The sequence below is a fragment of the Achromobacter sp. NPDC008082 genome, from assembly GCF_042957345.1.
Taxonomy (GTDB): Bacteria; Pseudomonadota; Gammaproteobacteria; order Burkholderiales; family Burkholderiaceae_B; genus Achromobacter; species Achromobacter kerstersii_A.
The window spans coordinates 1-113,298 of sequence record NZ_JBIBIB010000001.1 but is presented as its reverse complement, the minus strand read 5'-3'; the positions used below and the strand labels follow the sequence as shown (position 1 = coordinate 113,298).

At 61.8% G+C, this 113,298-nt stretch carries 107 protein-coding genes and 2 pseudogenes (1 of these 109 only partly in view); 30 read left to right on the top strand and 79 right to left on the bottom strand.

Annotated features, from left to right (window positions below; all coding sequences use genetic code 11):
* On the top strand, positions 1-623 hold the 3' end of the coding sequence (locus ACFZAI_RS00545) for an MFS transporter (RefSeq protein ID WP_391565087.1). Its footprint begins 730 nt before the window's first position; 623 of the gene's 1,353 nt are visible here — the last part of the coding sequence; its start codon lies off the left edge, out of view; its stop codon occupies positions 621-623.
* Between the two features lie 48 nt (positions 624-671).
* Complete coding sequence (locus ACFZAI_RS00540; protein ID WP_391565086.1) at positions 672-1,541, top strand: DMT family transporter; 870 nt, start codon at positions 672-674, stop codon at positions 1,539-1,541.
* Positions 1,542-1,558: 17 nt separating this feature from the next.
* Here the strand turns inward: ACFZAI_RS00540 and clsB are convergent, their stop codons facing one another.
* The 12 genes from clsB to ACFZAI_RS00480 all read right to left on the bottom strand — a co-directional run bounded on the left by clsB (position 1,559) and on the right by ACFZAI_RS00480 (position 14,695).
* Entirely contained in the window at positions 1,559-2,770 is a 1,212-nt protein-coding gene (gene clsB / locus ACFZAI_RS00535) for a cardiolipin synthase ClsB (protein ID WP_391565085.1), read from the bottom strand.
* Positions 2,767-3,633 (bottom strand): endonuclease/exonuclease/phosphatase family protein, encoded by an 867-nt coding sequence (locus tag ACFZAI_RS00530; protein ID WP_391565084.1) that lies wholly within the window; start codon positions 3,631-3,633, stop codon positions 2,767-2,769. The genes clsB and ACFZAI_RS00530 overlap by 4 nt, the downstream gene beginning before the upstream one ends.
* Positions 3,634-3,747: 114 nt before the next feature.
* Positions 3,748-5,535: an aspartate--tRNA ligase gene (aspS, locus tag ACFZAI_RS00525; RefSeq protein ID WP_054420799.1), complete on the bottom strand. Its 1,788-nt coding sequence runs from the start codon at positions 5,533-5,535 to the stop codon at positions 3,748-3,750.
* Positions 5,536-5,575: 40 nt separating this feature from the next.
* Positions 5,576-6,241, bottom strand: coding sequence for a DUF502 domain-containing protein (locus ACFZAI_RS00520; RefSeq protein WP_391565083.1), 666 nt, complete (start codon positions 6,239-6,241; stop codon positions 5,576-5,578).
* 15 nt (positions 6,242-6,256) lie between these two features.
* A complete protein-coding gene (locus tag ACFZAI_RS00515; protein WP_391565082.1) occupies positions 6,257-6,574 on the bottom strand; it encodes an FmdB family zinc ribbon protein in 318 nt (105 codons plus the stop codon).
* Between the two features lie 210 nt (positions 6,575-6,784).
* Complete coding sequence (locus ACFZAI_RS00510; RefSeq protein WP_391565081.1) at positions 6,785-8,068, bottom strand: putative Na+/H+ antiporter; 1,284 nt, start codon at positions 8,066-8,068, stop codon at positions 6,785-6,787.
* Between the two features lie 157 nt (positions 8,069-8,225).
* Positions 8,226-9,122, bottom strand: a complete 897-nt coding sequence (locus ACFZAI_RS00505; protein ID WP_391565080.1) for a DUF6999 family protein — start codon at positions 9,120-9,122, stop codon at positions 8,226-8,228.
* A complete protein-coding gene (locus ACFZAI_RS00500) occupies positions 9,119-11,125 on the bottom strand; it encodes an iron-containing redox enzyme family protein (protein WP_391565078.1) in 2,007 nt (668 codons plus the stop codon). Before ACFZAI_RS00500 ends, ACFZAI_RS00505 begins: the two co-directional genes overlap by 4 nt.
* A gap of 33 nt (positions 11,126-11,158) precedes the next feature.
* On the bottom strand, positions 11,159-12,091 hold the full coding sequence (locus tag ACFZAI_RS00495; protein ID WP_391565076.1) for a fatty acid desaturase: 933 nt from the start codon (positions 12,089-12,091) through the stop codon (positions 11,159-11,161).
* Complete coding sequence (locus ACFZAI_RS00490) at positions 12,051-12,827, bottom strand: sterol desaturase family protein (RefSeq protein ID WP_391565075.1); 777 nt, start codon at positions 12,825-12,827, stop codon at positions 12,051-12,053. The genes ACFZAI_RS00495 and ACFZAI_RS00490 overlap by 41 nt, the downstream gene beginning before the upstream one ends.
* Before the next feature lie 134 nt (positions 12,828-12,961).
* Positions 12,962-13,855 (bottom strand): 4-hydroxy-tetrahydrodipicolinate synthase, encoded by an 894-nt coding sequence (dapA, locus tag ACFZAI_RS00485; protein WP_391565074.1) that lies wholly within the window; start codon positions 13,853-13,855, stop codon positions 12,962-12,964.
* A 354-nt stretch (positions 13,856-14,209) separates the two neighbouring features.
* Positions 14,210-14,695 carry a GAF domain-containing protein gene (locus ACFZAI_RS00480; RefSeq protein WP_391565073.1) on the bottom strand — a complete coding sequence of 162 codons (486 nt, stop codon included), beginning with the start codon at positions 14,693-14,695 and terminating at the stop codon, positions 14,210-14,212.
* A 158-nt stretch (positions 14,696-14,853) separates the two neighbouring features.
* On the opposite strand from ACFZAI_RS00480, the gene ACFZAI_RS00475 reads away from it, so the two are divergent.
* The 5 genes from ACFZAI_RS00475 to ACFZAI_RS00455 all read left to right on the top strand — a co-directional run bounded on the left by ACFZAI_RS00475 (position 14,854) and on the right by ACFZAI_RS00455 (position 19,701).
* Positions 14,854-16,056 carry a PLP-dependent aminotransferase family protein gene (locus ACFZAI_RS00475; protein WP_391565072.1) on the top strand — a complete coding sequence of 401 codons (1,203 nt, stop codon included), beginning with the start codon at positions 14,854-14,856 and terminating at the stop codon, positions 16,054-16,056.
* 134 nt (positions 16,057-16,190) lie between these two features.
* Positions 16,191-17,117, top strand: coding sequence for a 4-hydroxybenzoate octaprenyltransferase (gene ubiA / locus ACFZAI_RS00470; RefSeq protein ID WP_054421359.1), 927 nt, complete (start codon positions 16,191-16,193; stop codon positions 17,115-17,117).
* 108 nt (positions 17,118-17,225) lie between these two features.
* Positions 17,226-17,630: a DUF1090 domain-containing protein gene (locus tag ACFZAI_RS00465; RefSeq protein ID WP_391565071.1), complete on the top strand. Its 405-nt coding sequence runs from the start codon at positions 17,226-17,228 to the stop codon at positions 17,628-17,630.
* A gap of 358 nt (positions 17,631-17,988) precedes the next feature.
* Entirely contained in the window at positions 17,989-18,381 is a 393-nt protein-coding gene (locus ACFZAI_RS00460; RefSeq protein WP_391565069.1) for a DUF4148 domain-containing protein, read from the top strand.
* Between the two features lie 201 nt (positions 18,382-18,582).
* Complete coding sequence (locus tag ACFZAI_RS00455) at positions 18,583-19,701, top strand: saccharopine dehydrogenase C-terminal domain-containing protein (RefSeq protein WP_391565068.1); 1,119 nt, start codon at positions 18,583-18,585, stop codon at positions 19,699-19,701.
* 83 nt (positions 19,702-19,784) lie between these two features.
* Here ACFZAI_RS00455 and glcC read toward each other — a convergent pair whose 3' ends face one another.
* Positions 19,785-20,549, bottom strand: coding sequence for a transcriptional regulator GlcC (glcC, locus tag ACFZAI_RS00450; protein ID WP_391565067.1), 765 nt, complete (start codon positions 20,547-20,549; stop codon positions 19,785-19,787).
* 239 nt (positions 20,550-20,788) lie between these two features.
* Between glcC and ACFZAI_RS00445 the strand changes: the two genes are divergently transcribed.
* The 3 genes from ACFZAI_RS00445 (at position 20,789) to ACFZAI_RS00435 (ending at position 24,813) form a co-directional block, all read left to right on the top strand.
* The gene (locus tag ACFZAI_RS00445; RefSeq protein ID WP_391565065.1) at positions 20,789-22,963 is read left to right on the top strand and encodes a malate synthase G; all 2,175 of its coding nucleotides are present in this window, start codon (positions 20,789-20,791) and stop codon (positions 22,961-22,963) included.
* 130 nt (positions 22,964-23,093) lie between these two features.
* Positions 23,094-23,711 carry a TetR/AcrR family transcriptional regulator gene (locus tag ACFZAI_RS00440; RefSeq protein WP_391565064.1) on the top strand — a complete coding sequence of 206 codons (618 nt, stop codon included), beginning with the start codon at positions 23,094-23,096 and terminating at the stop codon, positions 23,709-23,711.
* A gap of 244 nt (positions 23,712-23,955) precedes the next feature.
* Entirely contained in the window at positions 23,956-24,813 is an 858-nt protein-coding gene (locus tag ACFZAI_RS00435; protein ID WP_391565063.1) for a cysteine hydrolase, read from the top strand.
* A 144-nt stretch (positions 24,814-24,957) separates the two neighbouring features.
* On the opposite strand, the gene ACFZAI_RS00430 is transcribed toward ACFZAI_RS00435, so the two are convergent.
* From ACFZAI_RS00430 to ACFZAI_RS00415, 4 genes are all read right to left on the bottom strand, one after another.
* On the bottom strand, positions 24,958-25,560 hold the full coding sequence (locus ACFZAI_RS00430; RefSeq protein ID WP_391565062.1) for a TetR/AcrR family transcriptional regulator: 603 nt from the start codon (positions 25,558-25,560) through the stop codon (positions 24,958-24,960).
* A 128-nt stretch (positions 25,561-25,688) separates the two neighbouring features.
* Positions 25,689-25,997, bottom strand: a complete 309-nt coding sequence (locus tag ACFZAI_RS00425) for a DUF4148 domain-containing protein (RefSeq protein WP_054420817.1) — start codon at positions 25,995-25,997, stop codon at positions 25,689-25,691.
* Positions 25,998-26,096: 99 nt separating this feature from the next.
* The gene (locus ACFZAI_RS00420) at positions 26,097-26,405 is read right to left on the bottom strand and encodes a DUF4148 domain-containing protein (RefSeq protein ID WP_391565061.1); all 309 of its coding nucleotides are present in this window, start codon (positions 26,403-26,405) and stop codon (positions 26,097-26,099) included.
* A gap of 406 nt (positions 26,406-26,811) precedes the next feature.
* Entirely contained in the window at positions 26,812-27,765 is a 954-nt protein-coding gene (locus ACFZAI_RS00415; protein ID WP_391565060.1) for a helix-turn-helix domain-containing protein, read from the bottom strand.
* A gap of 304 nt (positions 27,766-28,069) precedes the next feature.
* Between ACFZAI_RS00415 and ACFZAI_RS00410 the strand changes: the two genes are divergently transcribed.
* Complete coding sequence (locus tag ACFZAI_RS00410; protein ID WP_391565059.1) at positions 28,070-30,292, top strand: TonB-dependent siderophore receptor; 2,223 nt, start codon at positions 28,070-28,072, stop codon at positions 30,290-30,292.
* Positions 30,293-30,299: 7 nt separating this feature from the next.
* Here ACFZAI_RS00410 and ACFZAI_RS00405 read toward each other — a convergent pair whose 3' ends face one another.
* Positions 30,300-31,466 (bottom strand): mandelate racemase/muconate lactonizing enzyme family protein, encoded by a 1,167-nt coding sequence (locus tag ACFZAI_RS00405; RefSeq protein WP_391565058.1) that lies wholly within the window; start codon positions 31,464-31,466, stop codon positions 30,300-30,302.
* Positions 31,467-31,587: 121 nt separating this feature from the next.
* Here ACFZAI_RS00405 and ACFZAI_RS00400 point away from each other — a divergent pair, with 121 nt between their 5' ends.
* Complete coding sequence (locus ACFZAI_RS00400) at positions 31,588-32,487, top strand: LysR family transcriptional regulator (RefSeq protein ID WP_391565057.1); 900 nt, start codon at positions 31,588-31,590, stop codon at positions 32,485-32,487.
* A gap of 1 nt (position 32,488) precedes the next feature.
* Here ACFZAI_RS00400 and ACFZAI_RS00395 read toward each other — a convergent pair whose 3' ends face one another.
* From ACFZAI_RS00395 to ACFZAI_RS00370, 6 genes and pseudogenes are all read right to left on the bottom strand, one after another.
* Positions 32,489-35,293: a filamentous hemagglutinin N-terminal domain-containing protein gene (locus ACFZAI_RS00395; RefSeq protein ID WP_391565056.1), complete on the bottom strand. Its 2,805-nt coding sequence runs from the start codon at positions 35,291-35,293 to the stop codon at positions 32,489-32,491.
* A gap of 447 nt (positions 35,294-35,740) precedes the next feature.
* The gene (locus tag ACFZAI_RS00390; protein WP_391565054.1) at positions 35,741-39,196 is read right to left on the bottom strand and encodes a DEAD/DEAH box helicase family protein; all 3,456 of its coding nucleotides are present in this window, start codon (positions 39,194-39,196) and stop codon (positions 35,741-35,743) included.
* A gap of 37 nt (positions 39,197-39,233) precedes the next feature.
* A complete protein-coding gene (locus tag ACFZAI_RS00385) occupies positions 39,234-40,424 on the bottom strand; it encodes a restriction endonuclease subunit S (RefSeq protein WP_391565053.1) in 1,191 nt (396 codons plus the stop codon).
* Positions 40,421-41,899 (bottom strand): N-6 DNA methylase, encoded by a 1,479-nt coding sequence (locus ACFZAI_RS00380; protein WP_391565052.1) that lies wholly within the window; start codon positions 41,897-41,899, stop codon positions 40,421-40,423. Before ACFZAI_RS00380 ends, ACFZAI_RS00385 begins: the two co-directional genes overlap by 4 nt.
* Before the next feature lie 163 nt (positions 41,900-42,062).
* Positions 42,063-43,150 (bottom strand): annotated as a pseudogene (locus tag ACFZAI_RS00375) (IS3 family transposase).
* Positions 43,151-43,843: 693 nt separating this feature from the next.
* Positions 43,844-45,553, bottom strand: coding sequence for an anti-phage dCTP deaminase (locus tag ACFZAI_RS00370; RefSeq protein WP_391565051.1), 1,710 nt, complete (start codon positions 45,551-45,553; stop codon positions 43,844-43,846).
* A 456-nt stretch (positions 45,554-46,009) separates the two neighbouring features.
* Here ACFZAI_RS00370 and ACFZAI_RS00365 point away from each other — a divergent pair.
* A protein-coding gene (locus ACFZAI_RS00365) for an IS3 family transposase (RefSeq protein WP_391565050.1) occupies positions 46,010-47,151 on the top strand; the annotation gives its coding sequence in 2 pieces (ribosomal slippage) (positions 46,010-46,262 and positions 46,262-47,151; 1,143 coding nt in all).
* A 438-nt stretch (positions 47,152-47,589) separates the two neighbouring features.
* Here the strand turns inward: ACFZAI_RS00365 and ACFZAI_RS00360 are convergent.
* The 6 genes from ACFZAI_RS00360 to ACFZAI_RS00335 all read right to left on the bottom strand — a co-directional run bounded on the left by ACFZAI_RS00360 (position 47,590) and on the right by ACFZAI_RS00335 (position 54,974).
* A complete protein-coding gene (locus tag ACFZAI_RS00360; protein WP_391565049.1) occupies positions 47,590-48,024 on the bottom strand; it encodes a hypothetical protein in 435 nt (144 codons plus the stop codon).
* Positions 48,021-50,030 carry an integrase gene (locus tag ACFZAI_RS00355; protein ID WP_391565048.1) on the bottom strand — a complete coding sequence of 670 codons (2,010 nt, stop codon included), beginning with the start codon at positions 50,028-50,030 and terminating at the stop codon, positions 48,021-48,023. Before ACFZAI_RS00355 ends, ACFZAI_RS00360 begins: the two co-directional genes overlap by 4 nt.
* Entirely contained in the window at positions 50,027-51,565 is a 1,539-nt protein-coding gene (locus ACFZAI_RS00350) for a tyrosine-type recombinase/integrase (RefSeq protein WP_391565047.1), read from the bottom strand. Before ACFZAI_RS00350 ends, ACFZAI_RS00355 begins: the two co-directional genes overlap by 4 nt.
* Positions 51,549-52,643 (bottom strand): tyrosine-type recombinase/integrase, encoded by a 1,095-nt coding sequence (locus tag ACFZAI_RS00345; protein WP_391565046.1) that lies wholly within the window; start codon positions 52,641-52,643, stop codon positions 51,549-51,551. Before ACFZAI_RS00345 ends, ACFZAI_RS00350 begins: the two co-directional genes overlap by 17 nt.
* Before the next feature lie 298 nt (positions 52,644-52,941).
* Complete coding sequence (gene ssb, locus ACFZAI_RS00340) at positions 52,942-53,463, bottom strand: single-stranded DNA-binding protein (protein ID WP_046802916.1); 522 nt, start codon at positions 53,461-53,463, stop codon at positions 52,942-52,944.
* Between the two features lie 326 nt (positions 53,464-53,789).
* Positions 53,790-54,974 (bottom strand): MFS transporter, encoded by a 1,185-nt coding sequence (locus tag ACFZAI_RS00335; RefSeq protein ID WP_391565045.1) that lies wholly within the window; start codon positions 54,972-54,974, stop codon positions 53,790-53,792.
* Between the two features lie 179 nt (positions 54,975-55,153).
* On the opposite strand from ACFZAI_RS00335, the gene uvrA reads away from it, so the two are divergent.
* Complete coding sequence (gene uvrA, locus ACFZAI_RS00330) at positions 55,154-58,012, top strand: excinuclease ABC subunit UvrA (RefSeq protein ID WP_391565044.1); 2,859 nt, start codon at positions 55,154-55,156, stop codon at positions 58,010-58,012.
* 73 nt (positions 58,013-58,085) lie between these two features.
* Positions 58,086-58,748 (top strand): glutathione S-transferase family protein, encoded by a 663-nt coding sequence (locus tag ACFZAI_RS00325; protein WP_391565043.1) that lies wholly within the window; start codon positions 58,086-58,088, stop codon positions 58,746-58,748.
* An 81-nt stretch (positions 58,749-58,829) separates the two neighbouring features.
* Here the strand turns inward: ACFZAI_RS00325 and ACFZAI_RS00320 are convergent, their stop codons facing one another.
* From ACFZAI_RS00320 to ACFZAI_RS00310, 3 genes are read right to left on the bottom strand one after another with little or no spacing between them, the layout of a single operon-like run.
* Positions 58,830-59,957 carry a deoxyguanosinetriphosphate triphosphohydrolase gene (locus ACFZAI_RS00320; RefSeq protein ID WP_391565042.1) on the bottom strand — a complete coding sequence of 376 codons (1,128 nt, stop codon included), beginning with the start codon at positions 59,955-59,957 and terminating at the stop codon, positions 58,830-58,832.
* A 23-nt stretch (positions 59,958-59,980) separates the two neighbouring features.
* Positions 59,981-61,057, bottom strand: coding sequence for a 3-dehydroquinate synthase (aroB, locus tag ACFZAI_RS00315; protein ID WP_054420828.1), 1,077 nt, complete (start codon positions 61,055-61,057; stop codon positions 59,981-59,983).
* On the bottom strand, positions 61,054-61,695 hold the full coding sequence (locus ACFZAI_RS00310) for a shikimate kinase (RefSeq protein WP_391565041.1): 642 nt from the start codon (positions 61,693-61,695) through the stop codon (positions 61,054-61,056). Before ACFZAI_RS00310 ends, aroB begins: the two co-directional genes overlap by 4 nt.
* Before the next feature lie 114 nt (positions 61,696-61,809).
* Between ACFZAI_RS00310 and ACFZAI_RS00305 the strand changes: the two genes are divergently transcribed.
* Positions 61,810-64,257, top strand: a complete 2,448-nt coding sequence (locus tag ACFZAI_RS00305; protein WP_391565040.1) for a penicillin-binding protein 1A — start codon at positions 61,810-61,812, stop codon at positions 64,255-64,257.
* 57 nt (positions 64,258-64,314) lie between these two features.
* Here ACFZAI_RS00305 and ACFZAI_RS00300 read toward each other — a convergent pair whose 3' ends face one another.
* The 6 genes from ACFZAI_RS00300 to hydA all read right to left on the bottom strand — a co-directional run bounded on the left by ACFZAI_RS00300 (position 64,315) and on the right by hydA (position 72,434).
* Positions 64,315-65,967 carry an ABC transporter ATP-binding protein gene (locus ACFZAI_RS00300; protein WP_391565039.1) on the bottom strand — a complete coding sequence of 551 codons (1,653 nt, stop codon included), beginning with the start codon at positions 65,965-65,967 and terminating at the stop codon, positions 64,315-64,317.
* Position 65,968: 1 nt separating this feature from the next.
* Positions 65,969-66,865, bottom strand: coding sequence for an ABC transporter permease (locus ACFZAI_RS00295; protein ID WP_391565038.1), 897 nt, complete (start codon positions 66,863-66,865; stop codon positions 65,969-65,971).
* Between the two features lie 10 nt (positions 66,866-66,875).
* Entirely contained in the window at positions 66,876-67,817 is a 942-nt protein-coding gene (locus tag ACFZAI_RS00290; protein ID WP_391565037.1) for an ABC transporter permease, read from the bottom strand.
* Positions 67,818-67,823: 6 nt separating this feature from the next.
* Complete coding sequence (locus tag ACFZAI_RS00285) at positions 67,824-69,425, bottom strand: ABC transporter substrate-binding protein (protein ID WP_391565036.1); 1,602 nt, start codon at positions 69,423-69,425, stop codon at positions 67,824-67,826.
* A gap of 69 nt (positions 69,426-69,494) precedes the next feature.
* Complete coding sequence (locus ACFZAI_RS00280; protein WP_391565034.1) at positions 69,495-70,937, bottom strand: amidohydrolase family protein; 1,443 nt, start codon at positions 70,935-70,937, stop codon at positions 69,495-69,497.
* A gap of 48 nt (positions 70,938-70,985) precedes the next feature.
* Positions 70,986-72,434: a dihydropyrimidinase gene (gene hydA, locus ACFZAI_RS00275; RefSeq protein ID WP_391565033.1), complete on the bottom strand. Its 1,449-nt coding sequence runs from the start codon at positions 72,432-72,434 to the stop codon at positions 70,986-70,988.
* A gap of 317 nt (positions 72,435-72,751) precedes the next feature.
* Between hydA and ACFZAI_RS00270 the strand changes: the two genes are divergently transcribed.
* Positions 72,752-73,432: a GntR family transcriptional regulator gene (locus ACFZAI_RS00270; protein ID WP_054421363.1), complete on the top strand. Its 681-nt coding sequence runs from the start codon at positions 72,752-72,754 to the stop codon at positions 73,430-73,432.
* A 127-nt stretch (positions 73,433-73,559) separates the two neighbouring features.
* Here the strand turns inward: ACFZAI_RS00270 and cyaY are convergent, their stop codons facing one another.
* The gene (gene cyaY, locus ACFZAI_RS00265; protein ID WP_054420836.1) at positions 73,560-73,889 is read right to left on the bottom strand and encodes an iron donor protein CyaY; all 330 of its coding nucleotides are present in this window, start codon (positions 73,887-73,889) and stop codon (positions 73,560-73,562) included.
* Between cyaY and ACFZAI_RS00260 the strand changes: the two genes are divergently transcribed.
* A complete protein-coding gene (locus ACFZAI_RS00260) occupies positions 73,840-74,100 on the top strand; it encodes a lipoprotein (RefSeq protein ID WP_391565032.1) in 261 nt (86 codons plus the stop codon). The two genes, cyaY and ACFZAI_RS00260, sit on opposite strands and share 50 nt — an antisense overlap.
* Positions 74,097-75,389 carry a diaminopimelate decarboxylase gene (lysA, locus tag ACFZAI_RS00255; protein ID WP_391565031.1) on the top strand — a complete coding sequence of 431 codons (1,293 nt, stop codon included), beginning with the start codon at positions 74,097-74,099 and terminating at the stop codon, positions 75,387-75,389. The genes ACFZAI_RS00260 and lysA overlap by 4 nt, the downstream gene beginning before the upstream one ends.
* Positions 75,390-75,557: 168 nt before the next feature.
* Here lysA and ccsB read toward each other — a convergent pair whose 3' ends face one another.
* From ccsB to ACFZAI_RS00240, 3 genes are all read right to left on the bottom strand, one after another.
* The gene (gene ccsB / locus ACFZAI_RS00250) at positions 75,558-76,925 is read right to left on the bottom strand and encodes a c-type cytochrome biogenesis protein CcsB (RefSeq protein WP_391565030.1); all 1,368 of its coding nucleotides are present in this window, start codon (positions 76,923-76,925) and stop codon (positions 75,558-75,560) included.
* 9 nt (positions 76,926-76,934) lie between these two features.
* On the bottom strand, positions 76,935-79,013 hold the full coding sequence (locus ACFZAI_RS00245) for a cytochrome c biogenesis protein ResB (protein WP_391565029.1): 2,079 nt from the start codon (positions 79,011-79,013) through the stop codon (positions 76,935-76,937).
* Between the two features lie 119 nt (positions 79,014-79,132).
* Positions 79,133-79,834 carry a c-type cytochrome gene (locus ACFZAI_RS00240; protein WP_100857537.1) on the bottom strand — a complete coding sequence of 234 codons (702 nt, stop codon included), beginning with the start codon at positions 79,832-79,834 and terminating at the stop codon, positions 79,133-79,135.
* A 223-nt stretch (positions 79,835-80,057) separates the two neighbouring features.
* On the opposite strand from ACFZAI_RS00240, the gene yihA reads away from it, so the two are divergent.
* Together yihA and hemB are read left to right on the top strand one after the other, a co-directional pair.
* On the top strand, positions 80,058-80,681 hold the full coding sequence (gene yihA / locus ACFZAI_RS00235) for a ribosome biogenesis GTP-binding protein YihA/YsxC (RefSeq protein ID WP_006216506.1): 624 nt from the start codon (positions 80,058-80,060) through the stop codon (positions 80,679-80,681).
* Complete coding sequence (gene hemB, locus ACFZAI_RS00230) at positions 80,678-81,694, top strand: porphobilinogen synthase (RefSeq protein ID WP_054420840.1); 1,017 nt, start codon at positions 80,678-80,680, stop codon at positions 81,692-81,694. The genes yihA and hemB overlap by 4 nt, the downstream gene beginning before the upstream one ends.
* A 117-nt stretch (positions 81,695-81,811) precedes the next feature.
* Here hemB and ACFZAI_RS00225 read toward each other — a convergent pair whose 3' ends face one another.
* The 3 genes from ACFZAI_RS00225 to cutA all read right to left on the bottom strand — a co-directional run bounded on the left by ACFZAI_RS00225 (position 81,812) and on the right by cutA (position 85,098).
* Positions 81,812-82,693, bottom strand: a complete 882-nt coding sequence (locus tag ACFZAI_RS00225; protein ID WP_391566240.1) for a DMT family transporter — start codon at positions 82,691-82,693, stop codon at positions 81,812-81,814.
* 129 nt (positions 82,694-82,822) lie between these two features.
* Positions 82,823-84,691: a protein-disulfide reductase DsbD gene (dsbD, locus tag ACFZAI_RS00220; RefSeq protein ID WP_391566239.1), complete on the bottom strand. Its 1,869-nt coding sequence runs from the start codon at positions 84,689-84,691 to the stop codon at positions 82,823-82,825.
* Positions 84,692-84,750: 59 nt separating this feature from the next.
* Positions 84,751-85,098: a divalent-cation tolerance protein CutA gene (gene cutA, locus ACFZAI_RS00215; RefSeq protein ID WP_391565028.1), complete on the bottom strand. Its 348-nt coding sequence runs from the start codon at positions 85,096-85,098 to the stop codon at positions 84,751-84,753.
* 121 nt (positions 85,099-85,219) lie between these two features.
* Between cutA and ACFZAI_RS00210 the strand changes: the two genes are divergently transcribed.
* Positions 85,220-85,657 (top strand): HIT family protein, encoded by a 438-nt coding sequence (locus ACFZAI_RS00210; RefSeq protein ID WP_391565027.1) that lies wholly within the window; start codon positions 85,220-85,222, stop codon positions 85,655-85,657.
* Between the two features lie 106 nt (positions 85,658-85,763).
* Here ACFZAI_RS00210 and rplQ read toward each other — a convergent pair whose 3' ends face one another.
* From rplQ to ACFZAI_RS00115, 19 genes are all read right to left on the bottom strand, one after another.
* Positions 85,764-86,156 carry a 50S ribosomal protein L17 gene (gene rplQ, locus ACFZAI_RS00205; protein ID WP_006216513.1) on the bottom strand — a complete coding sequence of 131 codons (393 nt, stop codon included), beginning with the start codon at positions 86,154-86,156 and terminating at the stop codon, positions 85,764-85,766.
* A gap of 184 nt (positions 86,157-86,340) precedes the next feature.
* Positions 86,341-87,327 carry a DNA-directed RNA polymerase subunit alpha gene (locus ACFZAI_RS00200; RefSeq protein WP_006216514.1) on the bottom strand — a complete coding sequence of 329 codons (987 nt, stop codon included), beginning with the start codon at positions 87,325-87,327 and terminating at the stop codon, positions 86,341-86,343.
* 214 nt (positions 87,328-87,541) lie between these two features.
* On the bottom strand, positions 87,542-88,165 hold the full coding sequence (gene rpsD, locus ACFZAI_RS00195; RefSeq protein ID WP_006389633.1) for a 30S ribosomal protein S4: 624 nt from the start codon (positions 88,163-88,165) through the stop codon (positions 87,542-87,544).
* A gap of 11 nt (positions 88,166-88,176) precedes the next feature.
* The gene (gene rpsK, locus ACFZAI_RS00190; RefSeq protein WP_006216516.1) at positions 88,177-88,578 is read right to left on the bottom strand and encodes a 30S ribosomal protein S11; all 402 of its coding nucleotides are present in this window, start codon (positions 88,576-88,578) and stop codon (positions 88,177-88,179) included.
* Positions 88,579-88,593: 15 nt separating this feature from the next.
* Positions 88,594-88,959, bottom strand: a complete 366-nt coding sequence (gene rpsM / locus ACFZAI_RS00185) for a 30S ribosomal protein S13 (protein WP_006216517.1) — start codon at positions 88,957-88,959, stop codon at positions 88,594-88,596.
* Between the two features lie 43 nt (positions 88,960-89,002).
* The gene (rpmJ, locus tag ACFZAI_RS00180) at positions 89,003-89,116 is read right to left on the bottom strand and encodes a 50S ribosomal protein L36 (RefSeq protein ID WP_003806928.1); all 114 of its coding nucleotides are present in this window, start codon (positions 89,114-89,116) and stop codon (positions 89,003-89,005) included.
* Positions 89,117-89,150: 34 nt separating this feature from the next.
* Positions 89,151-89,369, bottom strand: coding sequence for a translation initiation factor IF-1 (gene infA / locus ACFZAI_RS00175; RefSeq protein WP_003806927.1), 219 nt, complete (start codon positions 89,367-89,369; stop codon positions 89,151-89,153).
* Between the two features lie 8 nt (positions 89,370-89,377).
* Positions 89,378-90,703 carry a preprotein translocase subunit SecY gene (gene secY / locus ACFZAI_RS00170; protein WP_054420844.1) on the bottom strand — a complete coding sequence of 442 codons (1,326 nt, stop codon included), beginning with the start codon at positions 90,701-90,703 and terminating at the stop codon, positions 89,378-89,380.
* A 14-nt stretch (positions 90,704-90,717) separates the two neighbouring features.
* Entirely contained in the window at positions 90,718-91,158 is a 441-nt protein-coding gene (rplO, locus tag ACFZAI_RS00165; RefSeq protein ID WP_013397002.1) for a 50S ribosomal protein L15, read from the bottom strand.
* Positions 91,159-91,167: 9 nt separating this feature from the next.
* Entirely contained in the window at positions 91,168-91,353 is a 186-nt protein-coding gene (gene rpmD / locus ACFZAI_RS00160; RefSeq protein WP_006216520.1) for a 50S ribosomal protein L30, read from the bottom strand.
* A 3-nt stretch (positions 91,354-91,356) separates the two neighbouring features.
* A complete protein-coding gene (rpsE, locus tag ACFZAI_RS00155) occupies positions 91,357-91,878 on the bottom strand; it encodes a 30S ribosomal protein S5 (RefSeq protein WP_006216521.1) in 522 nt (173 codons plus the stop codon).
* A gap of 15 nt (positions 91,879-91,893) precedes the next feature.
* Positions 91,894-92,259 carry a 50S ribosomal protein L18 gene (rplR, locus tag ACFZAI_RS00150; RefSeq protein ID WP_054420845.1) on the bottom strand — a complete coding sequence of 122 codons (366 nt, stop codon included), beginning with the start codon at positions 92,257-92,259 and terminating at the stop codon, positions 91,894-91,896.
* A 21-nt stretch (positions 92,260-92,280) separates the two neighbouring features.
* Entirely contained in the window at positions 92,281-92,814 is a 534-nt protein-coding gene (rplF, locus tag ACFZAI_RS00145) for a 50S ribosomal protein L6 (protein ID WP_050728385.1), read from the bottom strand.
* A gap of 12 nt (positions 92,815-92,826) precedes the next feature.
* On the bottom strand, positions 92,827-93,222 hold the full coding sequence (gene rpsH, locus ACFZAI_RS00140; RefSeq protein ID WP_006216525.1) for a 30S ribosomal protein S8: 396 nt from the start codon (positions 93,220-93,222) through the stop codon (positions 92,827-92,829).
* Positions 93,223-93,232: 10 nt separating this feature from the next.
* Entirely contained in the window at positions 93,233-93,538 is a 306-nt protein-coding gene (rpsN, locus tag ACFZAI_RS00135; RefSeq protein WP_006216527.1) for a 30S ribosomal protein S14, read from the bottom strand.
* A 12-nt stretch (positions 93,539-93,550) separates the two neighbouring features.
* The gene (gene rplE / locus ACFZAI_RS00130) at positions 93,551-94,090 is read right to left on the bottom strand and encodes a 50S ribosomal protein L5 (RefSeq protein ID WP_054420846.1); all 540 of its coding nucleotides are present in this window, start codon (positions 94,088-94,090) and stop codon (positions 93,551-93,553) included.
* Between the two features lie 12 nt (positions 94,091-94,102).
* Positions 94,103-94,423: a 50S ribosomal protein L24 gene (gene rplX / locus ACFZAI_RS00125; RefSeq protein WP_054420847.1), complete on the bottom strand. Its 321-nt coding sequence runs from the start codon at positions 94,421-94,423 to the stop codon at positions 94,103-94,105.
* 11 nt (positions 94,424-94,434) lie between these two features.
* On the bottom strand, positions 94,435-94,803 hold the full coding sequence (gene rplN / locus ACFZAI_RS00120) for a 50S ribosomal protein L14 (RefSeq protein ID WP_046807446.1): 369 nt from the start codon (positions 94,801-94,803) through the stop codon (positions 94,435-94,437).
* Between the two features lie 354 nt (positions 94,804-95,157).
* Positions 95,158-95,910, bottom strand: a complete 753-nt coding sequence (locus ACFZAI_RS00115) for an aspartyl/asparaginyl beta-hydroxylase domain-containing protein (protein ID WP_391565023.1) — start codon at positions 95,908-95,910, stop codon at positions 95,158-95,160.
* Positions 95,911-96,129: 219 nt separating this feature from the next.
* Here ACFZAI_RS00115 and ACFZAI_RS00110 point away from each other — a divergent pair, with 219 nt between their 5' ends.
* Both ACFZAI_RS00110 and ACFZAI_RS00105 read left to right on the top strand, forming a co-directional pair.
* Complete coding sequence (locus ACFZAI_RS00110) at positions 96,130-97,557, top strand: NAD-dependent succinate-semialdehyde dehydrogenase (RefSeq protein WP_050728383.1); 1,428 nt, start codon at positions 96,130-96,132, stop codon at positions 97,555-97,557.
* A 187-nt stretch (positions 97,558-97,744) separates the two neighbouring features.
* Complete coding sequence (locus tag ACFZAI_RS00105) at positions 97,745-99,913, top strand: metallophosphoesterase (RefSeq protein WP_391565022.1); 2,169 nt, start codon at positions 97,745-97,747, stop codon at positions 99,911-99,913.
* Between the two features lie 57 nt (positions 99,914-99,970).
* On the opposite strand, the gene ACFZAI_RS00100 is transcribed toward ACFZAI_RS00105, so the two are convergent.
* Positions 99,971-100,930, bottom strand: a complete 960-nt coding sequence (locus ACFZAI_RS00100) for a helix-turn-helix domain-containing protein (protein ID WP_054420850.1) — start codon at positions 100,928-100,930, stop codon at positions 99,971-99,973.
* 161 nt (positions 100,931-101,091) lie between these two features.
* Between ACFZAI_RS00100 and ACFZAI_RS00095 the strand changes: the two genes are divergently transcribed.
* From ACFZAI_RS00095 to ACFZAI_RS00070, 6 genes are read left to right on the top strand one after another with little or no spacing between them, the layout of a single operon-like run.
* Positions 101,092-101,988 carry an alpha/beta fold hydrolase gene (locus ACFZAI_RS00095; protein WP_391565021.1) on the top strand — a complete coding sequence of 299 codons (897 nt, stop codon included), beginning with the start codon at positions 101,092-101,094 and terminating at the stop codon, positions 101,986-101,988.
* Between the two features lie 16 nt (positions 101,989-102,004).
* The gene (locus ACFZAI_RS00090) at positions 102,005-103,177 is read left to right on the top strand and encodes a substrate-binding domain-containing protein (protein ID WP_391565020.1); all 1,173 of its coding nucleotides are present in this window, start codon (positions 102,005-102,007) and stop codon (positions 103,175-103,177) included.
* A gap of 14 nt (positions 103,178-103,191) precedes the next feature.
* Entirely contained in the window at positions 103,192-103,962 is a 771-nt protein-coding gene (locus ACFZAI_RS00085; protein ID WP_391565019.1) for an ABC transporter ATP-binding protein, read from the top strand.
* On the top strand, positions 103,959-104,711 hold the full coding sequence (locus ACFZAI_RS00080; RefSeq protein ID WP_391565018.1) for an ABC transporter ATP-binding protein: 753 nt from the start codon (positions 103,959-103,961) through the stop codon (positions 104,709-104,711). Before ACFZAI_RS00085 ends, ACFZAI_RS00080 begins: the two co-directional genes overlap by 4 nt.
* Positions 104,708-105,718, top strand: coding sequence for a branched-chain amino acid ABC transporter permease (locus tag ACFZAI_RS00075; protein ID WP_391565017.1), 1,011 nt, complete (start codon positions 104,708-104,710; stop codon positions 105,716-105,718). Before ACFZAI_RS00080 ends, ACFZAI_RS00075 begins: the two co-directional genes overlap by 4 nt.
* Positions 105,719-105,728: 10 nt before the next feature.
* The gene (locus ACFZAI_RS00070; RefSeq protein ID WP_391565015.1) at positions 105,729-106,796 is read left to right on the top strand and encodes a branched-chain amino acid ABC transporter permease; all 1,068 of its coding nucleotides are present in this window, start codon (positions 105,729-105,731) and stop codon (positions 106,794-106,796) included.
* Positions 106,797-106,826: 30 nt separating this feature from the next.
* Here ACFZAI_RS00070 and ACFZAI_RS00065 read toward each other — a convergent pair whose 3' ends face one another.
* The 13 genes and pseudogenes from ACFZAI_RS00065 to ACFZAI_RS00005 all read right to left on the bottom strand — a co-directional run.
* Entirely contained in the window at positions 106,827-107,429 is a 603-nt protein-coding gene (locus tag ACFZAI_RS00065) for a hypothetical protein (RefSeq protein ID WP_391565013.1), read from the bottom strand.
* A 107-nt stretch (positions 107,430-107,536) separates the two neighbouring features.
* Positions 107,537-107,818 carry a 30S ribosomal protein S17 gene (gene rpsQ, locus ACFZAI_RS00060; RefSeq protein WP_006216549.1) on the bottom strand — a complete coding sequence of 94 codons (282 nt, stop codon included), beginning with the start codon at positions 107,816-107,818 and terminating at the stop codon, positions 107,537-107,539.
* Between the two features lie 2 nt (positions 107,819-107,820).
* Positions 107,821-108,012 (bottom strand): 50S ribosomal protein L29, encoded by a 192-nt coding sequence (gene rpmC / locus ACFZAI_RS00055; RefSeq protein ID WP_003806912.1) that lies wholly within the window; start codon positions 108,010-108,012, stop codon positions 107,821-107,823.
* Between the two features lie 11 nt (positions 108,013-108,023).
* The gene (gene rplP, locus ACFZAI_RS00050) at positions 108,024-108,440 is read right to left on the bottom strand and encodes a 50S ribosomal protein L16 (RefSeq protein ID WP_006216552.1); all 417 of its coding nucleotides are present in this window, start codon (positions 108,438-108,440) and stop codon (positions 108,024-108,026) included.
* A gap of 2 nt (positions 108,441-108,442) precedes the next feature.
* Positions 108,443-109,237, bottom strand: a complete 795-nt coding sequence (gene rpsC / locus ACFZAI_RS00045; protein ID WP_006216553.1) for a 30S ribosomal protein S3 — start codon at positions 109,235-109,237, stop codon at positions 108,443-108,445.
* Positions 109,238-109,246: 9 nt separating this feature from the next.
* Entirely contained in the window at positions 109,247-109,576 is a 330-nt protein-coding gene (rplV, locus tag ACFZAI_RS00040) for a 50S ribosomal protein L22 (protein ID WP_006227021.1), read from the bottom strand.
* 3 nt (positions 109,577-109,579) lie between these two features.
* Positions 109,580-109,855 (bottom strand): 30S ribosomal protein S19, encoded by a 276-nt coding sequence (rpsS, locus tag ACFZAI_RS00035; protein WP_006216555.1) that lies wholly within the window; start codon positions 109,853-109,855, stop codon positions 109,580-109,582.
* 12 nt (positions 109,856-109,867) lie between these two features.
* Entirely contained in the window at positions 109,868-110,695 is an 828-nt protein-coding gene (gene rplB, locus ACFZAI_RS00030) for a 50S ribosomal protein L2 (protein ID WP_006216556.1), read from the bottom strand.
* Positions 110,696-110,992: a 50S ribosomal protein L23 gene (rplW, locus tag ACFZAI_RS00025; RefSeq protein ID WP_006216557.1), complete on the bottom strand. Its 297-nt coding sequence runs from the start codon at positions 110,990-110,992 to the stop codon at positions 110,696-110,698. It abuts the gene before it with no gap.
* Positions 110,989-111,609, bottom strand: a complete 621-nt coding sequence (gene rplD, locus ACFZAI_RS00020) for a 50S ribosomal protein L4 (protein WP_391565009.1) — start codon at positions 111,607-111,609, stop codon at positions 110,989-110,991. Before rplD ends, rplW begins: the two co-directional genes overlap by 4 nt.
* A 4-nt stretch (positions 111,610-111,613) precedes the next feature.
* Positions 111,614-112,303: a 50S ribosomal protein L3 gene (rplC, locus tag ACFZAI_RS00015; protein ID WP_054420858.1), complete on the bottom strand. Its 690-nt coding sequence runs from the start codon at positions 112,301-112,303 to the stop codon at positions 111,614-111,616.
* A gap of 514 nt (positions 112,304-112,817) precedes the next feature.
* Positions 112,818-113,129, bottom strand: a complete 312-nt coding sequence (rpsJ, locus tag ACFZAI_RS00010; RefSeq protein ID WP_003806903.1) for a 30S ribosomal protein S10 — start codon at positions 113,127-113,129, stop codon at positions 112,818-112,820.
* A 74-nt stretch (positions 113,130-113,203) separates the two neighbouring features.
* Positions 113,204-113,298, bottom strand: a pseudogene (locus ACFZAI_RS00005) (elongation factor Tu); the annotation flags it as partial.

Below are 113,298 nucleotides of genomic sequence, written 5' to 3'. Positions count from 1 at the left end.
TGAAGTCGCCCATCTTTCCGCTGCGCGTGCTATCAGGACGCGAATCCCGCCTGCTGAATTTGGCGGCGATGATGGTCGGCGCGGTGATGTTCGTACTGATCTTCTACAGCCCGTTGCTGTTGCAGCAGGTACTGGGCTACACCCCCAGCGAGGCCGGGCTGCTGCTGACACCCCTGGTGGCCGCGATTTCCGTGGGCAGCATCATCAACGGCCGGCTGTTTCCCAAGCAGACCGAGCCACAGCGCCTGATGGTGTTCGGCGGCCTGCTGCTGGCGGGCGGCAGCCTGATGGTGCTGCTGATTTCGCCCGGCACATCGGCCTGGTGGATTCTTGCCGCCTTCTTCGTCAACGGCTGCGCGTTGGGCTTTTTGTTGCCCAACCTGACCCTCTTCATGCAGATGCTGAGCGAGCGCCGCGACGTAGGCGTGGCGTCTGCGCTGGTGCAGACGACTCGCGCCATCGGCAGCGCGCTGGGCACGGCGGTGGTGGGCATCATTATTTCGCATGGCACGGTACTAAACGGAGTGCGGACCGGTCTTGGGCTGTGTATTGTGCTGTCGCTGACCTGTGCGTTGCTGGCGCATCGCGTCAAGATGAAGAACCTCGTCACCAGCCGAAAATAAGCCACCGCCAAGAATAAGAAACCGCCCAACGGGCTCATCGAGACAATCATGCGTCAACGCAATTTGCTGGACTTGCTGCTGCTTGCAGCGGTCTGGGGCGGCTCTTTCCTGTTCATGCGGGTCGCCGTCAAAGAGTTCGGCCCTATCGCCCTGATCGAATTGCGCGTGGGTCTGGCCGCGCTGTTCTTGCTGCCCGCCGCCTTGTGGCGCGGCAAGCTGCCGGTAATCGCGCGGCACTGGAAGGCGCTGCTGGTGGTTGGCACGCTGAACGCCGCGATCCCGTTCCTGCTCTACGCCTACGCCGCGCAATCGCTGGGCGCGGGCTTCCTGTCGGTGGCCAACGCCGTGACGCCGGTGTGGGGCGCGGTGGTGGGATGGCTGTGGCTGAAAGACCGGCTGCCCTGGATGCGGTCTTTGGGGCTGTTGATTGGGTTCCTGGGCATCATCGTGCTGGTGTGGGACAAGCTGAATTTCCAGGCCGGCGGCACCGGGCCCGCCGTGCTGGCGGCGGTATCCGCGCCCGTGTTTTACGGCATTGCCGCAAACTGGACGAAGCGTTTTCTGACGGGCGTGGATGCCTTGGCCAGCGCCACGGGCAGCATGATCGCCGCGTCGCTGGTGCTCTTGCCGCTGGCCATTTCGGCCTGGCCCGAGGCCCCGGCATCGATGGCGGCGTGGATCTCGACCATTTTGCTGGCCGTCGTCTGCACCGGCGCGGCGTACATCATCTTCTTTCGCCTGATCGCCAATGTCGGCCCCACCGCCGCCGTCAGCGTCACGTTTCTGGTGCCGATCTTCGGTGTTGTGTGGGGCGCGTGGTTCCTGGATGAAAGCATCACGCCATCGATCGCGATCGGCGCCGCCATCATTCTGGTGGGCACCGCGCTGGCGCTGGGGCTGGTCAAGCGGCGCGTCTGACCCAGGCGCCGCAGCGCTCAGTACTTATCCGACGTCCCCGTCAACGCCACGCCAATGCGCAGCAGCGTGTACGACACCGCGTCCACCCAGCGCCGCACCCATCCGCGGCGGTGATATTCCAGCGGGCGGATGAAGCGCCCGCCTTCGCGGATGGCCGTCTCCAGGCGCTCTTGCAAGTCCCAGGCAAAGGGCTGGTCGTCTACGACCACATTGGCCTCGCGCGCCAGCAGCAGGCTGAAGGGGTCCAGGTTGGACGAGCCCACCGTCGCCACGTTATCGATCACCGCCACCTTGGCGTGCAGGTAGCTCGGCATGTACTCGTAGATCTCGATACCGTCACGCAGCAGCTGGTCATACAGCGAACGCGTGGCGTGGTATTGCATGCGGTATTCGACCTTGCCTTGCAAGAGCAAGCGCACCTTCACGCCGCGCGCCGCGGCCTTTGCCAAGGCGCGGCGGAACTGACGCCCCGGAAAGAAATACGCGTTGGCGATCAGGATGTCGCGGCGCGCCTGCGTGATGCCATATAGATACGCGCGTTCAAACGTCTGCCGATACCGCAGGTTGTCGCGCAGCACCAGCGCGGCGCGCAATGTGCCGCAAGGTTCAACGTGCGCGTGATGCGGCTTGGTCAAGCGCATGCGGCTCCAGTCGCGCGGATGGCGCCGCAGCCGCGCCCAGTTCAAGCGCACCCACAGCAAGTCCTGCGCATAGGCCGCTTCGGTGACGAGCGGGCCTTCCACCTGCACCGCGAAATCAAAGCGCGGCGCGGAGATGCCATCCGTGGGGTCCAGGTCATCGTAGTCGTCGATGATGTTGATGCCGCCGATGAACGCGATGCGTCCATCCACAATCGTGACTTTGCGATGCAGCCGTCGCAGCCGGCTGCGCGACGGAATAAAGCGCGCGAACCAGCGCGGCTCGGGCCGGAAGATGCGGCATTGGGCGCCGGCGTCCAGCAGCATCGCGCGCACATGCTCGACGCTCATGGCGCTGCCGAAACCGTCCAGCACCACGCGCACTTTCACGCCGCGCTGTGCCGCCGCCGTCAGGCATTCCAGCACCTGCGAGCCGGTGCGGTCCACCATGAAAATATAGGTTTCCAGATGCACGCTGACTTGCGCGGCATCGATGGCCGCGCACAGCGCGGGAAAGAAGTCGGACCCATTCTGCAACAAGCGGATGTTGTTGCCGTCCGTCCATTCAAGCTTGACCTGCTCGGTCTTCACGGAAGTTCCAGCTCCGCCAGCAAGGGAGAGTGATCGGACAAGCGCGCCCACTCCCGGCCGCGCAACACGCGCGCGCTGCGCACGGCAAAGCCGCGCTGATAGATGCGGTCAAGGCGAAACCACGGGAACACGGCAGGGAACGTGCGCGGCGGCGGCAGCAGCAGGCGCGAGCTGCCTTCCATGCCCAGCTGATTCGTGCGTTCCATCACCGACAAGCCGCCGTTGGGCAGCCCGCGCAGCGCGTTGCTTAAGCGTTTGAAGGAATCGCGCAGGCGCGGCAGTTCGCCGCCATGGCTGCGCGGCGCGTGGGAAAACACTTCGTACAGGCCCAACTGCTGCACAAACAGCGGCGCCAGGCGGTCGTTCCAATCGTTGAAATCGCCAGCGATCAGAATGGGCTCGCCGTCCGGCACCATGCGCCGGATACGCTCGGTCAGCGCCAGCACCTGGCGGGTGCGGCTACCGGCGAACAGGCCCAGATGCACGACAAAGCAATGCACCGCGCGGCCATCGAGTTCGATGCGTGCATGCAGCAGGCCGCGTTGCTCCAGCCGGTGGTCGGAGATGTCCAGGTTTTCGTGGTCAAGAATGGGATAGCGCGACAGCAGCGCGTTGCCGTGGTCCGTCGCATGACGGATGGCGTTGCGGCCATAAGCCACGTCCAGCCGCAGGGCGGCGGCAAGCGATTCGTGTTGAGCGTCGAGCAGGGATTTCTGCTCGTTGCGGCCTTGAACTTCCTGCAGGAAGACAAGATCCGGGCGCAGGCCGTAAAGACCCAAGCGCAGTTCATTCAAGGAGTCGCGCCGGCCTAACGCCGAACGGCCCTTGTGAATGTTGTAGCTGACGACACGGATAAGCGACATAGGGGATATGGCGCCTTTCGACATCGGGGAAACGCCAGGCTTCTGGCGTGCCCCCCGAGAGGATTGGCTGGCTGAGCACCGCCGCGACAAGCGGCGGCGCTACGCCAGATTACTTCATTTCGGCTCGACGTTACGCAACCGAATGTGCAATTCGCGCAGTTGCTTTTCGTCGACTTCCGACGGCGCTTGCGTCAGCAGATCCTGAGCGCGCTGCGTCTTCGGGAAGGCGATCACGTCGCGAATCGATTCGGCGCCGGTCATCATCGTAACGATGCGGTCCAGGCCGAAAGCGATGCCGCCATGCGGAGGCGCGCCGTATTGCAGTGCATCCAGCAGGTAGCCGAACTTTTCCTGCGCTTCCTCGGCGCCAATCTTCAGCGCGCGGAAGACCTTGCTTTGCACTTCTTCGCGGTGAATACGGACCGAGCCGCCGCCGATTTCCCAACCGTTCAGCACCATGTCGTAAGCCTTGGCGAACGCCTTGCTGGGATCGGTTTCCAGGAAGTCTTCGTGGCCATCCTTCGGGCTGGTGAACGGGTGGTGAGCGGCGGTGTAGCGGCCGTCTTCCTCGTCGTATTCGAACATCGGGAAGTCAACCACCCACAGCGGCTGCCAACCGGCTTCGAACAAGCCGGTCTTCTTGCCGAATTCGCTGTGGCCGATCTTCACGCGCAGCGCGCCGATGGCGTCGTTGACGACCTTCTCGCGATCCGCGCCGAAGAAAATGATGTCGCCATCTTGCGCGCCGGTGCGCTTGACCAGTTCGGCCAGGGCAGCGTCGTGCAGGTTCTTGACGATGGGCGATTGCAGGCCGTCGCGGCCCTTGGCCACTTCGTTGACCTTGATGTAGGCCAGGCCCTTGGCGCCGTAGATGCCGACGAATTGCGTGTAGCCATCGATTTCGCTACGCGACATTTCGGCGCCACCGGGCACGCGCAAGGCGACCACGCGGCTGCCGGGCGCCGTGGCGGCGGCGGCAAACACCTTGAAGTCCACATCGCGCATCACGTCGGTGATGTCGGTGAATTCGAGCTTCACGCGCAGGTCCGGCTTGTCCGAACCGTAGCGGCGCATCGCTTCCGTCCACGGCATGATCGGGAACGGCTGGGCCAGATCAACGCCCTGCACCACCTTGAACACGTGGCGGATCAGGTTTTCAAAGATTTCACGGATCTCGAATTCGTTCAGGAACGAGGTTTCGCAGTCGATCTGGGTGAATTCGGGCTGACGGTCAGCGCGCAGGTCTTCGTCGCGGAAGCACTTGGTGATCTGGTAGTAGCGGTCAAAGCCCGACACCATCAGCATCTGCTTGAACAGCTGCGGCGATTGCGGCAGTGCGAAGAAGTGGCCGGCGTTCACGCGCGAGGGCACGAGATAGTCGCGCGCGCCTTCGGGCGTGCTCTTGGCCAGCATCGGGGTTTCGATATCGATGAAGCCCAGCTGATCCAGGAACTTGCGCGTTTCGATCGACACGCGGTAGCGCAGCATCAGGTTGCGCTGCATCTGCGGACGGCGCAGGTCCAGCACGCGGTGCGTCAGGCGGGTGGTTTCCGACAGGTTGTCGTCATCCAGCTGGAACGGCGGCGTGACCGACGCGTTCAGGATTTCGACTTCCTTGCACAGCACTTCGATTTCGCCCGAGGCCAGTTCGCTGTTCGCGGTGCCAGCCGGACGTTCGCGCACGAGACCGGTGACGCGGACGCAGAATTCGTTGCGCAGGCGCTCGGCGGTGGCGAAGGCGGCGTTGTCCGGATCGAATACGATCTGCGCCAGGCCCGCGCGGTCGCGCAAGTCGATGAAGATGACCCCGCCGTGGTCGCGGCGGCGGTTCACCCAGCCGTACAGGGTGACGGTCTGGCCGAGATGGTCACGGCAAACCTGGCCGGTGTAGCAGGTACGCATGCGGGATGACTCCGTTGTGTGCTTAGTTTGAGCGTAAGGGTTACGAATCGGCGCGCGGCGCGTCTTGCACGCCTGCCGCCGGAGAGAGCGGGGCCGGCCGGTCCTCGGGCGCGAACGCCTGGGCCGGGGCGACCACGCCCATGGAAACGATGTACTTCAAAGCCGCGTCCACGCTCATCTGAAGATCAATCACATCAGTGCGAGGCATCATCAGGAAGAAGCCGGACGTGGGGTTCGGCGTCGTCGGCACATAGACGCTGATGTGGTCGCCTGGCATCAGGCTGGCCACTTCACCGCTGGGCGTGCCGGTGACAAAAGCAATGGTCCAGGAACCCGCGCGCGGATACTGCACCAGCACCGCGCGGCGAAACGCCTGGCCGTTCGGGGCAAGCACGGTATCGCTGACCTGCTTGACCGAGTTGTAGATGGAGCGCACGAGCGGGATGCGGCCCAGCAGGTTTTCCCACTGGTCCACCATCGTACGGCCGATCAGGTTGGCCGCGAAGACGCCGGTCAACAGTACCACCACGATGACCAGGACGAAGCGGAAGCCGGGGATGTCGATGCCGAACAGCGATTCGGACGACAGAAAGCCAGGCACGAACCCTTCCAGGGTGGCGACCAGCAAACCCAGCACCCACACCGTGATGACCAGGGGAACCCAGATCAGCAGGCCGGTGATGAAGTACTTTTTGATCAGGCGCATCCGCATCGCATAGGCCTAGGCGGCGGGCGTTCCGCCAGCCGGCGCGGGGGTCGCGGGGGCTGCGGCAGGCGCCGAAGCCGCCGGCGCCGCAGCGGGCGCGGCGCTATCCGACGGGGCCGGCGTGCTGGTCGGCGCAGCGCCGCCAGACCCGTTGCCGCGGAAATCGGTGACGTACCAGCCGGAACCCTTGAGCTGGAATCCAGCCGCGGTCACCTGCTTGGAAAACGTGCTTTCACCGCATTCGGGGCAAACCGAAAGCGGCGCGTCGGAAATCTTCTGCAAGACGTCTTTGGCGTGGCCGCAGGCGCTGCACTTATAAGCGTAGATGGGCATCAGGGGCTCCCAGGCGCGGGCCCGGAAAAATCAAAAGCCGTCGGTCGCCGGGCGCAAAAGTCCGGGGCGGCGGTTGGGCAAGGCCGGAAAAAAATACGGGAAAGTCTTGAATTTTAGCGGTTTTTCATGAACCGTCGGTACCGTGTCCGTCCAGGCGGCCCCAGGCCCGATCCAAGGGGCGCCGCCCCCGGTCCGCCAGGGCGCGTCCGCTCAGACCGGCAGCAGGAACATCACCGCCGCCACCAGCGTCGGCCCGAGCGCCGACAGGAACAACCGGCCCGACGAAATGCTGCCGTCCGGGAAGTGGTTCTTCAGGATGGCAAAACCCGCCGGGTTGGGCGCGTTGGCAATCACGGTCAACCCGCCGCCCGTCACGGCGCCCGCCACCAGCATGTAGCGCCAGGCTTCGTTGGTGCCTTCGACGAGCGACCCCAGGTAAGTCAGCGCGGCGTTGTCCGTAATGGCCGTCAGTGCGGTGGCGCCCCAGAACAGCACAAAGGGTTCAAGCCCGCCCAGCAAGTCCTGCAACCACCACTTTTGCAGGCCGCCCAGCACGACAAGACCGGCCAGGAAGAAGCCCACCATCAGGCCTTCCTTGATCAGCAGCCGGTTCTGGTGGCGCTTGTACGCTTCCGAAAAGCCGATGAACATCATTAGCAGGCCCAGGAAAATGGCGGGATGGTGCGCGGTGAGCACCACGGCCACCAGAAACACCAGATGCACCAGGATGACGATGGCCGGGACCGGCGGGCGCGAATCCGCCCCGTCCGGCGCATCCACGCCGCCGCCCGTACCCACCGAGCGCTCCATCAGCGCCTTGCGGCAGATAAAGGTCAACAGGCCCGCATTCAGGCAGACGGCAACCGCCGCGCGCCAGCCGAAGTGCTGCACCATGAAGGTCGAATCCCAGCCGAAGGTGGACGCCACCATCAGCACGGGCGGCGCGGCGTAGGACGTCAGCACCCCGCCAATCGACACGTTCACGAACAGCACGCCCAGCGTCAGGTACTTGAAGCCCGCGCGGCCGCTCGTGCGGAAGTAGGCGTCGCGCAGCAGGATGGCGGCCAGCGTCATGGCGGCCGGTTCGGTAATGAATGAGCCGCCCAGCGGCACCAGCGCCATCACGACGAAGAACGTGGCCAGTTCGCGCGGCAGCGGCAGCGCGCGCGCCACGATGCGCACGATCAGCCCCACCATTTCCAGAATCGGCCGACTGGCCGCCACCACCATGATCACGAAAACGAACAGCGGCTCGGTGAAGTTGCGCGTGTCCATGTAGTTGATGGCGCTGGCCGGCCCCGACAGCGCGGCCATGGTCACGATCAGCGCAAAAGCCCACACGCCGAACACGGCTTCCACTTCAGAGAACAGATGCCAGAAGCCCGCATGCGGTCCGCCACGATGCGCCAGACGCGCAAAAACGGGCACCGAGAACGTGTGAAGAACCGCCACGGCGAATAAAACGGTGGCGATGACTTCAATAGGCTGAGGCATAAGAGGCACTTCCGGAATCAAGACTCACGCAACGGAGAATCACGCGATGCGAACGCGGTCCGGCGCGGCTCGCCGAACAAGGGACGCAATATAACGCAGGCTTTTTTCCGTGTAACGCAGGGTCTACACCAAGTTGTGCCTTGTTCTGAACGTATTGCTAGGCAATCGGCGCGGGCGGTTCCGCGCCCTGTTGCGCCGCCTTCATCTCCATCAGCAAGCTGTGCAGCATTTCCGTCGACAAGCCATGCAGCACCAGCCGGTAGCCCGCGCGCAAGGTCGACAGCGGCACCAGCGGATGGCTGTTGTTCACCAGGATCAGATGCTGCGGCGCGCCCAGCAGCTTGGCCGCGTAGATGCCGATGGTCTCGTCCAGTTGCAGCGAATTGCACGCGCGCCAGAAATCGTTGTCGGTCAGCATCAGCTGATACAGCGGCGTGAACAGTTCGATGGCGCTTTGCAGGTCCAGGAAATTCAGCTTGCCCTGCGGCATGTCTTCAAGCTTGAGCGGCGGGTCCTGGATCATCGAGAAATCCACCGTCTCGGGCGCATGCATTTCCACGCCCGCGTCCCGCAGCGCCTGATTCAGCCGGATGACGAAGTTGAACAGGTTCAGGTCATGTTTGACGAAGAGCTCGTCCCGCAGGTCGTCGATCTCCATCGGCTCAAGCGGGTTCGTCGTAATCGGCACCGGAGAATTCGCGGCGATGAAGGCCAGCGCCTGCGCGCCCAGATGGAAGTGGCGCAAGATCAGCCAGTTCGCTTCCGGCGACACGAAGCGCTTCAGGCCCCACGCCAAGATGCGATGCAGCAGCTTGGAATGCGACCAGCGGCGCGGCAAAAAGGTCTTCACCACCTGGATCAGGATGATGAACGCGCGCGCCAGCGGCCGCAGGAACGGCAGCAGGTACTGGCGCGACGCGCAGCTGGAATCCGTCAGCCAGGCTTTTTTCACCTTGTCCGGCAGGGGCGTGCTGCGGTCCAGGTACAAAGCCAGCCACGGGCTGGGGTCGGCCGGGTCGTGCGGCTTGGCCAGGAATTCGGGTTCCGTGCTCATGCCGCGTCGCCCTCCATCACGTGGTGGAACTGCATCAGGTACAGCGCGGCCGTGCGGCGCGCGGTGTCGACGATGCGTTGTTCGGCGCGGCCGTCTTCGTCGCAGTCCAGCGCAAGTTCCACGGCCGACAGCCAGCGCGCCAGATGATGCTCATCGTTATGGCCGTGGTATTCCAGGAAGCGGAAGGCGTCAGGCGGCAACGACAGGCTGGCCTTGAGCAGCGGCAGCAGCGCGGGCACGATGCGCTGGCCGGTGCCTTCGATGATGTAGATCGCGCCCAGCAGGCCGATGGGGTCGCGCGTGGCGGCCAGGCTGTGCAGATAGGCGTTCAGCGCTTCGCCGCCCGGGTTGCGGCGCAGCGCGTCGATGCTATCCACCGTGCCGCCCGCGTTGCGGTAGTCCTGGAACAGGATCTGGAAATCGTTCTGCTCTTCGCCGGCATGCATGTCGATCAGCGCGGCCAGCGGCGCGTATTGCTCGGTCAGCGACGCCGCGCCTTCGCGCATCCACTTGCTGCCTTCGCGCACCTGCGGAATCCAGTTCTCCATCCAGTTAAGGTAGTCGGCCGTTTGGAACTGGCGGTTGCGCAAACGACGCACAACAGGCGTGCGCCACACGCGGGAACGATAGTCGTGCCAGATTGCAGCAAGTTCGGTCAGCAACTGGCCCAGGCCTTGCGGCGCAATGTCGGGATCGTGCGGCGGCGCGATGGCGTCGGCGTCACCGCTTTGCGCGTCCAGACGCGGCGAGGCAGTGGCGGGGGCCGCCGCGTAAGCCGCAGCCGGGGAAGGAGCCGACGTTGCAGCCGACGTTGCAGCCGACGTTGCAGCCGAAGCCCCCGCCGCTGACCGGCCCGCCGGCGCCGCGTGCACCGCTTCGGCTTCCAGCAGCATGTACGCCGCCATGAAGCGGCCCGACTCGGGGATGTAGCAGAAGATCTGCTCGCCCGGTTTCACCTCACGCGTTTCCAGGAATTCGGCCAGCATGATCAGGATGGACGCCGCGCCGGTATTGCCGCGCCACGCCAGGTTGCTGAACCAGCGCTCGCGCGGGATCACGAGTCCTGCCTTCTCCATCAGGTCTTCCACCACGGGGATGAATTTTTCCGACGAGTAATGGCACAGGAAATGGTCTACGTTGTCCGGGTCCAGCCAGCCATCGCGCACCAGTTTGGCGTACTCGTGTATGCCGATGTCGAACAGGTGCGGCAGCAGGCGGATGTCCTGACGCAACGACAGCGCGCCATCGGCCTCGGCCTCGTTCCACGACGGGTAATCCAGATGCCCCTTGTTGCGGTCGGCCGACAGGCCCAGCTGCATGCACACCGGGTAGTCGCCCGAGAACGAACGCTGGTGCACCCACTTCAGTTTCAGGCGCACACCGCTTGACGCGCCCGGCAGCGCGCGGCCGCTGTTGCCCAGCAGCAGCGCACCCGCGCCGTCGGACAGCATCCAGCGCAGGAAGTGCGCGTCGAAGTCCGCATCGTAGCCACGCGCCGCAAAGCGCGAGCGCTTGAACAGGCGCGACGGCAGTTCGCTGGCCACGGCCAAGGCGCTGGCGTGTCCGCCCATTTCCACGCCCTGCGCGGCGACCTGAATGGCCGACACGCCGGCTGCGCAGATGCCATGCACGGACAGCGTCTCCATCGGCTGCGCGGCCAGCTCGCCCTGGATCATGTTCGAAAAGCCGGGCATCAGCGCGTCACCGCCCGACGAACCGCTGGTCAGCAACGACACTGCGGACAGATCGCTGTCGTGGCGGCGCAGGCAATCGCGAATGGCGTTGGCGGCCAGTTGCGCGTTGGTGAACACCGTCTGGCCTTCGGGGTCGATGGCGTAGTAGCGCTGCTTGATGCCGTTCTCGGCCAGGATGCGGCTCTTGATGCGGCTGGACATCCGGTTCAGCGGCGCAATGTAGCTGTCCATGGCGTCGTTGGACACGGGTTCGCCCGGCATGAAGTAGCCGGCGCTCTCCAGATAGACACGATTGAACGCGATAGGCATGGGCGGGTCTCTAGTAGAAAGTGAATGGCGGCGCTAGCGAATGTGCTCGGGCGCCATGCATGAACGGCTGCGAAAGCGCGGCACCACAGCGCCCAGCACGAAGACGCGGAACATGTAGGGCGTAAGCCCCGCTTCGTTCAGCGCCGGATTGACGTGTTGGCGGTAGTGCTCGCGATGCAGACGGGTCAGTTCGGACCAATGCGCGCGCGGATGCTCGTGATGCGCGGTGTGCAGGCCGATGTTGAACAGCAGCGGGTTGACCAGCCCTTCGAAATTGCGCGCGTAATTCAGCCCGGCGACGTGGCGGGGGCCGCCGTCGGCATGCGCGTGTTGCAGGTAATTGGTGGCCAGCAGCCAGTGCAGCCCGTGCAGCTGCGGCAGTATCACGAACACCAGCGCCTTCACGGGGTTGACGGCGATCAGGCCGCCCCACAAACCCAGCCATACGCCGTACTGCGCCATGCAGTAGCGCCATGCGCCGGGCCAATGGCGGCGCAAACGGCCCAGCCACGCGAAGAACATCGGATACAGCACCCAGCCGGCCTGGAACGGATGCAGCACATAGCCCCACAGATGATTCGTATCGCCGCCAAAACGGTACGTGCGCGCCACATCGCGCGCGCCATGCTTGAAGCGATGGTGGTTCGCCACATGCGCCGGATAGAACACAAACGTGGGATGCCCTTGCAGCAGCGTGATCCAGAAATCGGTAGCGCGGTTGGTCCACCGGCCACGCCACATTCTGATGTGCGTGTGGTTGTGGTGAATGACGCCGATGCCTAGTGTCAAAAACAGCATCAATGCGTACAGCGGCCACCAGAATCCGTAGACCCATTGCCAGGCCGCCAGCGCAGGCAGCGCAGCCAGATACGCCAGGCTTTGCCAGTCGCGCCGGTTGCGCAGCGACGGCAGCCGAGGCCAGCGGTTAGGCCCGTCCGCCAAGCGATTCTCTGCGCTGGTAGGCATCAAGCTGCGGGCCTGCCGCTTCGGCTTTCAGCCGCGTGCGGAACAGGCGGTCCATGAACGTGAACTGGAATCCGTAGTTGCCGTTGTAGCAAGCGTGGTGCAGGTGATGGCGGCGGCTGGCCGCGAACCAATGCGCGTACGACACCTTGGGAAAGAAGTCGTAGTTGGCATGCCCGATGCAATTGAAGAACAGGCTGAACAGCGGCACCGAGGCCAGCGCCCAGAAACTGAAATCGTGCAGCACCATCGGCAGCATGATCACGTTGCCCAGCATCAGCGCTTCGATGGGGTGAAAGCTATAGGTGGAAAACGGCGTGGTCACCACCGACCGATGATGCGGCAAATGGAAACGGCGCAGCGGCTTGGTGTGCAGCAGGCGATGGTTGATCCAGAAGTGCACGTCGTTCCAGGCCACCAGCACCAGGATTTCAACCACCACTTTTTGCCAGCTGGGGTCCGGGTCCAGATGCGCCCAGCCCAGCTTCAACAGGCCCCACGGGAAGATCATGCCGGTGCCGAACAACAGGATAGACAGCCCCGACTGCGCAAATTCGCGCCGCAGCTGGCCCGGCGCCAAGGGGCGCGGGTCCAGCGGCCGGCCGATGCCCAACGCCGGCAACACATGCTGCGTGAGCAGCCAGGTCGCCGCGCCGAAGACCAGATAGATCCCGCCGAAGAACAGCAGCCCCGCCAGCATCACCTGCCAGGCGGATAAGGCTTCAAAAGCTTGGGCCATGAACGTTTGATTTCACCCCGAAGAATGGCCGCATCATAAGCAATCCGTCAGCTTCCCGGTGAGCCATTTATTACTAAATGATTCCGAGCAACACAAAGGGTGGGACGCCACGTTGATCACGGCCTAACTTCCGGCTACTGGCAGGGAAACTGGCGGTTCAGGCCCGCAACCGCTGCATCCAGGCGCGCGGCCAGCGCGGCGCTGGCAACGGGCATCGGCATGCGCAGCTCTTCGGACAGCAAACCCTGGCGGCCCAATTGCGCCTTCAGCGGGCCAGGATTGGGCTCTTCGAACGCCAGCCGGATCACCGGCACCAGGGCCTGGAACAAGCGCCGCGCCAGATCCAGCTGCTGCGCGCGCACGGCCTGATGCATCGCCACGAACAAGTCGGGCCGGATGTGGGCCGCCGCCGCGATCATGCCGGTGCCGCCCAGGCACAGCACGGACAGCGATTGCAGATCTTCGCCCGCCAGCACGTTCATCTGGCCATCGGCGATCAACGCCAGCGTCTTCTCCAGCGACCCGCCGCAATCCTTGATGGCGGCGATGTTCGGATGCGCGGCCAGTGACAATAATGTCGATGTCTCCAGCGTTGTGCCCGTGCGGTAGGGAATGTCGTAGAGCACCAGGGGGAAGCGCGACGCATCGGCCAGGCAGCGGAAATAGGCGGCGGCGCCCTCTTGCCCCGCGCGCACGTAGTACGGCGCGGGCGCCAGAATGCCGGCCAGCGGCCGCGTGCCGAACGCCGACAGGCGCTGCAACACATGCCCCTGATGGTTGCCGGCCAGACCCATGATCACGGGCAGGCGGCCGGCTTCGGTCAGCACGGCGTCCAGCACGGCCAGCTGCTCGGCGTCATCCAGCGACGCGGCTTCGCCGGTGCTGCCGCACACGACCAGCCCGTCCACGCCGGCTGCGGCGTAATGGCGCACCAGTCTGCGCAAGGCGCCGCCATCCACGGCGCCGCCGGAAAACGGCGTCACCAGCGGCACCCAGACGCCCTGGAAAAGAGATTGTTGAGTCGACATGAGAGAACACTCCTTCGGTGTAACGACCGTGGTTGGACCGTACAGAAGTGCTCGGGATATCAGGGGTGCGCGCAGAGGCGCTGATGCGCCGCCAAGAGGCCGCTGTTCCGTCGCCCATCTGACGGAACAGCATGCTCCGGTCAGATGAGCGGCTGTTTTTTGGATTTCAGGCCGACGGCAGCCGGCACCACGCACAGGGCGCGGAGGCAGGAAGCGGTGGGGTTGGCCTGAAGGATCATGAATGAATGAGTCGATCGCGTGATTGGCCACGCGAGATGAAGCGACGGATGCGGAAATCTACCGGGCGCGCGCCGCGGTGTCAACGGCCGCCACGGGCCGCCCGCGCGCGCGGTGTCAGCGCAGGCTGGCCAGGAACACCGCGCACAGGGCTTCCATACCCTGACGGTCGTCTTCGTCGAAACGATCCGGCACGGGGCTGTCCACATCCCACACGCCAATCAATTCGCCTTGATGCACCAGCGGCACCACGATCTCGGAACGCGACGCGGCATCGCACGCGATATGGCCGGGAAAGGCATGCACGTCCGGCACCAGCTGCGTCTGGCGCTGGCTGGCCGCCGCCCCGCACACGCCACGATTCAGCGGAATGCGCACGCAGGCCGGCTTGCCCTGAAAAGGGCCCAGCACGAGCTCGGTTCCATCAAAGAAATAGAAGCCCGCCCAGTTCAGATCGGGCAAGGCCTGATAGGCCAGCGCGCTCAGGTTGGCGGCGTTGGCGATGCGGTCGGGCTCGCCGTCGAGCAAGGCGCGCGCTTGCGCAACCAGTTCGGCGTACAGGGCGGCCTTGGAGTCAGCGACGATCGGAGCGGCTTCAAACATAGCGGTAAATGTAACTGTACAGGCGGTTTTCGATGCAGGTGATTTTAGGGGTTCCGCGCGTTAAAGGGGCCGGGCTGCTACCGTATGGGACAATACTTTTTTGTTGCAGTCCCCCTTACCGCCTCTTCCTTTTACCCTTCTTCTTCAAGAAGCAATCCATGGACAAGCCTCTCGAACCTGCGTTTTCCTTTTCGGAACGCGCTCAGCAACTTACCAGCTCCGCCATCCGCGAGATCCTCAAGGTCACCGAGCGCCCCGAAGTCATTTCGTTCGCTGGCGGCCTGCCGGCGCCCGGCGGCTTCCCGGTAGAAGTGGTACGTGCTGCATTCGACAAGGTATTGGCTACCAACGGCCGCGCGGCCCTGCAATACGGCCCGACCGAAGGCTATGCGCCGCTGCGCCAATGGGTTGCCGACGATCTGAACCGCGCGGGCGCCAACGTCGCCCCGGATCAAATCCTGATCGTCTCGGGTTCGCAGCAAGCGCTGGACCTGTTGGGCAAGGTGCTGATCGACAAAGACAGCAAGGTGCTGGTCGAAGACCCGAGCTACCTCGGCGCGTTGCAATCGTTCAGCCTGTACCAGCCGAAGTTCGTGCCGGTGCCCACCGACGAAGGCGGCCTGATTCCGGAAGCCATCACGCCTGAACTGGCCGACGGCGCACGCTTCCTGTACGCGCTGCCGAACTTCCAGAACCCCACCGGCCGCACGCTGAACCTGGAACGCCGCATCGCGCTGGTCAAGCGCGCCGCCGAGCTCAACCTGACCATCATCGAAGACGATCCCTACGGCGAACTGCGCTACGCAGGCGAGCCGCAGCCGGGCCTGATCGCGCTGGCCGCCGAATACGGCGCCAACGTTGTGCGCCTGGGCACGTTCTCGAAGGTGCTGGCCCCCGGCCTGCGCCTGGGCTACATCGCTGGCGGCCGCGCGCTGATCAACAAGCTGGTGCAAGCCAAGCAAGCCACTGACCTGCACACGCCCACGCTGACGCAAATGGCCGTCTACGAAATCGTCAAAGACGGCTTCCTGGAAGAGCACCTGCCCAACGTGCGCGAAATCTATCGCGCGCAAGGCAGCTGCATGCTGGAAGCCATCAAGCAGGAATTCCCGTCCACCGTCACGTGGACCAAGCCGGAAGGCGGCATGTTCATCTGGCTGACCTTGCCCGAGCACATCGACAGCACCAAGCTGCTGGAAAAGGCCATCGCGCAGAACGTGGCCTTCGTGCCGGGCGCGCCGTTCTACAGCGGCGCGGGCCGCGCGAACACGCTGCGCTTAAGCTTTGCCACCGTGCCGGAAGAAAAGATCCGCACCGGCATCGCCATTCTGGGCAAGCTGCTCAAGGAATACACGGCATAAGCAAACCGTGGCCAGACAGGAATACGCGGTGTCAAAACCGCGTCCTGAACGGCAATTGAGCTTCCACGGCCGGGCGCAATGCCCGGCCGTTGTTTTATGCTGTCGGCTTTCCCCACCATTTTCTGACCGTGACAGTGAGCGCCTCGCAACAACCTCCCGTCGACCTCAGCGACATCGTCTTCACCGACTGGGTCGAACGCTGGCTCCCGAAGTCGTGGCGGCCCTACGCCCGCCTGTGCCGGCTGGACCGCCCCATCGGCACCTGGCTGACACTGCTGCCGGCCATCGCCGCGCTGGTTCAGACGGCAGGCGGCCTGCCCGACCTGCAACGCCTGATCGTCTTCTCGCTGGGCGCGCTGCTGATGCGCGGCATCGGCTGCACCGTCAACGACATGTGCGACCGCAACTTCGACAAGCACGTCGAACGCACGCGCTTCCGTCCGCTGACCAGCGGCCAGCTGTCGATGAAGAACGCCGTGTGGTTCCTGCTGGGCCAGTTGCTTGTCTGCGGATCGCTGCTGTTCTTCTTAAACGATATGAGCCGCTGGCTGGCCGTGGCCGTGCTGCCGTTTGTGTTCATCTATCCGCTGTGCAAACGCGTCACATACTGGCCGCAAGTGGTGCTGGGCATCTGCTTTAACTGGGGCATGCTCATGGCCTGGTCCGACACGCAGAATCACGTGCCATTGGCCGCCATTGCCATGTGGGCAGGCGCCGTGCTCTGGCAGGTGGGCTACGACAGCATCTACGCATATGTGGACGTGCGCGACGACCGCAGCCTGGGCCTGCACTCCACCGCCATGCGCTTTGGCGACCAGGGCAAGCTGTGGATCGGCGGCTTCTATCTGGCCACCGTCGTGCTGTGGTCCTGGGGCGGCTACGCCATGGGCTTGTCGTGGGCGTATCAGGTCGGCATCGCCGCCGTGGCGCTGCATCTGGCGTGGCAGTTGAAGGTGTTCGACATCCAACGCCCCGACCGCAATTTCATGCTGTTCCGCGCCAACCTGTGGCTGGGCGCGCTGCTTGTAGCCGCCGCGCTGGCGGGCACGCTGATCCGTTGACCGGTGCCGGCTGCAGCAGCAGGCCGCTGTTGATTGATCCCGCGCATTGCGCGCCTTGGCAGGTTCAGGCGATCATGCCATTTCCGCCACGCCTTACGGAGACACCGCATGCCCTCGTTGATCAAATCCCTCGCGGCCGCGGCCGCCGTATGCGCGCTGTTCGGCATCGCGCCCGCGCAAGCCGCCACCGACTGCTCGGCCCAGCGCGGCTGCGCCGCCAAGTTCTGCGAAATCGAAAACGACATCGCTGCCGCCAAAGCGCAGAACAACACCCGCCGCGAAGCGGGCTTGCGCAAAGCGCTGGCCGAAGCCAAAGCCCACTGCACCGACAGCCGCCTGCAATCGCAACGCGAAGCCGACGTACGCGAGAAGCAGACCAAGGTGTCTGAACGCGAACAAGAACTGAAGGAAGCGCGCGCCAAGGGCAAGCAAGACAAGATCGACAAGGCCCAGCGCAAGCTTGAAGAAGCGCAGTCCGAGTACAACGCCGCGCTGGTTGAGCTGAACCGCTAATCTTTGCGGAATTCCCTCGCGGCATTTGCCTCACCGCATTTCCCTCACCGCATTTCCCTCACCACACCGCAATCGCCCCGGGCTTGTCCCGGGGCGTTTGCATTTTGCGCAGGGGCGCGCGGCCCACCGCGACCACCATCCATTGCGTCATCAAATGGAAATATCGCCACCTATGGTGCCAACCGGAAGAATTCAAATCGATTAGTACGGATTTTGGAAAGATGTTTTCAGGGAATAAGGGTTTATCCCGAGGTTGTTTGAGCACAGAATGCATCTCATCGGGACCACAGCAAGCGAACCCCCGGCAATGACGCCAGACGGTTCGGATCCCAAGCTCACAAGACACCGGAGGTCTGCTATGAAAACCCTTGCAACCGCATTGATGTTGTCCATGTCCGTTCTGGCTGCCGGCGCTCAAGCCGCCGAAGCCGACCAAGCCCCGTCGCGCGCCCAGGTCCAAGCCGAACTGCAACAAGCCAAAGTTTCGGGCCAATACACGTTTGGTGAAGAAGGCTACCCCGCCGCCATCCCCCAGAAGTCCAGCCTGACCTCGCAACAAGTGCAAGCTGAACTGGCTCAAGCCAAGAACGCTGGCGAAGTCACCTTCGGCAACCTGGACTACCCGCCCGTCGCCGCTGCTGAAAGCGCCACGTCGCTGACCCGCGCCCAAGTCGAATCGCAACTGGCGCAAGCCAAGGCAGAAGGCCTGGTCACCTTCGGCAACATGGACTACCCGCCCAAGGCCAGCTGATTCACCGGCCGAAAGGCCGTGACAGCCCCTTCAAAAGCCCTTCGGCCACAAGCCGAGGGGCTTTGTTTTTGACGTTTCGCCAGCTATATAAGTCATAACGACGTTAACTTAAACCGTTACGACACTTTCAGATCTACAAATCGACAGCGCTCACGCATAGGATGAGGCCAACCCATCCCCCCTCATCGCAGGAGCAGCACCATGTCCACCACCCATCGTCCGATTGTTTTACTGGGCGCCGGAAAAATCGGTTTCGCCATCGCCCTGATGCTGGAACGCAGCGGCGACTATGCCGTGCTGGTCGCCGACCAGGACCCCGCCCGCTTGGGCGTGCTGGCTGAACTGGGTTGCGAAACGCGGCAGATCAGTGACGACGAATCGGTCGCGCGTTGCATCGAAGGCGCCTACGCCGTGGTCAACGCCTTGCCGTTCCACCGCGCCACCGCCGTGGCCGGGCTGTGCGCGAAAGCCGGCGTGCACTATTTCGATCTGACCGAAGATGTGGCCAGCACCCATGCCATCCAGGCGCTGGCGCACGATGCGCGCAGCGTGCTGATGCCGCAATGTGGCCTGGCGCCGGGTTTCATCGGCATCGTCGGCAACGCCCTCGCCCGCCGCTTCGACACCTTGCTGGACTTGCGCATGCGCGTGGGCGCCTTGCCGCGCTACCCTTCCAACAGCCTGCGCTACAACCTGACGTGGAGCACCGAGGGGCTGATCAACGAATACTGCAACCCGTGCGAAGCGATTGTCGATGGGCAACTGACCAGCGTGCCGGCGCTTGAAGGCTACGAAACCTTTGCGCTGGACGGCGTCGAATACGAGGCCTTCAATACCTCGGGCGGCCTGGGCACGCTGCCCGCCACGCTGCTGGGCCGCGCGCGCAATGTGGACTACAAATCGGTGCGGTACCCGGGCCACTGCAACATCATGAAGCTGCTGCTCAATGACCTGCGCCTGCGTGATCGCCGCGATCTGCTGAAAGATATTTTTGAATCGGCCATTCCCACCACCGAGCAGGACGTGATTGTCATCCAGGCGTCGGCCTCGGGCCATCGCCACGGCCGGCTGGAAGAAGAGTCGTACCCGATCCGCGTGTTCGGCGCGGACGTGGATGGCCACCGTTTAAGCGCCATCCAGCTGTCGACCGCCGCCGGCATCTGCGCCGCGCTGGATCTGGTGGCGCAGGGTGTGTTGCCGCAGCAGGGCTTTGTTGGCCAGGAAGCCATTGAGCTGGACGCGCTGCTGAACAACCGCTTCGGCCGCGTCTACGCGGGCAAACCGCTGGCCTTGGCTGGCTGCGCCACGGCCGACCGTTAAGCCAATGCGCGGATATCGTCCGCCAGGCTTGCGCAACCGGACCCCTACGTAGCACCGCGTAGCGCCGCGTAGAAGTTGCGGCGCTACGTCCAGCCTTCCAGGCGTAGCGTCGCGCGCACCAGACGCTGTTCTTCCTGTTCGATGTCGGACAGGCTCTGGCGCACGCTGTCCACGTGGTCCGCCGCGGCCTTGCGCGCGAGCTCTGGCTGCCGCCCCGTCACCGCATTGAACAGGCGCGTGTGCTGGCGGTCGATCTGCCGCTTTTCAGGTTCGCGGTGATACAGATTATTCACGCACGCGAACACCGACCCCAGCAGCAGATCCGTCAGCGATTGCAGCGTGTGCACCAGCACCGGATTGTGCGAGGCCTCGCAGATCGCCAGGTGAAACGCATGATCAAGATGCGCATGCGTGGCCGTATCGGTGGCCGTGCCTTGCGCCGCCACCATCTCGTCATAACGGCGGCGGATCATGATGAAATCCGCTTCCGTGCCGCGTATGGCCGCCAGCCGCGCCGACTCGGCCTCAAGCAGCGAACGCACTTCCAGCAAGTCGTACAGCGTGCGCGGCTGCGAATTGAACAGGTGCATCAGCGGGCCGGCATCCACCTTCGAAATATGCGCCACGAACGAGCCTTTGCCCTGCGACGTATGAATGATTTCGCGCGCACGCAGCAGCTTCAACCCTTCGCGCAGCGCCGTACGCGACACGCCCAGTTTTTCCGTCAAGCGCCGCTCAGACGGCAGCGCCTGCCCAGCCTTGAGCACCCCGTCGAGGATCAAACGTTCGATCCGCTCGGCGACTTCGTCCGCCACCTGGCGGGGTTTCTCTTCTGTTTCCGCGTACATGCATTCTCCGGACCAGTGGTATGACCAAGCACACGCCGAATTCGGCCGCGCCGCGCCTACCCCCGTAAGTAGCTGATATAAAACCATAAAAAATGCAGGCTTGTCAGATCCGCGCTGAATAAACTGGTATGACCAGTGGGTTTTGATATGGACATTGGCGCAGGTGCGAACGATGATGTCAGGACAGATTCGCCCGGCGCCCCGGCGCCGGCCAGCCCTTCTTACCGCTAGAGACCCGCATGACTCAACGCATCCAGCACCACGGCCTGCAAGTGGCGGCCAATCTCAATCAATTCATCGAACAGGAAGCCCTGCCCGGCACCGGCCTGGATGCAGACGGTTTCTGGCAAGGGTTTGCGGCCCTGGTACACGACCTGGCGCCGAAGAACCGCGCGCTGCTGGCTGAACGCGATCGCCTGCAAGCTGAGCTCGACGGCTGGCACCGCGCCAATCCCGGCCCCATCGCCGATCCGGCGGCCTACCGCAAGTTCCTGGAAAGCATCGGCTACCTGCTACCGCAACCGGCCAGCGTGCAAGCCACCACTGACAACGTCGACACCGAAATCTCGCAGCAAGCCGGCCCGCAATTGGTCGTGCCGATGTCGAACTCGCGCTACGCCCTGAACGCCGCCAACGCACGCTGGGGCAGCCTGTACGACGCCCTCTACGGCACCGACGCCATCCCCGCCACGCCCGGCGACACGGGCAAGGGCTACAACCCCGAACGCGGCGCCGCCGTCATCGCACGCGCCCGCAGCTTTCTGGACACCGCCGCCCCGCTTGCCAATGGCTCGCACGCCGACGCCCGCGGCTACACGGTGGAAGGCGATCAATTGCGCGTGGCGCTGGCCAACGGCGTCACCGGCCTGAAGTTCGGCTCGCAGTTTGCCGGCTACCAGGGCGACGCGTCCGCCCCCACGGCCATCTTGCTGAAGAACAACGGCCTGCACTTCGAAATCCAGATCGATCGCACCCACACCATCGGCAGCACCGACGCCGCTGGCGTGAAGGACGTGCTGGTGGAAGCCGCGCTCACCACCATCATGGACTGCGAAGATTCCGTCGCCGCCGTGGATGCCGACGACAAAGTCCACATCTACCGCAACTGGCTCGGCTTGATGAAGGGCGACCTGACCGAAGCCGTCACCAAGGGCGGCAAAACCTTCACCCGCAAGCTCAACGCCGACCGCGTCTACACACGCCCTGACGGCAGTGCGCTGAAGTTGCATGGCCGCTCGCTGATGTTCGTGCGCAACGTGGGCCACCTGATGACCAACCCGGCCATCCTGGACCGCGACGGCCAGGAAATTCCCGAAGGCATCCTGGATGCCGTCGTCACGAGCCTGGCTGCGTTGCAAGACCGCAAGAACAAGCTGAACTCGCGCACCGGCTCGGTGTATATCGTGAAGCCCAAGATGCACGGCCCGGCTGAAGCCGCCTTCGCCAGCGAACTTTTCGATCGCGTTGAAGACCTGATCAAGGTGCCGCGCAATACGCTGAAGATGGGCATCATGGATGAAGAACGCCGCACCAGCATCAACCTGAAGGCGTGCATTGGCGCGGCCGCCTCGCGCGTGGCCTTCATCAACACGGGCTTTTTGGACCGCACCGGCGACGAAATGCACTCCAGCATGGAAGCCGGCCCGATGCTGCGCAAGGGCGACATGAAGTCCACCGCCTGGATCACCGCCTACGAACGCAATAACGTGCTGGTCGGCCTGGACACGGGCTTGCGCGGCCGCGCTCAAATCGGCAAGGGCATGTGGGCCATGCCCGACTTGATGGCCGCCATGCTGGAACAGAAAATCGCGCACCCCAAGGCGGGCGCCAACACCGCCTGGGTGCCGTCGCCCACCGCGGCCACGCTGCATGCGCTGCACTATCACCAGGTCGATGTGCAATCGGTTCAAAAGGAACTGGAACGCACCAAGCTGGACAGCGTGCGCGACGACTTGCTCAGCGGCCTGTTGACCGTGCCGGTCGGCGACCCGTCCAAGTGGTCCGCCGCCGACATCCAACAAGAACTGGACAACAACGTCCAAGGCATCCTGGGTTACGTGGTGCGCTGGGTTGACCAGGGCGTGGGTTGCTCCAAGGTGCCTGACATCCATAACGTGGGCCTAATGGAAGACCGCGCCACGCTGCGTATTTCCAGCCAACATATCGCCAACTGGCTGCGCCATGGCGTCACCAATAAAGACCAGGTGATGGAAACCTTCAAGCGCATGGCCAAGGTGGTGGATGGCCAGAACGCGGGCGATGCGCTCTACCAGCCCATGGCCGGCAACTTCGATACGTCTCTGGCATTCAAGGCGGCGTGCGCGCTGGTCTTTGAAGGCCTGACGCAGCCCAACGGCTACACCGAGCCGCTGCTGCACAAGTACCGTCTGGAGTTCAAGGCCGCGCAAGGCTAAACGGCCACACCGCATCAACGCCCGAACCGGACAGCTTGGCTGTCCGGTTTTTTTATTGGCCGCCCCCTTCGGGAAATTGAAATTGAAACAGCAGCGGCATTTTTCGCACGACCGTGCTAAATTTGCCCGCATGTCTGCCAAAACCGAAAAAAGCGAACTGACCTTTGCGGCCATTGTGGACGCCGCCGTGGACATGGCTGCGGCGCAAGGCATGGAAAGCTTGTCGCTCGGCCAGGTCGCCAAGCACCTGGGCATCAGCAAGAGCGGCGTGTTCTCGCGCGTGGGTTCGCTCGAAGCCTTGCAACAGGCCGTGCTGGATGAGTACGACCGCCGCTTCGTCGCCGCTGTCTTCACCCCCGCCATGGCGTATCCGCGCGGGCTGCCCCGCCTGAACGCGCTGGTGTCGCTGTGGGTAGACCGCGCCAGCAACGTTGAACTGCTGACTGGCTGCATCTACGTGGCCGGGGCGTTTGAATATGACGACGTCGAATCGCCCTTGCGCGACGTGCTGGAAAGCAATTTGCGGCGTTGGCGCGGGGCCATGCTGCGCACCGTCAACCAGGCATTGGAAGCCCGCCATCTGCGGCCAGATACCGACCCCGAGCAACTGGTGTTCGAGGTCTACAGCCTGATGATCGGTTTGATGCACGACGCCCGTTTCTTGCGTGACCCCAAGGCCCCCGCCCGTGTGCGCGCCGCGTATGACCGATTGATCTCTACGTACCGCAGCTTCACCTATCTTGAATAATTGACCCGCGCCGGCTGATGCCGGCGTTTCTTGACACTAATTTCGCACGGTCGTGCGAATTTTATCGGGAGCAAAGCCATGTGGATTCTGATCGCAGCCCTCGCCGCCGGCGTCCTGGCGCATCTGTGGCGCCAATGGCGCGCGCTGTTACGCCAACTGCCCGACTGCGCCGAACATCTGGTGCTGTTCTAGTGAACAACCGGCATCCCGGTCTATATTCCGCATAGTCCATTCGAATTCCGCCATGCCGCGTTCCGTCCATTTACTGATCGTCGATCCGCAGAACGATTTCTGCGACCTGCCCCCGGCTTACCTGCCCACCGATCCCTTGACCGGCAACGCCATGCAGCCGGCGCTGCCGGTGGCGGGCGCGCATGCCGATATGCAACGGCTGGCGCGCTTCATCGACGCCACCGCGCACGCGCTGACTTCCATCACCTTGACGCTGGATTCGCACCACCGGTTGGACGTGGCGCACCCCACGTTCTGGCGCACGGGCGACGGCCAGCCGGTCTTGCCCTTCACGCCGATCACGGCGGCGGACGTGCGCGCGGGCCGTTTCCATCCGCGCCACATCGACGACCTGCCGCGCACGTTGACCTATCTGGACGAGCTGGAAGCGCGCGGCCGCTACACCTTGATGGTGTGGCCCGTGCATTGCGAAATCGGCACCTGGGGCCACAACGTGCATGCGGACGTGCGCGCGGCGTATAGCCGCTGGGAAGACGCCGACCAGTTCATCGTGCGCAAGGTGCCCAAAGGCACGAACCCGTGGACCGAGCACTACAGCGCATTGATGGCCGAAGTGCCAGACCCCGATGACCCGCGCAGCCAGTTGAACCGCAGTCTGCTGGGTTCGCTGGACCGGTCGGACCTGATCATCATCGGCGGCGAAGCCGGCAGCCATTGCGTGCGCGCCACCGTGGAACATCTGGCCGAACACCTGCCCGGCGGCAACCTGTCGCGCATTGTGCTGCTGACTGACTGCATGAGTCCCGTCACAGGCTTTGCCGACGCGCAAACCGCGTTTCTACAACGCATGCGCGATCTGGGCATGCAAGAGCGCACCAGCGTCGACATGGCGCGAGCGCTCCAAGCCTGATCCGAAAACGACAACGGCCGCCTGCTTGCGCAAGGCGGCCGATTGTTTTATCGCGGCTAGGTGATGGCGCCAGGCTTGTGGCGCCCACGTACCTGGCGGCAAGACATGCCGCAACTAGCGATAGCGCCAGCGTCTGCGCCAGTGTTAGGCATCCGCCGCTGGTTTGCCCGCCTTGTCGCATTCCACGTACAAGGCGCTGATCGCCTCGCACAGCGCGGGCGGTTGCTGGAACAGGCGCGCCACCAGCAGGCAGCCTTGCACCGTGGCGAACACGGCGCGGCCGGCGGCCTCGGCGGTGCCATTGAATTTCAACGTGCCCTGCGCGGCGCCTTCGGCCAGCACGCGGGCCAGCCACGCTTCGTGCGCACGGAAAAAGCCCTGCAATGCGCCACGCACGCGGTCTGACAACGTCATGATGTCGGCGGCCAACATGCCGCCCAGACAGAGTTCGCCAGCGCCGCAAGCGCGCGATTCCATCATCGACAGGTATTGCTCCAGCTGCGCTTGCGCGGGTTGCGTGGTGTCGATGGCGCGTACGTTGCCCAGCGCGCGGGCGCTATAGGCCTCGACCGCTTCGTAAAGCAGATCGTCTTTGCCCGGAAAGTAGTAGTGAATGCTGGACGTCTTCACGCCCACATGCTCCGCCAGGTCGCGGTAGCTGAAACCATTGCATCCGCGCGTGCGGATGAGCTTCTCGGCGTGCGCCAGCAGCAGGTCTCGGGTGGTGTTGGTGGTCGGAGTGTCCATGGCTGAATATTACCTACTAATAGGTTGGTCCGTCATCGGGAGCCGCCCTAGTCTGTGGTCCAAAGCCCGTGCGAACCCCGGCCGGGAAACATCCCGCCCCCCGGGGTCCGCATGCGCCGGCATCCTGCTTAGCCTTGGACGGGCGGGTAATCCAGCTCGCCGCTTTCGGTCAGGCCTTGGGCGCGGGCGGCAGCCAGTTCTTGCGTCACTTGGGCGCGGGTCTTGTCGCTGCCGGTCGAAGCGAACGCGGTGGCGGCGTAGCCTTCTTCGCCAGAGACCAGTTCACCGTTGGCGCGGGCGGCGGCCAATTCTTGCTGCACTTGGGCGCGGGTGACCGTGCTTTGGGTGTTCAGGGCGGGCGGGTAGTCCAGCTCGCCAGCTTGGGCGGCGCCAATGAACGAGGCGGACAAAATCAGGGCGGATACGAGGGTTTTCATGGTGAATCTCCAGTAAGGATCAGTACGGCAACAGGGGTTCGGATACTGCGGGTTCGAATACTGCGCTATCTATGACTAGATAGATAACCATCTAAAAAATCAGCCTTGAACGGGCGGGTAGTCCAGTTCACCGCTTTCCGTCAGGCCTTGGGCACGGGCGGCAGCCAGTTCCTGCTTCACTTGGGCGCGGGTCTTGTCAGCGCCGGTCGAAGCGATCGCGGTGGCGGCATAGCCTTCTTCGCCAGAGACCAATTCACCATTGGCGCGGGCGGCGGCCAATTCTTGCTGCACTTGCGCGCGGGTGACGGTGCTTTGGGTGTTCAGGGCGGGCGGGTAATCCAGTTCGCCAGCTTGGGCGGCGCCGATGAACGAGGCGGACAAAATCAGGGCGGATACGAGGGTCTTCATGTTTGATCTCCAGATCAGGGATTCGATAAAAGTTCGACTTCGGTATAAGCTTCGGTTTCGTTGAGCTATCTACTTATAGATAGACAGCGAGGGAAATAAAAAAGCGGTCCTACTGTATTTCTGGTTTTGGTTCTGGTTTCGTGCTTCGTGCTTCACAGCTGACTACGTTTCTGATCTCTGCGGCGGTGGTTTGTTCGGTTCGCTGCGTCGATGGATGAATCTTACCTACTACTAGATAGACAACGCAAGCGGGTTTTGTGAAACTAAATATTTCATGATGCGTGACCGCGACAGGCCGTGACCTGCCCGCCGCGTTCCACACCAAACCGGGCGGAGCCGGCGCGGTGTAGATCGGATACCCGGCCGTAAACGCGAAGCGACGGCGTAGTGGCCCACGCCAGCGGCCTTACCAAGACCGTGGCGACACGCCATACCGCGCTTTGAAGATTTTGCTGAAATGGCTCAGGCTGGAAATCCCGACCTCGCCCGCGGCCTGCGTCACGCTCATGCCGGCGGCAAGCAAATCCGACGCGCGCTCAAGCCGCATATCGCTCAGGTATGCATGCACCGACCGGCCCATGCTGTCGCGCATCAACTGCTGCAAGCGCTTCTCCGACAGCCCAACTGTTTTCGCCAACAGCCCGGGCGGCCAATGCTCGGCATAGCGTTCGCGCAGCAGCGCGCAAGCCTGATGCACGCGCGCAAGCTCGTCGGCGGCTGGCCCGTTCAGCGCATCCGGCAGCGACAGCAATTGCACAAACCCCGACAGCATCTCAAGCGACTTGGCGCGATACCAAAGCCGGCGCGCCTCGGGGGCTTGAGGCGGGTCGCGGGTCAAGCTGCTGGCCAACGCCAAGAGGCTGGCGGGCGCATCCAGCGCTGCAACAAGCGACCCGTGCGCGGGCACGCTGACGTCCTGCCGGAACCGCTGCCTTAGTAGCGACACGGGCCCGCTGTCGCCCGCACGCGTCAGCGCTTCGGGGGTGTAGCGGATATCCACCATGCGCACCCGCTGATTCGCAGGCAGGTGCGTCACCCAGCCCAGCGGCCGTTCATGGTTGAACAACAGCGCCGCACCCGCGGCCACCCGCAAGGGCTCACCGCCTTCCAGCGCCAGCGTGGCTTCGCCTTCTTGCCAGACCTGCATGCCGAAGACGGGCGCGCCCGGCGCGGGAATCGTCAACGGGCGCTTGGGGCTGCCGTCCAGCACCACCAGGCTCACGCCGTCGTCGACGCGCAACACGCATTCGATGATGGATTCCCAATCGGCGGTGGCTGGCACGGTCGGCAAGGTGCCCCGCCACCATTCATGCGGCTTCGCGCGCGTGGTGTTGGGGGCAGGCACAGACGGAAGGGGCAAGGGCGCGGTGGCGCGGGCAGGCATAGGCGGGCGGGGAGTAAGGCGGAACCGATAAGCGGAAGCGAAAGGCGGAAGCGAAACCGCGAGAACGAAATTGCGGAAGCGGAAGCGAAACCGCGAATGCGTACGCAAGAACTGAAGACCAAGAACCCGATTGGCCACGAAGACCGCGCAGAAAAACGGGGGTGCAGCAAAACCGCTAATCGGCGCCGAAATATCGTCAGACAGGCGGCGAGACTTCTGGAATCATGCCGACGCACAGGAATGATTCTTGTTAATTATAAATTGCCCCAGGGGAAATACCGTGTCCTTTTCCGTCAAGCCGCTGCCGTTGGCGCTGTTGGCTGCCCTTGCCGCGTCGGTCCCCGCCGCCGCCCAAACCACGCAAACCGGCCAAGCTGCCCCAGCGGCAGCCACTGGCGTGACCACGCTCGCCCCCGTGCTGGTGCAAGGCGCGCGTGACGCCTCGCCCACCTCCGGCGCCGACTATGTCGCAACGCGCAGCCGCTCGGGCACCAAATCGGACGCGGCGCTGATCGACACCCCGCAAACCATTAACGTCATCACCCGCAATGAAATGGACGAGCGCGGCGTGACCTCCGTCGCCCAGGCCGTCCGCTACACCCCCGGCGTGTTCGCGCAATACGGCGATAGCGACGTGCGCTACGACTGGCTGACCGTGCGCGGTTTCACGCCGTCGCGGTATCTGGATGGGCTGCTGCTGCCGTTTGGCGCGCGCGGCTATTCGCAACCGCGCATCGACACTTATGGACTGGAGCGCATCGAAATCCTGAAAGGCCCGTCGTCGGGACTGTATGGGCAAAGCGCGCCCGGCGGCTTGGTCAACATGACCAGCAAGCGTCCCACGGCCGAGCCCTTCAATGAAGTGGTGTTGCAAGCCGGCAGCTTCAACCGATATCAAGGCGCGTTCGACTTCTCTGGCCCAGCCGACGAAGAAGGCAAATTCCTGTACCGCCTGACCGGCACGCTGCGCGACAGCGACACCCAGTACCAACACGTGGACGACGAACGCCAATTCATCGCGCCCAGCTTCACGTGGCGCCCGTCGTCCGACACCAGCTTGAACCTCAGCGCGCAATACCAAAAGATCACGAGCCACGGCGGCGGCGGCGCGCCCGTGCTGCCCGTCATCGGCACGCTGGAAAAGAGCGCCACCGCAGGCTACATCCCGCGCGACCGCTTCGTGGGCGAGCCGGGCTACGACATCTTCACCAACGAACAAGCGATGGTCGGCTACACGTTGGACCACCGCATGAACGACACGTGGAGCCTGCGCCAAAGCGCCCGCTACACCAATGTCGATACCAACACGCGCCGCGTGCAGATCGGCGCGATGCTGTCGGACACGCAAGCCGTCCGCTACGCCTGGGCCTTCCCGGAAACGTCGCACACCTTCCAGATCGACAACCAGTTGAACGCCAAATTCAACGCCGGCCCCACGCGCCATGACGTCACCTTCGGCCTGGATTATCTGCGCGAGAAATCCCGCTACAACGAGAGCAGCCTGGGTCTGATGCTGCCGCCTGCCTCGCCGCTGTTCAACGTGTTCGACCCCGACTACGGCACACCCGTGACGCGCCCGCCCACGGCCACGAAAATCAACATGACGCGCAGCCAGCTGGGCCTGTACGCGCAAGATCAAATCGAACTGGACCGCCTGCGCTTCACGTTCGCCGGCCGCTACGACTGGACCGAAGGCACCACCCACAACGGCGTTGCAGGCAGCGGCGGCCAATGGGCGTGGACATCGCGCACTGCCGATGCCGACCGCTTCACCGGCCGCGCGGGTGTGACCTATCGCTTTGATAACGGCATCGCGCCTTACTTCAGCTACTCCACGTCGTTCCAGCCCATGACGGGCATCACGCGCGACGGCACGCCGCTCAAACCCACCACCGGCGAACAATACGAAGCCGGCGTGAAGTTCCAGCCCGATGGCTACGCCAGCTTCGTCATGCTGTCGGCCTTCCAGATCACGCAGAAAAACGTCAGCACGCCGGACCCGGTCAACACCAGCTTTGTGGTGCAGACCGGCGAAGCGCAGGTGCAGGGCATCGAACTTGAAGGCAAGGCCAGCTTTGACAACGGGCTGGATCTGACGATGTCGTACGCGCTGAGTGACAGCGAAGTCACGAAAACCAATGTCGCCGCGCAGCGCGGCAACCAGATGATTTTCGTGCCGCGCCATCAGGCCGCGCTGTGGGCCGACTACACCTTGCGCGACGGCCCGCTGCAAGGCGTGGGGGTGGGCGCAGGCGTCACGTATCGCGGGGGGTTCTACGGCGACTTGAACAACCGCTACGCCATCCCCGCCGTCACGCTGGTGGACGCCGCCATCCGCTACGACCTGGGCCGCGCCAGCCCCACGCTTGCCGGCGCGCAAATCGCGCTGAACGTCTCCAACCTGTTCGACAAACGCTACGTCGCCAACTGCCTGGGCACCGCCGTCAGTTGCTACTGGGGCGCGGAACGCACGGTGATGGCGACGTTGCGGTATCGCTGGTGATCAAGGCCTATGCCGACAATTCCCGCATGACGGCAATCAGGTCCGACTTGCCTTCGAAGCCGATGCCAGGCAGCTCCGGCATCGTGACGTAGCCGCCGTCAACCTTCACGCCATCGGGAAATCCGCCAAACGGCTGGAACAGGTCCGGGTAGCTTTCATTGCCGCCCAGCCCCAAACCCGCTGCAATGTTCAACGACATCTGGTGGCCGCCGTGCGGAATGCAACGGCTGGCCGACCAGCCGTGCTCGCGCAGCATGTCCAGCGTGCGCAAATACTCCACCAACCCGTAGCTCAGCGCGCAATCAAATTGCAGCCAATCGCGGTCGGGGCGCATGCCGCCGTAGCGGATCAGGTTGCGCGCATCCTGCATTGAAAACAGGTTTTCGCCCGTCGCCATCGGGTTCGCGTAGTAGTTGCGCAAGGTGGCCTGCAACTCGTAGTCCAGCGGATCGCCCGCTTCTTCATACCAAAACAGGTCGTACTGCGACAGCGCCTTGGCGTACTGAATGGCCGTATCCAGATCGAAGCGGCCATTCGCATCCACCGCCAGTTTCTGCCCGTCTTGCAGCACGCTCAGAATCGAATCGATGCGGCGCAGATCTTCGTCCAGCGACGCGCCGCCAATCTTCTTTTTCACGACCGTATAGCCGCGGTCGATATAGCTGCGCATTTCGTCTTTGAGCTTGCCGTGATCCTGGCCCGGGTAGTAGTAGCCGCCGGCCGCATAGACAAACACGCGGCGGTCTGCCTGGCCGTTGCCGTAGCGGTCGGCCAGCAGCTGGAACAAGGGCTTGCCTTCTATCTTCGCCACGGCATCCCACACCGCCATATCGATGGTGCCAATCGCCACCGAACGCTCGCCATGGCCGCCCGGCTTTTCGTTCGTGAACATGGCGTTCCAGATCTTGTGCGGGTCCAGATTCTTACCCGTCGCGTCCAACAACGACTCCGGGTCGGCTTCCATGATGCGTGGGATGAAACGCTCGCGCATCAGCTTGCCCTGGCCATAGCGGCCATTCGAATTGAAGCCATAGCCCACCACCGGCTTGCCGTCGAGGATCACATCGGTGATCACGGCCACAAGGCTCAGCGTCATCTTGCTGAAATCGATGTACGCGTTGCGGATGGGTGAGCTGATGGGCAGCGTCTGTTCGCGGATCTCGACGATTTTCATGAGTGTCTCCTGATGCGCCGGCTGTGGCGGCGTTGGGCGAGTTGGGGGAATCGGAACCGCTAGCGTAGGGGCGATCACCCGCACTAAGATTCACTCTTATTCATTTGATTATTAACTTTCAGTGAAAACCGACATCGCGTCCGAACTGGAGTTCTTCGTTCATCTTGCCCGGCTAGGCAGCCTGTCCGCCGCCGCCCGCGAGCTGGATCTGACGCCGCCCGCCGCCACCAAGCGGCTGGCGCTGATGGAACGCCGCCTGGGCGTGCGGCTGGTCAACCGCAGCACTCGAACCCTTAGCCTGACAAGCGAAGGCGAGACCTATCTTTCCCACGCGTTGAAGATCCTGGCGGACTTGCGCGACATGGAAGACGCGGTTTCCAGCAGCGGCGCCACGCCACGCGGGGTGCTGAAAGTGAATGCCACGCTGGGATTCGGCCGCACGACCATCGCCCCGCTGGTGTCCGACTTCGCCAAGCGGTATCCCGATGTGCAGGTGCAGCTAGAGGTCACGGACCGGCCCGTTGATCTGGTGGAAAGCGGATTCGATCTGGCGATCCGGTTCGGCGAACTGCCCGATAAGCGCCTGAGCGCGCGGCGCGTCATGCCTAACGGCCGCTTCCTCTGCGCGTCCCCCCGTTATCTGGACAAGCACGGCACGCCCGCCACGCTGGCCGATCTGGCGTCGCATCGCTGCATCCTGCATACGCAAAACGATGAGGCGCACGGCGTGTGGCGGTTCACGCACGCAGGCGAAAGCGTGGCGATCAAAGTGGACGGCGCGCTGTCCAGCAATGACGGCGATATCGTGCTGGGCTGGGCGCTGGATGGCCACGGCATATTGATCCGCTCGGAATGGGATCTGGCCAAGTATTTGAAAAGCGGACGGCTGCGCGTGGTGTTACCCGACTTCACCCTGCCGTCCGCGGATCTTTTCGTTTATTACCCGCAACGCAGAAATCAAACCGCACGCGCCAGGGCGTTTATTGATTATCTGGTTGAGGTATTTCAGCGGGCCAGTTGAATCACCATTCAAACTTTCCTTGGTCGAGGCCAACCTGGGCGCCGTCATCTCCATTGACGCTGCCGGAACCCTGGGATTGGCGGATCTCACTCTCGGTGCCGTACGCGTCAGGGTGAACATTCCATCCCACGAGGCTGCCCAAGATGCCCCGGCCGTAGGCGCTGCCACTGGAGGCAGAGCGTTCAATGACGCCGGTATTCATGCCAACTAAGCCGCCCACCGCATCTTGATCATCACGGCCGACCGCATTGCCGCTGGCATAGGAATCAGTGATCAGCGCAGTCCTTCCGTTCGCGCTGGCATTGCTTCCCACCAATCCGCCCGCACTGCCCGTTGGATGTCCCGGACTGTGGCTCCCGGCGAGCGCCGTGCCGGAAGCGGAAGACTCGCGAATAATCCCCCCGCGGTTCCGGCCTACTAACCCGCCGACGGCATTATCCCCACTGCCCGTAACGTCACCCGACGCGTGGCTGCGTAGAATTATCCCGTTGTTCTCGCCTGCCAAGCCCCCCGCGCCGCTAAAGTAAGAACGCGCCGCCACATGCCCTGATGCTCGAGAATCCGTAATGGTTCCGGTCGAGCCATTCAGGCCAACCAGCCCGCCCGTTTGATAGGCGCTGGCGACAAAACCCGTCGCGTGGCTATTATTGATGGACCCGTAGTTGGCGCCAATCAAACCGCCCGTATAGAACTCGCCGTTAATACCGCCCGTCGCGTAAGCCTGTTCAATGCTTCCGTTTTTATTGTTTTTGCCGACCAATCCCCCGGCAAACGACACGCCTGCGCGAATGAATGTCGTCGAGTAGGACTGAGCGATGCGCCCCTGGTTCGCACCAACCAAGCCGCCTAGCTCACCCACCGAGCCACCCCCGCCTGAAACGCCGAACAGGCTTCCATGGGAATATGAATTCATTACGGCGCCTTCATTCACGCCGACCAGCCCGCCCAACGAATCATTGGATTGTGTCGTACGGATTTCGCCCGAGGCATAGGCATACTTCACCACCCCACTGTTGACTCCCACCAATCCGCCCGCGACATTATGGCGGCCAGGCTGATCAACGGAAATGCTCAGTTGTTGCAACCCGATGTTCCTGAGCACGCCGTGCGAATGGCTGAATAGCCCTACGTGCCCCGTTGGGTTTGACGAGTCGGCCTTCATCTTCAGCATATCGACCGTATGCCCCATGCCAGTCAGAATGCCCTCGAATGTTTGCGGCGGGCTCCCGTAATTTGCACCGATGGGCCGAAACCCCGCGCGCGCATTCCACGAGCCTGTTTCGTGGGCATCAATGGCATTAGCCAGTGCATAGGCGCCGCTCAGATTGTTCTCAATTGCTTGCAGCTCATGCACATTGCGGATCAGTTGATAATCCTGCCCATTGATACGCAAGCTGGCTTGTGACCCGGGCAACGTCACCGTAACGCCCTTGCCCAAGATATAGTCCGCGTCGGCGCCGTGGTTCATCACGAACCCCGCTTTATCCCCGTTTACCTCGACATTCGCGTTCAAGCGCACGGACTTCTTTGCGTCCAAGCTCAGCGTCGTATCCGCATCCCAAGCAATCTCTTCAAGAACGCGAAGATCGCCTTGCGTGGAATTCAGCGCGATATTGTTTTTAGACAGCTGCCGGCTCAGATGCACGCCGCTGACGCCGCTGACCAAGGGCACTTCTTGCGTGGTGACGCTGATCTGATCGGCCTCAAGCGTCAGCCACCCGCCATTGCCCAGCGCCGCGCGCGTATCAACCTGCGCGCTGCCTTCCATCTGCACCTGCCGGCCCTGAACCAGAACGTTGCCGCCGTCACCTTGGCTACCGGCCGTCGCCAACAGATTGCCGCGCACGTCCACGCGCTGGCCTTGCACCGTGATATCGCCGGCGTTACCGCTGAACGCGCTGCTGTCCAACGTGCCTGCGGCCACTACCGTGCCTTGCGCGCCCCCATCCAGCACGATCCTGCCCGAGCGGCCATTGAGCGTTTGCGCTTCGATCAACCCCTGGTTGTTCACCACCGCGTGCGCCACGGCGTTGCTGGCTCGGGCGTGCAGCGTCACCTGGCCGCCCTGCGCCGTCAGCGCATTATGGTTGCTGACCAGCGCATTCAACGCCGCCTGATCGATCTCTACATTGAGCAGCCCATCGTCAGCAAGGCCAAGCGTGATTCGCTGCCCGGAAGCCAGTGCGATGGCGCCTTGTTTGGCGCGGACGACGCCCTTGTTCTCAACCTGTCCGCCCAGCAACGCAATCGTTCCGCCATCTGCGGCAATCAACACGCCTTCGTTAACGACACCTGCCGGCGCCGCACGCCCATCGCCAACAAAGCGGAATCGGCCTTCCTGGAGATCTTCATTGCTCAGATTCAATGTGGACGCCACCAAGCCGCCTACGTTGACCTTCGCGCTCTTCCCGAACAGCACGCCGTTCGCGTTGATGATGAAGACACGCCCGTTGGCGTTCAGCTGACCCATGATCTTGCTGCCTTCGGTGCCGGCAACCCGGTTCAAGGCAATGGCGCTGGCGTCAGGCTGATGAAAATCCACACGGCTGCCCGAGGCGATATTGAAACTGTTCCAATCGATGGACAGCGTTGAGCTGGTCTGCTGGATTTTCTTCGATAGGCGGTTGGGCTCCGAGATACTGCCTTGGCCGCTGGTGATCTTGCCGCCCTTCGGTAGGTTCTGAGCGTAGGCTGAACCGGCAAGCAGCACTGCGCACGACGAGAGGCCCCCTAACAACACGACTGATATCCGTAAAGCGCGACGTCGTTCTGTATTATTCTGGGGAGCCCGACGGTGATGGTTCATTTCCCTCTCCTCGTCTGAATGATTAGAAATGATGGAGACGAGGCTAGCACGGCACATAAAGCAAAATACCGATTAAAAATTTCGCAGCAAAATAATGATTATTAATGCCGCGTATTTAGTAATCCTCTGATTGATTTAATGCCTTGAAAATGAAAAGCCCCCGCAATTGCGGGGGCTTTGAATAGCAACTTACGCGTTCGAAATAATCAGAACGGTTATACGCACTAGAAGATGTTGATAGACGCCTGGAACACAGTGGGAAACTCTAGAAACGCTGAACAAAAGTGTTGGTAGCGGTGGCCCAGCGCCGTCCACTCTCCGTCGTTCTACGTGTTTTACGGTGTTTTGTGGGTAGCAGGCACTGTTGTTCCACAACCACATACAAGCCACAGGCCACGCTCACATTACATAGCTTTTCTGTCAACAGAGCCTTCAGGCGACGAACCATCAAGCCGCCTTCCGAGCGAGCTCATCCAGGATCCCAACGATCGCCTCGGCGTCCGCATCACGAAACGCGCCATCCAATCCTTCATGATGAATACTGGTGAATGGAGCGTCATAAAGTTGGCCAGGATCGACGGCTCCTTGCCGAGTAAGCCGCTCGATGATCATTTCCACAAAACGGATCTGCTGGCTGTTGTAACGCGTGCTATCCAGAAAAATGCCAAAGGCCTCCTTGGCCGCGTTGCGATCCAGGCCTACCAGTGAGCGTATGAACTGCGGCAGCGACACCTCGCCAAACTCCTCCACAAAGCGATCCCGGCCGCCCACCGCTGCGGCTTCGTAGACAAATCGCTCCAACTCGGTCAGATCGGTCGGCGTCAGGGGTTTGGCGAAGCGTAACTTGGCCATGGCGACGTGATTCTCGTTGGCCCGTATCCAGGCCTCGACCTTGCGCTTGTACTGCGCGGTATTGATGCCCGTGCTGAAATCCCGCAGCTCGACCTGACTGGCTGCCCCGAGGACATCCTGCAAATCGGTATAGACCGGCCCAATGGACTTGCGCTCGATGAATTGAATCAGCCCGCGTAGATGCCTACGCAGGTGCTCAATGATCGCCAGCGTGATGTCCTGCCAGTAGGCTTCGGTCTGCACTTCCTGGATCAAAGGCAGCTCCTGCTTGACTGCCGGGATGCTCTGCACGTTCTCCAACGACATGGCTAATTCAATCACCCGGTCACGATGACGGACGAAATCCTGGCTGTGCTGGACAATTGCAATTTGCAGGCCCAGACAAGTCATGTCAAACAGCTTGGCGGTGATGTCTTCTTCGGGCAGTTGACTGGGCAAGCCCGCGACGTGGTCACGTAGTTCCACGTAATCCGTAGCACCGAGCGTGTTCCAACGTCCTTTCTCGATGAACTTGCTGACGTGCTCACGCTGCTCACGCACGAGGAAGTTATCGAGGTTCATCGCCGCCACTTCATCATGCAATTGGGTCTGCAAGGCTGCTTGCAGGCCTTCCAATGCGTTGTAAGAAGCAGTCCCCTCTTGCAGTGCACCGTTTCCACTGTGTGGCGCGTCAGGCAGCAGAGACAACAATTCCAGGCGGCGCTTGAACAGGCGCTTGCCCAGCGGCTCGCTCATGGGCGACGGCGCGCCAGCGGGGTTCTCGTTGAAAAACTCGAAATTCCCGCAAAAATCAAAGATCACGAACTCGGTCTTGTCCAGTCCAGGGCCAAACAGGTCTTTGGATAGGCGCGTCCCGCGCCCAATCATCTGCAAGAACTTGACCTTGGAACGCACGGCCTTGAAAAACACCAGATTCACTACCTCGGGCACATCGATACCGGTGTCCAGCATATCCACGGAGATAGCGATCTGCGGCAGCTTGGCAGCTACGCTGAAGTCATCAATCAGCGATTGGGCATACTTCACCGCGTGGGTGATGACGCGGGCAAAGTGCCCTCGGTACTGCGGATAGTTGTGGTCAAAGCGGCTGGCGATGAACTGAGCGTGCTTCTCGTTCACCGCGAAAATAATAGTCTTTCCCAACCGGTCGCCACCCTCTACCTTGATGCCGTGCAGCATCAGGTGCTTGAGCATCTTGTCCACTGTATCGGCATTAAAGAGCTTCTTGTTGACATCCGAAGCCTGCACCTCGTCGGGCGCTTCTTCGTCGCCCCAATCCAACGACTCCCAGTGGTCTTTTTCTTCGCCGGAAAGCTCATCGTATTTGATGCCCTCGCGCACGAACTTCAACGGCACAGACTGCATGGTTGGCTTGACCAGATAACCATCAGCCACAGCCTCGTTCAGGCTATAGGCATCCGTAGGCACGCCCTTTTCCAGGCCAAACAGTTGATAAGTGTCGCGATCCACCTCATCACGCGGCGTGGCAGTCAAGCCGACCAGGTAGGCATCAAAGTAGCGAAAGATCGCGCCATATTTTTGGTAAACGCTGCGGTGTGCCTCGTCGATAACGATCAGGTCAAAATACCCCGCACCATACTTGCGCTGCACCCCATCCATCTCTTCTATCAAACCCATCATGGTCGGATAGGTGGAGAGAAACACGCGCCCCTGGCCGTCTTTCTCCTGAACCAGGTTGACCGGGCTGGAGTCCGGTAGGTGCGCTTTGAAGGCATTGGTAGCCTGCCGCACCAGCGCCACGCGATCAGCCAGGAACAGCACGCGCTTGACCCAATTGGCACGCATCAGAAGGTCGATCAGCGCCACGGCGGTGCGGGTCTTGCCAGTGCCGGTGGCCATGGTCAGCAAAGCGGCGCGATGCCCCGCCATGAAATACTCGCCCACCGCGCGAATGGCGCGCGTCTGATAGGCGCGCTCGACGATGCTGCTGCTAATCTCAAGAACACGCAGGTCCTGATGCAACGACCTGCGGCTGATGGCCAGCTCCAGCTCGTCCCGCGAATAAAAGCCCGACACTTCGCGCGACGCGGCGCGTTGGTCGTCCCACAGCCAGGTCTTGTGGCCATTGGTATAAAAAATCAGCGGGCGCTGGCCCTTCATCTGCTCCAGGCAATCGGCGTAGAGCTTGGCCTGCTGCCGCCCGACTTCGGCGTCACTGAAGCTGCGTTTGGCCTCCACCACGGCGAGCGGTTTGCCGTTCTGTCCCCACAGGACGTAATCGGCAAAGCCTCCGCCAGGCTTGTTGGGCATGCCGACCAGCGGCACCTCGACGCCCATATTGTCGCCCTCTACCCACCCGGCTTCGCGCAGCAGTACGTCAATATAGCGCTTGCGAGTCTCTGCCTCAGAATAGTCGTGCGTGTCCGGGACGGCGATATTGGCGGCTTTGGCGGTGGCCAGCTCGGCCCGCGCCCGCGCCAATTCCGCATCCAATTGGGCCAGTCGCGCTTCGTACTCAGCGGAAGTAGCCGCCACGACGGCGATCTGCTTTTCGCGCGCCTCGATCTGGGCGGTCTGCGCCTGCAGGCGCTCCTTGAACTGGGCCTCCTGCTTTTTAAGCTCGTCCCGAGTGAAAGCGACTGCCTCATCGGCGTTCACCAGGTGCGGAATACGCTTTTCGTCCCAGTCGGCGACGAGGGATTTGGGATCGCTGGTACGCGTAAAGGTGCGTGCCAGCCAATACATCACGTGGAACAGCTCGCGCACCAGATGCAGCGAGTCGCCATGGCGAATGGGTGCGCTGCCGTGCACCGCCCGATTGCCCAGCTTCTGGATCAAGCGGGTTTTTTGCCTTATCTGGGGTGGTACCAGAGCCTCGAAAGCTGGCTGAGTCAGCAGCACGCCCAGACTATCGTCATACGGCAGGCGCAGGGTCAGGTCATGCTCGTACAGCCAGTGCACCGCCTGCTCCAGAGCGTGGCGAGTGCGCATACAGGCCGCGCGCGGGTCGGAAACCACCAGTTGCTCGGCGCTGACAGCCGGATCGTATAGCGATTCGAATTCCGCGCGGAGAAACTGGAAGTTGCTCATGACCTAGTGAAAGCCCTGGACTTGGTAACTCGATATGTCAGAGTTTGCCAGAGAAAGCGCATTGTTGCAGGCTGGCGAAGAGCGTTTCGGCTTTTTCGGCGGCTCGCTGCATGATTTGTTTTTGGAATTCGATCTTTTCAGCGATTCGCGCAAAATGTTGTTGTAACTCTAACGGGGGTATGAGCAGCGGCAAATCGCGGAGCTGACGCATATTGATGGATGCTATGCCGGTAGTCTGCTTCGCCTGTCTGAGGAAGTAACGCTTCCCACGCTCACTGCCCACATACCAGTTGAGGTAAAGCGGGTGCAATTGATCGGAAGTAAGTCGTACACGAAATACATGATTCTGATGTATGCACTCAGCAATTTCGTTACGCCAAAGTACGCCGCGCCCAAGTTTGTCGGGATCTCCACCTTCAGTTAAGAGCAGATCGCCTCGCTGCAGTCGATATTTTTCGATTTCATCGTCCGTTGCCTCAATCCGCTTAACGACATCCAATTTCAGGAAGCGATCCTGAACATTCGAGACAGCCATATATGCCACATCTCGTGTTGTAGCTGCAGTCTTGCGGCCTTTGGTAATGCCAGAAATGATTTCTGCGACCTCACCAAGAGAGGTTGTTTCAGGCCAACCCCTAGGATTCGTCACAGGATCGCCAAACATCTCGATGAACACCGATTGCTGCAATTCATCCAACTTGGCAATGGCGGCACGGCGCTGAGCGCGCAGGACGTCGGCCTTATCGAGGATTGCGGCGATACGACGCTGTTCTAGCAGAGGAGGCAATGGAAGCTTCGACGCAAAGATAATCTTGTCCGAAACCGCTGGGTAACTAGCCCCTGTTGCTTGCTTGACCATAGCGCCAACAAAGGAGCGCGTCTTTACCCAATGGAAAAGGTAGCTACTATCGAGTCTATCTTTCTGCGGTCTTAGGACACAAAAACCAGTTGATGCGGTGGCATCACCCAAAGCATCCGAAATTTTTGCAACCCCATTTAAGTTCGGACGAACAGTGGAGACTAGAATATCGCCTGGTTTTACTAGCTGCCTTGCTCGGCTAGGGGCATCGCCACACGATATCTTACGAGCGCCAGTTATTGCCTTTGTCATTTGATCTATTGAACCCAGATCAATATAGGTGAATTCTTTGTCTTGATGGTCTCGCGACGGATTCCATGTGGATACCTCGTTTACGAGCGTACCCAATTGCGTTGGAGGAGACTTCATCCGAGCATGACCTCAAGCTCTGCCGTCCCCTTGGCTATCTCGGCCTCCAGCACCTTCAACTCTGCAATGATCTTCGCTGGCGATTCATACTCGACCACCTCGTGCACCACCTGCTTATAGCGGTTGATGCTCAGGTCGTAATCAGTTCCAGCAATTTCATCCTTCGGCACTAGGAAGCTCTGCTCGGTGCGTTCGCGCTCTACCTCCCCTGCCAGGTTCTGCCAGCGGCTCAGGATATCCGGCAGGTTGTCGTTCTGGTGCTTGGCTTGATCCAACTCATTCCGCTTGTCGTCCAGCGAGTAACCGTCGGCCCGCATGTCGTAGAACCAAACCTTGTCCGTGCCACCGGAGTTCGTCTTGGTAAACAGCAGGATGGCCGTACTCACCCCCGCATAGGGGCGGAACACGCCCGAAGGCATGGAGATGATGGCGTCGAGCTTCTGCCCTTCAACCAACATCTGACGCAGAGTCTTGTGGGCTTTGCTAGAACCGAACAGTACACCGTCGGGTACGATGACTGCCGCACGACCACCGGGTTTTAGCAAGCGCAGGAACAACGCCAAGAACAGCAGCTCTGTCTTCTTGGTCTTGACCATGCGTTGCAGGTCCTGGGCCGTGCTTTCGTAATCCAGGCTGCCAGCAAAGGGCGGATTGGCCAGGATCAGGCTGAACTGACCCTCTACCCCGGCGTGGCTTTCACTCAGACTGTCGCGGTTCTCGATGGCGGGATTTTCCACGCCGTGCAGCAGCATATTCATGCTGCCCACGCGCAGCATAGTGCTGTCAAAATCGAAACCGTGGAAGGTATCGTGGTTGAAGCGCTTGGCGCTTGCCTGGTCGGTGTAGATCTCGTTGCTGTGATGGTGCTGCAAGTGCTCTGCTGCCGCCACCAAGAAGCCCGCCGTACCGCAGGCCGGGTCGCAGATCGTGTCGGCAGGCTTGGGGGCCATCATCTCCACCATTAGTTTGATGATGTGACGCGGCGTACGAAACTGGCCGTTCTGCCCCGCGCTGGCGATCTTGCCCAGCATGTATTCGTAGAGATCACCCTTCGTGTCGCGATCATCCATGGGGATGGCGTCCAGCATGTCCACCACCTTGGCCAGCAGCGCGGGCGAGGGGATGGTGAAGCGCGCATCCTTCATGTGCGTGGCGTAGGTGGAATCGGCTTCGCCCAAGGTCTTGATGAACGGGAAGACTTGGTTAGCAACCACGTCGAAGAGCGTGGCTGCGTCGCCCAGTTGCTTGAACACCGACCAACGCAGGTTCTGCTGCTCAGGGCTGAAAACCGGCTCTTCTATGGGCTTGCCCAGTCGCGCTGCCTTTTTCTCGCGCACGCTGTGGATTTCGTCCAGGCGCTTGATGAACAGCAGGTAGGTCATCTGCTCGATGACTTCCAAGGGGTTGGAGATGCCGCCACTCCAGAACGCATCCCAGATGCGGTCAACCTGCGATTTGATGGTGCCTGTAATCATTTAATCTCAACTGGACTGGCCGCCCTGCACGGAAGGCGCGATGCGGGCATTGACTGCCAAGCGGTGTCACTACCGCCATTCACGGCCACGCATCTTAGTGTATTACTTGGGAGTACGTTGAAGGTAATCCCCCCATTTCTCGCGATTGCCAGAAGTAGGAAAGCTATGCGGCCATGGCCAGCCGCTGTTTTGGGGTGATGCCGCCCAACGCCATATTCGGGCGCTCATGGTTGTAGGACCACATCCACTGCGTAGCGACGCGTTGGACGTGGTCCAGGTCATCCCAGTGATACTGGGACAGCCATTCGTTTCGCACGGTTCGGTTGAACCGCTCGACGTACGCATTCTGCTGCGGCTTGCCTGGCTGGATGTATTCGAGTTTGATGCCCCATGCGCCAGCCCATTCGACGATGGCCGAGCTCAGGTATTCCGGGCCGTTGTCACAGCGGATGGACGACGGCCGTCCTCGCCAGCCGACAATCTGCTTCAGCGCGCGGATCACGCGTTCGGACGGCAGCGAGAAGTCGACCTCTATGCCTAGCGCTTCGCGGTTGAAGTCGTCGATCACGTTCAGTACCCGGATGCTGCGGCCATCGGCAAGTTGGTCATGCATGAAGTCCATCGACCACACCTGGTTCACTGTGCTCGGCACCGTCAACGGCTCGGGTGTCTGGCGAACCAGACGTTTGCGAGGCTTGATTCGCAGGTTCAGCTCGAGCTCGCGGTAGATCCGGTACACGCGCTAGTGGTTCCAACCGAAGCCCCGGACGTTGCGCAGATACAGGAAGCACAGCCCAAAGCCCCAACTGCGATGATTGTCCGTCAGGCGCAGCAGCCAGTTGGCGATCTCTTCGTTCTCGGCATCCGCCTTCGCAATGTACCGATAGCAAGTCTGGCTGACGTTGAACGCCTCGCAGGCTAGCCGGATCGATACGCTGCGCTCCTGCACTGCACGTTGGGCCATCTCGCGGCGGCGAGACGGCCTCACCACTTTTTTTCGAGCGCCTCCGTCACGATCTCGGCCTTGAGCTTCTCTTCGACATACATCTTGCGCAGCCGAGCGTTCTCGGCTTCCAGCTCCTTCATGCGCGCCATCAGCGACACGCCCATGCCGCTGTACTTTGATCGCCACTTGTAGAAGGTCGCCGAACTGATCCCCAGCTCGCGGCAAAGCTCGGGCACGGCCAGCCCTGCCTCGGCGCTCTTGAGCGATTCCATGATCTGGCTGTCCGTGAATCTTGGTCGCTTCATGCTGTAGAACTCCTCATCGAGAAAATTCTACTTCCGGCTACGACGCTTTTGCGGGGGGATTACCGCGCTACCGGCCGGTGCGGCAACCGCCTGAGTTGCTGACCGACGTGCACTGGCTATGTCGATGGACTGCACGCCAAACTAGCTCGCCGACGGGCATAGCAACCGCGCGCTCATCAAGAAGTACGTCTCGTTGCTACCCCAGCAAGTGATGCGCACCCTCAAGCAAAGCATCGAATGATGGAGAGGGCCCTCGACCACCCGGGGAGGCAACGGCCACCGGCATTTCTTGAACGCAGTCTGGGTTGAGTACGTTGCTAAGTGGTGCGTATCGAGTTCGAACAGTTGGCTAGGCGATTCGTAATCCGCCCAAAGCTGTGGAAAACAATGCCCAAGACTTCTCCCGACGAGGCCAATTTAGGCAACGCCCCAGCGGACTGGATTGCAGCGCATAGATGCCCCGCTGCCTCAGGTCGGTGCGATCTCACAGATCCCGAAACATGAGAGCAATCAAACAACCATTGCCTCGAAGAGGCTGGGCAATGACGTAGGCATGGGGGTGATGACTATGATTGCCAGGCCACGTGTCTAGGGTGGGGGGTGGGCACTTGCTCCGACCTTGCAGGCGACATCCGCTCACGGAAATTATCTGTCCCTTCCAACTTCATCCATGAGCGCTTCTCGTCAGACCAACTAAGTACCTCTTTTCGAGCGCGTTCGATTTGCTCTTTCAGGGTTAGCGGTTGAGACATGATGTGTTCCTTCAAAGTTGCTAGGCAGCGGAAAGATAGCTTTTTGTAGCTCCGGCACCACACTCTCGATGAGTGCTATCTCCAATTCCCGGTACGTACTTAGGTAACGCTGAAAGCGTACCTTACCGTCGGCCATCCGCCAAGGCCGGATTCTACCCTCATTCGTCTTCCGAAGATCATCCGCCGAGAAGATGCTCTGGTACTGCCGCGGAGCGATCCCTTCAAACGGTTCGAAGTTGACTTGCTTAAAAGAGGGAACGATAGGATCGACCGCGATGGCATCCGCGTGAAGTTGCTTTGCTCGACTCTTCGGATAAGGCTCGATGTAGACCACCCGTTTGATACCACTAGCAACGATATGGCGTGCGCACATATGGCAAGGGAACGTGGTGCAATAAAGAGTCGCGCCACTAACAGATTTACCCAATCTAGCCGCAGACATCAATGCTGCCATTTCGGCATGCACGCTTCTACCGAACTCCAGTAGATTCATTAAGCCTATGCCTTTCAGCACCTTCTTCTCTGAACCGTTAACTAAGGCTGGCACTAACTTATGAACCCCTTGTTCAACTTTCTCAGCTTTTAGATATCCATGCGAATGTAGTCGCTCAAAGAGCTCTTCAAACATTTGCAATCTTTGCTCGGCACTTGAGTCGATTTCTCGAGTGAAGTCGCGCCCATCATCTGCATCCCCCTCCCAGTACTGATCGCCGCCAAATTTCGGGACATCATTGCAGCCTACCGTAACGACATCGCTGCCGTTCACCATAATTGCTGCGCCTACCTGTCTATTCAAATCTGCAGATCGTAAAGCTGCTGCCCTTGCATGGAACATTCCATGCTCATCTTTTGTCGGCGTTCTAAAACGATTTCCAAACGTTAGATGCAAAAATCTCTTTATCTCTGATCTTAGACGTTCTGTATTTCTGGCGTCGACAAATAGATCGGCAAGTGGAAATGCATCCTGGACATCTTGTCCTAGATCCTTATCATCCTCAGACTCATCTCGAGCAATAAGTTCCTCAGCACGAGATCTTGCCAGTCTTTTCGCATTGGCGCCTACTCGGCCCAACCGTTCTGCCAGAGCGGCGACTCTAACGTCCCTAGGGGAATAAACAGAAATTAGAAGAAAGCCTTTTCCGTAAATTGCGCGCAGTCGCTCGATTTCAGCGGGGTGCTTGAGCGAACGCAAAATAAACGCCTGGCCTTTAGTGTCTGCTTCGGTACTACTTATTTCGTCCGCTCTAATACGAGATATCTCCGCGATAGCAAGTACCGCTGCCGCATCACCTGACTGGCTTTTCTCCCTAAGATGGGTGCCAAGGGTCATTAGATTGCCAATACGGTTGTGCTCCGGTCCTGTGCTGAAGTCAACCTCTGCTAACTTCTCAATAAGTTTGCTCAGTCGAATAGTATGTGTGTCGTATTTGGCCACCCCCAGACTATCGCCAAGCGCAGCAATTATCGGGTCCAAGTTCACACCGACAGGGCCTACAAGGCCAATCACAAGCTCGGGCTGAGCCTGGGGAGTAAGCAGAGTTTGCGATGTAACGGAAGGCTTTGGAGCTTGAGTTTGTGCTGAACTTTTTCTACCCCTCTTGATTTGAGCGCTGACCTCTTTTACCCGCGACTTTTTAGGCGAACTGTTCATCTCAACCCTTACATAATCTATTTCACGATTTGTGCAGACACGGATCAAACGGCGATCGTCAGTTGAGTTTTCGTCAGCTCATTGGCCGCTTGAACAATAGCAACATATTACCCAATAATTCAAATTGAAATAGAAATATGTTTGAAATTGCGTCGAACTATGTGGTGTGGACGATACGCACCGCAAGTTGTCTCAGGCAGAGCTTTAGAAGTGTGCCTCATCTGCTAGGAGGCAAATCGAGGATCCAAAAAACAAAGGGAATTACCTCGAGTTTCCTAGGCATCTACCGATTCAAAAACAGCGGCGCATAATTCGAAATGGAGCGCACAACTGGCAATTCTGCGGCTACCCTGACCGAATCAAATTAGAGCTGGGTTGACCCTAACCCAGTTTTTAGTACCGATCTGAATTAGAGAAATCCGGCATGATTTCACCATATGGAATAGGAGCCATGCCGTGAAGAGATCGAAATACACCGAAGAGCAAATCGCCTTTGCGCTGAAGCAGGCCGAACTGGGAACGGCCGTATCCGAGGTCTGCCGCAAGATGGGCGTGAGCGAAGCCACCTTCTACAACTGGAAGAAGAAATTCGGCGGGCTTGGTCCCTCGGAGTTGCGACGGCTGCGCCAGCTTGAAGAGGAGTGCAATCGCCTTAAGCGCTTGGTCGCGGACCTGTCGCTGGACAAGGCAATGTTGCAGGACGTTCTGGCAAAAAAGCTCTGAAGCCTTCGCGGCGCCGCGTACTCGTGGATGATCTGATGAAGCGCTACGGCGTCGGCGTGACCAAGGCATGCGCCGCAGTCATGATTTCCCGGTCGTTGTATCGCTACGAATCGTGCCGACGCGACAGTGGCGCGCTGGTCATGCGAATCCACGAGATAGCGCATACGCGCGTTCACTACGGATACCGGCGTGTACACGTGATGCTGCGCCGCGAAGGCTATCGAGACAATCACAAACGGGTCTATCGTTTGTATCGAGAACAAGGCTTGTCGTTGCGGCACAAGCGCCCCAAGCGCAATAAGTCGGCGCAACGTCGCCAACCCAAAGCGGTCGCGCAAGCCATCAATGACATCTGGAGCATGGACTTCGTCATGGACCAATTGTTCGATGGTCGCCGCCTGCGTGCGTTGACTCTGGTCGACAATTACACCAGAGAGTGTCTGGCCATCGACATTGGGCAAAACCTGCGGGGTGACGATGTGGTGGCGACGCTCGGTCGCGTATGCGCACTGCGCGGCTTGCCGCGCGTCATCAAAACCGATAACGGCAGCGAGTTCATCTCCAAAGCCATGGACAAATGGGCGTATGAAAATGGGGTGGAAATCGACTTCAGCCGGCCCGGCAAGCCGACGGACAATGCGCAGTGCGAATCCTTCAATGGCCGCTTCCGTCAGGAATGCCTGAACAGCCACTGGTTCTTGTCATTTGCCGACGCCAAGGAGAAAATCGACGCCTGGCGGACGTACTATAACGAGGTTCGTCCCCACTCCGCGCTGAAGTGGCAGGCACCTGCTGAATACGCGCGCCAGCACTTGGCCAGCGGCCATAGTACCAACCTCAATGAGCCGGAAATCTCTACTTCTGATCCGGACTAATTCGGGGTTAGGGTCAGGGGTTTTAAAGCGGCACTACCATCCTATTGGCGCTAGCAGCAGTCTGTAGCAAGGAGGGTGAGCTTTTCAAGAAGCTTATCCATTGCTGGCGGAGGCCGTAGAGTTTGAACAGAATTGATGTCCGTTGGAGCCTCGCCGCTGAGGACTTCCGCCGCTGGAGTTGTTCCGTTACTTCGGCCCCTTGAATCGCTCACGTCCCGGATTCGGCAGCGGCGTGTTGAGCATCATAATGGTCACCCCTTTGCGCTCTGCATTGTGTGCCCGTGTTCCTTAAGCAATCGGTTCTCCTGTGTCAGCCGGTCGACCTGCTCCAATGCCGCTCGTACCCGCGCATCGCGAGGCGTGGTCGGCGCGCTACTCCAGCTTCCCCTCAGGGCATCCTTCTTGAAGGCAAAGGCATTTGCCGCTGCCAGCATGGCATTACCTGACTCCTTTGGAGCGGTCCCGCTCGGGTTTCGGCAACGGGGCATTCAACATATCAAGTGTGACGCCCCTGCGTTCGGCATTGATCGCCCAGGTTACGAACTGCTCAATCAAAAGGTCGTTCTCGACCTGCAGACGCTTTGCCTTGGCCGTTGCACGCTCTGCTTGCGCCAGCGCGGCCCGGATACGTTCGTCGCGAGGCGTTCCACGTGAATGAGAAAAATTACCTCGCAACGCTTCCTTTCGGACCGAGAAGGCAATAGCGATCTCGTCATACTCTGCAAAGGTGAATCGCGAGTAGCGGTGACCACATGATGTCTCGAAGGCGGTGAGCAGAAGGTCCCAGGTCAGCTTACCTTTCCAGGTATCAAGCATCTCGAGAACTTGAGCAATAAGCTCAGGGGTGAGATCAGGAGCTCTAACTTTCTTCATGTCAGCAGCCTCGCACGCGACTTCTTCACCGGCTTGTTCGGGTGGAGATCGTTGACAGTGATCAAAGGAGCGCTCGCGATGTCCAGCCGGATCCGTGCTCCGTGGGCAACCGTGGAATCCTCCAGAATCGACAGGAGCAACTTTATTCGCTCAAGCGTGGTCGACTGATGCTTAACCCAATTGTCGGCTCCGTACTCCTCCTCGCTAAGAGCAGCCTTAGCCTGGTTCAGTAGATACTCCGTTTCGCTCTTCAGCAAACGCAGATTCGCCTCCTTTTCCTCTTCACCTTTGATGCATTCCTGCTCCTCGCAGTTGATGCAGTCCCGATACATCTGGCACGGCTCGGACGCAAAGTCGTGAATGCACCAGCCATACTCGGTCGAGTGAGCTGCGGTGAGGTTTTGGTTCCTGAACTCACCTCGCGTCGACAGCTTGCGAGGGCCGTTCGACATGAGCTCAAGCTCCGATGTGAATCCGAGTTTTAGGGCTTCGCTGATCGGCGCCTGAAGCTCCAGTGAGCTCATGTGGTTGTACGCGCAGTTCTGCTTTACATCACGTCGGCCTGAAAAGATGGCAATTTCGGCACTGCTTAATCCACCGACTTGAGCCAACATATTCAGATAGTGGCGCAGGCTGTGACTGCGCAGTTCAATGGAAGATCCGTCGTCCTCGGTATAGCCAAATCGCTCGAAAATAGAGGCACGGTCGTCACGCCCACCAAAGGGGTTTGTAATGACGCCGTGGTCCACGCAACTGAACATGCACCTGTAGGTCGCCCTAGTCGCATGCATCTCGTTCACGCGAACAAGAGCCATTGCGTCTTGGCACAGGAGCTCCGGATCCCCAGGCATATAAGGAAACGTCTTCGGCAGCATAGCAAGAACTGCACGTTCGACATCGGCGAGCAGGAAGCCGACACGCCCACCAAGCGATTGCTTTGGTAAGTTGTTGGTGATCTGCGCCCAAATGTTGGCCGAGCCGTCCGCCGTTTCATCGTCCCACAAAAGCAAACCGACTTCTGCTAGGGTCACCACCTTTCGCTCCCTGAGGTGTACGGCTCTCTCGTGGAAATACAGCTTTTCCGGGTTCGCCGTGTACCAAGCGGCAAGCCTCTGCGCAGGACCTGTCACCTGGATAAGGTTTGCGACCGCTTGACGAGCTATTGGTGCCATTTCCGTTGGAAGCCACTTCGTCGAATTCTGGAAACCTTTCGATCCTGACCAACGCAGTCCAAGCTTTCCCTGAAACTCACCGTCCCCTTCCACAATGCAACTGCGCCGCAGCCGAAGCACTTCATTGATTCGCTCCGGGGCGCAGAGCATCAGGCTAGTATTGCTCGACACCACGACATCGCGAACCTCGACTGCCTGAAAGAAGATTCCGCCAAGTGCACGGAGCGTCGCGGCAGATGGCAACTTCTTTTGCCGCACTTGCAATGCGTCCTTCGAGATGCGCGATCCCACTTCCTGTGGCTTCTTAATTCCATGGTTCCATCGTTGGCGGAGCGTGATGAAGCCCTTTGAACGCATCAAATCAGCAATGAGCTGCAACTGCCCCGCAACCCTGTAGGCCGCGCCTGGCGACACCCGGTCCCGGGCAAGCCCGACTGCACGGTCCAGCACGATCTCGTCTACCGCTGTCGGACTTAAACCCTTTGCACCTTCGCGCAAGGCGGCCTCCATGCAGCGAAGTGCTGCGATGCGAATGCTTTGAGACGCGACTGGGCGTTTGTCGTGCAGATAGACAATCGTCGCCTTAGCAAAGTCAAGAAAAGGTTGCGAAAGGTGGGGCTCGGGTTCGTCTCGTGCCGAGGCTTCCAGCGTACTAAAGATGGCCCTCAGGATCTTATTTTGCCCCTTTTGATATCCGACTTCCCAGACGTTCCTATCGAACTGCGTGCGAGCACCGAGAACCTCGGACTTTCGGCAGAACTCAATGAATGCAGCGACGTTGGCGGACGGCTCTAATTCAGCCTGAGGAGTAAAAATCAGAACAGTGGCACTCATGACGCTGCGTCCTCTGTTTTATCTTGTCCTCGTTGTTTCTGAACCTGTGAGCACAACCAGATGACTTCCTTAACAGCCTGAATCGGTTCGTCGTTCACCGCCGCCATCCGCTCGTCCGTCAAACATCTTTCGCGCTCCCGCTCCAAGCGCTGAAGCACCTTTTCATGCGGTGCGTCGAGCCAAGGCTCAAACCGAAAGCATGTGTAACAGGCGACCGGCTTGTTGAACGCGCAGCCACTTCCCTTCCCGGAGCAACTACCCACAGGGTCAGTCGAAACGCGGAAGTCGACAATGCGGCTACCGACAGCACCTTTATGGGTGCTGTGCCCTTCGTCCTCAATCAGTTGCCCTTGAAATGCTCGAGCAAGCGGCACAAGCATGGAGCCGATCGCTTTGTCGATGTTCTCTACAATCTTCGGTGAGGCCGAGAAATACACATCTACGTGCTGAAGATCTGCATGACCAAGGCGGTTTGCGATCAATACCTTGCTCGCACGTTCCTCCGCCATTCGTGTTCCAAACGTGTACCGAAACCGCTTTGGTGTGACGGGTAACGGTGCGAAGTCGAGCCGAGCCGTGGGAGGGACAATTTCCGCTAAGATCCGGACGAAGCAGCGCGAGAGGCTACTTGGCACGCAATGCCCGTAGAAGTCTGTCGATTCGCGAAGCTGCCTCTTAGGTCCGACTGGCATGATCACGGATGCGGGAAACAGCGGAGATTCGTAGCCGTTGCCCATTGCACGCAAGGCGTCAATGTAGTCTGAGAGGAGCCGAGTAGTTTGAGGGCCGATATCGAATGCAATAAAGCTGGTCCGCATATGCTTCTCCCCCGTCTTCGCGTGAGGGAGATTGAGCACGGCGGAGTCGCGGTCAAAATCGCAGATCTTCAGTGACGCATACTGCGATATACGGCCGCCGCATGCGAGGAGCAACCTTGTGATGACAAGTGACCACAAGGGGAGCTCTTCCCTTCCGTATGCGGCGTTCACAGCTGAATGAAGCGCGGTGTATTCGTCCTCGCTGAATGGCCCTCTGATCGGGTCGCGTGTTCTGACCGGTTCGCCTTTCTTCCCACCTGGAATACATCGCTCCAACAAGTACGTTTCGCACTTTGGATCAACTCCCGGAAAGCCAAGCTCTACCCACTTGCGAAGCAGCAAGCTCAGTAAGCTCAGTCGCCAACGTCTAGCAGCGAGCATACGAGCCGCATAGTTCGAGAAATGTTGGGGGGTGATCACCCCCGTAAAACTTGCATCAATTGCGACCGAGAAGCTATGAAACTCGCTATCCAAATTCAAGATATAGCCGGAGGAGTGCCTCTTGAGAAAAGGGATCAGCGTCTGCTTTAGCAATGGGACGAACGACTTGAACGCCGTGTTGTATCGCCCGAAGTCAATTCGCGGCGCAAATGGGCCGTCAGTCCACTCCCAAACATCACTCCTTGGGTCAATGCTTGAGCCCGAACGCGTGAAGACACGCTCAGGAAGCATGACCGTCAGCGCCGCCGAAAGGCTAGTGTTAGATGCCTGACTCATCGAGCTTTTCTTGCAGTTTCAGGGCGATCTCGCGACCCTTTCGGCTCGCGTGCCGACGGGTGTACGTTGCTGCTGACTTAGAATCATCCGCCCACCCTTGTTGTTCATTCCGAGCTTTCTCTTCAACCGTGTCCGTCAATCCCATCAGTTCAGCTTGCTCGGAAAAGCGCTCGTTCCATGTGTGACGCATCACGTGGCTTGTGAGCGTGACAGGCAGCCCTGGGCAAGCCTCGCGAAGCTGCGCAAACATCTTGTCAATGCTCTTTGGAGACAAAGGCTGGCCGTCATCGGCGACGATAAGTTGCGGAAATTTGCGGGCAGCCTTGATCTTGTTTCGGTCGTTCCGGATGTAGCTCCAAACCGCCCTCATGATGGCCGGGCGCACCTCGACTTCTCGATCATTTGTCTTGGTGTTTTGCTGAATTAGACGAGGGTCTTCAGTTGCATCGGCTCGACGGAGGATGCTCAGCCGAGGCAGACTTGGATCCAGATCACCGATCTGGAGGCCAAGAAGTTCTCCTCGACGCATGCCAGTGGCAAGCAGGAGCACAATTATCAGCCAATTGCGAAGGCGGACGAATCCTCGCTTCCACGGGTTGTTGAGTGAGTCTGGGTGAACAATAGCGAGCAGCCTTTCTTGATCTTCCTTCGACAGCCCTTCACGCGCGCCCACCTTGGCTCTATTGGAAACCTTAGGAATTTGGCCTTGAAGGGCCTTGAGCACCCGCACACTCTCTTGTGCCAACTCGTTCTTCTGCGGCGCCGACAGGGCGGCTCCGAAATAGTCGGCGAGGAAACCGAGGTAGTCCGCCATGTACCGAATACGCGAGGCCTGATTGGCCGCATCAACAGCGATCACTTCCTCGACAGCGGCTCGCCGCCGCATTCGAATCTTCTTGAAATCAATCACGGTAGAGCTGGCCGGATAATCGAGAGGTTCGTCCGAAAGGTCCGCAACTCGATATTGAGCCGCGTCTGCCAGACGATTGATTTCAGGCAAGGTAAGAAATTGCCCTCGCCTCAAACGTTCGAGTAGCGGGATGCCGGCTTTGTCCAGTTCACGATATAGCAGTGCCATGATGGCGCAAACTGCGTGAATCGTATTGGCCGCTCGCCCACGCCTGCGGAAAGCTGCCAGATATAGAGTCACCTCATGGACTGGCAGCCCTCCTGGCCGGCTTAGAACAGAGAAACGCTCCCCGTTTTGAAAGCGCACGCGCCTTGCTACATATCTGGTCATTTACCCACCACTTTCACCAAGTAGTAGTTGAACTCAAGCACAACTAGAGCACAGAATTGAAGTGTGGGTAAAGAAAAAGCCCGCCCTTCCACGAGAAAGGCGGGCCTCAACCAACAAAATGTCGGCTAAGTAGGTATTAGAACGGAATATCGTCGTCCATATCCGCCAGATTGGCGCCGCTGCTGGCCGGGGCTGCTGCGGGGGCCGGGCGCTGTTGCGGCGCCGGGCGTTGCGCCGGGGCGCGTTGCTGTTGCGGACGCGACGGGGCGTCGTCGTAGCCGCCACCACCGCCGTAGCTGGCGCCGCCGCCGCCGCCGTCTTCACGGCCGCCCAGCATTTGCATCTGGTCGGCGACCACTTCGGTGCTGTAGCGGTCAGCGCCGGTGTCCTTGTCTTGCCACTTGCGCGTCTTCAGACGGCCTTCGATGTAGACCGAGCGGCCCTTCTTCAAGTATTCGCCGGCGATTTCAGCCAGGCGGTTGTACATGACGACGCGGTGCCATTCGGTTTCTTCGCGGCGCTCGCCGGAAGCCTTGTCCTTCCAGGTGGAGGTCGTGGCGATGGACATATTGCAGATTGCAGCCCCTTCCGGGCTGTAGCGGACTTCCGGGTCGCGCCCCAGATTGCCCACGAGAATGACTTTGTTAACCGATGCCATGCCGATGTCCCTCAGTTGTTGACAGCCTGCGCCTGTGCGTTGCCGCGAGCGCGCCGGCAACAACATAAAAAGCGATGTTGAAGACCGGCTTCATGAAACACGCCGGTCATCATGACAATGACCGGCGACGCCTGGGAGCCCGAAGGCGGACCCGAATTCTTGAAGCCCTAATTTGGTACGTATTATCGACGAAAAGCGCCTGCCGCGCCAAACGCCAATGGTGACAAAGCGATCCTGGTGGTGATCCGAATTGCGGGCCGATGAGCGCCGTTCACAGCGCGATCAACGACTTTTCCAAGCTTTCGGGGACGTATCCCCGATGGCCCTCAAGCCAACGGCCGCAACGCCCACGTCACCGCCAGCCAGACCGCCGACAGGATAGCCGCGCCGATGAAAACCGCGCTTGCGCCCGAGTGCGACGCCAGCCAGCCGCCCAGCGCGCCGCCCGCGAACAGGCCAGCCGCCTGGGCCGTGTTGTAAAAGCCCAGCGCCAAGCCTTTGTAGGCTTGCGGAGCCACGCGGGACACCAGCGACGGCTGCAAGGCTTCCAGCACGTTGAAGGCCACGAAGAAGCCGGTCAGCGCCACCGCCAGCGTGTAAAAACCATGGCTGGCCGCCGGCAACAAGGCGCACACCAGCACCAGCCCGGCAACAGCTGCGCGCAAGGCGCCGCGATGGGCGCGGCGCTTTTCCGCCACGAACACCACCGGCACCATCAGCACAAACGACACCAGGATGACGGGCAGATAGACCTTCCAGAGCTCTCGCGCGTCCAGCCCGCCGACCTTGGCCAGCAAGGCAGGCACCACAACAAACAAAGACACCTGGATCAAATGCAGGACGAACACGCCGAAATTCAGGCGCAGCAGGTCGCGGTGCGTCAGCACTTCGCGCGGATTGGCTGACTGCATGGTGCGTGCCTGCGTGCGCGGCACGACCGGCACCACGAAGCGCGCCACGCCCAGGCAGATCACGCCCAGGCAGGCGATGGTCCAGAACAGGCCGGACAGTCCCCACCACCCCACCAGCACCGGCGACAACACGAGTGACACCGCGAACGACAGGCCGATCGACCCGCCCACCATGGCCATGGCGCGCGTGCGCACCTCGTCGCGGGTGGCGTCGGCCAGCCAGGCGGTAACCGCCGCGGAAATGGCGCCCGCCCCCTGGATGGCGCGGCCGATGGTGATCCAGTACACGTCGCTTGCCTGCGCACAGACGATGCTGCCCGCCACGAACAGCAGCAGGCCGAACAGCACGACAGGCCGGCGGCCCCAGCGGTCGGACGCCAGCCCGAACGGAATCTGCATGAACGCCTGGGTCAGGCCATACATGCCCAGCGCCAGGCCGACGCGCGCGGGGTCGTCCCCGCCCGGCATGCCAGCGGCGGCGACGGCAAAAACCGGCAACAACAGGAAGAGCCCCAGCATCCGCGCAGCGAACAAGCCGGCCAGCGCGACGCTTGCGCGGCGCTCGGAAGGGGTCAATTTCAGTTTGGTGTCTGCCGGCATGCGGAAATTTCAACAATGACAAGGGCGGTGCGCGCGCGTGGATGTCACACGCTCACGGTCTGATCTAGCGGTGCGGCGCCGGACCCGGTTCAGTCAATCTTGACGGACTGCCCCGAACGCTGAGGGATTCGGCGCGCTATAGTACCAAGTTGGCCTTTGAAACCGCTTAAAAGAGCCCGATGGACGCGATACGCATTCGGGGTGCACGCACCCACAACCTTAAGAACGTCTCGCTGGACCTGCCGCGCCACAAACTGGTGGTCGTCACCGGCTTGTCCGGCTCGGGCAAGTCTTCGCTGGCGTTCGACACGCTGTACGCGGAGGGCCAGCGACGTTACGTGGAAAGCCTTTCCGCCTACGCCCGCCAATTCCTCCAGCTGATGGACAAGCCGGACGTGGACCTCATTGAAGGCCTGTCGCCGGCCATTTCAATCGAGCAGAAAGCCGCGGGGCACAACCCGCGCTCTACCGTCGGCACCATCACCGAGATCCACGACTACCTGCGCCTGCTGTATGCGCGCGTCGGCACGCCCTACTGCCCGGATCACGGCCTGCCGCTGCAAGCGCAAAGCGTCAGCCAGATGGTTGACGCGGTGCTGGGCTGGACGCCCGAAACGCGTCTGGCCGTGCTGGCGCCGATTGCGCGTGGCAAGAAAGGCAGCTTCGAAGACGAATGCGCCAGCCTGCAAGCCCAGGGTTATGTGCGGCTGCGCGTGGACGGCCAATTGGTGGAAATCGACGGCATGCCGCCGTTGAAGAAAACCGAAAAACACGACATCGATGTGGTCATCGACCGGCTGCGCATCAAGCCGGAAAGCAAGCAGCGTCTGGCGGAAAGCTTCGAAACGGCCCTGCAATTGGCTGATGGCCGCGCGCTGGCGCTGGACATGGATAGCGAACGGGAACAGGTTTTCTCCAGCCGCTACGCCTGCCCGGTATGCAGCCACAGCCTGCCCGAACTCGAACCGCGTCTGTTCAGCTTCAACAACCCGATGGGCGCCTGCCCCAGTTGCGACGGCATCGGACAAGTGGGCTTCTTTGACCCGAAGCGCGTCGTGGCTTTCCCGGAACTGAGCCTGGCCGCCGGCGCAATCCGCGGCTGGGACCGCCGCAACGCCTTCACGCATTCGCTGCTGACCAGCCTGGCCGCGCATTACGAATTCGATATCGAAGCGCCCTTCGAAGACTTGCCCGAAGCGCTGCGCGACAAGGTGCTCTATGGCTCTGGCGAAGAAGAAATCTCGTTCCTGTACCTGAACGAAAAAGGCCGCAGCACCGTCAAGCGCCATGTCTTCGAAGGCGTTATCCCGAACCTGGAGCGCCGCTGGCGCGAGACGGATTCGGCCACGGTGCGCGAAGAGCTCGGCAAGTACCGCAATATCAAGACCTGCCCCGACTGTGCGGGTTCGCGCCTGCGCCCCGAAGCGCGCAACGTCCTGATCGGCCACGACCCGCGCGGCGGCGAGCGCCACGGCCAGGCCATCTATGAAGTCGAGGCCATGCCCTTGTCGAGCTGCCTGGCCTGGTTCCGAGACCTGAACCTGACCGGCGCCAAGCAAGAGATCGCGCAGCGTATCGTGCGCGAGATCGAAGCGCGGCTCAGCTTCCTGAACAACGTCGGCTTGAATTACCTGTCGCTGGACCGCAGCGCCGACACGATTTCGGGCGGCGAGGCGCAGCGTATCCGGCTGGCCAGCCAGATCGGTTCCGGCTTGACGGGCGTGATGTACGTGCTGGACGAACCATCCATCGGCTTGCACCAGCGCGACAACGACCGCCTGATCGGCACCCTCCAGCACCTGCGCGATCTCGGCAACAGCGTCATCGTCGTCGAGCACGACGAAGACATGATCCGCATGGCCGATTGGGTGGTGGACATGGGTCCGGGCGCGGGCGAACACGGCGGCGAAGTCGTGGCGCAAGGCGATCCCGAAACCGTGCAACGCGACCCGAACTCGCTGACCGGCCAATACCTGAGCGGCGCGCGCGAGATCGCCATCCCCGCCCGCCGTCCGGTCAACGACGCATTGCCCTGGCTGACCCTGACGGGCGCCAGCGGCAACAACCTGAAAGACGTTGAACTGCGCCTGCCCGCGGGCCGGCTGGTGTGCGTGACAGGCGTGTCGGGTTCTGGCAAGTCCACGCTCATCAACGACACGCTGGCGGTGGCCGTGTCGCGCCAGCTGCATCACGCGCAAAGCGAACCCGCCCCTTACGTGTCGATGCAGGGGCTAGAGCACTTCGACAAAATCATCAGCGTGGACCAAAGCCCCATCGGCCGCACCCCGCGCAGCAACCCGGCCACGTACACGGGCCTGTTCACGCCGATACGCGAACTCTTCGCGGGCGTGCCGGAAGCCCGCACGCGCGGCTACGACCCGGGCCGCTTCAGCTTCAACGTCAAGGGCGGCCGCTGCGAAGCCTGCCAGGGCGACGGCGTGGTCAAGGTCGAGATGCACTTCCTGCCCGACATGTACGTGCCGTGCGACGTCTGCCACGGCAAGCGCTACAACCGCGAAACGCTCGAAATCCGTTATCGCGGCCGCAACATCAGCGAAGTGCTGGAGCTGACGGTCGAACAGGCGCTGGAATATTTCGAGTCGGTGCCAGCCATTTCGCGCAAGCTGCACACGTTGATTGATGTCGGTCTGTCCTATATTCGGCTGGGCCAAAGCGCGACCACCTTGTCGGGCGGTGAAGCGCAGCGCGTGAAGCTGTCGCAAGAGCTGTCGCGCCGCAGCACCGGCCGCACGCTGTACATCCTGGACGAGCCCACCACCGGCTTGCATTTCCGCGATATCGAGCTACTGTTGCAAGTGCTGAATCAATTGGTCGACAGCGGCAACACCGTGCTCATCATCGAACACAACCTGGACGTCATTAAAACGGCAGACTGGCTGATCGATATGGGTCCGGAAGGCGGCGACGGCGGCGGCTACGTGGTGGCGCAAGGCACCCCGGAAGACGTCGCGGCGACGCAAGCCAGCCACACCGGGCAATACCTGGGCAAGCTGCTGCGCCGGAATGCTGGAAGGTGACCCTGCTGGAAGGTGACCCTGCCGATCGGTGGTTCCGCACGTCGACTTGGATAATCCCTGCGTAAGGACTGGCATGTACACCCTGATCATCGGCAATAAGAATTACTCCTCGTGGTCGTTGCGGCCATGGCTGGCCCTGCGCGCAACCGGCATTGCCTTTACTGAGCAAAAGCTCGGGTTTTTCACGGAAGAGTTTTCACGCAAGGTAGGTGCGGTGTCGCCCGCCGGTCTGGTGCCCGTGCTGCTGGACCGTGATTTCGCCGTCTGGGATTCGCTGGCCATCTGCGAGTACGTGGCCGAGCAGCGCCCCGAGGCGCAGTTGTGGCCGAAGGACGCGCATGCACGCGCCCGCGCCCGCTCGCTGTCGGCGCAAATGCACAGCGGCTTTACCGCGCTGCGCAACGCCATGCCGATGAACATCGAGGCGCACCTGCCCGGCATCAAGTTCCCGGAAGCCGCGCAGCAGGATGTGTCGCGGCTGCAAGCCATCTGGCACGACACCCGCGCAGAATTCGGCCGGGGCGGGCCGTTCCTGTTCGGCGCATTTTCCATTGCCGACGCGTTCTTTGCGCCGGTGGTGTCGCGCTTCACCACCTATGGCATCCCCGCCGCGGGCGCGGTGCGTGACTACATGGACGCGGTGCTGGCGCTGCCCGCCATGCAGGACTGGATGCGCGATGCGCGCGCAGAAGCCACCTTCGTGCCCGAAGACGAACCCTACCGCAAGCACCGCTAGCCAGCGGTGATGGCGGCATGGGCGGCATGGGCGCCAATGCCGCCAATGCCGGCGGCTCTGACGGCGGCGGGCCGGCCGCGATCAGCCCATCTCGAACAGGCGTTTGTGTTCGCGGATGGCGTAGCGGTCGGTCATGCCGGCGATGTAATCGGAAATGGCGCGGGCCTGCTCATTGAAGGCGGGCCTGCGGTAATCGGGCGGCAGCAACCGCGGATCATCGAGAAACGCCGCGAACAGTTCGCGCACGATGCGGCGCGCCTTGGCCGTCATGCGCAGCACCTGATAGTGCCGGTACAGGTTGTCGAACAAGAACTTCTTCAACGCATCCGCTTCGCGGCGAATCTCGTCCGAGAACCCCGCAAGCGGCGGTGAGCGGCGCACATCATCCGCGCTGGCGGGCGCGGCGTCGCGGATGCGCGCAAGCGAGGTGTGCGTCAGGTCGACGATCAGCGTGTTGATCATGCGGCGGATGGTCTCCGCCACGGCGCGGCGCTGAGCCAGCTCGGGGTAGCGTTTCAGCACGTCGGCGTGATGGCGCTCGAAGATCGACACGTCTTTCAATTGTTCAAGCGTGATCAGCCCGGAACGCAGCCCGTCATCAATATCGTGGTTGTTGTAGGCGATCTCGTCCGCCAGGTTGGCCAGCTGCGCTTCCAGCGACGGCTGCGTGCGCGAGAGGAAGCGTTCGCCCACATCACCCAGCTGACGCGCGTGCGCCACCGAACAATGCTTCAGGATGCCTTCACGCGTTTCAAAGCAAAGGTTCAAGCCGTTGAAGTCCGCATAGCGCTCCTCAAGCTCGTCCACCACGCGCAGGCTTTGCAGGTTGTGCTCAAAACCCCCCGCCTCGGGCGCAAGCTCGCGCATGCAGGCGTTGAGCTCGTCTTGCCCGGCATGGCCGAACGGCGTGTGGCCCAAGTCATGCGCAAGCGAGATGGCTTCGGTCAGGTCTTCCGACAACCGCAGGCTGCGCGCCAGCGTGCGCGCAATCTGCGCCACTTCCAGGCTATGCGTAAGGCGGGTGCGGAACAGGTCGCCTTCGTGGTTCACGAAGACCTGCGTCTTGTATTCCAGACGGCGGAACGCGCCGGAATGAACGATGCGGTCGCGGTCGCGCTGAAACTCGGTGCGGTTTTCAGGCGGCGGTTCAGCGTAAGTCCGGCCGCGCGATTGAGACGGGTCGGATGCGTAGGAAGCCAGTTCTTTCATCTGCAACACCGTCTCCATCACGGTTACTGAGTGGTCCGTGCCAAGACGGCGCGCACGGCGTCGTCCGGGGCGGCGCGCATGAATGCTTCGCCGATGCGGGGCATGAGCACGTAGCGGATTGAGCCGCCTTCGGTCTTCTTGTCGACCTGCATCAAGTCCAGCCAGCGGTCCGCGCCCAGGTCGGGCGCCACGACCGGGCAGCCAATGGCCGCCACCAGCGCGCGCACGCGCTCGACATCGGCCCGGGCAAAGCCCGCCACGTCGGCGGACAGCTCGGCCGCTTGCACCATGCCGCAGCCCACGGCTTCGCCGTGCAGCCAGGCGCCATAGCCCAGCCCCGATTCGATGGCGTGGCCAAAGGTGTGGCCCAGGTTCAGGATGGCGCGCAGACCGGACTCGCGTTCGTCCTTGCCCACCACCTGCGCCTTCAGTTCGCACGAACGGCGGATGGCGTAAGCGACGGCCTGCGGGTCCAGGGCGCGCAATTTTTGCGCATTGTCTTCGCACCACGTCCAGAAATCCGGGTCCAGGATCAGGCCGTATTTGATGACTTCCGCCAGCCCGGCCGACACTTCGCGCGCAGGCAGCGTGTTCAGCACATCGGTATCGATTTCCACCGCAACCGGCTGGTAAAACGCGCCGATCATGTTCTTGCCCAGCGGGTGGTTCACCGCCGTTTTGCCGCCCACGGACGAATCCACCTGCGCCAGCAACGTCGTGGGCACTTGCAGGAAGCGCACGCCACGCATATAGACGGCGGCGGCGAACCCGGTCATGTCGCCAATGACGCCGCCACCCAGCGCGACCAGCACGCAGCGGCGGTCCAGGCGATGGGTCAGCAAGGCGTCAAAGATCAGGTTCAGCGACTGCCAGTCTTTGTAGGCTTCGCCGTCAGGCAGTTCAATGCGCAGTACGCGCTTGCCGGTGCGGGCCAATGCCGCTTCGGCGCGTTCGCCGTACAGCGCCGCCACCGTGGGGTTGGTGACGACCGCAATCGCGGTGGCGTCGGCGGGAATGCATTGGTCCAGGGCATCGATGCGGCCGGGGCCGATGTGGATGGGATAGCTTCCGCCCGGGGTGTCGACGTCAACAACGTTCATATACGCTTCTCAAAGGCTTGTAATTGCGGCAGCAACGCCTTGACCAGGGTGTGGATAGGCATCGCGCCCGTTTCCACCACCAGGTCGGCGACTTCCTTGTAGAGGGGTTCCCTCAGGGTCATCAGGTCGCGCAGCGTGCCGCGGGGGTCGGCCGTGGCCAGCAAGGGGCGGTTACGGTCGCGGCAAGTACGGCGGAACAATTCGTCCACGCTGGCCCTCAAATACACCACGATGCCGCGTTCGTGCAGCCGCTGACGATTTTCCGGCGCCAAGATCGCGCCCCCGCCGGTTGCAAGAATAATGTTGCGCCGTTGGGTACACTCTTCCAAGGCGGCGGACTCTCGGCGACGAAAACCGGCTTCGCCCTCGATTTCGAAGATAACCGGCACCCGCACGCCGCAACGCGCCTCGAGCTCATGATCCAAATCCATAAACTCGCGCCCCAGCGCACGCGCCAGGCTACGGCCGATGGTGGTCTTGCCTGCGCCCATCATCCCGACCAGGAAGACGGGCAGGTCGTGCGGCAACGACACGATCTTGCCTGTGCACTCCACGGCGCAAGGCAAGTTTTCAGGCGCCTCGTCGGAGGGCGCTGGGTCCGGGTCAGCCTCCGGACATGAGTGGGCGGAAAAGTTCATGTCGGCATTATCACATCTGCCGCTAGTTGCCCGCGCACCACACAGAACTATCTTGTTACAGAAACCGATCCCGAGCGCTGAGCCGGGACCGGAGTTACCCGTAAAATCGCCGCGATGAGCAAGCCCCAGAATTCCTCCAAGAAAGACAAGCCCGCCAAGAGCGGCTCCCCGATCCTGCGATTCTTCGTAAAAACCGGCATCTTCTGTGCCGGCCTGTTCCTGTGCGGCGTATTGCTGGCGGGAATGGCGCTGGCGCTGGCCTGGCCCAACCTGCCAGACCTGAACGCCATGACGGACTATCGCCCGCGGGTGCCGCTGCGCGTCTATACGGCGGATCGCGTCCTGATCGGCGAATTTGGCGAAGAACGCCGCAACGTGCTGCGTTTCAATGAAATTCCGGACGTCATGAAGTCCGCGGTGCTGGCGGCCGAGGATGACCGCTTCTACCAGCACGGCGGTATCGACTGGACCGGCGTGGTGCGCGCGGGCCTGACGAACCTGATCAACATGTCGAAGACGCAGGGCGCCAGCACGATCACGATGCAGGTTGCGCGCAACTTCTATCTGTCGTCGGAAAAGACGTATTCGCGCAAGTTCTACGAACTGCTGCTCACGTTCAAGATCGAATCCGAGCTCACCAAGGACCAGATCCTTGAGCTCTACATGAACCAGATCTACCTGGGCCATCGCGCATACGGCTTCGCAGCCGCCTCGCGCACGTACTTCGGCAAGCCGCTGTCGGAAGTGACGCCGGCCGAAGCCGCCATGCTGGCCGGCATTCCGAAGGCGCCTTCGCGCTTCAACCCGATTTCAAACCGCCCCCGCGCCGAGCTGCGCCAGCGCTATGTGCTGGGCCGCATGCAGTCGCTGGGCTACCTAACCGAGCCCGAATACAAGCAAGCGATGGCGCAGCAGATCGTCATGAAGTCGGCGGAAGGCACGCCGGCTGGCGGTTATTCCATCCATGGCGAGTACGTGGCGGAATTGGCGCGCCAGCTGCTGTTCAACGTCTACCAAGACAACGTCTACTCGCGCGGCATCAACATCTACACCACCGTGCAGTCGAAGGACCAGGAAGCGGCGTACCGTGCCGTGCGTGAAGGCGTGCTGGAATACACGCGCCGCGCGCCCTACCCCGGCCCCGAGGAACAACTGGACCTGCCCCCGGGCACCGAAAACAATCCGGCGGCGCTGGACGAATTCCTGGACGGCGTGTTCGACAAGTTCAGCGATAGCGGCGACCTGCTCACCGCGCTGGTCCTGTCGGCCAGCCCCACCGAAGTGAAGCTCGCGCGCAGCTCGCGCGAAATCATCACGGTGACCGACAAGAAGGTGCTGGGCGTGGTCGCCCGCGCACTGAACGACAAGGCCAAGCCCGAACAGCGCATCAAGCGCGGCTCGGTGGTCTACATCCGCAAGTTCGGCGACAACTGGGAAATCATCAACCTGCCTTCGGTGCAGGCGGCGTTCGTGGCCCTGTCGCCGCAAGACGGCGCCATCCGCGCCATGGTTGGCGGCTTCGACTTCTATCGCGGCAACTTCAACCGCGTGACGCAAGCGTGGCGCCAGCCGGGCTCGAACATCAAGCCCTTCATCTACGCCGCCTCGCTGGAGCGCGGCCTGACGCCGGCCACGCAAATCTCTGACCAGCCGTTCGAACTGACCGCCGCGCAAACCGGCTCCAAGGCCTGGAACCCCAAGAACTACGGCAACCAGTACGAACCGATGCTGACGTTGCGCCAGGGCTTGTACAAGTCGAAGAACATGGTGTCGATCCGCATCCTGCAAGCCATTGGCCCGCAGTACGCGCAGGACTACCTGACCCGTTTCGGCTTTGACAAGGCCCGCCAGCCGGCCGTGCTGCCGCTGGCCTTGGGCGCAGGCTCCGTCACGCCGCTGCAACTGGCCGGCGCGTTCTCGGTATTCGCCAACGGCGGCTACCGCGTCACGCCCTATCTGATTGATCGTGTCGTCGACAGCAACGGCAAGGTCATCATGCAATCCAAGCCGGTTGTAGCGGGCGACGCCGCCGCCCGCGCAATTGATCCGCGCACCGCCTGGGTCATGGACGACATCCTGCGCGGCGTGGCCACCTACGGCACCGCGGCGCGCGCCCGCGTCCTGCTCAAGCGCAACGACATTGCCGGCAAGACGGGCACGACCAACGAATCCGTGGACGCCTGGTTCTCGGGCTACACGCCGAATCTGGTTGCGACGGCCTGGCTGGGCTTTGACCAGCCGAAGTCGCTGGGTTCGCGCGAAACGGGTGGCGGCGTCGCCATGCCGATCTGGGTCGACTACATGCAAGACGTGCTCAAGGGCGTGCCGGAAGAAAAGCCGCGTGCGCGCCCCGACGGCCTCATCGTGGAAAACGGCGAGTTCTACTTCTCGGAATTCCCGCCCGGGCAGGCCGTAGCCCGCCTGGGGCTGGCCGAAGCCGACACGCTGGGCGAGTTCCTGCACGGCCTGGGCAGCAGCAGCAACGAAGACACAAAGATCAAGGTGGCGCCCGGCGTCGGCACGCAAAACGCCGCGCCCTGGTCGCAGAAGATCCCGTTCTGATGCAAAAAGGCCGGCCTGTGATGGGCCGGCCTTCAGTTGCTGATGAGCAGCCGGCTTCTACTGAAGCACCGCTTCGGCCGGCCTGAATCGCTTGAAATCCCAATGCCGGCCCGGCGCGGCGTCCAGCAACTGGCGCGTGTAGCCATCCTGCGGCCGGGTCAGCACCGCAGCCGCTTCCCCTGCCTCGACGATCTGCCCCGACTTCATCACGACAATCGAATCGCAGATCTGCGCCGCCACGCGCAGGTCGTGTGTGATGAACAGCACCGCCGTATCGGTACGGGTGCGTATGTCTTCAATCAGTTCCAGCACCTGCGCCTGTACCGACACGTCCAACGCGGAGACTGCCTCGTCGGCGATCAGGATGTCGGGCCGCAGGGCCAGGGCGCGCGCAATGCAGATGCGCTGGCGCTGCCCGCCCGAGAACTGATGCGGATAGCGCTCCATGGTGTCCGCGCCCAGCCCGACGATATCCAGCAGCTCTATCGCCCGCGCTTGCGCCTCGTCTTGCGGCACGCCGAAGTTGCGCATGCCCTCGATAATCGAATCGCCCACGCGAAGGCGCGCATTCAGCGACCGGTACGGATCCTGGAACACCACCTGGATGCGCTTGCGCACGGGATGGAATTCCCGTTTGCTGGCCGTGGCGATTTCGGTGCCATCCAGACGCACGCTGCCAGAGCTGGGATCGATCAGGCGAGCGATGCAACGCGCCAGGGTGGACTTACCCGAACCGGATTCACCCACGATGCCCACGATCTCTTTCTTGCGCAGCGTGAAGCTGACATCGCGCACCGCGTGCACCGCGCGCTTTGCCTTGAAGAAACCGCGCACGCTATAGGTCTTTTGCAGACCGTTGACGACCAGCACAGGTTCGCCCTTGGGCGCCTGCCGAGACGACGGCGCCAGCCCCGGCACCGATGACACCAGCATGCGGGTGTAAGCCTCTTTCGGACGCGCCAGCACCTCGTCGCGCGTACCCACCTCGACCAGCTTTCCGCGGTTCATCACCGCAATGCGGTCGGCAATTTCCGCCACCACGCCGAAGTCATGCGTGATGAACAGCACCGCGGTGTTGTGCGACTTCTGCAACTCCAGAATCAACGCCAGGATCTGCTTCTGGGTAGTCACGTCCAGCGCGGTGGTGGGCTCATCGGCGATCAGCAGCTTGGGGTTCAGAATCAGCGCCATGCAGATGACGATGCGTTGGCGTTGTCCGCCGGAAAGCTGATGAGGATAGGACTGGTAGATGCGTTCCACGTCCGGCAGCCGCACCGACTCCAGCATGTCCAGGATCTTGCGCTTGCGCGAGGCCGCGTCCATGGCGCTATGGGTGCGCAGTACCTCGTCGATCTGCCAGCCCACCGTGCGCACTGGATTGAGCGCCGTCATGGGCTCCTGGAAAACCATGGACATGCGGGTCGCGCGTAGTTCGCGCAGGCGCTCCGGCGTGCACGCCAGCACGTCTTCGCCGTCAAGCAGGATGCGCCCCGCGCTGGGCCGCAGCGCATCCGGCGCCAGCAGGCCCATTACCGAAAATGACGTTACGGATTTGCCCGATCCGGACTCCCCGACCACACACAGTGTTTCACCCGCGTGTATGTCAAAGCTGATGCCTTCGACCACGTGGCGCGGCTCATCCGCCGGCGCGCCTACGAGCGACACCGACAGATTCTGCACTTGCAGCACGGGCATTGTGGAATCGTTCATGTCAGACCCTTCTCGCCATCTTGGGATCTAGGGCATCGCGCATGGCGTCACCCAGCATGTTCACGCTAAGCACGGTCAGCGCCAGGAACACGCCTGGCAGCAGAATGAGCTCTGGCTTGATCTGGAAGTACATCCTGCCTTCCGCGATCACGTTGCCCCAAGACGGAAACTCTGGCGGCATACCGACGCCCAGGAAGCTCATGACCGCCTCGGACAGCATGGCGGACGCAAAGATGAAGGTGCCCTGCACGATCAGCGGCGCCACCGTGTTCGGCACCAGATGGCGCAGCATCAGCACGTGCGTGGGCGTGCCCAGCGAAATGGCGGCTTCTACATAGGGCTCGTCACGCAGGCTCAGGATCAGGCCGCGTACCAGGCGCACCACTCGCGGAAACTCAGGCACGGCAATAGCGATGAGCACCGTCAACATGCTGGCGCCGGTTACCGCCACCAGCGCGATGGCAAGCAGGATGCTCGGCACGGACATGATGCCGTCCATGACGCGCATGATGACCATGTCCGCCGTGCGAAAGTAGCCCGCGATCACGCCTAGCGCCAGCCCGGGTATCAACGCGGCAACCGCCGTGCCCGCCCCGATCATCAGCGAAATGCGTGCGCCATGGACCACGCGTGACAGCACGTCGCGGCCATAGGCGTCGGTGCCAAACCAGTGCTCGGCGGAAAAGCCCTTCAGGCGCTGCATGGGATTGATCGCCATCGGGTCAGCCAGGCCCAGCAGGTTGGCCGAGACAGCGGCCAGGACGATAAGCGCAAGCGCCGCCAGCGCCGCCATAACCGGCCAGGTGGACAGCGTGCGAACCAGCGCGGACGCGGGTCGCTTGCGGATGGCAGGCGCAACGCCGGCCCCACCCGCGATCGAGTGTATGGAAGTGGACATGCAAGTTCCTTCAATAACGGATGCGCGGATCGAACACCGAGTACAGAACGTCGATGGTCAGGTTCACACCGATGTAGACCAGTGAAAACAGCAGAATCAGCCCTTGGATCAGCGGATAATCCCGGGCCAGCACGGACTCGACCACCAGCCGGCCCAGGCCGGGCAGGTTGAACACCGATTCCGTGACGACCACGCCGCTGATTAGTAACGCGATGCTCACGCCGATCACGGTGATGATGGGAACAGCCGCAGTTCGCAACGCATGCGCCATCATCACGGCACGTTCGGTGATGCCCTTGGCGCGCGCGGTGCGAATGAAGTCTTCGCCCATCACCTCCAGCACGCTGCTGCGTGCAATGCGCGCGATCAAGGCGACAAAGCCCGTGCTCAGTGCGATGGTGGGCAGCAGCAGGTGCAGGCCGAAGGCCACCAAGCCTGCCGACGGCGACTTATAGCCTTGTACCGGCAGCCACCCCAGCTTCATGGCAAACAGCAGGATCAGCGCGTAGCCGGTGACAAAGATGGGCACCGAAAAGCCCAGCACCGAAAATGCCATCACCGCCCGGTCTGTCCGGGTGCCGCGCCGCCACGCCGAGAACACGCCCAGCGGCACCGCGATCAGCGTCGACAGCAGGATGGTCGACAGCGCCAGCGCCAGCGACGGCCCCACGCGGGCACTGATCATCGCAGTGACGGGCGTGCCCGAATGCAGCGACACGCCCAAATCGCCTTGCAGCACCTGGCCGCCCCAAAGAAGGAACTGGGTGGCTAGCGACCGGTCCAGCCCCATGTGCTCGCGAATCTGGGCCAGCTGCGTCTCGGTGGCCGCATCACCTGCCAGCATCAGCGCCGGATCCCCCGGCGTCAGACGCAGCAGGCAAAACACCAGCACGGCCACCGTCAGCACCACGGGAACGGTTGCGAGGATGCGTCTGAGTAGGTAGCTGAACATGCTGGCTTACCGGCTTTTCTTGATGTTCCAGAACACCGGCGCGGGTGATTCCAACACGCCCGACAGCTTCTTGCTGTAGGCGGCGGCGGTCTCGATCTGGCCCAGTGTGACGGCTACGCCTTCGTCCAGCATCACGTCTTGAAGCTGGTCGGCGATCTGCTTGCGTTCCGGTTCCGTCGCCGCCACCAGGAACTGATCACGCAGTGCCTCGACTTGCGGCACGGTCGGCCAGCCGAACCAGGCCTTCTCGCCGTTGGCCGACACGCCATAGTTGCGCAGCGGGTCCATGATTTCGCTGACGTGCCACGTCGTCACGAAAATACTCCAGCCGCCCTTGGCGGGCACGTCGCGGTTGGCGCGGCGCGACAGCATGGTCATAAAGTCCATGGCCTGCAATTGAACGTTGAAGCCCGCCTGGCGCAACTGCTGCGCCATCACCACGGGAATGGCGGACGCCATGGCGATGTCGGTGGCATGCAGGATCACGACGGGCGCGCCGTCATACTTGGCCTCCTTCAGCAGCGCCTTCGCCTTGTCGATATTGGACGGCACGATCATGTCGGCACGGGTATCGCTGGAATACGGCAGGCCGCAGCCGAACACCGCGCCGCAAGTCTTGAAGAACTCCGGATCGCCCACCTGCGCCTTCAGGATGTCGTCCTGCCCGACCGCATACATGGCGGCCTGGCGCACCAGCTTGTTGTCGAAGGGCGCATGAAGCTGGTTGAAGCGGTACATGGGCTGGTAGCCCATCTTGTCCAGCACGCGCAACGTCACGTCCGGTGCACTTCTTACCATCGGCACCAGGTCAAAAGGCACGGTCTCGATGTAATCGACCTCTCCGCCCAGCAGGGCATTGACGGTCGTCATCGGGTCGGCCATGGCCACCCATTCCACGCGATCCACGTTGACCACCTTGCCGCCGGCCGTCCAGCTGGGCGCTTCCTTGCGCGGCACGTAGTCGGTGTTCTTTTCGTAGACCGTCTTCACGCCCGGCTGGAATTCCTTCTGCACGAACTTGAAGGGCCCGGACCCGGTGTAATCGCTGATGGCCTGCGCCACCGGCGTTTGCGCCACGCGCTTGGGCATCATGAAGCTGGGCAGCCCGCTGGGCTTGCCCAGTGCGGACAGCACGTCCGCCGGCGCCGTCAGCACGATCTTGAAAGTCTTGTCATCGATGACGTCCATCGATGCAACCAAGGGCATGAGCTGGCGGCCGGTCTTGTCCGACTGTGCCCATCGCTGAATCGAAGCCACGCAGTCCTCGGCCTTCACGGTGGTGCCATCGTGCCATTTCAACCCATCGCGCAGCGTGAACGTATAGGTCTTGCCGTCCGGCGAGACTTCCCATTTGTCCGCCATCTGCGGCTGGACCTTGTTGTTCGCATCCGTCGCCAGCAGCGTGTCGTAGATCATGTAGGCGTGGTTGCGCGTCTGGTGCGACGCCGTCAGCACGGGGTCCAGCACCGTTAATTTGCTGGCCATCACCACAGTCAGGGTTTGCGCCTGCGCGGGCGCCCAAGCCAGGGCAGCGGCGCAAGCCAGCGCGGCGCCGACGTGGCCCAGGCTGTAGCGGGATTCAACTCTTTGAGCGTTCAGAAAAGCCATGTCATTCCCTTGAAGTTTTTATGGAAAAACGGGGCCTGTTCCGGCCCTTCGGATGGAGTTGCGATCAGGTCACACGACGTCAAATGACAGCGGCGACATCTGTTGTGCGCTGCGGCCGGCCACCAGATCGCGCGAAGGCACCAACGCCTCGGCGCGGCGCTGGGCCTCGTCCACCTGCTCGGCGGCCTTGCGGTAATCCAGCGAATGCACCTGTCCTTCGTGCAGCACACGGCGGCCGTCGATGTACACGGTGTGCACGGCGCGGTCCGCAGCGGCGTAAACCAGACTGCGCACGGGATCGCGCGATGGGCGCATCAAGTGATGCGTCATGTCCACCATCACGAGGTCGGCGCGCGCACCCACCGCGATGCGGCCCAGGTCTTCTCGGCCCAGCGCCTTCGCGCCCCCAACCGTCGCGGCGTGGAACACTTCGCCGGTGGTGACCGCGCGTGGTGTTTGCGCCATCAAGCGAGCCAAGTAACCCACGTGGCGCATTTCCTCGATCATGTTGTGAGGATAGGTGTCCGTGCCGATACCCAGGTTGATACCCGCGCGGCGATAGCGTCCAAAGTCGCGCAACGCCATGCCCCGGCGCATGAAGACCGTGGGGCAATGCGCCACGCTGGCGCCCGTTTCGGACAGGATGGACAGGTCGGTCGCCGTGCCCCAGTGCGTATTCGGATGGTCGTCCACAAAGATCCCGTGCCCCACGATGCTGCCGGGATCCAACACGCCCAGACTGTGCAGCCACTGAACGGGTGTAAGCCCATGGCGGCGCGTGATTTCGTGAAATTCCGGAAGCGACTGTGCGGCATGTGTCTGCCAGCCGATGCCGCGACGCTTCGCCTCTTGATGACTGGCCTTCAGCAGTTCGGGCGTGCAGGTGTCGATCTGCGCGGGCACCAGCATTCCCGTCAGGCGGCCGCACTCGTGCGCCTCGGCCTTGTCGATCAGCGCCAGCGCGCGCTCCATGCCCGCCTCGCCCGCCTTCTCGTTCCAGTCGTACTCCACCACATGGCCGTTGCGCGTGTACCAGCGCGCCGAGCGGAACATGGGCGCGATATAAGCCCGCAGGCCGCTTTGCACCATGATGTCGATCCAGTGCTCGTGCGCGACTGACATGTCCACGACGGTCGTCACGCCCGACATCAGCAGTTCGGCGGCGGCCAGCGTCAACTGCGCGGGCGCAGCTTCGTCGTCGCCTTCCATCGTGGGCATGTACTCGTACAGATTCGAGTTGTACAGGCCCGGTGACCCGGTTTCGTCCGTGTAGCCCTTGTTGATGGGTTCATGCACCAGATGGCTGTGGATGTCCACCAGGCCCGGCATCACCATCATGCCGCTGCCGCTGACGATTTGCGCATCCGGCGTGGCCGCCTGCGCCCCCGTCCCGACGTGAGTGATACGACCGTCCGCAAACGCCACGTCGGCGTTCTTCATGTAGACGTGCTGCTGGCGCGTGTCGTCCCAGGCAACTACGAATTCCGCGTTCTTGATCAAGGTAGTCTTCAACGCAATTTCCTCCGAAATGATCTTCGAGTGTCCATGTGGCGCGTGGCGTTAGCGCCAGTCTGGCCGCGTGCCCTTGCGGGCGCTTGGCGGCGCCAGGCTGGGCAGCCCGCGCGGCAAAAACTTTCCTTGACCCGGCGCGCCCGTAAAGCGCTTGCCGTCCCAAACGACTTGTCCACGCAGCAGCGTCATCGCGGGCCACGCCCGCAGCGTCATGCCCGCGTACGGCGTGTAGTCCACCGCGTGGTGCAGGTGTTCGTTCGCAAGCGTGAATTCACGCTCTTCCCAGATCACCAGGTCGGCATCGCTGCCGATGGCCAGCGTGCCCTTTCGCGGGTACAGGCCATAGGCGCGCGCCGGCTGGGTCGCGGTCAGCTCTACGAAGCGGTTCAGGCTGATGCGACCGGCCAGCACCCCTTCGGAATACAGCAACGGCATGCGCGTTTCGATGCCGGGGATGCCATTCGGAATATGACGGAATGCCACCTCTTGGCCGCCGGGCGTCTTGCCGTCCTCGCCCGTCAGGTTGAATGGCGAGTGATCGGACGAAAACACTGTGAAAAGGCCGTCTGCCAGCCCCTGCCAGATCTGCTCCTGGCTGGACTTGTCGCGCGGCGGTGGGCTGCACACGCAGCGCGCGCCGAAATAGCTGTCGTCCGTGCCAAGATCCGCGGCGGTCAGCAAGAGGTACTGCGGGCAGGTTTCGGCATAGACATTCAGGCCCTTGGCGCGCGCCTCCCGAATTTGCGCAACCGCTTCGCCGCCCGAGATGTGCACCAGCAGGATGGGCACGTCGATAAGCTCGGACAGAGCGATCGCGCGATGCGCGCCCTCGCGCTCCACCAGCATCGGCCGCGAAACGGCATGAAACCGCGGCGCCGTGCGGCCCGATGCCTCCAGGCGGCGCGTCAGCCAGGCGATGCAGTCGGAGTTCTCGGCATGGATCATCGCCATGCCGCCATGCACGCGCGCCACGTCCAGCACGTCCAGGATCTGGGCGTCGGACAACTTCAGCGCGTCGTACGTCATATACAGCTTGAACGAGGTATAGCCGGCCTCTATCAGGCGCGGCAGTTCCTCAGTCAGCACAGCCGACGTGGGGTCGGTCAGGATCAGGTGAAAGGCATAGTCCACGCAGGCGCGGCCGTCCGCGCGCTGGTGGTAATCGTCAATGGCGGCCTGCACCGTGGCGCCCTTGCGCTGCGCCGCGAAGGGGATCACGGTGGTCGTGCCTCCGCAGGCGGCCGATCGCGTACCGGTGAAAAAGTCATCCGCCAACTTCACGGGCGGCGCCATCGGCTGGTCCAGGTGGCAGTGAGCATCGATGCCGCCGGGCGTGACCACTCGTCCGGCCACATCGATTTCACACATGCCCGGCGCCAAGCCGCGGCCGATCTGCACGATGCGGCCGTCCACGATCCCCAGATCCGCGCGGCAGGTATCGCCGGCCGTTGCCAGCACCGCGTCGCGCAGCACCAGATCAAAACCTTGCTTCGTCATATGCTTCAGCCCGTCTGATCCGCCCTTTCCCTGCCGCGAAGGCGTGGCGGGATGGGCATGATGTGAGCGGATTCTAGGCCGAATACAACAATGATTACGCTAGTGATTACCCTGAAATATACATTTCACGGCCAAATTGTTAACATTATTTTGGCGCTGACTGGCGGGCCTTGTCCACCGGCGGCGGCTGATCGGGTATCTTCACGTTCATCCGCCATGTTGCTGGCAACATGCGGCCTACAAGCGGCAAGCAACCGCTCATTACCCACGGCGGCGATCCCGCCCTGGCTTTTCACGCGCAAACCAAGAACGAGCCCATGGCATCAGACAAACGCGAAAACTCGGTCACCGGCATCTACGAGCGCATCTACCGCGCCATCCTGGACAACCGGCTAAAGCCCGGCACCAAGCTGGTCGAAGAGCGTCTGGCCGAAATCTTTGAAGTCAGCCGGCCGCGCATCCGCGAGGTTCTCGCGCGCCTGGCCCACGAACAGATCGTCGAACTATTCCCCCAGCGCGGCGCCTACGTTGCCAAGCCGTCCATCGAAAAAGCGCGCGACGTCTTCGAGGCGCGCCGGCTGATAGAGCCTGCCGTTGTCCGGCGCCTGACGCAGAACCTTACGCCCGAGAAGCTGGCGCGCCTGCGCGAGCACGTCCTGTTGGAACACGATGCCCGCAAGCGCGACGACAAGCGCGCCATCATCCGGCTGGCGGGCGAATTTCATATTCTGCTGAGCGAGCTGGCGGGCAACGGCGAACTGGCGCGCACCATGCGCGAGCTGTCCACGCTGACCTGCCTGGTCATCTTTCTGTACAACCTGCCCACCGCCACCAGCTGCCGCGACGACGAACATGAGCTCATTACCGAGGCCATTGCTGCGCGCGACGCCCAGCGCGCCGAGGAACTGACGCTGCATCATCTGGAGCACATCGAACAAAGCGTGAAGCTGGAATCGGTGGAAGAATCGGTGGATCTGGAAGAAGTCTTCAAATTCTGAGCCACATTGACCCATGCCCGAGCGAAAATAACGAAAAGCCCCGGGGGATAAAACCCGGGGCTTCTTGGCACCTGAAAAGCCGGACGATGACGGCCGGCCGATTTTTTACTGAGCGGGCACGCCAGCTTTATAGTTTCAGCGTAACGGGCACACCCGCCGCGGCGGAGCAGATTTGAGACAAGGCGTCCGGCATCTGCGGGCCGCCTCGGGTATCGTTCCAGTGCTGGCCGTCGTAGCGGTAGTGAAAGCCGCCGCTGCGCGCGGCGACCCATAGCTCCTGCATGGCGGCCTGGCTGTTCACGACGACGTGGGTATTGTCTTCAAAAACCATCGTCAGCACATTGCCGCTGCGGCTGGTTTCAACATCGACGTCGAGCGAAGCCGCCCAGTCATCGGCCTGGCTTTCGATGCTGTCCAGCACCTGGTCGATCAACGCAAGAAATTCGGTTTCGGTCATAATCGAGCCTGCAAGAATTACGGAGTTCCCAGTGTTCCAATTGGCATTCAGCCGCATGGCTCTTCGCATTGTAGCCACGCTCGTGGCCTCCGGCATGGTCGCGGCCTGCGGGTACAAGGGGCCTTTGTATATGCCGACACCTGACGGCAAGCCGCCCACGCGCTCGCAAACGCCGGCACCGCAAATCCCGCCCGCGCCGTCGATCCCATGACCGCCGCCTTCCCCACGCCGCCAGAACTGGCCGGCCACCCTTACTTCCAGTACCGCAACAACGTACTGTACGCCGAGGATGTGCCGCTGGACCATCTGGCGCATGGGCTAGGCACACCGCTCTACGTCTATTCCCGCGCGGCGCTCAAGGCCGCCTGGGAAACCTACCGCAGCGCCATCGGGCAGCGCCCCGTGCTGGTCTGCTACGGCATGAAGGCCAATTCCAATCTGGCGGTGCTGAAGGAATTCGCACGGCTGGGCGCCGGCTTTGACATCGTGTCGGGCGGCGAACTCAAGCGCGCGCTGGCGGTGGGCGCTGATCCCTCCAAGATCGTGTTTTCCGGCGTAGGCAAACAGGCCTGGGAAATGCGCGCTGCGCTGGCGGCTCACGTGAAGTGCTTTAACGTGGAGTCCGAAGCCGAGCTGCACCGCTTGTCTGACGTCGCCGAAGAAATGGGCGTGCGCGCCCCGGTGTCGCTGCGCGTGAACCCCGACGTGGACGCGCAAACGCACCCCTACATCTCCACCGGCCTGAAAGAAAACAAGTTCGGCATCGCCATTGAATCCGCGCTGGACGTCTATCGCGTTGCGCAGTCTTTGCCGGGCCTGGACATCGTTGGCGTCGATTGCCATATCGGTTCGCAACTGACCGACATCAGCCCCTATTTCGATGCGCTGGAAAAGCTGCTGGACCTGATCGACGCGCTGGATCAGGAAGGCATCCGCATCGCCCACCTGGACCTGGGCGGCGGCCTGGGCATCCGCTACACGGATGAGACGCCCCCGTCACCCAAGGCGCTGCTTGACCGCGTGTTTGAACGCCTGAACGCGCGCGGCCTGGGGCATCTGCATCTGGTGCTGGAACCAGGCCGTTCGCTGGTGGGCAATGCGGGCGTGCTGCTGACCACGGTGCAATACCTGAAGCACGCCGAAGCGCGCAACTTCGCCATTGTCGACGCCGCCATGAACGACCTGCTGCGCCCCGCGCTTTATGAGGCGTTTCATGGCGTGCAGCCGTTGCGCCCGCGCGCGGGCGATCTGGTGGAATACGACATCGTCGGCCCGGTGTGCGAAAGCGCCGACTGGCTGGCTAAACAGCGCAAGCTGGCCATCCAGCAAGGCGATGTGCTGGCGGTGGAATCCGCAGGCGCTTACAGCATGGCGATGGCCAGCAACTACAACACGCGCGCTCGCGCCGCCGAAGTCATGGTGGACGGGGCCAATTACCACGTCGTGCGCCAGCGCGAGTCGCTGGATGATCTGCTGCGCGGAGAATCCACGCTGCCTTGAACGCTGCCCAGGTGGCCCTCAGGCGGCCCGTGTTGCGCTCGTGAAAAAGGCCCCTCGGGGCCTTTTTCTATTTCCTACTCTTTGCTGCTTCCTATTCTTTGCTTCCTATTCCCTGCTTCCTGTTTCCCTTGCGCTCGTCTGCGGCAAGCCACAAGACTCAGGCAGGGGTTACAGCTGCCCGTACGAGTGCAGGCCGGACAGGAACATGTTCACGCCCAGAAACGCGAAGCCGGTGATCAGCAGCCCCATCAGCGCCCAGTAAGCCGCCATGGTGCCGCGCAGGCCCTTGATCAGACGCATGTGCAGCCATGCCGCGTAGTTCAGCCACACGATCAGCGCCCAGGTTTCCTTCGGGTCCCACTGCCAGTACGCGCCCCAGGCATCGGCCGCCCACAGCGCGCCCAGAATGGTTGCGACGGTGAAGAAGGCGAAGCCGATCGCGATGGCGCGATACATGATGTCGTCCAGCACCTCAAGCGACGGCAGCGCGGCCGCAATGCGGCGGCGGCCCAGCAAGATGGCGCCCACGATCACCGCCCCCACGCCGAAATACAGCATCCAGGTGGCCGACAGGCCATCGGTGCGGAACACCATCGGTTCAGCGCACAGCAGCACCCCCAACACGAACAGCGGCGCCAGCTTGGCCCATGACGTGGTCTGGCCATGTTGCTTGACCAGGTACGCAAAACCCACCATCGCCGCCAGCGAGAACGTGCCATAGCCGATGAAGTTGGCCGGTACGTGCAGCTTCATCCACCAGCTTTTCAGCGCGGGCACCAAGGGCTGGATCTGGCCCGCATCCCGCGTGAACGAATACCAAAGCAGGAACACGACGGCGGACGTCACCACCAGCAGCACGAAGCCGCCCAGCGCGCGCGTCGCGTATTTGCGTTCGTAATACAGATAAAACAGGGCCGTGATCAGCGAAAACAGCACGAACACTTCGTACAGGTTGCTGACCGGGATGTGGCCCAGGTCCGGCCCCATCAGATGGCCTTCGCGCCAGCGCACCAACAGGCCGGTGACACCCGCGAAGACCGCGCCCCAGGTCAGCGCCGTCCCCAGCCACGCGGCCGTGGGGCTGAACACGCCGATCCAGTAGCAGACCATGGCCAGCGCAAAGAGCGCGCTCATCCACAAAATGGCGGACTGAGACGAGAACAGATACTTCAGGAAGAACACCTGTTCGGCGCGGGCAAGGTCGTTGCCATACAGCATCAAGGCCAGCCCGGACGAGATCGCACAGGCGATCATCAGGTGGCGCAACGGACGCCACAGCCAGCCCATCCAGGCCAGCGCCGGCACCGTGCCGCAGAGAATGATCTTCTCGTAGTAATCCATCGCGTTGCCGTAGCGGGTCAGCGCGAAACCCGCGCCCACGGCCAGCAGCAGGAAGAAGACGACATCCGTCCAGTCGGGCTTGCCGCGCCGGGCGCGGCTGTCGCCGGTTTCCGACAAGCTGTCTTGCCAGAGCGTGTCGGGCGACGCGGCGAGCGTGTCCGGTGACGAAGGATGCGTGGTGGTCGTAGTCGACATAAAAAAACCTTAAGACCGGTTCTGGCGCAGCAGCGCCTGCTTGAAGCGTTCGAACTCTTGATTGAAGTCGAGTGTACGCTTCTGGGACGTCATCGCCGCCAGGACGCTGCTGCCGTTACCTTGCGGCTTGACCCAGATCCAGACGCGGCGGTCTCGAATATAGAACATCGAGAACACCCCCAGGACCAGCAACAGGCTGCCCAGGTAGACCGTGTTCTTGCCCGGCGTGCGGCTCACTTGAAACACACTGGCCTGCACGTGGTTGAAGTCCGCCAGCGACAGGAAGACGGGCGCGGGGTAGACCGTCAGGTCCGACAGCGCCGCCACGGCCAGACGCGACCACACCGCGGCGCGTTCGCCTTCGGGGCCTTCAACCGCCACGGCGGGCAAGCCGGCGCGCTCGCGCTCAATGGCGCGCAATTCATTCATGCTGGCGCCGATCAGGCGGATCACCACGTCAGCCGCGCGCTCCAGGTCGGCGGCAGGCGTATTGGCTTGCAGGAAGGCGGCCACGGCTTGCAGGCCACCCGAGGCGAAGGTCTCCAGCGCGCGCTCGGCGGCGGTCTGCAAGGGCTGGCGGTCGGCGCCCGACGGGCTGTTGCGCTCGGCGAAGCGGCGCGCGGCTTCCTGGCGCGCGGCCGGGTCGGCGAGCGTGGCGCGCAGGCGCATGAATTCGGCGATCGAGCTGTCGTCATCCGCCGGAATGCGCAGGTAGCGGAAGGGCTCGGCGGCGTTGTTACGCACGCCAGCCAGGAACACGCTGGCGCCATCCAGCTGCACGGGCAGCATGTAGTTCTGGAATTCGTGCGCCTGGCCCGCGTCGTCGATCAGCTTGTATTCGACGCTGGGGCCTACGTTGCGCAGGTTCTCATTCTTCTTGCCCGCCGCGCTGCCGGAAACGGACGCCACATGTTCGGCAAAGCTCTGGTTGGCGCCCTTGGGGTCGCCGCGCGTCAGGTCTTCCACGTTGATCGGGCGCATGGCCGTGATCTCGACGCCCATGCTGCGCGGGCCGCCGGTGGTGCTGGCGGTGACTTCACTGGTCTTGCCCACGGTGCCGTTGACGTTGAACGTGGCGGCGTTGGCCCCTACCAGCGGATAGCCTTTCAAGACGACGGTGCTGCCGCCGTCATCGAAGCTGGACTGGTAGACGGTCATGCCCTTGAAGCGCAGCGGCTCGTTGACCTCGATGGTGGAATCGAAGGTCTTGCCGGTGTCGGGGTCGGTCACTTCCACTTCGCTGGCAAAGCGGCTGGGCATGCCGGTGGAGTAGTAGTCGACGACGAATTTCTTCAGCTTCAGCGTAAAGGGCATCGGCTGCACCAACGCGCCGTCGCCCACCATCACGACGGCCGTGCTGGCCTGCCCGCCTTCAGGCACCAGCACGCTCGCGCGAAAGCTCGGGTTGTTGACCGACAGGCGCCCGCTTTCGGGCACTTCGGAAATCAGCATGTTGTCGACAATCGGCTGCTTGCCGCCGAACATCACCTGCAAACGCACCGGCAGTTCGCTATCGAGCAAGCCGCCAATACAGATGATGACCATGGCCGCGTGCGCAAACACATAGCCCAGGCGGTTGGCGCTACCCTTCTTGGCCGCCAGCAGCACGCCGTCGTTGTCTTGCCGTTGGCGCACGGCGTAGCCCAAGCGTTCCAGCAGCGATTTCAAGCCGGCCGCGGTTTGCGGCACATCGGTGGGTTCCTGGGTTTCCACGCGATGCGGGAAGGCGCGCAGGCTGCTTGCCCGCACATGTTCGCGAAACGATCGCGCATCGCGCAGCATCTTGGGCGCATTGCGGATCAGGCAGACCGAGGTCGACACGACCAGGAACCCCATGATCAGCAGGAACCACCAGCTGTTGTAGACGTGCCAGATCGAGAATTTGTCGAAGACTTCGTACCAGAACGGGCCGAACTGATCGATGTAGTTGTTGGACGAGCGGTTCTGCTGCAACACGGTCCCGACCAGGCTCGCCACGCAGATGAACATCAGCAGGCTGACGGCGAAACGCATCGAACCCAGCAGTTCGAAGAAGTCGCGAGGCAGGCTGCGCAGAGAGGGACGGGTATGGGTTCGTGTTGAATTCATGAAAAAAGGGGGGCCGCGCAATCGGCTACCCCCCTCATAGACAGCGCGCAACGGAATCAGGTTCCGTCACGCCCAAGTTGCATGAACGCGGACCAGCCGCGCGTGTTGCGGGCTTTCGCCTACCGCAGGCCGGCCGCGTAGTCCGACACCGCTTTGATATCGGCGTCCGACATGCGATCCGCAATCGCGAACATGATGTCGTTCTTGCGGTCGCCGCTGCGGAACAGCTTGAGCTGCTCTTCGATGTACATGGGGAACTGCCCCGACAAGCGGGGGTACTGGGCGGGCATGCCCGCGCCATTCGCAGAGTGGCACGCCGCGCAAGCGGGGACGTTGCGTTCAGGCAAACCGCCGCGCCAGATTTTCTGACCCAGATCAACCAGTTTCTCCTGGCCTGCCGTGGCGGGCTCCTTGAGAGGCTGCTGCGCCAGGTACAGCGCGATGTTCTGCATGTCGGCCGGCGTCAGGTTCTGCGCCATGGCCGTCATCGGGGTGGGGTTACCGCCCGCGCCGTTACGCACCGGCAGCTTCGCACCCTGCTTGATCTGGAAATCCGCCAATTGCTTGGCCAGGTACTCGTGGGGTTGCGCGGCCAGGTTGGGGTTCACCGGGATGGTGCTGTTGCCCGCCGCGCCATGACAGGACGCACAGGCGATGATGCCTCTTGAGGCGTCGCCTTGGTCAAACAGCTGACCGCCCTTGGCGGCATCTGGCTTGGCCGGGCCCGCAGCGCCGTCAGCGGCGAAACTGGGTGTAGAGAAGGCGGAGGCGCCGAGCAACAGCCCGCTCGCAACCAACATCCGGGACAGCACACGCTTCATGAAGACCTCGACGATCACATCGATCAAGGCGCAAAAAGGCGCCCACGCCTGCCCCGCACACCCTGGAATACCGTATCGAACCTGATTTGCCCGTTCTGCCTGCCAAGTTGCGGAAAACAACCTAAACAGTAAGCAAAAAAGACGGCTCCGCGCACGGGGACCACTGTTGCAAACGCCGGATTATACAATAGGGCTCGAAACCAACCGTATCCAAAGCCCATCCGTGTCCCTCCTACATCGCGCCTCCTTCCTTACCTCCGCAGCTCGCCTCGACCAGTTGCCGGCCGCCGGCGCTCCCGAGGTCTGCTTTGTCGGCCGCTCGAACGCCGGCAAATCCACGGCGATCAACGTGCTGTGCAACCAGCGCCGTCTTGCGTTTTCCAGCAAGACGCCGGGCCGCACGCGCTTGATCAATATGTTCGGCTTGCCCGACCCGTTGGACCCGGAAGGTCACATCGGTTTTCTCGTCGACTTGCCCGGCTACGGCTACGCGTCTGTCGCCCGCAATGAAAAAGAAAAGTGGGCGGACATTCTCGGCGGCTATCTTCGCGACCGCGAATCGCTCGCGGGCATCGTGCTGCTGATCGACATCCGCCGCGGCGTCACCGAGCTTGACCGCCGCCTGGCCAACTTCATCGCCCCCACCGGACGCCCCGTGCTGGCGCTGCTGACCAAGGCCGACAAGCTGCCCTACGGCCAGCGCATGCGCACCGTGTTCTCGGTCCGCAAGGACCTGGCGGATATCGGCGCCCTGCACACTATTCCTTTCTCGGCGCCCGAGCGCATCGGTCTGGAAGAGGCCGGCGCCCATATCGAAAATTGGATTTCCCCCAAGGTCGAATCATGAACCCGCAGATCATCACCCCCGAGTTTCCGGTTTCCCGCCCTCGCCGCCTGCGCCGCGACGACTTCACCCGCCGCCTGGTGCGCGAGAACGCGCTGACGGTCAATGACCTGATCTACCCCGTCTTTGTTGCCGATGGCACGGGCGTGCAGCAAGCCGTGCCGTCGCTGCCCGGCGTGGTCCGTTATTCGCTGGACACGCTGTTGCCGGTGGCCGAGCAATGTGTGGAACTGGGCATTCCGGTGATGGCGTTGTTTCCCGTCATCGACCCGTCTTTGAAGACGCCCGACGGCATCGAAGCGACCAACCCGCGCGGCCTGATTCCGCGCGTGGTCGGCGAACTGAAAAAGCGTTTCCCCGAACTCGGCATCTTGTGCGATGTGGCGCTGGACCCCTACACCAGCCACGGCCAGGACGGCGTCATCGACGAAAACGGCTACGTCATCAACGAGATCACGGTTGAAATCCTGGTCAAGCAGGCGCTGACGCAAGCCGCCGCCGGCGTGGACATGGTTGCGCCCAGCGACATGATGGACGGCCGCATTGGCGCCGTGCGCCGCGCGCTGGAAGACAACGGCCACATCCACACGCAGATCATGGCCTACTCGGCCAAATACGCCAGCGCGTTTTACGGCCCGTTCCGCGACGCCGTGGGCTCGGCGACGAACCTGGGCAAGTCCAACAAAATGGCTTACCAGATGGACCCGGGCAACCTCGATGAAGCGCTGCGCGAAGTGGCCGCCGACTTGCAGGAAGGCGCCGACATGGTCATGGTCAAGCCCGGCATGCCGTATCTGGACGTGCTGCGCCGCGTGAAGGACACGTTCCGCGTGCCGACCTTCGCCTATCAGGTCAGCGGCGAATACGCGATGATCAAGGCCGCCGCCGCCAATGGCTGGCTGGACCACGACAAGGTCATGATGGAAGCCCTGCTCGCGTTCAAGCGCGCGGGCGCCGACGGCATCCTGACCTACTTCGCAATCGAAGCGGCCAAGCTGCTGAAAGCGCAGCGCTGATTGCTGATTGCTGATTGCTGATTGCTGATTGCTGATTGCTGATTGCTGATTGCTGATTGCGCGGCAAGACGGGCTCGGGCCTGTGGCTCGGGCCTGTTGTTGAGTCATCGCGCGGGATCAGCGCGCATCGCCTGTCTGGCTTGCCACAGGCTCGGTGCGGCGCAATCCCAGATACGTTCCGCCCAGCACGCACGCCAGGCCCATGACATGGGTCAGCGTGACGTGTTCGTCCAGGAACAGTGACGCAAACAGCAGCCCGAAGATCGGCAGCCAGTTCACGAACAAGGCCGCGCGGCTGATGCCCAGCCGCGCAATGCCGGCATTCCAGATGATGTTGCTGACGCCCGAGGCAATCACCGCCGAGAACAGCAGCACGATCCACGGCCAGCCGGTCATCTGCCACGTATCGGTCTGGTAGGACGACGGCGTGATCGCCGCATGCACCACCAGCATCAGCCCGCCAGCCAGGTACATGTACCAAAGCATGCCCAGCGGGTCCATGGAACGCGACATGCGTTGAATCACCAGCCCGCCGAACACAAACACCAGCACGGCCACGAACACGATGGCGTCGCCCCAGCCCGTCAGGCCGAATTGCGCGCCACTGCCGGCGACCACCATGCCCACGCCCAGCAGGCCCAGCAAGGCGCCCGAAATCCGCACCAGCGTGAGTTTTTCGCGATAGAAAAGCGCCGCGAGCAGCGCCGACAGCAAGGGGCTGGTGGCCATGATCAGCGTGCCGTTGGCCGCCGATGAAAAGCGCAGCCCCGACACCAGCGCGACCTGGTGCGCATACACCACCAGAAAGCCCGCCAGCGCCACCCAGCCCAGCTGCACGCGGCCCAGCTTGGGGATGCGGCCGCGGCGCGCTTTGATGATCAGGGTGACGGTGATGAACGCAATGACGATCCGAACGGCGGCAAGCGCCTGGATGTCCATGTGTTGCGTGAGGTACTTGATGGAGACGATGTTCAGGCCCCAGGTGGCCATGACGAACATCAATTGAACATAGATAAGACCTTGCGGGTCCTGGCTTGCATCAACTGTTGGGGACGTCACGGGCGCCGGCCTGATGGGAGGGTAGTGCGCCGCCCACGCGGCGCAGCAGCCATGGTATACGTCCGCGCGTCAGCGCACCAGCACCTTATCCAACGATTCCGTGAAGCGCTTGGCGTCCTGGAAACCCACGACGCGTGCATCGGGCAGCTCTTTGCCGCCGGGTTCGAAGAACATGATTCCGGGCGGGCCGAACAAGCGGAAGCGTTTGAGCAAGGCGCGGTCATCGGCATTGTTCGCCGTCACGTCAGCCTGCACCAGCAGCATGTTCGACATGCGTTGCGCGACGCCGGGGTCGGTGAACGTGAAACGCTCCATCTCGCGGCACGACACGCACCAGTCGGCGTAGAAATCCAGCATCACCGGCTGGCGGCTTTGCGCCAGCAGCGCGTCCAGCTCAGCGTTGTTGCGCACCCGCGTGAAGTGGACGTCGCCCTTTAAGGCCGTGGCGCCCGCCACGCCCGCCGCGCCATCCGTGCGCGCGGCGAAGTGCGACAACGGTTGCAGCACATCGCGTCCGCCGCTTGCCGCGCCGACGAGCCACGCGGCGGCAGCCAGCGCCAGCAGCAAGCCCAGGCCCTTGCCGAACATGCGTGCGGCCCCTGCTCCCACGGGCAAGGCGTCAAAGGCGCGCAGCATCACCGCAGATACGATCGCCAGGAACGCCCAGCCAGTCATCTGCACCCACGTCGGCACCACGGGAATCAGCATCCACCAGGCGGTCCCCAGCAGCAGCATGCCGAACAAGCGCTTGACGCCATCCATCCACGGCCCCGCCTTCGGCAACAAGGCACCGGACGATGCGCCCACAATCAAAAGCGGCACGCCCATGCCCCAGGCCATGGCGAACAGCGCTGCCGCGCCCAGCACGACGTCGCCCGTCTGTGAGATATACAGCAGCGCGCCAGCCAAAGGCGCGGCCACGCAAGGCCCGACGATCAGGGCGGACAAGGCGCCCATCACCAGCGCGCCCGTGTAGCGGCCGCCAGGCACGCGCGAGGAACGGTCAGACAGCTTGGCCTGGATGCCCGAGGGCATCTGGAAGGTGAAAACGTCGAACATCGCCAGCGCCAACACCGTCAGCAACAAGGCGAACAGCGTCAGAATCCAGGGCGTCTGCAACCACGCGGCCAAGCCCGCGCCACTGAGGCCCGCAGCCACGCCCAACGCGGTGTAAACCACCGACATGCCCAGCACATACGTGGCGGCCAACGCCAGCCCGCGGCCGCGCGAGGGCTTGGGCTGCGCCACGCCGCCCAGCACAATCGACGACAAGATCGGAATCATCGGCAACACGCAGGGCGTGAACGCCAGCAACAGGCCCAGCACCAGGAAGACGCCGGCGGTCTTAATCCAGCCCAGGCCACCCAGCGCATCGGCCAAGCCGGTGTCGCCTGCGGTGAACAATGCGCTAAGTCCGCCCGACGATGTGCTCGATGTGGAAGCAGACGATGATGCTCCGCCTGTTGCGGCTCCGTCCGCCAGCGCGTAGCCCCCTGCCACCGGCGTGAGCTTGACGCTGCTGTCCATGGGCGGATAGCACAAGCCCGCGTCTGCACAGCCTTGCCCGGTCAGGGTCAGCGTAAAGGGTTGATTGCCCGCGCCCACCGGCACGCGGATCACGACGTCCTTATGGAAGACCTCCATGTCTTTCTCGAAGGTCGGGTCGTACTTGACCTCGCCCTTGGGGTAGACGGCCTCACCCAGCGTCGTCGCGCCGGCCGGGCTGATCGTGATGCCGAAGCGCTCGCGGTACATGTAGTAGCCCGGGGCGACCTTGTACCGCAGCTCCAGCGTGTCCGGCGCCGCCATCTGGGCGCTGAACACGAAGGCCTTTTCGGGTTCCAGGAATTCGGTTTCGGCGTGGGCGGCCGCCTGCCAGCCCAGCAGCAACAGCGCCGTCGCCAAAAACATCAGGCAGTGCCTGAGCAGGGCGCGCATCGCGCGCGTGGCGTGAATCGGGCGCGTGGGCGCGCCGACAATACCGGCAAGTTGCAACATCAGTCTCTCTTGTTATTCGTGACGGCCGTCTGCTCGCGCACCCAATCCAGATAGGGCGCCGCGCCGCCAATGACCGGCAGCACGATGATTTCGGGCACATCATAGGGATGCATCTGCGCCAGGGCCTGAACAACAGCTTGATGGCGCGCGTAGGTGGTCTTGATGTGGATGGGGACTTCTTCCGTCCCCTCGACCTCTCCGTTCCACAGGTAGATGGACAGGCCCGACGCGCCAAGGTTCACACAGGCGGCCAATCCATCTTCGACCAGCACATGCGCGATGCGCTTGGCCAGCAACAGATCCGGCGCATTGCTGATGACCAGCACGACGTCGTCATCGCGCAACATGGAGCCTCCTTGGGATACCCGTGTGGGATGGTAGTCGGGGTATTTTATCGGTATTGCCGCCGCCGTCCGGCCTGCCGGAACCGCGTTGAGTTCCATGCCCCCCGTTTTCTCCGAGGCTTGCATGACCGATAACTGCCTGTTCTGCCGGATCGCCCGGCACGAGATTCCCGCGCACATCATTCACGAAGACGACCGCCTGATGGCCTTCCTGGACATCCAGCCCGTGCGTCCCGGCCATACGCTGATCATTCCGAAACAGCATTACCCGTACTACGAAGACATGCCGGCCGACCTGGCCGGGCATATCGTGAACCTGGGGCAGAAGCTGGGGCGCCACATGAAGCGGCTGTATAGCGTGGAACGCGTCGGCTTTGCCTTCACCGGCATCCATGTGGCGCACACGCACGCGCACGTCATCCCGATGCATCACACGCAGGACGTCACGTCCACGCAATACATCGAACAGCAGAACCTGACGTTCAAGATGCCGCCCCAACCGCCTCAGGAGGCCCTGGCGGCCACCGCCGCCGAGTTGCGGGGGGAGTTGTACGCCTCGTGATTCGAAGGGCGTAGCGGCCCCGCAGATCGGGTGAGCCGATCGGGCGCACAAAAAAACAAGGGCGGGTCCGAAGACCCGCCCTTGTCGCTTATCGAGCTACCGAGGATTACTCGGCGCTGTCCGCAGCGGCTTCATCAACTTCCGGACGGTCAACCAGTTCCATGAAAGCCATGGGAGCGTTGTCGCCTTGACGGAAGCCCATCTTCAGCACGCGGGTGTAGCCACCGTTACGGGCCGCGTAGCGCGGGCCGATTTCGGCAAACAGCTTCACCACCGCATCGCGATCGCGCAGACGGGCAAATGCCAGACGCTTGTTCGCCAGCGTGGGCTCTTTGCCCAGCGTGATCAGGGGTTCGATGACGCGGCGCAATTCTTTCGCCTTCGGCAGCGTGGTCTTGATGGCTTCGTGGGTGATCAACGAAACGGCCATGTTGCGGAACATGGCAAGACGGTGACTGCTGGTGCGGTTGAGCTTACGCAAGCCATTACCGTGACGCATGATAAGTTTCCTTTGAATCTAAAGATGGCGTTCGCCATCGGGTTGCCGGCTCTTCTATCAACCTGCAATCAGGCCGCGGTCCGGTAGAAAACGGTGCATTTTACGACGAATTCGCAAACCGCCCGGCGGGGTTGCCGGGCGTTGCAGGAGGCGCCCCATTTCTGAGACGCCACCCGTTTAAAGCTTAGGGACGCTCCAGGCCCAGGGGCGGCCAGTTCTCGAGCTTCATGCCCAGAGTCAGACCACGTGCAGCCAGAACTTCCTTGATTTCGTTGAGCGACTTGCGACCCAGGTTCGGGGTCTTGAGCAGCTCGTTTTCGGTACGCTGGATCAGGTCGCCGATGTAGTAGATGTTTTCGGCCTTCAGGCAGTTGGCCGAACGCACGGTCAGTTCCAGGTCGTCGACCGGACGCAGCAGGACCGGGTCGATCTGCGGCGTGCCGCGGACCGGTGCTTCGTACGAATCGCCAGCACCTTCCAGCGCAGCGAAGACCGAGATCTGGTCCATCAGGATGCGAGCCGACTGGCGCACCGCTTCCTCGGGCGAGATCACGCCGTTGGTTTCGATGTCCAGAACCAGCTTGTCCAGGTCGGTGCGCTGTTCCACGCGGGCGCTTTCCACCGCGTAGCTGACGCGGCGAACCGGGCTGAACGAAGCGTCCAGAACGATGCGGCCGATGGTGTGGGTGCGGTCTTCCGAGAGCGCGCGCACGTTGCCCGGCACGTAGCCGCGGCCCTTTTCAACCTTGATCTGCATTTCCAGCTTGCCTGCGTCCGTCAGGTTGCAGATGGCATGGCCGGGGTTGATGATCTCGACGTCGTGCGGCAGTTCGATGTCGCTGGCCAGCACGGTGCCCGCGCCGGTCTTGCGCAGAACCAGGGTCACTTCGTCGCGATTGTGCAGCTTGAAGACCACGCCCTTCAGGTTCAAGAGGATGTCGACGACATCTTCGCGAACGCCCGGGATGGTCGAGTATTCGTGCACCACGCCCGTCATCTGGACTTCGGTCGGCGCGTAGCCGGTCATCGAAGACAGCAGGATGCGGCGCAGGGCGTTGCCCAGCGTATGACCGTAGCCACGCTCGAACGGCTCCATCACGATCTTGGCATGGTGCGTGCCGACCGGTTCGACTTCAATGGAGCGCGGCTTCAGGAAACCTTGAGTGGACATTTACTGTGTTCCTTTTCAATACCCTCGGCTCGTTACACCGATAAGGCTGATGGACAGGGTGAAACATGAAACTCGGACGGCGCGAAAACGCCAGCCGATACTTACCGCAAAGCCCGCCCCACCAAAAGGCGGAAAGCGGGCTGCTGCGAGACGTGCAAACGGGTCGCGGGACCAGTAGCCGGCACACCTGCGAAGGAGGCGCCGGCCGACCTGATTAACGCGAGTACAGTTCGACGACCATCGATTCGTTGATGTCGCGAGCGACGTCAGCGCGATCGGGAGCCGACTTGAACGTACCGGTCAGCTTGGTCGTGTCGACTTCCACCCACTGGGGGATGCCGATGCTGGTGGCCAGGTCGAGCGATTCCTTGATGCGGCCTTGCTTCTTGGCCTTTTCACGGATCGAGATGACGTCACCAGCCTTGACCAGCATCGAAGCGATGTCAGCCGTGTGGCCGTTCAGTTCGATGGCGCGGTGGCTCACCAGCTGGCGAGCTTCGGCGCGCGTCGAGCCGAAGCCCATGCGGTAGACGACGTTGTCCAGGCGCGATTCCAGCAGCTGGATCAGGGTTTCGCCGGTGTTGCCACGGCGACGCTCTGCTTCAGCGAAGTACTTGCGGAATTGCTTTTCCAGCACGCCGTACATGCGCTTGAGCTTTTGCTTTTCGCGCAGCTGCAGGCCGTAGTCGGAAGTGCGGGCACCCGAAGTGCGGCCGTGTTGGCCAGGCTTGGAATCCAGCTTGCACTTGGAATCCAGCGAGCGACGGGCGCTCTTCAGGAACAGGTCAGTACCCTCGCGGCGCGAGAGCTTGCATTTGGGTCCAATATAACGTGCCATGTGGATTCCCTTTAGATACGACGACGCTTCGGCGGACGGCAGCCGTTGTGCGGAACGGGCGTGATGTCGGCGATGGACGAAATCTTGATGCCCAGCGCGTTCAGAGCGCGGACAGACGATTCGCGGCCAGGACCGGGGCCCTTGATGCGCACTTCCAGCGTCTTGATGCCGTATTCCAGCGCGACGCGGCCAGCCGTTTCAGCGGCGACTTGCGCGGCAAACGGGGTCGACTTACGCGAACCCTTGAAGCCAGCACCACCCGAAGTGGCCCACGACAAAGCGTTGCCCTGACGGTCGGTGATGGTGATGATGGTGTTGTTGAACGAAGCGTGAACGTGCGCGATGCCGTCCGAGACGTTCTTCTTAACCTTTTTGCGCACGCGCGAAGCGCCGCTGGTGGAAGCTTTCGCCATAATCCAGTTCCTCGATTATTTCTTCAGGGACGCAGCAGCACGACGCGGGCCCTTACGGGTCCGGGCGTTGGTGCGAGTGCGCTGGCCGCGCACGGGCAAACCGCGCTTGTGACGCATACCGCGGTAGGTTCCCAGGTCGATCAAACGCTTGATCGAGAGCTGTACTTCACGACGCAGGTCGCCTTCAACCGTGAACAAACCAACATGTTCGCGGACGCGTTCCAATTCAGCGTCGTTCAGATCCTTGACCTTTTTGTCAAAGGGTACGTTTGCCGCTTCGCAAATCTTGCGAGCGCGCGTACGACCAATGCCAAAAATGGCGGTCAGTCCGATCTCGGCGTGCTGTTGCGGCGGGATGTTAATGCCAGCAATACGGGCCATGACTATTCCTTGAATAAATCTGTTGCGTAGTCGCTAACCCGAGTTAGCCTTGACGCTGCTTGTGACGCGGGTCGGTGCAGATAACACGCACCACGCCGTGACGTTTGATAACTTTGCAGTTGCGGCAGATCCGCTTAACCGATGCCATTACTTTCATGGTTGACTCCTAATTTTCCGTAATCCGGTTCCGCTCATTTGGAGCGGAAAACTATCCTGGCTCGCGTCAGATCATAGGGCGTGAGCTCCACTGTGACCTTGTCACCCGGCAGGATCCGGATGTAATGCATACGCATCTTGCCGGAAATATGGCCCAACACCACGTGGCCGTTTTCGAGCTTGACGCGAAATGTCGCGTTCGGGAGGTTCTCAAGAACCTCGCCTTGCATCTGAATGACGTCGTCCTTGGACATTCTTTTGCTTACCGCATCGGCAAACCCGCGCCCTTGAAGTTAGCCTTCTTGAGCAACGAGTCGTACTGGTGAGACATCATGTAGGCCTGAACCTGTGCCATGAAATCCATCGTCACCACCACAATAATCAACAGAGACGTACCACCGAAGTAGAAAGGAACGTTCCAGCGCATCACCAAGAATTCAGGCAACAGGCACACCAAAGTGATGTACAAGGCACCCGCGAGCGTCAGACGCATCAGGATCTTGTCGATGTAGCGCGCCGTTTGCTCGCCCGGACGAATACCCGGAACAAACGCACCACTCTTCTTCAGGTTGTCCGCCGTTTCGCGGCTGTTGAACACCAGAGCCGTGTAGAAAAAGCAGAAGAAAATAATCGCGACGGAATACAGCGTGATGTAGAGCGGTTGACGAGGCGACAGGGCCGCAGCCAGATCGCTAAGCCAGCGCATGTTCTCACTGCTGGAAAACCAGCTCGTGATCGTGGCCGGGAACAGAATGATCGACGATGCGAAGATCGGCGGAATCACCCCTGCCATGTTCAGCTTCAGCGGCAAATGCGAGCTTTGACCACCGTAGACCTTGTTGCCGACCTGACGCTTGGCGTAGTTCACCGTGATCTTGCGCTGTCCGCGTTCCACGAACACCACAAAAGCGGTAACCAGCACCACCAGAGCCACAATGAACAGTGCCGAAAGCACAGACATCGCGTTGGTGCGGACCAGGTCCAACAGTGCAGCCAGCGCCGCGGGCAGACCCGCAACGATACCTGCGAAGATCAGGATGGAAATCCCGTTGCCAAGACCACGTTCCGTGATCTGTTCACCCAGCCACATGACGAACATGGTGCCAGTGACCAGGGTCACAATGGTCGTGAAGCGAAACAGCATGCCCGGATCGATCACCAGTCCCTGCTGGGACTCCAACGCTACCGAAATGCCCACTGCTTGCACCAGCGCCAGCACGACTGTGCCGTAACGGGTGTATTGGGTAATCTTCCGACGTCCGGACTCGCCCTCTTTCTTGAGCGCTTCCAGCGACGGCACCACCACCGACATCAACTGCATGATGATGGATGCCGAAATGTACGGCATGATCCCCAGGGCAAAAATCGAGAAACGCGAGAGCGCCCCGCCCGAGAACATGTTGAACAGGCCCAGGATCCCGCCCTGGTTCTGACGGAACAAGTCCGCCAGCGCATCCGGATTAATACCCGGTACGGGGATGTGTGTACCCAAACGGTAAACCACCAGGGCGAGCACCAGGAACACAAGACGGCGCTTCAAATCACCGTACCGTGCTCCGGTTTTGCCTAATGCCTGCGCGTTAGCCACTCGTCACCTCATGATCAAGCAAGCGAGCCGCCCGCGCCTTCGATGGCGGCGCGAGCGCCGGCCGTCGCGGTAATGCCCTTGAGCACGACCTTGCGCGAGAGTTCACCCGACTTGATGACCTTGGCGTAACGAACCGCCTGGCCAATCACGCCAGCCGCCTTGAGCACTTGCACGTCGACTTCGTCGATGGGCAGGGCTTGCAGGTCCGACAGACGAACTTCGGCGTACAGGTGTTGACCGAGCGGGGTGAAACCACGCTTGGGCAGACGACGCTGCAGCGGCATTTGACCGCCTTCGAAGCCAACCTTATGGAAACCGCCCGAGCGCGACTTCTGACCCTTGTGACCACGGCCGGCGGTTTTACCCAGACCCGAACCGATGCCACGGCCGACGCGGCGCTTGGCGTGCTTGCTGCCCTCAGCGGGCTTCAGCGAATTAAGTTGCATATCCGACATGGTGATTCCTTAGGCTTCCGAGACGGAAACGAGATAATCCACCTTACGGATCATCCCACGCACCTCGGGCGTATCGACCAACACGCGGCTGCTGTTGATGCGGCCCAAGCCCAAACCGCGAACCGTATCACGGTGCGATTGCTTGGTACCGATCACCGAGCGCACGAGGGTCACTTTGATCTGCTTCTGAGCCATGATTTACCCCAGGATTTCTTCGACCGACTTGCCGCGCTTGGCAGCAACATCGGCCGGGGTCAGGGAAGCGCGCAGACCGTTCAACGTGGCGCGAACCATGTTGTAGGGGTTGCTCGAGCCCAGGCTCTTGGCAACCACGTTACGCACACCCATCACTTCAAAAATAGCGCGCATCGGGCCGCCGGCGATAACGCCAGTACCTTCAGCAGCGGGCGAGATCAGCACGGTAGCGGCGCCATGCTTGCCAACCACGGTGTGGTGCAGCGTGCCGTTCTTCAGCGCAACCTTGAACATGCCGCGGCGGGCTTGTTCCATTGCCTTCTGAACGGACACCGGCACTTCACGCGCCTTGCCCTTACCCATGCCGACGCGACCATCGCCATCGCCAACCACGGTCAGCGCGGCAAAGCTCATGGTGCGACCACCCTTGACCACTTTGCTCACGCGGTTGACCGCGATCATCTTTTCGCGGAGGCCGTCATCGTTCTCTTTTTCCGCGGCGTTCTTGCCTTGTACTTTAGCCATTTGACAGATCCTCGCTTAGAACTTCAGGCCGGCTTCACGCGCGGCATCGGCCAGCGCTTTCACGCGGCCATGGTAACGAAAGCCCGAGCGATCGAAAGCGACCAGTTCGATACCGGCAGCCTTGGCCTTTTCGGCCACGCGCTTGCCAACCAGCGAAGCAGCGGCAGTGTTGCCACCCTGACCGGTTTGGCCGGCCAGTTGCGCACGCACTTCGGCTTCCACCGTCGAGGCGCTGACCAGAACGCGATCGCCTTCCGGCGAAATGATGTTGGCGTAGATGTGCTGGTTCGAGCGGAAGACCGAGAGGCGGTGAACGCGCAGCTCGTTGATCTTCCGGCGGGTCGGAACCGCACGACGCAAACGGGAAACTTTTTTGTCCATGATTCGTCCTTGCGTGCGCCGTTATTTCTTCTTGGTTTCTTTGATGACGACGCGTTCGTCCGAGTAACGCACACCCTTGCCCTTGTAGGGTTCGGGTTCGCGGTACGCGCGGATTTCAGCGGCCATCTGACCGACGACTTGCTTGTTGGCGCCCTTGATGACGATTTCCGTCTGGGTGGGGCATTCGGCCTTGATACCGGCCGGCAACTGATGCAAAACGTCGTGCGAGAAACCGAGCTGCAGCTTAACGGCATCGCCTTGGATCGAGGCGCGGTAACCCACGCCAACCAGGGTCAGCTTGCGCTCGAAGCCCTTGCTCACGCCGGTAACCATATTGGCCACCAGAGCGCGCACGGTACCCGACATGGCATTGGCGTGACGAGTTTCGTTGGCGGCGGCAAACGTAAGCTTGCCTTCGTCCATCGCAACCGTGACGTCGCCAGTCAGGGCTTGAGTCAGGGTGCCCAGCGGGCCCTTGACAGTGATCTGATCCTGCTTGATGTCAGCTTCGACACCCTTGGGCAGTTCGACCGGATACTTAGCGATACGTGACATTAGAATTTCTCCTTAGGCCACGTAGCACAGCACTTCGCCGCCGACGCCGTTGGCGCGAGCCTTACGGTCGGTCATGACGCCGCGCGAGGTCGAAACGATAGCCACGCCCAGGCCGTTCATGACCTGAGGAATGCTGGTACGGCCCTTGTAGATACGCAGACCGGGGCGCGAAACGCGTTCAATGCGCTCGATAACCGGACGGCCAGCGTAGTACTTCAGGGTGATCTCGAGCTCAGGCTTGGCCTGGGTGCCCTTGATTTCAAAGCTGTCGATGTAGCCTTCGTCTTTCAGCACAGCAGCAATAGCTGCCTTCAGCTTCGAGGAGGGCATGCTCACCGTAACTTTGTCCACTTGCTGCGCATTGCGAATGCGGGTCAGCATATCGGCGATGGGATCGCTCATGCTCATAATGTATCTCCTACCAGCTGGCCTTGGTGATGCCGGGGATTTCGCCCTTCATCGCCATTTCACGCAGTTTGTGACGCGTCAGGCCGAACTTGCGGAACACGCCGCGCGGACGACCGGTGACCACGCAACGGTTACGTTGGCGCGTCGGATTGGCATTGCGCGGCAGCTGTTGCAGCTTGAGCCGAGCTTGGTAACGTTCTTCGTCGGTCTTCGACTGGTCGTCGATGATCGCCTTCAACTCAGCGCGCTTGGCAGCGAACTTGTCAGCCAGCTTGGCGCGCTTGATGTCGCGATTGATGAGGGAAAGTTTAGCCACGTCATCAGCCCCTTAGTTACGGAACGGGAAGCTGAAGGCCGTCAACAGCGCCTTGGCTTCTTCGTCGGTCTTCGCGGAGGTGGTGATGCTGATGTTCAGCCCACGCAGCGCGTCGATCTTGTCGTACTCGATTTCGGGGAAAATGATTTGCTCTTTCACCCCGATGTTGTAGTTGCCGCGGCCGTCAAACGCACGACCCGAGATACCACGGAAGTCACGCACGCGAGGCAGCGCGACCGCAACGAGGCGATCCAGGAATTCGTACATGCGTTGACCACGCAGCGTGACCATGCAACCAATCGGGTAGTTTTCGCGGATCTTGAAACCGGCGATAGCCTTCTTGGTCTTCGTCACGACAGGCTTTTGGCCAGCGATCTTGGTCAGGTCCGACACCGCGTGTTCGATAACCTTCTTATCGGACACGGCTTCCGAGACACCCATGTTCAGGGTGATCTTGGTGATGCGCGGCACTTCCATGACGCTCTTGTAGCCAAACTTGGCCTGCAGGTCGGCAGCGACCTTGCTCTTGTAGAAATCTTGCAAACGAGACATGTCTATCGCCCCTTACGCCTTGGCGCCGACAACGGCACCATTGGAACGGAACACGCGGACCTTGCGACCTTCGACTTCTTGAACGCCCACGCGGTCGGCACGACCGGTTGCGGGGTTGAAGAGCGCCACATTCGAGATGTGGATCGGCATGGTCTTTTCGACAATCCCGCCCGGGTTGTTAGCCATCGGGTTGGCTTTGACGTGCTTCTTGGCAACGTTGACGCCTTCGACCAGGACGTGGTCGGCATCGACGCGAGCCAGCACGGTACCGCGACGCTTCTTGTCGCGGCCGGTCAGGACGATGACTTCGTCGCCTTTACGAATGTTGTTCATCGTAGGGCTCCTTACAGCACTTCCGGGGCCAACGACACGATCTTCATGAACTTCTCGGTACGCAGTTCACGCGTAACGGGTCCGAAGATGCGGGTGCCGATGGGCTCCAGCTTGGCGTTGAGCAATACGGCGGCATTGCCACCGAACTTAATCAGCGAACCGTCTTTACGGCGCACGCCCTTGGCGGTACGAACCACCACGGCATTGTAAATTTCGCCTTTCTTGACGCGTCCGCGCGGAGCCGCATCTTTGACGCTCACCTTGATGATGTCGCCGATACCGGCATAACGGCGCTTGGAGCCACCGAGCACCTTAATGCACATGACATGACGCGCACCAGTGTTATCGGCCACGTCCAGCGTGGTCTGCATTTGGATCATGATTTTTCCTGTTCCAACTTAACTGGAAATACTGTTTTCCCGGGGTTTTCCCCCCGAGGAACTCTGCAATTCCTGCCAGTTTTGGTCCCGTCAGGTCTGCCGCCCTGCTTTTGTGTTGTAGACCTAGAGCTTTCGCTCTACCTCTGCAACGGGTTGGCAACGCAACGACCCTGGGTTGAAATCCTGCGGGTATTCCCCCAACTCGATGAGCTAATTTTTCCTTAACTCAATCGACAATCTGGGAAAGCTGATCATTCTAGCGTGGTTAAATTTTGAGCGCAAGTACTTTGTTGGACCGGCGCACAAAAGACCACGCTCCCCTATAAGGGGAACGTTTTGCGGGCTATCTGCCCCCTATTTCTGGCGGTAGTAGCCCTTCTCCCAGGCGTCATGATTGGCTTTGCCGCGACGGATTTCGTCCGTGAACGGGGCCGCTCTGAGCACCAGGCGATTCAGCCATTTTACCGGAACGCGGCAAGGCCGTTCAAAGTCGACGAACAGCACCGCCCGCAGCCCGGGCGTATCGTTGTGGACCTGGTGCGGGTACAGGTCGTCAAACACCACGGCCCGCCCCTCCCGCCAGCTGTACCGTTCTCCCCCCACTTCGATCCAGCATTGGTCGGAGGGTTCTGGCACGACCAGGCCCAGGTGCAGGCGCAGCACGCCGTTGTACGGACCCGTGTGCAACGGAATCCGCTTGCCCGGCTCAAGGATGGAGAAGAATGCGCTGCGTAGGCCCGGGATGCCTTCGAGCGCCCGCGCGGTGGCCGGGCAGCGCGCCAGGTTGCGCTCGGAACGCAGCCCGTATCCCATAAAGAGGAAGGTCTTCCATTGATCGTCCGACGTGATCATGCCGACATCCGGCGAGATCTCATGGAATGCGGGCAGGTGCTGACGTTCGGCCAGCAGCTCGGTCAGCTCGGCGCGAATGGCCGGCGTCTGGGCTTCCAGCGCGGGAATCCACGGAAACTGGCTGTTCTGAAAGATGGGCCGGTCGCCCACCAGCGATGCACGGGCAATTCGCTGGCGCAACCAATCAATGAAGCGGAAGAACACGCGGGAGTAGACACTGGACTTGCCGGCGGGGCGCGCGTCAACGGGTTGCACGATAGGTTCAGAAATAGGCTGCCAAGGACGCCTTATTGTGTCCAAGCGGACTCGTGCTGGCAAGACGGCCGGGCCACGCGCACGAACGCCTATTGGCTCCAAGGCCGCGATGCCGATTGGACCTCCCCGCCGCGGGAAAGAAGGTTTAGACTGGCGTGGGCGATACGCGATCGCACTCCACTCCCGCATTCCATTCCCATTTCGCAAGGAAAGACAGGCATGTATGAACAGTTGGCGCTGTATATCGACGGCGAATTCATCTCCGGCGAGGGCAGGCGCACCCAGGACGTCATCAACCCGGCCACGCTGGAAGTGCTCGGCCAGCTGCCTCACGCCACCGAAGCGGATCTGGACCGTGCGCTAGCAGCCGCCCAGCGCGCGTTCGAATCGTGGAAGAAATCTTCTCCGATGGATCGTTCGGCCATCCTGCGCAAGGTCGCCACGCTGTCGCGCGAACGCGCCAAGGAAATCGGCCGCAACATGACGCTGGACCAGGGCAAGCCGCTGGCCGAAGCCGTGGGCGAAGTCACCTCCTGCGCTGAACACGCCGACTGGCACGCCGAAGAATGCCGCCGCATCTACGGCCGCGTGGTGCCGCCCCGCAACCCGGATGTGCGCCAGTTCGTCGTGCGTGAACCCATCGGCGTCTGCGCCGCGTTCACGCCGTGGAACTTCCCGTACAACCAAGCCATCCGCAAGATCGCCGCCGCACTTGGCGCCGGTTGCACGGTGGTGCTGAAGGGTCCGGAAGATTCGCCCAGCGCCGTCATGGCCATTGCGCGCATGTTCCACGATGCCGGCCTGCCCAAGGGCTGCCTGAACATCGTCTGGGGCGAACCCGCCAAGATCTCCGACTACCTGATCCGTTCGCCGATCGTGCGCAAGGTTTCGTTCACCGGTTCCGTGCCGGTGGGCAAGCAGCTGGCCGCGCTGGCTGGCGCGCACATGAAGCGCGTCACGATGGAGCTGGGCGGCCACTCGCCCGTGCTGGTGTTTGACGACGCCGACATCGACCGCGCCGCTGAAATGCTGGCCAAGTTCAAGGTCCGCAACGCCGGTCAGGTCTGCGTGTCGCCCACCCGCTTCTACGTGCAGGAAGGCGCCTACGAACAGTTCCTGGCCCGCTTCTCGGACGTGCTGAAGAACATCAAGGTCGGCGACGGCCTGGAAGCCGGTACCGACATGGGCCCGCTGGCGCACGAACGCCGCGTGCCCGCCATGAGCGCCTTCATCGACGACGCCAAGAAGCACGGCGGCAAGGTCGTGGTGGGCGGCGGCCCGCTGGACCGCAAGGGCTTCTTCTTCGCCCCCACGGTCGTGACCGATCTGCCGGACAACTCCATGCTGATGACCGAAGAGCCCTTCGGCCCCGTCGCACCGGTCGTCCGCTTCAAGGACACCGACGAAGTTCTGCGCCGCGCCAACAGCCTGCCGTTCGGCCTGTCGTCCTACGTGTTCACGAACTCGTTGAAAACGGCCACCAAGGTCTCCAACGGCCTGGAAGCCGGCATGGTCAACATCAACCACTTCGGCAGCGCGCTGGCCGAGACGCCGTTTGGCGGCATCAAGGACAGCGGCATCGGCAGCGAAGGCGGCCTGGAAACGTTTGACGGCTACCTCGTCACGAAATTCATCACGCACATCTGACCGGTTCCGGCCGTCAGCCCAAAAGCCCCGCAAGGGGCTTTTTTTTCGCCCCGCACCAAGCCGCGGCATGCACGGCGATGCGTTTCATGATGGTGTCATAGGCGTCCGGGAACATTGCGCCTCGCTGACAGGCAGCTGACCTTGAACAAGGCGCTGCCTGACCCACTTTCCAGGAAATGTACGCGCAATGAATGCCCTCTCCCGCTTCGCCCGCACGGCTGGCGTCGCCACCCTCGTGGCGCTGCTCGCCGCTTGTGGCGGCGACGATGACGACAACAACTCCCCCGTCGCCGAGACGCCCCCGCCTGTCACGGAAACGCCGGCCGCACCGCCCGCCCCCGTGCAAGTCGCGTTCATGCCCGACATCCACTTCCACGACGTCTACGCCGACTTCAAGGATGGCTCGTTCCCCGGCATCCCGAATCCGAAGCATGGCGACAACGCCACCATCCGGACGATGTACGCGCAACTGACATCGACCCGTCTCTTCAACGAAAACTACTTCGCCTTCCTGGCTGCGCTGGATGACGCCGTATCGCGCGGCGTGAAATACATCGCCCTGCCCGGCGACTTCTCGGATGATGGCCAGCCCGTGCATATGCGCGGCCTGGTGAAGATCATGGACGAGTACTCGAAGAAGCATGGCATCCAGTTCTTTGCGGCCCCTGGCAACCATGACCCCAACCGCCCCTTCAACCAGGCCGCCGGCAAGAGCGACTACCTGGGCCTGGACCCGGCCACCGGCGCCATCGGCTTCTCGCAACCGATCTACAGCCGCGGCGGCAACGCCGCTTGCAGCACGCCCTACAGCGGCGACTGGGCGCTGGTCGGCAGCACGTACTGCACCGAAGAAGTCCTGCACATGGGGTACGCGGGCATCACCGACGCATTGAAGCAGCACGGCTTCATGCCGCAGCCGCAAAACGTCTATTACGAAACGCCGTATAGCACCTACAAGTACGAAGACTACGACTACACCACCGCGCGGGACCAGGCCAACTGGATCAATCGCCAGTACGAAATCTGCGCCGAAGGCACGGGCGGCCCGAACAAGCCGCAGAACTACACGCTGTGCAAGATGGTGCCTGACACGTCCTACGTGGTCGAACCGGTGAAAGGCGTGTGGCTGGTCGGCATCGACGCCAACGTGTATGTGCCCACCGGTACCGGTGCAAATGACTTCACCGGCTCGGGCGATCAGGGCTACAACAAGATGCTCACGCACAAGGCGCACGTCATCCAATGGCTGAAGGACGTGGTTGCGCGCGGCAAGGCGCAGGGCAAGCAGGTCATCGCCTTCAGCCACTTCCCGATGTCGGAATTCTTCAACGGCGCGTCGGACGATATCGAAGCGCTGCTGGGCGTCAACAAGATGCAGATGATCCGCCGCCCGGCCGAGAACACCACGCGCGCGCTGGCCGAAACCGGTTTGAAGGTGCACGTGGGCGGCCACATGCACTTCAACGACATGGCGGTGCGCAACTACGGCGCGGACACGGCGCTGTTCAACATCCAGGCGCCGTCCATGGCGGCCTACGTGCCAGCCTACAAGCTGATGACGCTGCAAAGCGCGGACGAGATCGAAGTGCAAACCATCCGTCTGGACAAGGTGCCGCGCTTTGACGAGCTGTTCGACCTGTACCGCGCCGAGAACGCCTACACCACGCCCGCGCGTTGGGACGTGTCCATCCTGGACGCCAAGGACTACGGCGACTTCACCTATCGCTACATGAGCGAACTGGTGCGTCTGCGCCTGCTCAACGACGACTGGCGCTGCGAGATGCGTGAACTGGTCAAGAGCCCGCTCACCGGTGCGGATCTGCTGACGCTGTCGCAACTGCAAACCACCGTCACGCTGAAGGAACTGGCGAACACCGGCAATCAGAACAATCTGACTTCGGCCTTCTTCGCTTGCCTTTCCGACGGCGGCGGCAGCGGCGCCAGCAACGCGGCGTATGCCGGCAACCTGGCGGATGCCCAAGCCCGTGCACAAGCGCTGGCGCAAGCCAACGGCATGCAGTTGTCGGACTTCGCGCAGTGGAAGGCGTTGGACATGGCGGGTGACTTCGTGCGCATCGCCAACGCGGGCGACCTGGCGTTTGCGGACATCCCCGCGCAACGCGCCAATCAGTACAAGCTGCTGGCCCAGGCGCTGGCCAACACGAACGCGTCGGTGCAGATGAACGGCAACAGCGTCAGCAACGCGAACACGCTGGCCGACCTGTTCAAGGCGCGCTTCAAGCCGCTGATGGCGATCATGCTGAAGCTGGCTGCGGGCGCCCCGTCGGAACACATCCGGCTGGACCTGAGCCGCAACAGCATCGTCAATCTGTCGAACCAGCCTTCACCCTTCTAACACCGACAACAAGCGCGCTTTGATGGCAAACGGCTCACACTCAGTGAGCCGTTTTGCTTAGCCGCGAGCGCGCATGTCCCGTGGCGTCATGCCGAACCGGTTCTTGAACAGGCGGCTGAAATGCGACGGGTGGGTAAAGCCCACCTGGTACGCCAGCTCGCCGATGCCGCGATGCTGATGCCGCGGGTCCAGCAGCAACTCGCGGCAGCGATCCAGACGCTGATCGAAGATGAAGGATTCCACCGACAGGCCGCCAGCCCGCAGGATGCGATGCAGATATGCCACCGACACGCCGCAGCCCTGCGCCACGTGTTGCGGAGACAGCGCCGGGTCCGCCAGATGCTGGCGGATATACGCCAGCACCCGCTGCCGATGCGCCAAGGTCACGCTGCTATCCGATTCAGACGCATGCCCCTGCCCCGGCTGCACCAGGAACAGCACGATCAAATCGATCAAGCGTTCGCCAAGCTCGGTGACTTCGGTGTCCGACCACCCGCCCATGCCTTTGAACAGATGGTCCATGTAGCTGGCCAACATCGCGCCGCGCGGGGAGCCGTCGTCGATGCGCAGCTTGTGGAACGCGCCAATACGCGAATCCCGCTGCGACAAGGCGCTGCGCGGAAACGACACGCTCAGGCTGCGATAGCCCGATGAGCCCAACGCCGTCGCCTGATACGGCAGGCTTTGGTTCATCAGGTACACACACCCCGGCTCGACCTGGAATTCACGGCCCTGCTGGCGCACGGCCAGCGGGCCAGACAACGGCAGGCCGAAGGTGTAGAACTCCTGGTCCAGCCGCGACACGTTTCCCACCGTGCGCTCCAGCTTCTGTCCCTGATAGTGCAGGTCATTGAATTGAAGGCTGGCGCGGCGGGCGTAGCGCACGTGTCCCGCAAAATGATCCGGCTTGCCGCGGTGCACTTCAAACGGACCGAATGCGTCCGACAAGGCCGCGCGCCATTGCTCACGCCCGTCGGCGCCGGCGCTGGCCGAAATGGCGAATTCCGTATCGGGCATGTCGCGGTCTCCTGTACGCGGGGGCAAGCGCAATTTGATCTTGCGTCTACAACCTTTTGACTCACCCTGCTCTGGGGTGCGCGACGCATTGTGGATGCATCTGGCGCAAGTCTATAGTCAGCCCGATAAGCACACAACCTGGACAACCCGGGAGGAGACTCATGGCAAACGCGCCCGTTACGGCCGGCCGCCACACGCCTGTTTCGCGCTACCTGCGCTGCGAAGGCCGCGAGCTGCACTACATGGAATGGGGCGCGCCCGACGCACCCCCTATCGTCATGTGGCACGGGCTGGCCCGCACCGGCCGCGATTTCGACGACTTGGCACAAGCGCTGGCGGATGACTACCGCATCCTGTGTCCCGACACGATCGGGCGCGGCCTGTCGCAATGGAGTCCCGATCCGGTGGCCGAGTACCAGCTGGATTTCTACGCGCGCCTGGCGCGTGCGTTCGTCGATGGCTTGCAGCTTGACCGCTTGCGCTGGGTGGGCACGTCAATGGGCGGCGCCACCGGCATGCACGCCGCCGCCACGACCTTGCGCGACCGCATCTCGCACCTGGTGGTCAACGACATCGGCCCGGAATTGCCGCAGCCGGCCATCGACCGCATCCTGGCCTATGCCGGCAGCCCGCCCGCCTTCGACACCGTCACCGAATTGGAAGCGTGGCTGCGTGTTGCCTACAAGCCCTATGGCTGGCAAAGCGACGAACAATGGCGGCGCATGGCCGAGACCTCTGTCCGGCGCCTGCCCGATGGGCGCGTCACCGCGCATTACGACCCGGCCATCGCGGGGCAGTTTAGCCACCACCCCAACGACTACAACCGCTGGAGCGGCTACGACTCGCTGCGCATGCCGCTGTTGCTCTTGCGTGGCGCAGATTCCGACTTGCTGTTGCCCGACGTCGCCCACGCCATGACGCAGCGCGGCCCGCGCGCCCAACGCATCGACTTCCCCGACTGCGGCCACGCCCCCGCCTTGAACGTGGCGCCGCAGATCGACGCCATCCGCCACTTCCTTGCCACGCCCGCCGCCCCGGCAGACACGCGCGCCCATTGATACCAGGAGACTCCCCATGAATCGCATTCTGCTTGCCGCGCTGGCGGCCCTTTGCATGCATTCGGCCGCCGCGGCGAAGGACTTCGTCGTAGCCCATGTTTACGACAAGACCGGTCCGCTGGAGGCCTACGCCAAACAGACGCAGAACGGCCTGATGCTGGGCCTGGAATACGCGACCCAAGGCACGATGACGGTGGCCGGCCGCAAAATTCGCGTCATCGAAAAGGACAACCAGGGCAAGCCCGACGTGGCGCGTGCGCAGCTGGCGTCCGCCTACGCCGACGACAATGCCGACATTGCCGTCGGCCCGACCTCGTCCGGCGTGGCGCTGGCCATGCTGCCGATCGCCGAAGAGTACGAAAAGATCTTGCTGGTGGAGCCGGCTGTAGCCGATTCCATCACAGGCGAAAAGTGGAACAAGTACATCTTCCGCACGGGCCGCAACTCGTCGCAGGATGCCATCGCCAACGCCGTGGCGTTCGACCAGGCCGGCACATCCATCGCCATGCTGGCGCAAGACTATGCCTTTGGCCGCGACGGCGTGAAGGCCTTCAAGGGCGCGCTGAAGAACGCCAAGATCGTGCACGAAGAATATCTGCCTGCCAACGCCACGGATTTCACCGCAGGCGCACAGCGTTTGTTCGATGCGCTGAAAGACAAGCCGGGCCGCAAGATCATCTTCATCTTGTGGGCGGGTGCGGGCAACCCGTTCAAGATTGCCGATCTGGACCCCAAGCGCTTCGGCATCGAGATCGCCACGGGCGGCAATACGCTGGCCGCGATGACGCCGTTGAAGTCGTTGGCGGGCATGGAAGGCGCCACGTATTACTACTACGGCATCCCCAAGAATCCGATCAATGATTGGCTTGTTGCCGAACACCAGAAGCGCTACGGCCAGCCGCCGGACTTCTTCACGGCGGGCGGCATGTCCTCGGGCATTGCAATCGTCACCGCGCTGAACAAGGCCGCGGGGAACTCCGACACCGACACGCTCATCAAGGCGATGGAAGGCATGAGCTTTGACACGCCCAAGGGCAAGATGACCTTCCGCCCCGAAGACCATCAAGCCATGCAATCGATGTACCACTTCCGCATCAAGAACGATCCGTCGGTGCCATGGGCTGTGCAGGATCTGGTCAAGGAAATCACGCCTGACCAGATGAACGTGCCGATCCAGAACAAACGCTGAACGCCGCCACCAACATGCTGGAAACCCAATCGCTCACGATCCGTTTCGGCGGGCACGTGGCCGTCAACGATGTCAGTTGCCGCTATGCCCCTGGCACCCTGACGGCCATCGTAGGCCCCAACGGCGCGGGCAAAACGACCTACTTCAATCTGATCTCGGGCCAGCTGCGCGCAAGCGCGGGCTCGGTAAGCTTGAACGGGCGCGACCTGACAACGCTATCGGCCCCGGCGCGCATGCATGCCGGCCTGGGCCGCGCCTTTCAATTGACGCAACTGTTTCCTCGCCTGACGGTGCATGAGAACGTGCGGCTGGCGCTGCAATCGCGCCAGCAAGGCATGAGCTGGCGACGCATCCGCTTCTGGCGCACCTGGGACGATGACCGTAATCTGCTCGCGCGCGCCGATGCGCTGCTGGAACGCACCCGCTTGTCGGCGCGCCGCGACCAGGCCGCCGCCGACCTCCCGCATGGCGATCAACGCAAGCTGGAAATCGCCATGCTGATTGCGCTGGAACCGCAGGTATTCATGTTCGATGAGCCCACGGCCGGCATGAGCGTGGACGATGTGCCTGTGGTGCTGGAGCTGATCCGCGACATCAAGACCGATCCGTCCAAAACGATTCTGCTGGTGGAACACAAAATGGATGTGGTGCGTGAATTGGCCGACCGCATCGTCGTGCTGCACAACGGCCAGCTGATGGCCGACGGCGACCCGGCCACCGTCATCGCCTCGCCCATCGTGCAACAGGCCTACCTGGGCATCAGCCCGACGGAGACGCCAGCATGAGCCCCCCGCTGCTGCTCGAACTACAAGGGGTGCATACCCACATCGGCGCGTACCACATCCTGCATGGTGTGGACCTGGCCGTGCCGTCCGCGGGCGTCACCATGCTGCTGGGCCGCAATGGCGCTGGCAAGACCACGACGCTGCGCACCATCATGGGCTTGTGGCGGGCCTCGCAAGGCCAGATGACGTTTGACGGCACGCCGATTGGCGGACCCGGCACACGCAAATCGCCGCCCGACATGGCGCGCATGGGCATGGCCTATGTGCCCGAGAACATGGGCATCTTCGCGGACCTGTCGGTGAAGGAAAACATCTTGCTCGCCGCGCGCCAGGCGCGCAGCGCCGACCAGCTCGACACCGCGCGGCTGGAATGGATCTTCGGCTTTTTCCCTGCGCTGAAAAAATTCTGGCTGCATCCGGCCGGCAAGCTGTCGGGCGGACAGAAGCAGATGCTGGCGGTGGCGCGCGCCATCATCGAGCCGCGTCGGCTGCTGTTGATCGACGAACCCAGCAAGGGTCTTGCGCCCGCCATCATCCAGAACATGATCGACGCCTTCATCGAGCTCAAGCAGGCTTCCACCACCATCCTGCTGGTTGAGCAGAACTTCAATTTCGCGCGTCAGGTCGGCGATCACGTCGCCGTCATGGACAACGGCCGTGTCGTGCACGCCGGCGGCATGCGCGAGCTGGCGGACGACGATGCGCTGCAAACAAGTCTGCTGGGCCTGTCTTTAGGAAGCCATCAATGAGCACCGTGGATATTGATACCCCGCTGCCGCGCGTGCGCGCGGACCTGCGGCCCGTGCTGCTGGTGCTGGCGCTGGCCGCCATTGCGCTGCCGCTGGTCGGTTCGTTTTCGACTTGGGCCACCTTGACGCTGGCAGGCCTGGCCATGGGCATGATCATCTTCATTGTGGCCTCCGGCATGACGCTCGTGTTCGGGCTGATGGATGTGCTGAACTTCGGGCATGGCCTCTTCATTGCCATCGGCGCCTACATGGCGGCCACGGTACTGAGCGGCATGGCTGACTGGACGCAGTCGGGCAGCCTGTGGATGAACCTGGCCGCCGTGCTGCCTGCGATGATCGTCGGCATGCTCGTCGCCGGTGCGGTCGGGCTGGCATTCGAACGCGTCATCGTGCGCCCGGTGTATGGGCAGCACCTGAAGCAGATTCTTATCACTATGGGCGGGATGATCATCGGTGAGGAGATCATCAAGATGATCTGGGGTCCGCAGACGCTGTCTTTGCCGCTGCCCGAGGCGCTGCGCGGCGCGTTCCTGCTGGGCGATGCCGCCATCGAGAAATTCCGCATCGTGGCGCTGGTGGTCGGCGTGCTGGTGCTGGGCGGCATGCTGTGGCTGCTGAACCGCACCAAGCTGGGCCTGCTGATCCGTGCGGGCGTCGAAGACCGGGAAATGGTGGAAAGCCTGGGCTACCGCATCCGGCATTTGTTCGTCGGTGTGTTTGTGGCTGGGTCGATGCTGGCCGGGCTGGGCGGGGTGCTGTGGGGGATGTATCAGCAGTCGGTCGTGCCGCAGTTGGGCGCGCAAGTGAATGTGCTGATCTTCATCGTCATCATGATCGGCGGCTTGGGGTCGACGGTGGGCTGCCTGATCGGCGCGCTGCTGGTTGGCTTGATGGCTAACTACACCGGTTTCCTGCTGCCCAAGGCCGCTCTCTTTTCGAACATTGCGCTGATGGTCGCCATTCTGTTGTGGCGGCCGCAAGGCGTATACCCGGTCACGAACCGCTAGGAGCCGCGACATGTCATTCCGCCTGCTCTCCGGCGACCCGCCGCGCAGCCCGCTATTGGCGCTGGCGCTGATTGCGATTGTCGCCTTGCTGGCCACGGCGCCCTTCCTTTTTCCCGGCCCGAAGTCGCTGGCGGTGGCCGCCAAGATTCTGGTGTTCGTGATACTGGTCGCAAGCTATGACCTGCTGCTGGGATACACCGGCATCGTGAGCTTTGCGCACACCATGTTCTTCGGCATCGGCGCCTATGGCGTCGCGATTGCCAGCATCCGCATGGAGCCCGGCTGGACGGCCGTATTCGCGGGGGTGGGCGCAGGCCTTGCGGTGTCGCTCGCGTTCGCATTGCTGATCGGCCTGGCCAGCCTGCGCGTGCGAGCGATCTTCTACGCAATGATCACGTTGGCCGTCGCAGCGGCGTTCCAGACGTTGGTGTCGCAGTTGTCCGATCTGACGGGTGGCGAAGATGGCTTGAACTTCAAGGTGCCGCAGATGCTGCGGCCTGCGTTCCGGCCATTTTCCGAGCCGGTGTTCGGCGTCACGATCGACGGCCGCATCATCACGTACTACCTGATCGCCGCGGTGTGCGTCGTGCTGTTCCTGATGCTGCTGCGCATCGTGAATTCGCCGTTTGGCCGCGTGTTGCAAGCCATTCGCGAGAACCCGTTCCGCGCCGAGGCCATTGGCTATCGCACGGTGCTATATCGCAGTCTGTCAAACCTGCTTGCCGCGGCCTTCGCAACGCTTGCGGGCGCGATGTACGCATTATGGCTGCGCTACAACGGGCCGGATACCTCGCTGTCGTTCGAGATCATGCTGAACATCCTGCTGATGCTGGTGATTGGCGGCATGGGCACGATGTACGGCGCGGTGGTCGGCGCGAGCCTATTCGTGTTCGCACAAAGCTATCTGCAAGACGGCCTGCACAACATTCACGATGCGGTGACGGGTGTCGCGCCCTTGGCGCTGCTGTTCGAACCCGACCGCTGGCTGCTGTGGCTGGGGATTCTGTTCGTGGTGTCGGTGTACTACTTCCCGACGGGGATTGCCGGGCGGCTGCGGGAATTTGCGCGGCGGCGTTAAGTAGCCGTCTCCTGTCCGGCGCCGCTGGCGTCAACGGCCACGCTGCCCCAAGTCGTCGGCATCACGCCGCAGGCCATTGACGCGCCGCTGCATCTCGTCAACGCTACGCCGCGTTTCGCTGCCGGCACGGTCCAGCTGCGAGCCAGAAGGCGTGGGCGCCAGCTTCGGCATGTTCATCGGCGCGCCGGCATTCAAGGGGATCATTGCAGGTGGATGCGGATCTGCTGCGGCGGGCTTTTCCGTCAGCAGCTTCTCAAGCATGCGCAACTGGTCCCGCTGGGTTTGCAGCGTCCGTTCCTGGTCCATCAACGCCTGCTCATTTTCATCGTCGGTGCCAAAAATGGCGGCGTGATCGCGTGACGAGCCATCCAGGCGCACGCGAGCGTCCGGTCCGGCATTCAGCAACGCCCGTCCGAGCGAGGCATGGTCCGTAATAGGCGCGGCCGCAGCGGGCGTCGCAGCGGTAGTGGCAGGCGCGGTCCCGGAGGTGCTGGCAGCGCGAGGGGTTGCATCGGCATCGGTCGTCTGTGGCTGCGCTTGCGCCGGCGGCGGCGCCGGTATGGGCGCCAGCGCTTGCGCCACGCAGCCCGTGCTCAATAAGCCCAACCAGAGCCCCGTGATGAAGCGGCGCATGATGTCGTGTGATCCTCTACTTTCGAAACGCGAAAAAAAAACGGCAAGGGGTTTAGCCCTTGCCGTTTTATATCAGAACGGCGAACCGTTCCGATGAACTGCTTTACTTAGATGATACGTGCGGCTTCAACCAGACGCACCACACGCCACGACTTCGAGCGCGAGATGGGACGGCCTTCAGCGATTTCAACCGTATCGCCTTCGTTGTATTGGTTCGATTCATCGTGCGCCTTGTACTTCGCGGAGCGCATGATGATCTTGCCGAAGATGGGGTGCTTGACGCGGCGCTCGACGAGCACAACGACAGTCTTGTCCATCTTGTTGCTGACGACCTTGCCAACCAGCGTACGCTGGCGCTTGGCCACTTGGGTGTTTTGAGTTTCGCTCATGTTTATTTCCCTGCCTTCTCGGTCAGCAAGGTACGAACGCGCGCGATGTCGCGACGCACGTTGCGCAGCTGGCTGGTGTTGGCCAGTTGCTGCGTGGCCTTCTGCATACGCAGACCGAATTGTGCCTTCAGCAGGCTTTCGAGCTCTTTGCCGAGCTCGGCGGCGTCTTTCGAACGGAGTTCGCTAGCTTTCATGTTAGTACTCCTTAAGCACCGATATGACGCGCGACGAACGTGGTCGAAATCGGCAGCTTGGCAGCGGCCAGGCGGAAAGCTTCACGCGCGATCTCTTCGCTCACACCTTCCATTTCGTAGAGCACTTTGCCGGGCTGAATTTCAGCGACCCAGTACTCAGGGTTACCCTTACCGTTACCCATGCGGACTTCGGCGGGCTTTTGCGAGATGGGCTTATCCGGGAAAATGCGAATCCAGATACGGCCGCCACGCTTGATGTGACGATTGATAGCACGACGAGCGGCTTCGATCTGGCGAGCGGTCAGACGGCCACGGCCGGTGGCCTTCAGACCGAATTCGCCGAACGACACGTGGGTACCACGAGTCGCCAGACCGGTGTTGCGGCCCTTCTGCTCTTTGCGATACTTTCTGCGAGAGGGTTGCAGCATGGTTATTCTCCTTCAGGCGCCGGAGCAGCGTCCGCCTTGCGGGGACCACCACGACCACGACCACCCGGACGACCGGTGCGAGCACCGTCCGGACGATCACCACGCGGAGCGCGGCGCGGACGACGTTCTTCTTCGCGCGGGGCAGCGGTTTCCGGCGGCAATTCGCCGTTAGCCAGCATGTCGCCCTTGTAGACCCAGACCTTGATGCCGATCACGCCATACGTGGTGTGGGCTTCGGAGGTGCCGTAGTCAATGTTGGCCTTCAGGGTGTGCAGCGGCACACGGCCTTCGCGATACCACTCGGTGCGAGCAATTTCGATACCGTTCAGACGGCCCGAGCTCATGATCTTGATGCCTTGGGCACCCAGACGCATCGCGTTTTGCATCGCGCGCTTCATTGCGCGACGGAACATGATGCGCTTCTCGAGCTGTTGCGAGATCGAGTCGGCGATCAGTTGAGCATCGGTTTCCGGCTTGCGGATTTCTTCGATGTTGACGTGCACAGGCACGCCCATCAGACGCTGCAGATCAGCCTTCAGGCTTTCGATGTCTTCGCCGCGCTTGCCGATCACCACGCCCGGACGAGCCGAGTAGACGGTGATGCGGGCATTCTTGGCCGGACGCTCGATGATCACGCGACCAACGGAGGCGCTCTTGAGCTTCTTCTTCAGGTACTCGCGAACGCGAATGTCTTCGGCAAGCATCGTGCCGAAGGCCTTGTCGTCGGCGAACCAACGCGAGGACCAATTACGGGTGACCGCGAGACGGAACCCAGTGGGGTGAATTTTCTGACCCATCGTGACTCCTTAAGCTCCGACCTTGACCGTGATATGGCAGGTCTGCTTCTCGATACGGTTGCCGCGGCCCTTGGCGCGAGCGGAGAAGCGCTTCATCGACTGAGCCTTGTCCACAAAAATCGTGGTGACTTTCAGTTCGTCGATATCGGCGCCGTCGTTGTGCTCGGCGTTGGCGATGGCGGACTCGACAGCCTTCTTCAGGATGACGGCAGCCTTCTTCGGCGAGAAGGTGAGGATTTCCAGGGCACGGCCGACCTTCTGACCACGGATCAAGTCCGCAACCAGACGCGTCTTCTGTGCCGAGATGTGCACCCCACGGATAATGGCAGTAGTTTCCATCGCTTACCTCTTCGCCTTCTTGTCCGCAGCGTGACCCTTGAACGTACGGGTCAGCGCGAACTCGCCCAGCTTGTGACCGACCATGTTCTCGTTGATGTACACGGGGACATGTTGCTTGCCGTTGTGCACAGCGATCGTCAGACCGATGAACTCGGGCAGGATCGTGGAACGACGCGACCAGGTCTTGATCGGCTTCTTGTCTTTGCCCGCGACGGCCGTGTCCACCTTTTTGATCAGGTGAGCATCGACAAACGGGCCTTTCTTGATCGAACGTGACATAGTGTTCGCCTCTTACTTGCGCTTGCGCCGTTGGACGATCATATTGTTCGTCCGCTTGTTGCGACGGGTCTTGAAACCCTTCGCCGGAGTACCCCACGGGCTGACCGGTTCGCGTGCTTCACCGGTACGGCCTTCACCGCCACCGTGCGGGTGATCCACCGGGTTCATGGCAACGCCACGAACCGTCGGGCGGATACCGCGCCAACGCATTGCACCGGCCTTGCCAATTTGGCGCAGGCTGTGTTCTTCGTTACCGACTTCACCGATGGTGGCGCGGCATTCGATGTGCACACGGCGGACTTCACCCGAGCGCAGACGCACTTGAGCGTAGATGCCTTCGCGAGCCAGCAGGACGGCGGAAGCGCCGGCCGAACGGACCATCTGAGCACCCTTGCCAGGCAGCATTTCAACGCAGTGAATCGTCGTACCCACCGGGATGTTGCGGATCGGCAGCGTGTTACCGGCGCGGATCGGAGCATCGGTGCCCGACAGCAGGGTTGCACCCACTTCCAGACCACGCGGAGCGATGATGTAACGACGTTCGCCGTCGGCGTAGCACAGCAGAGCGATGTGCGCCGTACGGTTGGGGTCATATTCCAGACGCTCAACCTTCGCCGGGATACCGTCCTTGTCGCGACGGAAGTCGACGACACGGTAGTGTTGCTTGTGACCACCGCCACGATGGCGGATCGTGATGTGACCGTTGTTGTTACGGCCAGAACCACGGGTCTTCTTTTCCAGCAGCGGCGCGTAGGGCTCACCCTTGTGCAGGTTCGGGCTAACAACCTTCACCATGCCACGGCGGCCAGCCGAAGTCGGCTTAACTTTTACGAGGGCCATTTACTTCACCTCCGCAAAGTCGATTTCCTGGCCGTCCTTGAGCGACACGTAAGCCTTGCGCTCATTACGGCGACGGCCAACGAATCGGCCAAAGCGCTTGACTTTGCCCTTACGGTTGAGGACCTGCACGGACTCGACCTGCACCTTGAAGAGCAGTTCGACGGCAGCCTTGATTTCCGGCTTGGTAGCGTCAGCCACGACACGGAAAGCGACTTGCTGATTCTTCTCAGCGACGAACGTGGCCTTTTCGGTCACGATCGGAGCCAGAATGACTTGCATCAAGCGTTCAGCGTTCATCCCAGCATCTCCTCGAGTTGAGCGATGGCCGGCTTGGTGATCAGCACTTTCTTGTAGTGGACCAGCGACAACGGATCGGCATAACGGGGCTCGACAACAGCAACGTGCGGCAGGTTGCGGGTGGCGAGGTAAACATTCTCATCAACGCTGTCGGTGATGATCAGGACCGAGTCCAGGCCCAGGCTCTTCAGCTTTGCAGCAGCAGCCTTGGTCTTGGGCGATTCCAGATCAAACGATTCGACAACGGCGATACGGTCTTCGCGAGCCAGTTGCGACAAGATCGAACGGATCCCGGCGCGGTACATCTTCTTGTTGACCTTCTGGCTGAAGTTTTCTTCGGGCGAGTTCGGGAAAATCCGACCACCGCCACGCCACAGCGGCGACGAAGTCATACCAGCGCGTGCGCGGCCGGTACCCTTCTGGCGCCAGGGCTTCTTGGTCGAGTGCTTAACTTCAGTGCGATCCTTCTGAGCGCGGTTGCCGGCACGGGCATTGGCTTGGAAAGCCACCACGATCTGATGAATCAGCGCTTCGTTGAAGTCACGGCCGAAGATCGTATCGGGCGCGCTGAACGTAGCAGCGGCCTGACCTTGGTCGTTCAGGAGCTTGAGATCCATTTACTTACGCTCCCTTCTTGGCCGGGGCCTTGATGGCCGGGCGCACGACGATGTCGGCGCCAGCGTGGCCGGGGACAGCGCCCTTGACCAGCAGCAGGCCGCGCTCAACGTCAACGCGAACGACGTCGAGGTTTTGAACGGTGCGGGTGACATCACCCAGGTGACCAGCCATGCGCTTACCCGGGAAAATACGGCCCGGATCTTGTGCTTGACCAATCGAGCCGGGGACGCGGTGCGAACGGGAGTTACCGTGCGAAGCGCGTTGCGAACCGAAGTGGTGACGCTTGATGGTACCGGCGAAGCCTTTACCAATGGTCGTGCCCGTCACGTCGACCTGTTGGCCGGCTTCGAACACGGATTCCACGGCGATCACGGCACCGGCTGCAAATTCAGCAGCGCGAGCGGGATCCAGGCGGAATTCTTTGAGGATGCTACCGGCTTCAGTGCCGGCTTTGGCGTAGTGGCCCGTTTGCGGCTGAGCCACACGCGAGGCACGACGAGTGCCATAAGTCACTTGGATCGCGGCGTAGCCGTCGGTTTCCAGCGACTTAACTTGGGTCACGCGGTTGTTAGACACGTCCAGCACGGTTACCGGGATGGATTCACCTTCCTCGGTAAAAATGCGGGTCATGCCGACCTTGCGACCCACCAGCCCCAGCCGGTGAGCGGCGGGCGTGGGTGTCGAATTCGACATCGTTTTCTCCATTCCCGACTGCGATTGGTCGGGGCTAATCAGGCAAAAGGTAACGGCCTTTGCCCTACGACTATGTTCAACCTGGTTGGTATTGCCTGAAGCCCTGTTGGCTGTAAATCTCCGCATGAATCTGCGGCTCAGCGTTCTGGTTCAGGTCATTCCGCCCATAGTTAGACTTGCCACAAAATGGCAAGCTTCGCATATTAGCATGATTTTTCTAGGCGGCACAAGTACTTAGCTCACTTGGACTCAGCACAAGCAGGCAATTTTGCGACACTGGCATCGTCGTGGAACAGGCCCGCCAAGCAAGCGGGCGTCAGCGGAACAGTAAGTGTTCGCTAACCTTAGCCACGGCCTGTGGCGGCACGTCCAACATGGACAACACGTCCAACACGGGCAACACGCGCAACACGTGCAACACGGGCAACGCCCCAAAAACAAAATGGCCGCATTCCCTGGGGAATACGGCCATCTTTTGCGAGCCTACCGGCGAAGGTAGCAGGCTCGGTACGCCTTACTGCAGCGCGATTTCGACGTCGACGCCGGCCGGCAGGTCCAGACGCATCAGAGCGTCAACGGTCTTGTCGGTGGGATCAACGATGTCCATCAAGCGCTGATGGGTACGGATTTCGAACTGGTCACGCGACGTCTTGTTGACGTGCGGCGAACGCAGAACGTCGTAACGACGGATACGCGTGGGCAGCGGCACCGGGCCGCGAACAACGGCGCCCGTACGCTTGGCGGTGTCGACGATTTCAGCGGCCGATTGATCGATCAGCTTGTAATCGAAGGCTTTCAAGCGGATACGGATCTTTTGGTTTTTCATGGCGTTTCCTAAAGAACGAGAGGCGAAGGCGACGAGGCGCCCTCGCTGTTTGTTTGCTGCTTAAGTGATCCGAATTACTTCAGGATCTTGGCGACGACGCCGGCGCCGACGGTACGACCGCCTTCACGGATGGCGAAACGCAGACCTTCTTCCATGGCGATCGGAGCCA

Excerpts from the sequence above, each read along its gene's own strand:
- ACFZAI_RS00505 (WP_391565080.1), bottom strand. The coding sequence starts at position 9,122 with ATGAGCACGGAACCCGAATTCCTGGCCAAGCCGCACGACCCGGCCGAC.
- glcC (WP_391565067.1), bottom strand. The coding sequence starts at position 20,549 with ATGTACGCGGAAACAGAAGAGAAACCCCGCCAGGTGGCGGACGAAGTC.
- ACFZAI_RS00500 (WP_391565078.1), bottom strand. The coding sequence starts at position 11,125 with ATGCCTATCGCGTTCAATCGTGTCTATCTGGAGAGCGCCGGCTACTTC.
- rplD (WP_391565009.1), bottom strand. The coding sequence starts at position 111,609 with ATGGATCTCAAGCTCCTGAACGACCAAGGTCAGGCCGCTGCTACGTTC.
- ACFZAI_RS00090 (WP_391565020.1), top strand. The coding sequence starts at position 102,005 with ATGAATCGCATTCTGCTTGCCGCGCTGGCGGCCCTTTGCATGCATTCG.
- ACFZAI_RS00080 (WP_391565018.1), top strand. The coding sequence starts at position 103,959 with ATGAGCCCCCCGCTGCTGCTCGAACTACAAGGGGTGCATACCCACATC.
- aroB (WP_054420828.1), bottom strand. The coding sequence starts at position 61,057 with ATGAACGTTGTTGACGTCGACACCCCGGGCGGAAGCTATCCCATCCAC.
- ACFZAI_RS00200 (WP_006216514.1), bottom strand. The coding sequence starts at position 87,327 with ATGTCCACTCAAGGTTTCCTGAAGCCGCGCTCCATTGAAGTCGAACCG.
- rplW (WP_006216557.1), bottom strand. The coding sequence starts at position 110,992 with ATGAACGCTGAACGCTTGATGCAAGTCATTCTGGCTCCGATCGTGACC.
- cyaY (WP_054420836.1), bottom strand. The coding sequence starts at position 73,889 with ATGACCGAAACCGAATTTCTTGCGTTGATCGACCAGGTGCTGGACAGC.
- rplV (WP_006227021.1), bottom strand. The coding sequence starts at position 109,576 with ATGGAAACTACTGCCATTATCCGTGGGGTGCACATCTCGGCACAGAAG.
- ACFZAI_RS00440 (WP_391565064.1), top strand. The coding sequence starts at position 23,094 with ATGTCTGCCAAAACCGAAAAAAGCGAACTGACCTTTGCGGCCATTGTG.
- ACFZAI_RS00065 (WP_391565013.1), bottom strand. The coding sequence starts at position 107,429 with ATGCGCCGCTTCATCACGGGGCTCTGGTTGGGCTTATTGAGCACGGGC.
- rplF (WP_050728385.1), bottom strand. The coding sequence starts at position 92,814 with ATGTCACGTATCGCTAAGTATCCGGTCGAACTGCCCAAGGGTGTCGAA.
- ACFZAI_RS00325 (WP_391565043.1), top strand. The coding sequence starts at position 58,086 with ATGTACACCCTGATCATCGGCAATAAGAATTACTCCTCGTGGTCGTTG.
- ccsB (WP_391565030.1), bottom strand. The coding sequence starts at position 76,925 with ATGTCGACTACGACCACCACGCATCCTTCGTCACCGGACACGCTCGCC.
- dsbD (WP_391566239.1), bottom strand. The coding sequence starts at position 84,691 with ATGCGCGCCCTGCTCAGGCACTGCCTGATGTTTTTGGCGACGGCGCTG.
- ACFZAI_RS00465 (WP_391565071.1), top strand. The coding sequence starts at position 17,226 with ATGCCCTCGTTGATCAAATCCCTCGCGGCCGCGGCCGCCGTATGCGCG.
- ACFZAI_RS00475 (WP_391565072.1), top strand. The coding sequence starts at position 14,854 with ATGGACAAGCCTCTCGAACCTGCGTTTTCCTTTTCGGAACGCGCTCAG.
- ACFZAI_RS00405 (WP_391565058.1), bottom strand. The coding sequence starts at position 31,466 with ATGAAAATCGTCGAGATCCGCGAACAGACGCTGCCCATCAGCTCACCC.
- rplO (WP_013397002.1), bottom strand. The coding sequence starts at position 91,158 with ATGTCGGATATGCAACTTAATTCGCTGAAGCCCGCTGAGGGCAGCAAG.
- ACFZAI_RS00395 (WP_391565056.1), bottom strand. The coding sequence starts at position 35,293 with ATGAACCATCACCGTCGGGCTCCCCAGAATAATACAGAACGACGTCGC.
- ACFZAI_RS00210 (WP_391565027.1), top strand. The coding sequence starts at position 85,220 with ATGACCGATAACTGCCTGTTCTGCCGGATCGCCCGGCACGAGATTCCC.
- hydA (WP_391565033.1), bottom strand. The coding sequence starts at position 72,434 with ATGACGAAGCAAGGTTTTGATCTGGTGCTGCGCGACGCGGTGCTGGCA.
- ACFZAI_RS00240 (WP_100857537.1), bottom strand. The coding sequence starts at position 79,834 with ATGAAGCGTGTGCTGTCCCGGATGTTGGTTGCGAGCGGGCTGTTGCTC.
- ACFZAI_RS00245 (WP_391565029.1), bottom strand. The coding sequence starts at position 79,013 with ATGAATTCAACACGAACCCATACCCGTCCCTCTCTGCGCAGCCTGCCT.
- ACFZAI_RS00480 (WP_391565073.1), bottom strand. The coding sequence starts at position 14,695 with ATGTTTGAAGCCGCTCCGATCGTCGCTGACTCCAAGGCCGCCCTGTAC.
- ACFZAI_RS00095 (WP_391565021.1), top strand. The coding sequence starts at position 101,092 with ATGGCAAACGCGCCCGTTACGGCCGGCCGCCACACGCCTGTTTCGCGC.
- ACFZAI_RS00310 (WP_391565041.1), bottom strand. The coding sequence starts at position 61,695 with ATGAACTTTTCCGCCCACTCATGTCCGGAGGCTGACCCGGACCCAGCG.
- rpsQ (WP_006216549.1), bottom strand. The coding sequence starts at position 107,818 with ATGAGCGAAACTCAAAACACCCAAGTGGCCAAGCGCCAGCGTACGCTG.
- rplN (WP_046807446.1), bottom strand. The coding sequence starts at position 94,803 with ATGATCCAAATGCAGACCACGCTGGACGTGGCCGATAACACTGGTGCG.
- ACFZAI_RS00360 (WP_391565049.1), bottom strand. The coding sequence starts at position 48,024 with ATGAAGAAAGTTAGAGCTCCTGATCTCACCCCTGAGCTTATTGCTCAA.
- ACFZAI_RS00495 (WP_391565076.1), bottom strand. The coding sequence starts at position 12,091 with ATGCCTACCAGCGCAGAGAATCGCTTGGCGGACGGGCCTAACCGCTGG.
- rpsC (WP_006216553.1), bottom strand. The coding sequence starts at position 109,237 with ATGGGTCAGAAAATTCACCCCACTGGGTTCCGTCTCGCGGTCACCCGT.
- ACFZAI_RS00300 (WP_391565039.1), bottom strand. The coding sequence starts at position 65,967 with ATGAACGATTCCACAATGCCCGTGCTGCAAGTGCAGAATCTGTCGGTG.
- rpmJ (WP_003806928.1), bottom strand. The coding sequence starts at position 89,116 with ATGAAAGTAATGGCATCGGTTAAGCGGATCTGCCGCAACTGCAAAGTT.
- ACFZAI_RS00290 (WP_391565037.1), bottom strand. The coding sequence starts at position 67,817 with ATGTTCAGCTACCTACTCAGACGCATCCTCGCAACCGTTCCCGTGGTG.
- ACFZAI_RS00530 (WP_391565084.1), bottom strand. The coding sequence starts at position 3,633 with ATGTCGCTTATCCGTGTCGTCAGCTACAACATTCACAAGGGCCGTTCG.
- rplQ (WP_006216513.1), bottom strand. The coding sequence starts at position 86,156 with ATGCGTCACGGTAATGGCTTGCGTAAGCTCAACCGCACCAGCAGTCAC.
- cutA (WP_391565028.1), bottom strand. The coding sequence starts at position 85,098 with ATGTTGCGCGATGACGACGTCGTGCTGGTCATCAGCAATGCGCCGGAT.
- rpsH (WP_006216525.1), bottom strand. The coding sequence starts at position 93,222 with ATGAGCATGAGCGATCCCATCGCCGATATGCTGACCCGCATTCGCAAT.
- rpsK (WP_006216516.1), bottom strand. The coding sequence starts at position 88,578 with ATGGCGAAAGCTTCCACCAGCGGCGCTTCGCGCGTGCGCAAAAAGGTT.
- ACFZAI_RS00520 (WP_391565083.1), bottom strand. The coding sequence starts at position 6,241 with ATGCGCCTGATCAAAAAGTACTTCATCACCGGCCTGCTGATCTGGGTT.
- ACFZAI_RS00370 (WP_391565051.1), bottom strand. The coding sequence starts at position 45,553 with ATGAACAGTTCGCCTAAAAAGTCGCGGGTAAAAGAGGTCAGCGCTCAA.
- ACFZAI_RS00100 (WP_054420850.1), bottom strand. The coding sequence starts at position 100,930 with ATGCCCGATACGGAATTCGCCATTTCGGCCAGCGCCGGCGCCGACGGG.
- aspS (WP_054420799.1), bottom strand. The coding sequence starts at position 5,535 with ATGCGTACCTGCTACACCGGCCAGGTTTGCCGTGACCATCTCGGCCAG.
- rplP (WP_006216552.1), bottom strand. The coding sequence starts at position 108,440 with ATGCTGCAACCCTCTCGCAGAAAGTATCGCAAAGAGCAGAAGGGCCGC.
- ACFZAI_RS00260 (WP_391565032.1), top strand. The coding sequence starts at position 73,840 with ATGCTGTCCAGCACCTGGTCGATCAACGCAAGAAATTCGGTTTCGGTC.
- rplB (WP_006216556.1), bottom strand. The coding sequence starts at position 110,695 with ATGGCCCTCGTAAAAGTTAAGCCGACTTCGGCTGGCCGCCGTGGCATG.
- hemB (WP_054420840.1), top strand. The coding sequence starts at position 80,678 with ATGAACCCGCAGATCATCACCCCCGAGTTTCCGGTTTCCCGCCCTCGC.
- ACFZAI_RS00445 (WP_391565065.1), top strand. The coding sequence starts at position 20,789 with ATGACTCAACGCATCCAGCACCACGGCCTGCAAGTGGCGGCCAATCTC.
- ACFZAI_RS00075 (WP_391565017.1), top strand. The coding sequence starts at position 104,708 with ATGAGCACCGTGGATATTGATACCCCGCTGCCGCGCGTGCGCGCGGAC.
- lysA (WP_391565031.1), top strand. The coding sequence starts at position 74,097 with ATGACCGCCGCCTTCCCCACGCCGCCAGAACTGGCCGGCCACCCTTAC.
- rpsJ (WP_003806903.1), bottom strand. The coding sequence starts at position 113,129 with ATGAAAAACCAAAAGATCCGTATCCGCTTGAAAGCCTTCGATTACAAG.
- ACFZAI_RS00540 (WP_391565086.1), top strand. The coding sequence starts at position 672 with ATGCGTCAACGCAATTTGCTGGACTTGCTGCTGCTTGCAGCGGTCTGG.
- ACFZAI_RS00460 (WP_391565069.1), top strand. The coding sequence starts at position 17,989 with ATGAAAACCCTTGCAACCGCATTGATGTTGTCCATGTCCGTTCTGGCT.
- ACFZAI_RS00425 (WP_054420817.1), bottom strand. The coding sequence starts at position 25,997 with ATGAAAACCCTCGTATCCGCCCTGATTTTGTCCGCCTCGTTCATTGGC.
- ACFZAI_RS00385 (WP_391565053.1), bottom strand. The coding sequence starts at position 40,424 with ATGAAGTCTCCTCCAACGCAATTGGGTACGCTCGTAAACGAGGTATCC.
- ACFZAI_RS00420 (WP_391565061.1), bottom strand. The coding sequence starts at position 26,405 with ATGAAGACCCTCGTATCCGCCCTGATTTTGTCCGCCTCGTTCATCGGC.
- rpsD (WP_006389633.1), bottom strand. The coding sequence starts at position 88,165 with ATGGCACGTTATATTGGACCCAAATGCAAGCTCTCGCGCCGCGAGGGT.
- ACFZAI_RS00335 (WP_391565045.1), bottom strand. The coding sequence starts at position 54,974 with ATGCCGGCAGACACCAAACTGAAATTGACCCCTTCCGAGCGCCGCGCA.
- ACFZAI_RS00455 (WP_391565068.1), top strand. The coding sequence starts at position 18,583 with ATGTCCACCACCCATCGTCCGATTGTTTTACTGGGCGCCGGAAAAATC.
- ACFZAI_RS00380 (WP_391565052.1), bottom strand. The coding sequence starts at position 41,899 with ATGATTACAGGCACCATCAAATCGCAGGTTGACCGCATCTGGGATGCG.
- ACFZAI_RS00295 (WP_391565038.1), bottom strand. The coding sequence starts at position 66,865 with ATGTCCACTTCCATACACTCGATCGCGGGTGGGGCCGGCGTTGCGCCT.
- ACFZAI_RS00510 (WP_391565081.1), bottom strand. The coding sequence starts at position 8,068 with ATGCCTCAGCCTATTGAAGTCATCGCCACCGTTTTATTCGCCGTGGCG.
- infA (WP_003806927.1), bottom strand. The coding sequence starts at position 89,369 with ATGTCCAAGGACGACGTCATTCAGATGCAAGGCGAGGTTCTTGAGAAC.
- ACFZAI_RS00515 (WP_391565082.1), bottom strand. The coding sequence starts at position 6,574 with ATGCCCATCTACGCTTATAAGTGCAGCGCCTGCGGCCACGCCAAAGAC.
- ACFZAI_RS00430 (WP_391565062.1), bottom strand. The coding sequence starts at position 25,560 with ATGGACACTCCGACCACCAACACCACCCGAGACCTGCTGCTGGCGCAC.
- ACFZAI_RS00355 (WP_391565048.1), bottom strand. The coding sequence starts at position 50,030 with ATGAGTGCCACTGTTCTGATTTTTACTCCTCAGGCTGAATTAGAGCCG.
- rplX (WP_054420847.1), bottom strand. The coding sequence starts at position 94,423 with ATGAACAACATTCGTAAAGGCGACGAAGTCATCGTCCTGACCGGCCGC.
- ACFZAI_RS00490 (WP_391565075.1), bottom strand. The coding sequence starts at position 12,827 with ATGGCCCAAGCTTTTGAAGCCTTATCCGCCTGGCAGGTGATGCTGGCG.
- rpmD (WP_006216520.1), bottom strand. The coding sequence starts at position 91,353 with ATGGCTCAGAAGCAGATCAAAGTGACCCTCGTGCGCTCGGTGATCGGT.
- ACFZAI_RS00350 (WP_391565047.1), bottom strand. The coding sequence starts at position 51,565 with ATGAGTCAGGCATCTAACACTAGCCTTTCGGCGGCGCTGACGGTCATG.
- ACFZAI_RS00085 (WP_391565019.1), top strand. The coding sequence starts at position 103,192 with ATGCTGGAAACCCAATCGCTCACGATCCGTTTCGGCGGGCACGTGGCC.
- dapA (WP_391565074.1), bottom strand. The coding sequence starts at position 13,855 with ATGTCGACTCAACAATCTCTTTTCCAGGGCGTCTGGGTGCCGCTGGTG.
- rplE (WP_054420846.1), bottom strand. The coding sequence starts at position 94,090 with ATGTCTCGTTTGCAAGATTTCTACAAGAGCAAGGTCGCTGCCGACCTG.
- rpmC (WP_003806912.1), bottom strand. The coding sequence starts at position 108,012 with ATGAAAGCTAGCGAACTCCGTTCGAAAGACGCCGCCGAGCTCGGCAAA.
- ACFZAI_RS00270 (WP_054421363.1), top strand. The coding sequence starts at position 72,752 with ATGGCATCAGACAAACGCGAAAACTCGGTCACCGGCATCTACGAGCGC.
- ssb (WP_046802916.1), bottom strand. The coding sequence starts at position 53,463 with ATGGCATCGGTTAACAAAGTCATTCTCGTGGGCAATCTGGGGCGCGAC.
- rplC (WP_054420858.1), bottom strand. The coding sequence starts at position 112,303 with ATGTCGAATTCGACACCCACGCCCGCCGCTCACCGGCTGGGGCTGGTG.
- ACFZAI_RS00320 (WP_391565042.1), bottom strand. The coding sequence starts at position 59,957 with ATGAAAGAACTGGCTTCCTACGCATCCGACCCGTCTCAATCGCGCGGC.
- rplR (WP_054420845.1), bottom strand. The coding sequence starts at position 92,259 with ATGGACAAAAAAGTTTCCCGTTTGCGTCGTGCGGTTCCGACCCGCCGG.
- ACFZAI_RS00070 (WP_391565015.1), top strand. The coding sequence starts at position 105,729 with ATGTCATTCCGCCTGCTCTCCGGCGACCCGCCGCGCAGCCCGCTATTG.
- ACFZAI_RS00285 (WP_391565036.1), bottom strand. The coding sequence starts at position 69,425 with ATGGCTTTTCTGAACGCTCAAAGAGTTGAATCCCGCTACAGCCTGGGC.
- ACFZAI_RS00110 (WP_050728383.1), top strand. The coding sequence starts at position 96,130 with ATGTATGAACAGTTGGCGCTGTATATCGACGGCGAATTCATCTCCGGC.
- rpsS (WP_006216555.1), bottom strand. The coding sequence starts at position 109,855 with ATGTCACGTTCGATCAAGAAAGGCCCGTTTGTCGATGCTCACCTGATC.
- uvrA (WP_391565044.1), top strand. The coding sequence starts at position 55,154 with ATGGACGCGATACGCATTCGGGGTGCACGCACCCACAACCTTAAGAAC.
- ACFZAI_RS00435 (WP_391565063.1), top strand. The coding sequence starts at position 23,956 with ATGCCGCGTTCCGTCCATTTACTGATCGTCGATCCGCAGAACGATTTC.
- ACFZAI_RS00305 (WP_391565040.1), top strand. The coding sequence starts at position 61,810 with ATGAGCAAGCCCCAGAATTCCTCCAAGAAAGACAAGCCCGCCAAGAGC.
- ACFZAI_RS00390 (WP_391565054.1), bottom strand. The coding sequence starts at position 39,196 with ATGAGCAACTTCCAGTTTCTCCGCGCGGAATTCGAATCGCTATACGAT.
- rpsM (WP_006216517.1), bottom strand. The coding sequence starts at position 88,959 with ATGGCCCGTATTGCTGGCATTAACATCCCGCCGCAACAGCACGCCGAG.
- rpsE (WP_006216521.1), bottom strand. The coding sequence starts at position 91,878 with ATGGCTAAAGTACAAGGCAAGAACGCCGCGGAAAAAGAGAACGATGAC.
- ACFZAI_RS00345 (WP_391565046.1), bottom strand. The coding sequence starts at position 52,643 with ATGGCACTGCTATATCGTGAACTGGACAAAGCCGGCATCCCGCTACTC.
- ACFZAI_RS00225 (WP_391566240.1), bottom strand. The coding sequence starts at position 82,693 with ATGTTCGTCATGGCCACCTGGGGCCTGAACATCGTCTCCATCAAGTAC.
- ACFZAI_RS00105 (WP_391565022.1), top strand. The coding sequence starts at position 97,745 with ATGAATGCCCTCTCCCGCTTCGCCCGCACGGCTGGCGTCGCCACCCTC.